The sequence below is a fragment of the Nostoc sp. genome, assembly GCF_036917235.1.
Classification (GTDB): domain Bacteria; phylum Cyanobacteriota; class Cyanobacteriia; order Cyanobacteriales; family Nostocaceae; genus Nostoc.
In genome coordinates, this window is sequence record NZ_JBALDU010000104.1 from 1 (window position 1) to 115,343 (window position 115,343).

Annotated in this window: 73 protein-coding genes, 1 other RNA gene and 1 pseudogene (1 of these 75 running past the window's edge); 39 read left to right on the forward strand and 36 right to left on the reverse strand. The window is 40.3% G+C overall.

Going from position 1 to position 115,343, the window contains the following annotated elements; translation table 11 throughout:
• The first annotated feature begins 245 nt into the window (after positions 1 to 245).
• Positions 246 to 488 carry a regulatory protein SipA gene (gene sipA, locus V7K44_RS29650; protein ID WP_334937119.1) on the forward strand — a complete coding sequence of 81 codons (243 nt, stop codon included), beginning with the start codon at positions 246 to 248 and terminating at the stop codon, positions 486 to 488.
• A gap of 57 nt (positions 489 to 545) precedes the next feature.
• Entirely contained in the window at positions 546 to 1,103 is a 558-nt protein-coding gene (locus V7K44_RS29655) for a peroxiredoxin (protein ID WP_334937340.1), read from the forward strand.
• 257 nt (positions 1,104 to 1,360) lie between these two features.
• Here the strand turns inward: V7K44_RS29655 and modA (V7K44_RS29660) are convergent, their stop codons facing one another.
• On the reverse strand, positions 1,361 to 2,155 hold the full coding sequence (modA, locus tag V7K44_RS29660) for a molybdate ABC transporter substrate-binding protein (protein ID WP_334937121.1): 795 nt from the start codon (positions 2,153 to 2,155) through the stop codon (positions 1,361 to 1,363).
• A gap of 164 nt (positions 2,156 to 2,319) precedes the next feature.
• A complete protein-coding gene (locus tag V7K44_RS29665; RefSeq protein ID WP_334937123.1) occupies positions 2,320 to 3,288 on the reverse strand; it encodes a TauD/TfdA dioxygenase family protein in 969 nt (322 codons plus the stop codon).
• Between the two features lie 757 nt (positions 3,289 to 4,045).
• Here V7K44_RS29665 and V7K44_RS29670 point away from each other — a divergent pair.
• The 3 genes from V7K44_RS29670 to V7K44_RS29680 all read left to right on the forward strand — a co-directional run bounded on the left by V7K44_RS29670 (position 4,046) and on the right by V7K44_RS29680 (position 9,973).
• The gene (locus V7K44_RS29670) at positions 4,046 to 5,647 is read left to right on the forward strand and encodes a glycosyltransferase family 39 protein (protein WP_334937125.1); all 1,602 of its coding nucleotides are present in this window, start codon (positions 4,046 to 4,048) and stop codon (positions 5,645 to 5,647) included.
• 7 nt (positions 5,648 to 5,654) lie between these two features.
• The gene (locus V7K44_RS29675) at positions 5,655 to 5,819 is read left to right on the forward strand and encodes a hypothetical protein (protein ID WP_334937127.1); all 165 of its coding nucleotides are present in this window, start codon (positions 5,655 to 5,657) and stop codon (positions 5,817 to 5,819) included.
• A gap of 194 nt (positions 5,820 to 6,013) precedes the next feature.
• Positions 6,014 to 9,973, forward strand: a complete 3,960-nt coding sequence (locus V7K44_RS29680; RefSeq protein WP_334937129.1) for a DUF2157 domain-containing protein — start codon at positions 6,014 to 6,016, stop codon at positions 9,971 to 9,973.
• Positions 9,974 to 10,118: 145 nt separating this feature from the next.
• Here the strand turns inward: V7K44_RS29680 and V7K44_RS29685 are convergent, their stop codons facing one another.
• Together V7K44_RS29685 and V7K44_RS29690 are read right to left on the reverse strand one after the other, a co-directional pair.
• Positions 10,119 to 10,472, reverse strand: coding sequence for a hypothetical protein (locus tag V7K44_RS29685; RefSeq protein ID WP_334937131.1), 354 nt, complete (start codon positions 10,470 to 10,472; stop codon positions 10,119 to 10,121).
• Between the two features lie 23 nt (positions 10,473 to 10,495).
• The gene (locus tag V7K44_RS29690) at positions 10,496 to 11,518 is read right to left on the reverse strand and encodes a hypothetical protein (protein WP_334937133.1); all 1,023 of its coding nucleotides are present in this window, start codon (positions 11,516 to 11,518) and stop codon (positions 10,496 to 10,498) included.
• Positions 11,519 to 12,389: 871 nt separating this feature from the next.
• Between V7K44_RS29690 and V7K44_RS29695 the strand changes: the two genes are divergently transcribed.
• Positions 12,390 to 12,752 carry a hypothetical protein gene (locus tag V7K44_RS29695; protein WP_334937135.1) on the forward strand — a complete coding sequence of 121 codons (363 nt, stop codon included), beginning with the start codon at positions 12,390 to 12,392 and terminating at the stop codon, positions 12,750 to 12,752.
• Between the two features lie 38 nt (positions 12,753 to 12,790).
• Here V7K44_RS29695 and V7K44_RS29700 read toward each other — a convergent pair whose 3' ends face one another.
• Positions 12,791 to 13,750: an NAD-dependent epimerase/dehydratase family protein gene (locus tag V7K44_RS29700; protein ID WP_334937137.1), complete on the reverse strand. Its 960-nt coding sequence runs from the start codon at positions 13,748 to 13,750 to the stop codon at positions 12,791 to 12,793.
• A gap of 949 nt (positions 13,751 to 14,699) precedes the next feature.
• Here V7K44_RS29700 and purD point away from each other — a divergent pair.
• Positions 14,700 to 15,977 carry a phosphoribosylamine--glycine ligase gene (gene purD / locus V7K44_RS29705; protein ID WP_334937139.1) on the forward strand — a complete coding sequence of 426 codons (1,278 nt, stop codon included), beginning with the start codon at positions 14,700 to 14,702 and terminating at the stop codon, positions 15,975 to 15,977.
• Between the two features lie 118 nt (positions 15,978 to 16,095).
• Positions 16,096 to 18,042, forward strand: coding sequence for a two-component system sensor histidine kinase NblS (gene nblS / locus V7K44_RS29710; protein ID WP_334937140.1), 1,947 nt, complete (start codon positions 16,096 to 16,098; stop codon positions 18,040 to 18,042).
• Positions 18,043 to 18,192: 150 nt separating this feature from the next.
• Here the strand turns inward: nblS and V7K44_RS29715 are convergent, their stop codons facing one another.
• Positions 18,193 to 18,564 carry a zinc ribbon domain-containing protein gene (locus V7K44_RS29715; RefSeq protein WP_334937142.1) on the reverse strand — a complete coding sequence of 124 codons (372 nt, stop codon included), beginning with the start codon at positions 18,562 to 18,564 and terminating at the stop codon, positions 18,193 to 18,195.
• 258 nt (positions 18,565 to 18,822) lie between these two features.
• Here V7K44_RS29715 and V7K44_RS29720 point away from each other — a divergent pair, with 258 nt between their 5' ends.
• Together V7K44_RS29720 and V7K44_RS29725 are read left to right on the forward strand one after the other, a co-directional pair.
• Entirely contained in the window at positions 18,823 to 20,202 is a 1,380-nt protein-coding gene (locus V7K44_RS29720) for an AAA family ATPase (protein WP_334937144.1), read from the forward strand.
• Complete coding sequence (locus tag V7K44_RS29725; RefSeq protein ID WP_334937146.1) at positions 20,199 to 20,915, forward strand: ParB N-terminal domain-containing protein; 717 nt, start codon at positions 20,199 to 20,201, stop codon at positions 20,913 to 20,915. Before V7K44_RS29720 ends, V7K44_RS29725 begins: the two co-directional genes overlap by 4 nt.
• Positions 20,916 to 21,048: 133 nt before the next feature.
• Here V7K44_RS29725 and V7K44_RS29730 read toward each other — a convergent pair whose 3' ends face one another.
• The 3 genes from V7K44_RS29730 to V7K44_RS29740 form a co-directional block, all read right to left on the reverse strand.
• Positions 21,049 to 21,996 carry a glycosyltransferase family 2 protein gene (locus V7K44_RS29730; protein WP_334937148.1) on the reverse strand — a complete coding sequence of 316 codons (948 nt, stop codon included), beginning with the start codon at positions 21,994 to 21,996 and terminating at the stop codon, positions 21,049 to 21,051.
• Between the two features lie 65 nt (positions 21,997 to 22,061).
• Positions 22,062 to 23,090 carry an Npun_R2821/Npun_R2822 family protein gene (locus V7K44_RS29735; RefSeq protein WP_334937150.1) on the reverse strand — a complete coding sequence of 343 codons (1,029 nt, stop codon included), beginning with the start codon at positions 23,088 to 23,090 and terminating at the stop codon, positions 22,062 to 22,064.
• 305 nt (positions 23,091 to 23,395) lie between these two features.
• On the reverse strand, positions 23,396 to 23,845 hold the full coding sequence (locus V7K44_RS29740; RefSeq protein WP_334937152.1) for a hypothetical protein: 450 nt from the start codon (positions 23,843 to 23,845) through the stop codon (positions 23,396 to 23,398).
• A 490-nt stretch (positions 23,846 to 24,335) separates the two neighbouring features.
• Here V7K44_RS29740 and V7K44_RS29745 point away from each other — a divergent pair, with 490 nt between their 5' ends.
• Both V7K44_RS29745 and V7K44_RS29750 read left to right on the forward strand, forming a co-directional pair.
• Entirely contained in the window at positions 24,336 to 25,808 is a 1,473-nt protein-coding gene (locus V7K44_RS29745; RefSeq protein ID WP_334937154.1) for a DHA2 family efflux MFS transporter permease subunit, read from the forward strand.
• 44 nt (positions 25,809 to 25,852) lie between these two features.
• Positions 25,853 to 26,602: an SDR family NAD(P)-dependent oxidoreductase gene (locus V7K44_RS29750; protein WP_334700088.1), complete on the forward strand. Its 750-nt coding sequence runs from the start codon at positions 25,853 to 25,855 to the stop codon at positions 26,600 to 26,602.
• Positions 26,603 to 26,681: 79 nt separating this feature from the next.
• Here the strand turns inward: V7K44_RS29750 and V7K44_RS29755 are convergent, their stop codons facing one another.
• Positions 26,682 to 27,674 (reverse strand): sugar-binding transcriptional regulator, encoded by a 993-nt coding sequence (locus V7K44_RS29755; protein ID WP_334937157.1) that lies wholly within the window; start codon positions 27,672 to 27,674, stop codon positions 26,682 to 26,684.
• 102 nt (positions 27,675 to 27,776) lie between these two features.
• Positions 27,777 to 28,577 carry an SDR family NAD(P)-dependent oxidoreductase gene (locus tag V7K44_RS29760; RefSeq protein WP_334937159.1) on the reverse strand — a complete coding sequence of 267 codons (801 nt, stop codon included), beginning with the start codon at positions 28,575 to 28,577 and terminating at the stop codon, positions 27,777 to 27,779.
• 148 nt (positions 28,578 to 28,725) lie between these two features.
• Here V7K44_RS29760 and V7K44_RS29765 point away from each other — a divergent pair, with 148 nt between their 5' ends.
• From V7K44_RS29765 to V7K44_RS29795, 7 genes are all read left to right on the forward strand, one after another.
• Entirely contained in the window at positions 28,726 to 30,072 is a 1,347-nt protein-coding gene (locus V7K44_RS29765; protein WP_334937161.1) for an ABC transporter substrate-binding protein, read from the forward strand.
• A 151-nt stretch (positions 30,073 to 30,223) separates the two neighbouring features.
• On the forward strand, positions 30,224 to 31,147 hold the full coding sequence (locus V7K44_RS29770) for a carbohydrate ABC transporter permease (RefSeq protein ID WP_334937163.1): 924 nt from the start codon (positions 30,224 to 30,226) through the stop codon (positions 31,145 to 31,147).
• A gap of 1 nt (position 31,148) precedes the next feature.
• Positions 31,149 to 31,970: a carbohydrate ABC transporter permease gene (locus tag V7K44_RS29775; RefSeq protein ID WP_334937165.1), complete on the forward strand. Its 822-nt coding sequence runs from the start codon at positions 31,149 to 31,151 to the stop codon at positions 31,968 to 31,970.
• Between the two features lie 204 nt (positions 31,971 to 32,174).
• Positions 32,175 to 33,332: an ABC transporter ATP-binding protein gene (locus V7K44_RS29780; RefSeq protein WP_334937167.1), complete on the forward strand. Its 1,158-nt coding sequence runs from the start codon at positions 32,175 to 32,177 to the stop codon at positions 33,330 to 33,332.
• Entirely contained in the window at positions 33,289 to 34,794 is a 1,506-nt protein-coding gene (locus V7K44_RS29785; RefSeq protein ID WP_334937170.1) for a mannitol dehydrogenase family protein, read from the forward strand. Before V7K44_RS29780 ends, V7K44_RS29785 begins: the two co-directional genes overlap by 44 nt.
• Before the next feature lie 112 nt (positions 34,795 to 34,906).
• Complete coding sequence (xylB, locus tag V7K44_RS29790; protein WP_334937172.1) at positions 34,907 to 36,373, forward strand: xylulokinase; 1,467 nt, start codon at positions 34,907 to 34,909, stop codon at positions 36,371 to 36,373.
• Positions 36,374 to 36,436: 63 nt separating this feature from the next.
• Positions 36,437 to 37,162 (forward strand): gamma-glutamylcyclotransferase, encoded by a 726-nt coding sequence (locus tag V7K44_RS29795; protein ID WP_334937174.1) that lies wholly within the window; start codon positions 36,437 to 36,439, stop codon positions 37,160 to 37,162.
• 403 nt (positions 37,163 to 37,565) lie between these two features.
• On the opposite strand, the gene V7K44_RS29800 is transcribed toward V7K44_RS29795, so the two are convergent.
• Both V7K44_RS29800 and V7K44_RS29805 read right to left on the reverse strand, forming a co-directional pair.
• Entirely contained in the window at positions 37,566 to 38,192 is a 627-nt protein-coding gene (locus tag V7K44_RS29800) for a TetR/AcrR family transcriptional regulator (protein WP_334937176.1), read from the reverse strand.
• A 119-nt stretch (positions 38,193 to 38,311) separates the two neighbouring features.
• Positions 38,312 to 38,809, reverse strand: a complete 498-nt coding sequence (locus V7K44_RS29805; RefSeq protein WP_334937178.1) for a GNAT family N-acetyltransferase — start codon at positions 38,807 to 38,809, stop codon at positions 38,312 to 38,314.
• A 491-nt stretch (positions 38,810 to 39,300) separates the two neighbouring features.
• Here V7K44_RS29805 and V7K44_RS29810 point away from each other — a divergent pair, with 491 nt between their 5' ends.
• On the forward strand, positions 39,301 to 39,786 hold the full coding sequence (locus V7K44_RS29810) for a beta-lactamase hydrolase domain-containing protein (protein ID WP_194040625.1): 486 nt from the start codon (positions 39,301 to 39,303) through the stop codon (positions 39,784 to 39,786).
• A 273-nt stretch (positions 39,787 to 40,059) separates the two neighbouring features.
• Here V7K44_RS29810 and V7K44_RS29815 read toward each other — a convergent pair whose 3' ends face one another.
• Positions 40,060 to 40,383: a hypothetical protein gene (locus V7K44_RS29815; RefSeq protein ID WP_334937179.1), complete on the reverse strand. Its 324-nt coding sequence runs from the start codon at positions 40,381 to 40,383 to the stop codon at positions 40,060 to 40,062.
• A 467-nt stretch (positions 40,384 to 40,850) separates the two neighbouring features.
• On the opposite strand from V7K44_RS29815, the gene V7K44_RS29820 reads away from it, so the two are divergent.
• From V7K44_RS29820 to V7K44_RS29860, 9 genes are all read left to right on the forward strand, one after another.
• On the forward strand, positions 40,851 to 41,009 hold the full coding sequence (locus tag V7K44_RS29820) for a hypothetical protein (protein ID WP_334937181.1): 159 nt from the start codon (positions 40,851 to 40,853) through the stop codon (positions 41,007 to 41,009).
• A gap of 152 nt (positions 41,010 to 41,161) precedes the next feature.
• Positions 41,162 to 41,686, forward strand: a complete 525-nt coding sequence (locus V7K44_RS29825; RefSeq protein WP_334937183.1) for a pentapeptide repeat-containing protein — start codon at positions 41,162 to 41,164, stop codon at positions 41,684 to 41,686.
• Complete coding sequence (locus V7K44_RS29830) at positions 41,683 to 42,849, forward strand: 5-(carboxyamino)imidazole ribonucleotide synthase (protein ID WP_334937184.1); 1,167 nt, start codon at positions 41,683 to 41,685, stop codon at positions 42,847 to 42,849. Before V7K44_RS29825 ends, V7K44_RS29830 begins: the two co-directional genes overlap by 4 nt.
• 60 nt (positions 42,850 to 42,909) lie before the next feature.
• Positions 42,910 to 43,093: non-coding RNA, 6S RNA (ssrS, locus tag V7K44_RS29835), on the forward strand.
• 136 nt (positions 43,094 to 43,229) lie between these two features.
• Complete coding sequence (locus V7K44_RS29840; protein WP_334937186.1) at positions 43,230 to 49,100, forward strand: AAA family ATPase; 5,871 nt, start codon at positions 43,230 to 43,232, stop codon at positions 49,098 to 49,100.
• Between the two features lie 166 nt (positions 49,101 to 49,266).
• Positions 49,267 to 50,532, forward strand: coding sequence for a M16 family metallopeptidase (locus V7K44_RS29845; RefSeq protein ID WP_334937188.1), 1,266 nt, complete (start codon positions 49,267 to 49,269; stop codon positions 50,530 to 50,532).
• Positions 50,533 to 50,623: 91 nt separating this feature from the next.
• Positions 50,624 to 51,895, forward strand: a complete 1,272-nt coding sequence (locus V7K44_RS29850; protein WP_334937190.1) for a M16 family metallopeptidase — start codon at positions 50,624 to 50,626, stop codon at positions 51,893 to 51,895.
• 110 nt (positions 51,896 to 52,005) lie between these two features.
• Positions 52,006 to 53,001 (forward strand): peptidoglycan-binding domain-containing protein, encoded by a 996-nt coding sequence (locus tag V7K44_RS29855; protein ID WP_334937192.1) that lies wholly within the window; start codon positions 52,006 to 52,008, stop codon positions 52,999 to 53,001.
• Between the two features lie 435 nt (positions 53,002 to 53,436).
• Positions 53,437 to 53,790, forward strand: a complete 354-nt coding sequence (locus tag V7K44_RS29860) for a phage holin family protein (RefSeq protein WP_094347683.1) — start codon at positions 53,437 to 53,439, stop codon at positions 53,788 to 53,790.
• Between the two features lie 4 nt (positions 53,791 to 53,794).
• Here the strand turns inward: V7K44_RS29860 and V7K44_RS29865 are convergent, their stop codons facing one another.
• The 3 genes from V7K44_RS29865 to argS all read right to left on the reverse strand — a co-directional run bounded on the left by V7K44_RS29865 (position 53,795) and on the right by argS (position 56,745).
• On the reverse strand, positions 53,795 to 54,265 hold the full coding sequence (locus tag V7K44_RS29865; RefSeq protein ID WP_334937193.1) for a cobalamin biosynthesis protein: 471 nt from the start codon (positions 54,263 to 54,265) through the stop codon (positions 53,795 to 53,797).
• Between the two features lie 37 nt (positions 54,266 to 54,302).
• Entirely contained in the window at positions 54,303 to 54,866 is a 564-nt protein-coding gene (locus tag V7K44_RS29870; protein WP_334937195.1) for a Uma2 family endonuclease, read from the reverse strand.
• Between the two features lie 115 nt (positions 54,867 to 54,981).
• The gene (gene argS, locus V7K44_RS29875; RefSeq protein ID WP_334937197.1) at positions 54,982 to 56,745 is read right to left on the reverse strand and encodes an arginine--tRNA ligase; all 1,764 of its coding nucleotides are present in this window, start codon (positions 56,743 to 56,745) and stop codon (positions 54,982 to 54,984) included.
• Between the two features lie 732 nt (positions 56,746 to 57,477).
• Between argS and V7K44_RS29880 the strand changes: the two genes are divergently transcribed.
• Complete coding sequence (locus tag V7K44_RS29880; RefSeq protein WP_334937199.1) at positions 57,478 to 58,314, forward strand: DUF4114 domain-containing protein; 837 nt, start codon at positions 57,478 to 57,480, stop codon at positions 58,312 to 58,314.
• Positions 58,315 to 58,414: 100 nt separating this feature from the next.
• Here the strand turns inward: V7K44_RS29880 and V7K44_RS29885 are convergent, their stop codons facing one another.
• Positions 58,415 to 59,683, reverse strand: coding sequence for a tetratricopeptide repeat protein (locus V7K44_RS29885; RefSeq protein ID WP_334937201.1), 1,269 nt, complete (start codon positions 59,681 to 59,683; stop codon positions 58,415 to 58,417).
• Between the two features lie 318 nt (positions 59,684 to 60,001).
• Positions 60,002 to 60,670, reverse strand: coding sequence for a 2OG-Fe dioxygenase family protein (locus V7K44_RS29890; protein WP_334937203.1), 669 nt, complete (start codon positions 60,668 to 60,670; stop codon positions 60,002 to 60,004).
• Between the two features lie 239 nt (positions 60,671 to 60,909).
• Between V7K44_RS29890 and sfsA the strand changes: the two genes are divergently transcribed.
• Positions 60,910 to 61,635: a DNA/RNA nuclease SfsA gene (gene sfsA / locus V7K44_RS29895; RefSeq protein WP_334937205.1), complete on the forward strand. Its 726-nt coding sequence runs from the start codon at positions 60,910 to 60,912 to the stop codon at positions 61,633 to 61,635.
• A 191-nt stretch (positions 61,636 to 61,826) separates the two neighbouring features.
• On the opposite strand, the gene V7K44_RS29900 is transcribed toward sfsA, so the two are convergent.
• Entirely contained in the window at positions 61,827 to 62,228 is a 402-nt protein-coding gene (locus tag V7K44_RS29900) for a fasciclin domain-containing protein (RefSeq protein WP_334937207.1), read from the reverse strand.
• A gap of 104 nt (positions 62,229 to 62,332) precedes the next feature.
• Between V7K44_RS29900 and V7K44_RS29905 the strand changes: the two genes are divergently transcribed.
• The 4 genes from V7K44_RS29905 (at position 62,333) to V7K44_RS29920 (ending at position 65,435) form a co-directional block, all read left to right on the forward strand.
• Positions 62,333 to 62,530, forward strand: a complete 198-nt coding sequence (locus V7K44_RS29905) for a hypothetical protein (RefSeq protein ID WP_334937209.1) — start codon at positions 62,333 to 62,335, stop codon at positions 62,528 to 62,530.
• Positions 62,531 to 62,987: 457 nt separating this feature from the next.
• On the forward strand, positions 62,988 to 63,842 hold the full coding sequence (modA, locus tag V7K44_RS29910) for a molybdate ABC transporter substrate-binding protein (RefSeq protein WP_334937210.1): 855 nt from the start codon (positions 62,988 to 62,990) through the stop codon (positions 63,840 to 63,842).
• Between the two features lie 66 nt (positions 63,843 to 63,908).
• A complete protein-coding gene (locus V7K44_RS29915; RefSeq protein WP_334937212.1) occupies positions 63,909 to 64,490 on the forward strand; it encodes a DUF642 domain-containing protein in 582 nt (193 codons plus the stop codon).
• 285 nt (positions 64,491 to 64,775) lie between these two features.
• Entirely contained in the window at positions 64,776 to 65,435 is a 660-nt protein-coding gene (locus V7K44_RS29920) for a DUF642 domain-containing protein (protein WP_334937214.1), read from the forward strand.
• 161 nt (positions 65,436 to 65,596) lie between these two features.
• Here V7K44_RS29920 and V7K44_RS29925 read toward each other — a convergent pair whose 3' ends face one another.
• The 16 genes and pseudogenes from V7K44_RS29925 to V7K44_RS30000 all read right to left on the reverse strand — a co-directional run bounded on the left by V7K44_RS29925 (position 65,597) and on the right by V7K44_RS30000 (position 108,812).
• The gene (locus V7K44_RS29925) at positions 65,597 to 65,824 is read right to left on the reverse strand and encodes an MbtH family protein (protein ID WP_334937216.1); all 228 of its coding nucleotides are present in this window, start codon (positions 65,822 to 65,824) and stop codon (positions 65,597 to 65,599) included.
• A gap of 39 nt (positions 65,825 to 65,863) precedes the next feature.
• Positions 65,864 to 67,318, reverse strand: coding sequence for an aspartate aminotransferase family protein (locus V7K44_RS29930; protein ID WP_334937218.1), 1,455 nt, complete (start codon positions 67,316 to 67,318; stop codon positions 65,864 to 65,866).
• A 288-nt stretch (positions 67,319 to 67,606) separates the two neighbouring features.
• Positions 67,607 to 67,795 carry a hypothetical protein gene (locus V7K44_RS29935; RefSeq protein WP_334937220.1) on the reverse strand — a complete coding sequence of 63 codons (189 nt, stop codon included), beginning with the start codon at positions 67,793 to 67,795 and terminating at the stop codon, positions 67,607 to 67,609.
• A gap of 109 nt (positions 67,796 to 67,904) precedes the next feature.
• The gene (locus V7K44_RS29940) at positions 67,905 to 68,726 is read right to left on the reverse strand and encodes a class I SAM-dependent DNA methyltransferase (protein WP_334937222.1); all 822 of its coding nucleotides are present in this window, start codon (positions 68,724 to 68,726) and stop codon (positions 67,905 to 67,907) included.
• Between the two features lie 6 nt (positions 68,727 to 68,732).
• Positions 68,733 to 73,070 (reverse strand): non-ribosomal peptide synthetase family protein, encoded by a 4,338-nt coding sequence (locus tag V7K44_RS29945; RefSeq protein WP_334937224.1) that lies wholly within the window; start codon positions 73,068 to 73,070, stop codon positions 68,733 to 68,735.
• 19 nt (positions 73,071 to 73,089) lie between these two features.
• A complete protein-coding gene (locus V7K44_RS29950) occupies positions 73,090 to 74,118 on the reverse strand; it encodes a TauD/TfdA family dioxygenase (protein WP_334937226.1) in 1,029 nt (342 codons plus the stop codon).
• 22 nt (positions 74,119 to 74,140) lie between these two features.
• Entirely contained in the window at positions 74,141 to 75,685 is a 1,545-nt protein-coding gene (locus V7K44_RS29955; RefSeq protein WP_334937228.1) for a condensation domain-containing protein, read from the reverse strand.
• A gap of 15 nt (positions 75,686 to 75,700) precedes the next feature.
• Positions 75,701 to 76,921 carry an aspartyl/asparaginyl beta-hydroxylase domain-containing protein gene (locus V7K44_RS29960; RefSeq protein ID WP_334937230.1) on the reverse strand — a complete coding sequence of 407 codons (1,221 nt, stop codon included), beginning with the start codon at positions 76,919 to 76,921 and terminating at the stop codon, positions 75,701 to 75,703.
• 120 nt (positions 76,922 to 77,041) lie between these two features.
• The gene (locus V7K44_RS29965; protein WP_334937232.1) at positions 77,042 to 82,858 is read right to left on the reverse strand and encodes an SDR family oxidoreductase; all 5,817 of its coding nucleotides are present in this window, start codon (positions 82,856 to 82,858) and stop codon (positions 77,042 to 77,044) included.
• Complete coding sequence (locus V7K44_RS29970; protein ID WP_334937234.1) at positions 82,855 to 88,155, reverse strand: amino acid adenylation domain-containing protein; 5,301 nt, start codon at positions 88,153 to 88,155, stop codon at positions 82,855 to 82,857. Before V7K44_RS29970 ends, V7K44_RS29965 begins: the two co-directional genes overlap by 4 nt.
• Positions 88,156 to 88,473: 318 nt before the next feature.
• Positions 88,474 to 91,149, reverse strand: a pseudogene (locus tag V7K44_RS29975) (type I polyketide synthase); the annotation flags it as partial.
• A gap of 47 nt (positions 91,150 to 91,196) precedes the next feature.
• Positions 91,197 to 94,403: a non-ribosomal peptide synthetase gene (locus tag V7K44_RS29980; RefSeq protein WP_334937236.1), complete on the reverse strand. Its 3,207-nt coding sequence runs from the start codon at positions 94,401 to 94,403 to the stop codon at positions 91,197 to 91,199.
• Between the two features lie 113 nt (positions 94,404 to 94,516).
• Positions 94,517 to 95,290, reverse strand: coding sequence for a class I SAM-dependent methyltransferase (locus tag V7K44_RS29985; protein ID WP_334937238.1), 774 nt, complete (start codon positions 95,288 to 95,290; stop codon positions 94,517 to 94,519).
• Positions 95,291 to 95,478: 188 nt separating this feature from the next.
• Positions 95,479 to 104,229, reverse strand: a complete 8,751-nt coding sequence (locus V7K44_RS29990; protein WP_334937240.1) for an amino acid adenylation domain-containing protein — start codon at positions 104,227 to 104,229, stop codon at positions 95,479 to 95,481.
• Between the two features lie 68 nt (positions 104,230 to 104,297).
• Entirely contained in the window at positions 104,298 to 105,314 is a 1,017-nt protein-coding gene (locus V7K44_RS29995) for a TauD/TfdA family dioxygenase (protein WP_334937242.1), read from the reverse strand.
• A 39-nt stretch (positions 105,315 to 105,353) separates the two neighbouring features.
• Positions 105,354 to 108,812 carry a condensation domain-containing protein gene (locus tag V7K44_RS30000; RefSeq protein WP_334937343.1) on the reverse strand — a complete coding sequence of 1,153 codons (3,459 nt, stop codon included), beginning with the start codon at positions 108,810 to 108,812 and terminating at the stop codon, positions 105,354 to 105,356.
• Between the two features lie 669 nt (positions 108,813 to 109,481).
• Here V7K44_RS30000 and V7K44_RS30005 point away from each other — a divergent pair.
• From V7K44_RS30005 to V7K44_RS30020, 4 genes are all read left to right on the forward strand, one after another.
• Positions 109,482 to 112,463 (forward strand): TonB-dependent siderophore receptor, encoded by a 2,982-nt coding sequence (locus tag V7K44_RS30005; RefSeq protein ID WP_334937244.1) that lies wholly within the window; start codon positions 109,482 to 109,484, stop codon positions 112,461 to 112,463.
• Positions 112,464 to 112,688: 225 nt separating this feature from the next.
• Positions 112,689 to 113,645 (forward strand): sucrase ferredoxin, encoded by a 957-nt coding sequence (locus V7K44_RS30010; RefSeq protein WP_334937246.1) that lies wholly within the window; start codon positions 112,689 to 112,691, stop codon positions 113,643 to 113,645.
• 135 nt (positions 113,646 to 113,780) lie between these two features.
• Entirely contained in the window at positions 113,781 to 114,641 is an 861-nt protein-coding gene (locus V7K44_RS30015) for an iron-siderophore ABC transporter substrate-binding protein (RefSeq protein WP_334937249.1), read from the forward strand.
• A 37-nt stretch (positions 114,642 to 114,678) separates the two neighbouring features.
• A protein-coding gene (locus V7K44_RS30020) for an MFS transporter (protein ID WP_334937251.1) crosses the window boundary here: on the forward strand, positions 114,679 to 115,343 show its 5' portion. 637 nt of this gene lie beyond the right edge of the window; 665 of the gene's 1,302 nt are visible here — the first part of the coding sequence; the start codon lies at positions 114,679 to 114,681; its stop codon lies beyond the right edge, outside the window.

The following is a 115,343-nucleotide window of genomic DNA, read 5'->3' on the forward strand; positions in this document are numbered from 1 at the left end:
AACGAGCAGCGCGATTTTAATCACCTCCGCAGCAACCAAGTGCAAATTTCACAAGGCATCGCTACTGGATTCGACGAGATCGAACGCAAATTAGACCACCTTCTTGAGCAGGTCGGTGAAATCAAGTCCTGGTTAATCCGAAATCAAGGTATTATTCGCAGCGAGTAACTACTGGGGATTCAATTTAGTAGACTTTCAAGATCGTTTTAAGTTATGAGTTAATCAAAACTCCTAGCTTGATTAAGATGTCCAAAGAATTCGCAATTGGTAGTAAAGTCCGTGTTGTGGCGCTACCAGCCTACGTCAAAACTGCTGAACCTATGCCCATGTTGCGCCCTCCCAATGTCATTCACATTGGTGAAGAAGGTATAGTCATTGACCGCAGACCCGGTGGATATTGGGGTATTCGCTTTGCTAGGGGGGCTTTTCTCCTAGATAGTCAATACATCGAAAGCACAGATACCCCTCTCGAATCTCACTTAGAATAAGATTTCTCGCAACCAAGAATTGTAAACTTGTGTAAAGTTGTGATTCTGGTTTACACCATGATTTCCCGCCGCACTTTTTTAAGCATATTATTTGCCAGCTGTATTTCTGTCATCAGCTGGCTGAATTTTACCCCTGCTGCTGATGCTATGGGTGGTAAACTTCCGGCAATTAATCAACCCGCACCTGAGTTTACTTTGCCAACCAATACAGGTGATGGCAAAATTTCCCTCTCTGACTTGCGCGGTAAATGGCTAGTCCTGTACTTTTATCCTAAAGACTTCACGTCTGGTTGTACTATAGAAGCTCGTCGTTTTCAGCAAGACTTGCCCCAATACCTCGAAAAAAATACCCAAATTATTGGTGTTAGTGCCGATGACATTGATTCTCACGCCAAGTTTTGTGATTCAGAAGGACTAAAATTCCCCCTGTTGGCTGATACTGATGGTTCAGTGAGCAAAGCTTACGGTTCGTGGCTCGGCTTTTTATCTATGCGCCACAGTTTTATCATCGATCCTCAAGGCATCTTGCGCGAGACTTTTGTCAAAGTCAAGCCAACTATTCACAGTTCAGAAGTGCTGGCACGACTAGAAAAATTACAGTCCACAGCTTCTTGAACTTGAATTAATCAATAAGGGGCTTAGAGGGTGTTTGAAAAGTCCTCTTGTCGGTAGCAAAACGTTATATATCCCACTAAATCCACGCCACTTGCTCCACTTGGGGAGACCCCATCGCCCTTGGCGTCTCCCCTTGGGAGAAGACCGCAGTGGCTCCCCTTAATAAGGGGGACTTTGATTCTGGTTCCCCCCTTTTTTATGGGAGATATAGAAGTACTTAAAATCACAGCCAAACACAACCTCTTAAGCCCCTTATTTTAACTCACAATAAACCCATATTTTCTGAGTACAGTTTTGACTTCACTGCCAGATAGAAACTGGACAAATTCTTTGGCGGCAGAAGGATTTTTACTGCTTTTAATTATTGCTACCGGATAGACAATTGGGGAATGAAATTTATCATCAGCAGTAACTACGACTTTTACTTTGTTGGAAATTTTGGCATCAGTGGCATAAACTAAACCCGCTTCGGCGTTACCACTTTCTACTGCTGCTAAAACTTGACGCACATTGTTAGCAAAGACAAATTTCGACTTGAGGCGATCGTAAAGTTTCAATTTCTTCAAGACTTGCTCGCCATATTGACCGGCGGGTACGCTTCTGGGTTCACCGATCGCAATTTTTTTAATCTTACTATCTGTTAAATTGTAGAAGCTATTGATGCCAACAACATCCTGAGCCACAATCAAGACTAGACGGTTATTTGCCAAGTTAGTACGGCTACCTGGTAGCAATAGTCCTTTTTGTTCCAAAGCATCCACTTGTTTTTTGCCAGCAGAAATAAAGATATCTGCTGGCGCACCTTGCTCAATCTGTTGCTGCAATGCACCAGAGGCCCCAAAGTTATAACTAATATTGATATTTGATTTACTTTGTTGGTACAAAGGCTTAATTTCTTCCAGTGCCTCTTTTAAGCTGGCGGCTGCGGACACGAGTATGCTGGTGTTCGACTGTGCTATTACAGGAGAAGGAGGAACCAGCGGTAAACCAATTGCTAGCAGCAAGCCAGCGATCGCTATACCCAGGAAGCCAAAAATTTGTCTTCTTTTCATAGAAAAGGCGTTTGAAGGGTTTCTTCCATAAAATCGATGCTAGGTAAAATAGTACCAAAGATACCAACTTATAACCAACTAAAGCGGTAAAAAATATGCCTATAAAAATTTCAGTAGGTAAACTGGGCTACGAACAGCGCAGCCCTTGTCTACCACTCTGTAGCTTATGAAAGCGCTGCTACTGCTTCTAGCTTCTCAGCTTTGTTCTTCAATACAGTTGGTAGTTCGCTATTGAACGCCTCACCTTCAACCACTTGCGATCGGAAACCATCGGGTCCAACTGGAACATCGCCCGTGATGGTGGTGCGATAGAGAACGCGCTCGACTTCCAGATGATCCAAGTCTTGGGGGGCCAAATGGGAGGTGGCGCGGTTGTCCCAGAAGGCAATGTCACCGTTATTCCAGCGGAAACGGGTGGTGTAGGCGGGCTTGGTAATCTGGTTGAAGAATAACTCAAGCAGCAAATCGCTCTCTTGTCGTGATACGTCAAGAATGTGCGAGGTGAAGCCAGGGTTGACGTACAATGCGCGTTCACCAGTCTCAGGATGAACCCTTACTACTGGGTGGATTGAAACCAGGGGATTGGCTGCGATGCGCTGGGCAATCTTGCTGTTGCTGGGGAAATTCAAACGCGCATTGAAACGATGTTCGGCTTTTAATGTGTCTGCCAACGCCCGTAGCGGTGCTGATAGACCCTCATACGCTGCAACTAAATTTGTCCACTGTGTGTCACCACCGAAGCTAGGGACATTAACCGCACGCAAAATTGACGCCGCAGGTGGGTTGACAACTGCTGTGACATCGGTGTGCCAACGGCTCTCGTAGCTGGAACGGCGTAGACCATTGCGCTGCTCGTAACGGCTGCGGTCAATGGGCAGGATTTCTGAGAAACCTTCAATCGGCTCATCTTCGTGGGGATGCGCGTAAGTCACTTCGCCGAAACGAGCCGTGAAGGCAATCTGTGCCGCATGATCGATGTTTTGACCGCGAAAGAACACGACTTTCCACTTCAATAGTGCTTGACGAATTTCTTTGACCGCATCATCATGCAAAGGACGCGACAAATCTACGCCGCTAATTTCGGCACCGATGAAACCGGCTACTTGTTTAACTTCAATGTGTTTGTTGCTCATGTCAATTCTCCATAGTTTGATCGATAGGGCGGTACGGTGTTCGCACTCGTCCGTTTACTTTAGATATGTTGCTTGCGCTTAATGGCTACATACCAAAGGAAGCGATCGCAATTTAAAATATCATACCGTAAATCTATCAATTTACCGTAGTATATGCTAACCGTATTTTAGACTGCTGGAACAACGGTCGATTTAGTCCAGGCAAGGGCAAGTTAAAATTCGCAACACAGATTAAGAAGCTTCTTAACGGAGGTGGCAAGCAAGCTACGGATACCGGATACTGTCGTCGGGCAACCATATTCGTAGGTGAGAGTAGGTGGTACAACTCTTACGCTTTTGTCAAAAAGGGGTCTTTTTGGAACTTACAACGATTCCACAATAGCGTCTCTGTATTCTTTACTACTCACAGACGTATTTATAATAATATTTTCATCTAAACTTTATAAAATCTTTTTATTTGTAACTCCAGTATTTTATTGATTGATTAATTTATACTGTAGGATGACAAAGAAACAATTATATTTACTATAAGTATAATTTTGGTCAAAGCTGCAAAATCAATTAATACTTGTTAAAAATAAAATAATACCTTGTATTTATTTTTTAATTTGTAAATTATATAAATAAATCCTAATTTTAGTCCACTCTCCTATTTCAAGATACTAATTTGATTTTATTATTAGCCTGCTGCTAATAATAAATTATGAGTTGCCTTTTTACTAAGGTTAATTAAGGCTTTGAGGAAATTTAAAACTACATGAAAAAACGATTATCACAGAAATGGACTATTTCTAAATATTGGTTACGTTTTTTAATTATCATCCTATTAGTAATAGGTGTATTTTTTCGTTTCGTCAATATTGACAAAAAAATTTATTGGGGTGATGAAGTTTTGTCATCATTACGCATATCTGGCTATACGCAGTCAGAAATGAAAACGCAATTAAGTGATGGTCGTTTGATTGGCATAGAAGATTTACATAAATACCAGTATCCTAATCCTGAAAAAAATGTAATTGATACAATTAAAGGGCTTATTTTAGAAGACTCACAGATATTGCCACTATATATCTTGATGACCCGGTTTTGGGTAGAGTGCTTTGGCAATTCTATAGCAGCGATCAGAAGTTTTTCGGCATTTATTAGTCTGCTTACTTTTCCTTGTCTTTATTGGCTATGTCAAGAATTATTTGAGTCTTCACTAGTCGGGTGGATAGCCATTGGGTTAGTAGCCATTTCACCTATTCATATTGTGTATGCACAAGAAGCGCGATCGTACAGTTTAGGGATAGTAGCCATCTTAATGTCGAGCATAGCACTGCTACGAGCCATGCGCCTTCAAACAAAAGTTAGTTGGTGCATTTATGTAGCAACATTATCAATAGGGTTTTATACTCATCTATTTTTTACCTTGGTTGCTTTTGCACAGGGAATTTATGTAGTTATAATCGAACGCTTTCGATTGAGTAAAACATCAATTTACTACGTGCTATCATTGCTTGTGGGGTTTATAAGTTTTATACCTTGGATTTGGATTATTATTACCAATCCTCAACCAGAAGCAGTCACTTGGGCGAATACTAAACAAACATTATTTATGTCAGTTGTAAGGTGGGCTGGCATCTTTAGTCGCGCTTTTCTTGATTTAGGTATTAGTCCTAATGAACCTGGAAAACTGAAGTTTGTCTTAATTCCTTTTATTTTAATTATTTTAGCTTTAATTAGCTACTCAATTTATGTTGTGTGTCGAAGAACCTCTAAAGAAGTTTGGTTATTTATTTTAACCTTGATTGGATCTTTAGGGCTTCCTTTACTGATAACAGATTTCGTATTTCAAAAGCGATTCGCGACTAGTCGATATACACTTCCTTCAGTTTTAGGTATACAGTTAGCTGTGGCTTACCTATTTACCACTAAGATCGCGTCTATTTCTACTAAAGCTTGGCAAAAAAAGTTTTGGTCGCTTGTAGCTTTTCTGGTGATTATGGGCGAAGTTGTATCTTGTGTAGTTCACTCTCAAGCGCAGATTTGGTGGAACCAAGTACCTGATAAATACCAAGAATATCCTCAAATTGCTAATATTATTAATCAAGGAAAGAAACCGCTTTTAATTAGTGATGATGATAATATTATTCCGCCACTACAAGTACTTAGTGAATTAATCGACCCAAAAGTGCAATTTCAAATTGTCGGAAAAAATCAGTTACCAGAGATTACTAATGGCTTTAGTGACATATTTTTGTTCTTGTTCGAGCCGTCTGACTTTTTAAAAGCTGGAATTGAAAAAGTTTATAACTCAAAGTTACAGCAGGTAAACCAATATCTCTGGAAAATAACAAAAGTAAGCAGACGCAATTAAATATAAGATGTCATTGCGAGCGGAACGAAGTGAAGAGTGGCAATCTCAGTCTTTGCGATTGCAACTCTTGGAGACGCTCCGCGAACACTTCGTACCCCTGCGGGAAGGCTTACGCCAACGGAATGACGAACTATCTTATATTTATTTAGATCCACCTAATAAATCTAATTAAACCAAGTATACGAGCATATCTAGGGGTATCGCAAAGACGCGATAAATCGCGTCTCTACATCAGGGTTTTGGGTTTATCTAAACTGTATTGGGTTAAAAATTAATATCAATTAGCTTGATAAGTGGCACAGTGAGAGCAAAAATATACTTTAATTAAACAAATAATTTAAGTATATACTTGTACTGCTGCCGCTTATGTCATCGCCCCTTGAGCGCCCGCTAAAAATTGAAATCAGACTACCATCTTCTCATCCTCAGTTATTAGAAGGACTGGATATATGGCTGCGTTTAGGTCTAATATCTGATGCCCAAGTCAGGCAGTTATGCCGAGAGTTTCTAGTATGTGCGGTGGTGTTGCAACCTCAAGCTGAAGCTCAAGCAAAGGTAGTATTTGCAACTTCCGACCCCGTGCAGCAGTTGCCCATAGCAGCTTTACAATCTAGTAGCGGTAAACAACCACAACAAAAACCAGCTAAACCCAACTTCATCGGCACAATGTTGCAGTCTTTGGGAGCAGAACTGAGTGTCCGTTGGCTACTTTTTCTAGGGGTTTTCCTGGTAGTCGTATCTTCTGGGGTACTGGCTGCTAGTCAATGGGCAAGGTTTCCCGCTTCTGGACAGTACGGGGTTTTATTTGCTTATACTTTGAGTTTTTGGGGATTAAGCTTTTGGGCGACTAGGCAAAATAACCTCAGATTGACGGCTCAGACATTGCTGATTGCCACTCTTTTGTTAGTGCCAGTAAATTTTTGGGCTATGGATAGCTTCAAATTGTGGCAAAATCCTGTGGATTGGATTGTAGTTGCGATCGCCTGTCCTACCCTGACTGCTATAACTGTCTTACTCTCCAAAAATCGGACTATTTTTACCAATTTCCATACTGGCAAATTACCTCTGGTAAATATTCTAGGGCTGAGTTATCTGCATTGGGGTTGGCAGTTAAGAGGATTTCCCTTAATTGCTGTTTATCTGGCAACGATCGCCACAACTATCATTACCGTTTATCACAATTTTTTCCAACAGCCTCGTGCTGTCAGCGACGATCGCCGTAGCTTAAGTATTAGCTTACCTGCTGCTGTAATTATTTATTCTTTAATAGTATTGTTGGTGCGGGCAATTTTTGTTACCAAGGTAGATGTCGCACTGTTGGGGTTAGCTATTGGCATTTGCGGCTGGTTGATAACTTGGTTAGCACAGCAGGGAAGGGGAGCAGGGGAGCAGGGGAGCAGGGGGGCAGAGGGGCAGGGAGGCAGAGGGGCAGGAGAAGTAACATTAATATTTCCCTCATCTCCCAAGTCTTTCTCATCTCTCTTACTCTGGGAAAGACTTGGGGGCGTTTTACTCTTTTTGGGTTGGGTGGTATCGGTAGTAAATTATCCTTGGCAAGCAATAGCTGTCAGTGGTTTGGGTTTGTGGTTTGTGGGGAGTCGCTTGCAACGGTACAGTTTAAAGCGAGACTTTGCAGGGGTTTTCGTTATCGGCTTAGAGACGATTTTGCTAGGTTGGCGATTAGTACCCGATCGCTTACAGAAATTAGCGATCGCAACTAGTACTCAACTCACCAATTCTCAAAATGAACCTTGGGCGCTACTGGGTATAGCTTTATTTCCCTACGTAATTTTGATGGTGGCGCTTACAGATAATTTGTATCGCAGCCAAAAGCGAGAATTAGCTAAATTTGGCGAACTGCTTACCCTGTTATTTGGAACTCTTTTAACAACGATCGCTATCGTAAATCTCCCATTGCGATCGCTAAATCTGCTATTTTCTACCGCCACTCTCGCATTCGTTACTCAACGCCGCTCCCCCTCATCTCTTCCCCTGGTATACCTAACTCACATCATGGGGATGCTGACGTTTTGCTTTACCATTAATTGGTTATTCCCCAGCCTGACTCAACAATGCTGGGCAAGTATTTTATTGGCTCTCATGGTTGCACAATGGCGATTTAGCTTGCAGGAAGGACTATGGCAACGTAGCGCATGGGATATCGGTTTAGGATTAGCCGCAGCGAGTTTTTTCCTCTTGTGGATGAATGCAGAATCATCTTGGTATGGCATCACTGATAACCGATCTGATTGGGGAGTTTTATGGCTAGTTACGCCTTTAGCTCTCACAGGTGTTGCCAATGCCACAATTAGAGAGCGGCGGCTTACTAGCCGTTACTTGAGTGTCTTGGCTGTAATAGTTGCCCAGTTACTAACTTTACAACTACCAGAAATCAGATTAATCGGTTTGGCTGTAGGTGCTGGATTGATGTTTGTAAATACGCGCTATTTGCGAAACCAAGTATCTGCGGTAATTACAGAAGGATTTGTTTTAAGCTTCATTGGCGTGCTGCTGTGGACGGGTGTACCTGGTTTACCTCGCCTAGCGGTAGCAGGTTGGTTTATTGTAGGAGCGATCGCAACTCTAAGTCTATGGTTAGCGCGGACTGTTTTTAGCCGACGCGGTAACGAATTAGCAGTTATCTATGCAGCCGCTAGCGATAAATGGGCGATCGCTTTATGTAGTGTTGAATTATTAAGTTTGACGCTGCACTCAGTGCTGATTTACCAAGGGTTTACGACTTCAGGATTTTTGTTCTTAATTGCCACTGCGATCGCCTTGACAGCCATTGTTTATCGCAGTTGGCAAGAACCGACAAATTGGGCATTTTATGGGATTGGTTGGTGTTTGGAATTGTTGATTACCCAAGTGCTAGGGTTGGGGGAACGCTCAATTGTTAAAATAGCGATCGCAAACATCGCCTTGGGTTTAATTACTCAACTTGTCGGCGAGTGGTGGCGACGACGACATCAATTAGAAAGGTTTCCTAGCAGCCTTCATATTTTGCCATTAATTTATGGTGCATTCAGTGTGTTGCTGCGTTTTAACACCTTCACCGAGTGGACAGGTTTGTATTCCTTGGGTGTAGCTTTAATTATTATCGGCGTCGGGCGACGGCACGAGAGCTTCAAACCCTTGTTGTATTTAGGAATTATTGGCGTATCAATTTCTGCTTATGAACTTTTGTTCTATCAGATGTCACAAGCTTCAGGAGGAGCATTAGGTGATGGGTTAATTGCCATGTCTACCCTTGGTGCGAGTATTATGTATGCTTACCGCATTCTGTCGCCAAGGCTAGTCAGCTACTTACGCCTAACTCCTCAAGAATTGAAAAGAATTGCCCATATTCACTGGGTTTGGAGTAGCTGTTTATTAATGGCTGCCATTCCTCTTCCCATTGCAGTTAACCGTTTGGTGGGATTGGGAACTGGGGTATTTTTGATTCGCTATGCCGTCTTTCAGGGACGAAATTCACGCACTTCCCCCAGCATCTTGGGAGGAATTACAATCGCCGAGATGTGGGTTTACCTTGGTTTATTAGAGGTAGCCGGGATGAGGATTTATTGGCGGGAGACAGCAGTAGGGCGATTTTGGGCTGGGCCATTAGTTCCTTGGAATGGTGCGATCGCTTGTGTGGTAGCCTACTTTCTGTACATCCTACCTTGGGAAAGTTGGGGTTGGTCTAAAAGACCTTGGCAACAAGCTGCATACATCATACCTCTGATAATTTTATGGGAAACCAGACTGCAAACTTACCCCATTACCTTAGTATTTGCAGCTGGATTTTACATCTTTTTAGCAAAAGTGGGTGAAAACATCCGTTTCACCTATATTAGTGTGGCGTTGATTGATTGGGCACTTTACCGCTGGTTTGATTCCTTACGCCTAACTGATGCTTTGTGGTATGTAACACCAATTGGGTTATCACTGCTTTATATTGCTCAAGTGGATACCCAACTGAAGTTACCAGAGTACAAAACATCTCGTCATTTTCTGAGAGTGCTAGGTAGTGGTTTAATTTGTGGCTGGGCAATTTTATTTAATCAAAATACAGCTTGGATACCGGGGATTTTCAGTCTCATCGCCATTTTTGCTGGATTAGCTTTGCGAGTACGGGCTTTTCTCTACATTGGTACAGCCACTTTTTTAATTACTACAATCTATCAATCAGTAATTTTCAGCTTGCAGTATTCCTTTTTAAAATGGGTTGTTGGCTTGCTAGTTGGCATTTTATTGATTTATATTGCCGCCAACTTTGAAACCCGTCGCGCTCAAATAACTTCCTTAATTCGTAGCGCCATTGATGAATTTCAATCATGGGAATAGGTAAGCTAAGGATTAAACTAATTAGACAGGCGATCGCAAGTCGAATTATCCCCCTTAATCTCACCAATACATACGGGGAGGGTTAGGGTGGAGTAAAACCCTGGCTAATCAGCTATTTCAGACTTGTGTGTACACCGTAGCCCTGTCAAATTCCCAAACGAACAATATTATCAAATATATCAATCGTCCGACTCAAAATTTCTAAGAAACCTACAGTATCATTTATTTCCTGAATTTCTTGATTTATCGCTTTAATGCCATCTTCAAAACCTTTATCATTTTGCTCCAGTTTGTTGACCAGAACAGTAGCAGTATTTATATTGACTGCGTTGACAAAGCTCGTCCATTTGCTACGATACTCTTTAAATTTTTCTTTTTGCTTTGGATCGGTAAATTTACTTTCAATACCAGCTTGATATAAATTTTTCTCTATAGCGCTAATCTTTTTAAGAAATGCTAACTTTTTATTGCTATCAATATTGAATGCTATCTCTGACATAAACTTAATTTTCCTTTGGTTTATTAGTTATTTTTGATTTCTTCAGCTACATTAACTAGGGAATTGATATCAGATAAAAGTTCATTAGCACGTGCAATGGTAAATTTATCTTCTAGGAGAAGCTTAAAAGCTTCTTTGAAGTCTTTGGCTGATTCACTAGCATTATTCAAAGCTTCTATCGAAAGTGTCATTGTCAAAATATTCCGCCGTTTTTCTATCCATTCGTCAGCTTCGCTAATTGAATCGGTAGCCGTATAAGGCCTTAACAGTAAACGATCTTCCTGATTTTCTTGAATGGTTGTTAAACTACTTTGTAGTTGAATAGTAAGAAGTTCAAGCACTGATTCCTGAATAGCAAGCTCTCGATAAATAGTTTCTTTCCTCTGCTCTAATTCTTTTCTCAACGCACCTTTAATTTTATTACTCAATATCATTTTAGGAATTTCAGATAAAGCAGAGCCAATTCTGTCAGAGACAAGAGGATTACCTTGAATATTAGTGCTGACATTATTTAATTGAGTGAAAATATCCTCAGTAACTTCTTGCGCTTGTGTTGGAGCATCGGAAGTTGCTAGATTTTCTAAAGCAATAAAATAGCGTTGGAGTAGATCGGTATGCTGGCGCATTCGTCCAATTAACATAAGCCATTGCTTATCTTGTTTAGTAATTTTGATATAATTTTGCTCATTCTCCAGTTCGCGATCTTTGACTGTATCTTCTACACGGTTACGCAGCAACTTTTCCGAATTTGCATCAACAGCATAGTTTCCTGATGTAACTAATAAAGTATCTAGTGCAGCTGCATATTCTTGTCCAGCGTTGGCAAATTTTTTATATTCTCTTAGAGAAGCACCACAGGCAACTAATGAAGCTCCAATAAAAGAAATGATTGATGCTCTAATAACAAATTTATATTTGATAGTAATCTCCTCTCTAAACATAAAACGTATAATAAGATGTTTGAAAATTAGGAAGTTAAGTAAAAAATTCTCAGGGACTAAGCTCCCTGGCGCTATTAGTAAAATCGCTGTTGTTTCTTTCTCCACTCCCCAATTAGTCAATTTCGGAATTTTGCGATCGCGTTAGAGGTTTTTTTCTAAACTCAATGCCTTTGATGAAACCAATCTCAAACACGAGAATGCTTTTATGCCCTCTTCTATCTTTCTTTCAAAGGAAGGTATTTAGGTTTCCGATAAATTATTAATAAAAATTTTGGCGTTGCTGAGATGGATAAACTCACAAAGCGATCGCCTCACCATTCGCTATCTTTAAATTATTTTTGTTATTGTGACACTAAAAAATCACTTTAGTGTTGGTTGGGTTGAGGAACGAAACTCAACACTTTCAGAGTTTGTGAGAAATCCGGGATTTAGTATCCATCAAAAAATATTGCTCCAGGGTTGACGTTTCAGTGTTTTGCGCAGTCTGTAGCAACTTCTGCCTTCCCTGCAAGAACTTCCGTCTTGACGTTTCAGTATTTCGCGCAGTCTGTAGCAACTTCCGCCTTCCCTGTAAGAACTTCCGCCTTGACGTTTCGGTGTTTTGCGCAGTCTGTAAGAACTTCCGCCTTGACGTTTCGGTGTTTTGCGCAGTCTGTAAGAACTTCTGTCTTCCCTGTAAGAACTTCCGCTTTTGCTGTAGCAACTTTTGCCTTAACTTAACTGAGTCCTGAGTGAGAAAAAAATAAAAACAGGTTCACTCTACGGATTTCTAACACATCCAAATTTTTTATAAACTCGTCCCTAGCTGCTCCTTGTGTAGCTACTGCGGTTATGAGAGACACAAGAATTGGTAAAATGAGACAAATTTTAGTCTTTTTAACAAAAATCAACAATTTTACGCAGGACAACCTTTTAAAAAATTGTCCACTATAGAATTACTCAAAATTTAGGTTATTTTTCAGATAAAGGAGTATTAATGGCAAGACCAAAACGCGATTCACGTATTCTTAGCAAAGCTGAGATGCGCTTGGCGAGTATTAAATCTATTAATCCTACTCTAGATGTAGGAGACAGTTTAACAGTTAAAGATTATACTGACAAAATTGAAAATCTCCGTCAATCTCTAGAAGCCTACAATACTACTCTCTCTACTATTGATGTTTTACTAACCCAAATTATTGAAAATGAACAAGATTTAGCAGATTATTCTGAAAAAATTTTGCTTGGTGTTGCTCATAAGTTTGGTAAAAATAGCCACCAATATCAGATGGCTGGGGGTACTCGTAAAAGCAATCGCAAGCGTGCTGTGCGCCAAGGTGTTGTTTTGACTACCAGCTAAGGACAAAACGGTTAAACAGATAAAGAAAATGAGGAAAATTAGGAAGATAGGGAATACAAAGATTTCACCCACTCCCATTCCCGCGTCAAACCCTCTTTTAGAGATACTTGCGGCTGATATCCAAGAATTTTGTGGGCTTTAGATACATCAGCAGCAGTGTGACGTGCGTCTCCCATCGCTTTTTCTATATGGTTTCTTTGGATTGGCTTCCCAACAATTTCTTCAATCGTATCTAAGACTTCTGCCAAAACCACCCTACTACCACCACCGATATTAAAGATTTCTCCCACTGCTTGAGGTGCGGTGGCGGCGGCTAAATTAGCGGCGACAATATCACTAACAAACGTAAACTCCCGCGTTTGCTGGCCATCGCCGTAAATAGGAATTGCCTCATCGTGCAAAATGGATTGAAAAAACTTATAAAATGCCATATCTGGGCGCTGTTTGGGTCCATAAACTGTGAAATAGCGCAATGTCACACAGGGCACACCAAAGTTTTTGTAATACAGTTCACACAAAAATTCTGCTGCTAGCTTTGTAATGCCGTAAGGAGAAACTGGTTGAGGACAAATTCTCTCATGGGTAGGTAATGTTTCTGCATCACCATATACACTAGATGAAGAGGCAAACACTAATCTTTTTAGGTGTTTAGCATCTTTAGCTGCTTCCAGCAAAACTTGTGTAGCGTTAATATTCCGTTCTGTATAACCTCGAAAAGTTTTACCCCAGCTTGCTCTAACCCCTGCTTGTGCTGCTTGATGGTAAACTACATCAACATCTTTTAAGAGTTTTTGCCAATCTAAAAACTGCATATCTCCTTCAATTAATGTAAAGCCAGGTGAGCGATGTAAATGTGCAACATTGTTACGCTTTAACATCGGATTGTAATAATCATTGAATTCATCAATCCCGATTACTTCTTCTCCTTGTTCTAGCAATGTTTCTGCAAGCTGAGAACCAATAAAGCCTGCGGCTCCAGTAACGATAATTTTAGCCATGTTGCCGATTTTGTTATATCCTGATTAATCGCTATATTCACAAGTTAATAATTATAATCAAAAATTGGTTATTGATTGAGGATTTTTTTATAGATAGGTTGGATTGTATCAGGAAAAAAGATAATTAAACTAATACGCTGATGCTGAAAATGTGTTATCAACTTGATTTAGTAATTATTCATAATAACAATTAAAATTTTAATAATTAGTGAAATTTTATTTTTAAAATAAATGCAGTTGGAATTCAACAACTAAAATAGGTCAGCAGATCAAATAATTAAAGTGATGCATAAATAAAAGAATTCCACCCGCCTTGGCTACGGTGTATACACAAGTCTAGAATAGGTGATTAACCAAGGTTTTACCCCACCCTAACCCTCCCCTTATAAAGGCTACGGTGTATACACATCTTTGTATAAAACCAAAATCCTTGAAGATCCCCCTAAATCCACGCCACTTGCTTCACTTGGGGAGACCCCAGACGCTCTCTACGAGACACTAAAAGCGAACGCAGACTCGCTAACGCTGCGCTATCGCCCTTGGCGTCTCCCCTTCTCCCAAAGGGAGAGGCTAGCGCCAAGGGAGAAGACCGCAGTGGCTCCCCTTAAAAAGGGGGACTTTGACTCCGGTTCCCCCTTTTTTAAGGGGGGTTAGGGGGGATCTAAACGCTGTAAGGCAACTCTCAAAGACTTGTGTGTACACTGTAGCTTTATAAAGGGAAGGGAAACAAGAAATCTAGTTCCCTCCAAAACATCGGGGGGATTTAAGGGGGGTAATTCCACTTGTGTACACGTAGGCGGCGAGGGGCTGGGAGTGGAATCTTAGCGGACTTTTACAAGAGGTATACTAAATCATCAGAAACTTGCATAAGTGTGAGAATTGATGAAAAAATTGATCCGCGAGAGCAGTTAAGGTATTCTCATCTTGCAAGGGACGCACGAGGAAATCAGTGAAAGTTTTAGTTGTCGGTAATGGGGGGCGCGAACACGCTCTGGCATGGAAACTGTTGCAATCTAAGCAAATTGAGCAAGTTGTCTGTGTACCAGGGAATGGGGGCACGGCAAGTATGGAACGTTGCCAAAACTTGTCTTTAGCAGTAGATGATTTTGAGGGAATGAGCCGATATGCTCTAGAACATGGCATAACTCTGGTGATAGTTGGGCCAGAAGTCCCCTTATCTAAAGGAATCACAGATTACCTCCAAGATAAAGGATTGATGGTATTTGGCCCAGTCAGAGCCGGAGCGCAAATTGAGGCGAGTAAGGCTTGGGCAAAAGCTTTGATGCAAGAAGCAGGGATTTCGACGGCACGATCTGCGGTATTTACGGAAGCTGCGGCAGCAAAATCTTACGTCAAATCTCAGGGAGCGCCAATTGTTGTTAAAGCTGATGGCTTGGCGGCTGGTAAGGGTGTAACGGTAGCTGAAACAATTACACAGGCAGAAAGTGCCATTGATGCAATTTTTCAAGGACAATTTGGCAGTGCTGGTGAATTTGTCGTCGTTGAAGAATGTTTGATTGGGCAAGAGGTGTCAGTTTTAGCATTGACTGATGGGTTAACAATTAGACCCTTGTTGCCAGCCCAAGATCATAAACGAATTGGTGAGGGCGATACAGGCGAAAATACTGGCGGGATGGGAGCATACAGCCCAGCACCCATTGCTACACCAGAGTTGATGGCACGCATTCAAACAGAAGTGTTAGAAAGAGCGATCGCCACCTTACGAGCTAAAGGCATTGATTATCGAGGCGTGCTGTATGCTGGGTTAATGATTGCACCCGATGGCGACTTGAAAGTTTTGGAATTTAACTGTCGCTTTGGCGATCCCGAAACCCAGGTGATTTTGCCACTGTTAGAAACACCCCTAGAAGAGTTGATTCTAGCCTGTGTACAGCAGCGCTTAAGTGAATTGCCGCCCATTGCTTGGAAAGGGGGAGCATCTGCCACTGTGGTTGCCGCTTCCGGTGGTTATCCAGGAGAATATGAGAAGGGCCAGGTGATTACTGGCATTGAGGAAGCAGAGGCAGCAGGAGCAACTGTATTTCATGCAGGTACAAAGTTGAACCAGCAACAAGAAATACTCACAGATGGGGGTCGAGTATTAAATGTGACAGGAATCGGAGAAAATTTTGAGCTTGCGATCGCTCAAGCCTACGCTAGTATCAAACATATTCAGTTTGAGGGGATATATTACCGGAGAGATATCGGTTATAGAGTTAGAAGTTAGGAGTTATTCACCATGCCCAATGCCCCATTCCCTCTTTCCCTAGCATATTTGTCAAATTAACTGTTAATTTTTAAGTTGTTGGGCTTTATAACAAAGACTACTAACAACTTTATTTAAGATGCTAAGTCTGTTAAAAACAATTCGAGATGCGATCGCAAGTTGGTGGTCGGAGTTCACACTCCAGACTAAACTGCTAGCTGTGGCCACAATGGTAGTTTCGTTGGTGATGAGTGGTCTGACATTCTGGGCTGTGAATACAATTCAGCAAGATGCGCGGATGAATGACACCCGCTTTGGTCGTGATTTGGGGCTGCTGCTTGCTGCCAACGTTGCCCCCTTAGTCGCGGACAATAATCTCACCGAGGTTGCCCAATTTTCCCAACGCTTCTATAGCAGCACCTCTAGCGTGCGTTATATGCTTTATGCCGATGAAAACGGGGAAATCTTTTTTGGCATTCCTTTTTGGGAAGCTGAGGTAAAAAACTCCCTTACCATTAAACGCCGGATACAATTGCCAGAAGATTACCCTGGTGATGGCGAAAAGCCGATGGTGCGGCAACACCCAACCCCAGATGGGATAGTCACCGATGTATTTATTCCCCTAATCGTCAATAAAAAATACTTAGGTGTATTAGCGATCGGGATCAACCCCAATCAGACCGCTATTATCTCCACCAATTTTACCCGCGATGTCACCATTGCCGTTTTTATCACAATTTGGGTAATGGTGATTTTGGCCGGAGTGATTAACGCCTTGACCATCACCAAGCCCATAAAAGAACTGCTAGTGGGGGTAAAGCAAATTGCTACCGGGAATTTTAAGCAGCGCATTAATTTACCTTTAGGGGGCGAACTGGGGGAGTTAATTTTAAGCTTTAATGAAATGGCAGAGCGATTAGAGCGCTATGAAGAACAGAATATTGAGGAACTAACCGCAGAAAAAGCCAAACTAGAAACCCTAGTTTCCACGATCGCAGATGGTGCCGTGTTGATTGATAACAACATGCAGGTGATTTTAGTCAACCCCACAGCAAAGCGAATTTTTGGCTGGGAAGCTGCTAATGTGGTAGGTTGCAATGTCTTACACCACTTGCCACAATCAGTACAAAGCGAAATTACTCGTCCCTTGTACGAAATGGCAGCAGGGGAATGTGAAAGCGCCGAATTCCGAATTTTTATTAACCAACCCGCCCCGCGGACGATCCGCATTCTCTTGACTACAGTACTCAACCTGCAAAGGGAAAGCATCAAAGGCATTGCGATTACTATTCAAGATATAACCCGTGAAGTCGAACTAAACGATGCAAAAAGTCAATTTATCAGCAACGTTTCTCACGAACTGCGAACGCCTCTATTCAACATTAAAACTTATATTGAAACCCTGCACGACTACGGCGAAGACTTAGCTTTACAAGAACGGCAAGAGTTTCTGCAAACAGTCAACCATGAAACCGATCGCCTAACCCGCCTAGTTAATGATGTTTTGGATTTGTCAAAACTCGAATCTGGTCGCAGCTACAGCTTTGATGGCGTAGATTTAGCCCAAGCGATCGAGCAAACCCTGCGTACTTACCAACTCAATGCCAAAGATAAAGAAGTTGAACTTGTTCAGGAAGTTGACCCTAATTTGCCCCTAGTATTAGGTAATTACGATCTGTTAGTACAAGTGTTTGGCAACCTGATTGGTAATGCCCTTAAATTCACCAAAGCCGGTGGTAAAGTAGCAATCCGCGCCTATCAACTAGATTTCAAACCGAGTCACACCGAATCTGCTCCAGTGCGGATTGAAATTTCCGATACTGGAATTGGCATCGCCATAGAAGATCAACACTCAATTTTTGAACGCTTCTTTCGCGTAGAGAACCGAGTTCACACCTTAGAAGGTACGGGTTTAGGTTTATCAATTGTCAGAAATATCATCGACAGACATCGTACTAAAGTCCATCTAGTGAGTGAAGTCGGCATTGGCACCACTTTTTGGTTCGACTTAGCCACCTTTGAAGAAAAAGCGCCACTGATACAAGTTGAATCTATAGCAGAAGCATCCAAAATCATCACAGCTTGAAGATAAGGGATTGGTCATTGTTTGTTATTTTTGACCTCCCTCCAAACCTCTCTCCTAAAAGGAGAGAGGCTTTGAATCTTACTCCCCTTCCCTTGTAGGGAAGGGGCTGGGGGTTAGGTCTGTATTCTATGCGATTGAAAACCGCTATAATCAAGACCTTAATATAACGAACAACAAGCAGATAAATAATAAACCTAATAGCAACAGCAAAGCCTGATTGCGTTTTACCCAACTTTTCACACTTACTGCAAAACTGTTAGTGTAACGGTGCTGTTCCAACTCTAATTTTGTCTCTTCAATACTTTGGTAGAGGGTACAGTCTTTGGCGTAGGGACGTTTAGGAAAATTGCAAGTATCATCAGCGTGATAGGTGCAGGTGTCGCACAGATACCCATCCCCAGCGGCGCGGTGCAATGGAATACCGGGATGACCGTAAGCTTTGAGTGTAGTCCGACAATAGGGACAACTAATAGCTTGACTATCAACAAGCTGATGGCAGTGGGGACAAGATACAGTAGCCAAAACCTTTAGCGCAAATAGGTAAACACTTTGATTCTAGCCATTTACAGGGATAATAGGGAAATACATACGTAGCCTGTTGATTTTGAATATGGCTAGCTCACAGAATTGGTTATTTTATCAGCATAAGTACTAATTTGCTAATGATTTTTTATATTTTCTAAGTGATTTCTATCACTCAACATAATTAAGGCTATGCCATAATCTAGCAAATATCAGGTTTTGTCCCAAGTCCAATAATTAATTAGAGGTAGAAAAATATTGCCTTTTAATCCTGAGCTGTGCCGTAACGAAAGCGAAGTTGAAAGCAAACTCATAGTCCAATATTTGCTACCGCAGCTAGGTTATACTCCTGACACCTGGCATCAAGAGGTTGCCATTGGTAGCATTCGCTTAGATTTTTTAGCATTTGCCGCACAAGTGATTCCCTTTGTCTTAGATGCCAACTCACCGCTGAGTGTTGTCATGGAAGCAAAGCATCCCAAACAAAACTTAAATAATCATGTTCTTCGACTCAGGCATTATTTAACCAGCTTGAATGTCAGGTATGGATTGTTGACTAACGGCAAAGAGATTAGAATTTATCAAAAATTGCAATACGATATTCAACTAGTATTTCAATGTTCTGGAAAGGAAGTTGAGATACAGTTAGATAAAATTAAAAGTTTAATTGGTAGAGAGAGTCTAAAAGAAGGACAGTTAGTAGATAAGGCAGAAGTCCAAATCAAAAATAATTTAAATTTTGAAACCAAGAGAGAACATTCAATGAAAACGATTGCAATCTACCACAATAAAGGCGGCGTTGGTAAGACCACTGTTGCAGTCAATATTGCAGCAGCATTACGTAAGAAAGGTAAAAGAGTACTTTTGATTGATATAGATTCTCAGGCAAATACTACTTTTGCGGCAGGATTAATTAAATTTCAATTTGAAGAAGATGATAATTTAAGAGAGCGAAACGTATATCATTTATTAGAATCAGGAGATTTTAACTTTATTCCAGAAGTAGTGCGTACATCTGATTATTTCAATAATCCAGAAATTGATATTATTCCTTCACATATCACATTGATTGAGTCTCAGGATAAACTGAATAAAATATTAGCTAGTAGAAGCAGGCTAGTAACAAAATTAAAAAGGGTAGAAAACAACTATGATATTGTAATTATTGATACTCCACCTTCTAGAGATTTGTATGCTGAAATTGCACTGATTGCTACTGATTACCTGATAATTCCATCGGATTTGAAACCATTTGCTAACCAAGGTTTACCAACCGTAAAAAATTTCGTTAATCAAATTAATGAATCCAGAGAAATGATGGGTAAACCGCCTATTAGTATAATGGGTGTTCTTGCTTCTAAAATTTCAACAAATGCTAAATTTTTACAATACAATTTCCCCAAACAGAGAGAAGTAATTTCAGAGCGCTATCAACTGCCACTTATGGAAGCTGTAATTTATGATAGAACAGCGCTATCAGAATGTATGAATCAGACTATCCTAGTTGGAGATTTAGAATATCCTGACCCTAAATCTATTATTAAATTTGCCGAATTAAAAACTTCTGCTCAAATTTCTGCTGAAGAATTTAATGTATTGGCAGATGAAGTTATCCGAAAAATGGGGGTTGATTCATGATTAATTTTTCTTTGGTGGATGTAAAAAGTATTACTTCTAATGAACCTCGTTCAAATTTTGCAGAATCTGATTTAGAAAACTTGGCAGACATAATTATAGAAACTGGAGGAATTATCAGACCATTGGTTGTGAAAGTGACAGGAGTAGAGAGCTATACAGTTATTGATGGACATTTTGAATATTATGCTGCTGTCAGGGCAAGAGAAAAAAATCCTCGACAAGGTGAGATGGTTAATGCTTTTGTCATTGCTCCAAAATTAGAGGATTTAGTAGTAAAACAAGTTGCATCTCTTAAAGGAATTGATTCTTCTACCAAACCAGTAGTACCAAAACCTGAAACAACAAAGTTAGAACCACGTCTAGCAAATTTAGAATTACGTCTTGAGAAGCAATTTAATGAGTTTAAGTCAGAATTTATACAAGAAAGACAAAGAATAGATAGTCAGTTCAAGCAACTTGAGAACCTTATTCCCCAAAAGGGTGAACAGAGTAATCCGCTTACTTTATTGAACACTTTAGATAAAGACGAGTTATCTATAAAGTTACAACGCTCTAGGATTTCTGGGGCGGAAAAACTTGCGAAAGCTATAGAAGATGCTCGACATAAGAAGCCAAAGCAAGAGTTTGAAGATTATCGTGATGTAGTAAAATCTGTTAAAAACTTGGGTGATAAAACAATTTTGACTATCATTGATGAGTGGTCAAGAAATTAGTAGTTAGCTAGTAGGTTGGGTTGAACGAAGTGAAACCCAACAATTAACGCTTAATGTTGGGTTTCGTTCCTCAACCCAACCTACACAGCTTTTCCAAATAACGTCAAAAGTAAGTTGCATAATATGTCAATCTCTAACCCTGCATCTGTCGCAGTGCATTAAACGCCTTACCTCGCAACCCAACTGGTAACAACGATAATCCTAAGCCAGTCCAAGCTTTAGCAGTCGAAAAAGACTGTCCTGCTAAAACTAGCTCTCTGCCTCTTTGCGTTTCACCCTTTTCAATTAAACGCAAACCTAATAATAATTGCGTTTCAGTTAAACGATTTTTCCTAACTTTCTCTAATTTCTCAGACTCAAACTTATAATTTTCTAAATACTGAATTTTATCAAATAAATAAGGAATAGCTCGATTGATACCTTGCTGCTCTGCATGGTAGCGATATTCCATCAATAATTCTGGTAAATAATAGCCCTTTTTTCCAGCCAAAGCCAGACGCACAAATAAATCATTATCCTCGCAATTTTGCAGATTTGGCTGCATATATCCTAATTCTTGCAAGGTTTTACGGCGAAATAATGTCGCCCCAACTTGAAAGCTTTGCTGAATAAATACAACTTCCAACAAATTATTTACAACACCTGCTGGTAAATTCTTCCTACCCCAGCGATGAGAATTTTCTTGAGTTTTTGCCTCATCCCGCACATTGTTAATATCAATTATCCAATGGTCTGTACCAACAAAATCAATGCTAGAGTCTTGAGCAAGAATCGCTGCTGTACTTGCAAGAAAATCCGGTGTTAGCCGGTCGTCATCATCAAATTTAATGAAATATTCACCACTGGCAGTATCAAAGCCAGAGCGCATATTATTACTTTTACCAATATTTTGCTGATGACGGATATATTTAATCCGATTGTCTCTGTATTGTGACATCAATTCGGGTGTGCGATCGCTAGAACCGTCATCACAAATAATTAGCTCAAAGTCTTGCTCAGACTGATTGAGTACACTGTCAATTGCGAAAGGCAGTAAATTAACTCGATTAAACGTGGGAATGGAAACACTAACTTTAGGCATTTTTGCAAGATGAGAGTGGACATTGCTCACAAGCTAAACGCATAATGAGCAAGGCTGGGCAAAAGCTAAGTGTAAGAAATAGTTTGATTAATTTTATTCCAAAGTTTTTTGATAAATCGATTGCTTCTAGCCGCTATGGTGGGTGGCTTTAATTGCTTCGGTTTTTGCTCTGGTTGCTTCAGAAAGCGATAGTGCAAAAATTCATTTTTGTAACGTATATCAACATCTTCACCTTTACACAAGCGGGTAAATCCAATAGCAGAATAGCCCATATAGTGAAGGCGATGAATTGGTTTTAATCCCTGTTGGTTGTAAAGAACATTATCAATATTCACAAAGGGATTTGCATTAGCACAGTTACCAGTTCTATCTTCACCATTGGGACTGAGTGTAAAGTTAAATAGTGGTCGAGCTATTCTAAAAGTCATGTAACTAAATAAATCTGCGTCACACCACCAAGCGATTTCGTTAATCAATTCGACTTCTTTATCTTCTATCAATTGCTTTTTGAGTATTTTTAATTCTTCAACGCCTAAAATACCCTTTTTTGAACCAAAAAAACTAGAACAGTGAATTTCTCGTCTGATTTCAGATTCAGGCAAAGACATTTTTTGTTCTAACTTCGGCAAGTCGAAAGCTGCAACTGAAGTTTGTTTTGTGTGTTCCCAGTCATCAAACACAAAATCGTATTGGTCTAGTTTTTCTAAAACCTTGTCCAACTTATTCATTGCTAAACTATCAGCATCATAAAATACAAATCTTTCAAACTCCCCATCAAAAGCACACATTTTTCGGATTAAATTATTTTTTTTATTCCATTCGATAGAAGGTTTATTTTTTCGGCCATCTCTTGGATAAGCATTCCAAACTTGAATGGCAAAATCCTCCCATTTTTTGATCGAACTTTTATCGTCAAAGAGGGTGACATTCGGTCGAGAATGTATCTCCTGCTTAACTCGTTTTAAGCGGTCATCATAAGGAATAATACAAATCGGAATATCTGGACTAACATTCACCTCAATGCTGTTTAGCAAAGCTACTAGTTGGTCAAATACCACGTCATTAGCAAGTGTGTAAATCCCAAAATTATCCATTGTAATAAATTATTTTTATCTTTGATTTACTGAGTAAAGCCAATTCTCTGTGAAGCTGCATATCATTTTGAACCCTCCCAACCTCCCCGAACTTGCGGGAAGCGCCGCAGGTAGTGGGGTTATTTCTACACATCTTTATACAGAATTGGTATAACGTGAATAATGCGATCGCTATTTTTTGATCTATTATTCTCAAATAATAATATACACGTTTTTAGCTTTATGCTGAGGGTTCAAAGAGGAAGCTATTTTGGTTAGTTTGAATGATACTAACATTACCCACCTACTTAGAAATTCCTCAAACTCTAGCTGTTAAATAATTGCCTCCTAGAGAATAATCTCAGCAACGCGGCGGTTCCCACACCCCAAGCACCATTAACCAATAAACCTGTCACTATTCCCACAAGTTTCCAGCCGCCAGCAATGGGTTGACCCTTGAGCGGTGCAACCACAAACCAAGCCACTAGCGTTGGAACAATTGCACCAAATACTAAGGCTGCTAACCAATAGTTTTTATCATGTCCAAAACGAGGTGCAATTACTACCCAAATCAGTCCCCAAATCCCTCCCCAGAAAGCATTTGACCAAATTTGCGGGATTCCCAATGGTTGTGTCGGTGCAATTGAATAGGGGGCGTGAGGTGTAAAATTTACTGCATATAGCAGCGCCAATACACCTTGATGAAATAGCAAAACAGACACAAATCCTGCAATAAATCCTAAGGCAAATCGAGATAGGGCAGTTTTTTGAGTCATTGCTTAGACAAAAAGGTAGTTATTTGCAGTTGCAGATGTGACTTTAATAATTGACATTTCCCCTTTCCTATTGCCCATTGTCTCTAGAGCTTGCTTTAGAGAGTTGTTTATGATAAGTTTGCTAACTAGTCTAAAGTACAGTAACTCAATCGAATTACCGTATTTTTTGATCGTTATTGTTAATATAGCCGAAGGAGTGCAAAGTTAAGAGTACTTAAGTACTCTACCAAATATATGACAAGTGGAAAAGCCAGCCTTGCCAATTGAGAAGTAGATACCTGACAGAAACCGGAATTTTTCAATTTATCCAGAGCATTTCTCAAGGAAGTGTCTGCTGCGATGGCTACGCCCGCCGCAGGCATCGCATTCAACAAAATCGTCAATGTTAGGGAATTTAGTTTTCTTAATTTGGTAGCCAGAATAGCACCCTACAATAAATGTACGTATGCAAACTATTCACAACCGTAAAATTAAAGGCGGAGGCTAAACGTTGGCACAATTCCAAGCAGAACCTCTGGCTTTATCAGGTTCTCAAAAAAATTGGGTCTTACTCGGTGTTGGACTTGGGGTATTCATGTCTACCCTGGATGTGGGCATCATCAATGTTGCTTTGCCCACATTGGTGCAAGCCTTTGGCACTAGCTTTCCTACCACCCAATGGGCTGTATTGAGTTACCAGTTAGTCAGTTCCGGTTTAGTTTTGGGCGCAACCCGCTTAGGGGATATGTGGGGTAAGAAGTCCTTATACCAAGGGGGACTTGTTCTATTCACTTTCAGTTCTCTATTATGTGGTTTTGCACCTAGTATCGAGTGGTTGATTGCCTTTCGGGCACTTCAAGGACTAGGCGCTGTGTTCATTTCTGGGCTTGGTTTAGCAATTATCACAGAAGTTTTTCCCTCTTCCGAACGAGGCCGGGCTGTTAGCATCATCGGTAGTGTAGTGTCTCTGGGAATTGCTTTTGGCCCCTCTGCTGGCGGACTGCTTTTAAGCTGGTCAGGCTGGCATAGCATATTCTTTATCAATGTACCCTTGGGGATTATCGCTAGTTTCTTAATAGCTCGTGTAGTGCCACCTTCTGCACGCATTGAGGGCAAACAGAAATTTGACTTTTTTGGAGCCATATTGGCTTTATTGACTCTAGGTAGTTTTGGGCTGGGTATGACGCTAGGGCAAAGCCAAGGCTTTGGCAGTACTAACTCATTGATATTACTAGCGATCGCTGCCGTAAGTTTCACGACTTTTTTAGTAGTTGAAGCGATCCTAAAGCAACCACTACTAGAACTAAAGCTGTTTCGCAATCTTCAGTTGAGTATGGGTTTGCTAAGTGGCTGGTTAGCATTCATTGTTATTGGCGGTTCGCTACTCATCGTCCCTTTCTTTCTAGAGAGCGTCAAGCATTATCCGACAGTAAAAGTAGGGCTGTTACTAGCCGTATCGCCTGTACTTAGTGGGTTAATTGCCCCCCTAGCTGGAATACTTTCAGACCGCTTCGGCGCTCGACTAATCAGTTCGATTGGGCTGGGGTTGATGATTGGCGGCTGTCTGGGAATTAGCACCTTTGACGCTCAAATTACTGAGCTAGGCTATATATCACGCTATTTTATTTACGGCATTGGTCTGGGTTTATTCCAATCGCCCAACAACAGCACTGTTATGGGATCGGTACCGAGAGAGCGGCTAGGAATTGCTTCTGGGCTGTTGTCTTTGTCACGTACATCAGGTAACACCGTAGGAGTTTCTTTAATTGGGGCAGTATTTGGAGCCTTAATCGCTAGTATGTCTGCGGGTGCAGATGTCTCTGTTGCCCCTCCTGATGCGATCGTTGCAGGGTTCCAAGGAACTTTTCGTTTTGCAGCCCTCATACTATGTGGGGCGGCTGTTGCATCTGTTTTGAGGATTGGGAAGAGGCAGGGAGGAGGGGAGGCAGGGGGGCAGGGGAGCAGAGGAGCAGGGGAGGAATAATTAATGCTCAATATTCAATAATCAATTACTAAGGAGTTAGAGAAATGACGGGTAAATTAGAAGGAAAAGTGGCAATTATCACTGGGGCTTCAGCGGGAATTGGAGAAGCAACTGCGATCGCCTTAGCTTCAGTTGGGGCAACAGTAGTACTCGCTGCTAGGCGTGGCGATCGCATTCAGGCATTAGCAGAACGCATCGAGGCTAGTGGTGGCAAGGCATTGCCTATTGTCACCGATGTGACTGATGAAACACAGGTAAATAACTTGGTGGCAAAGGCAAATGCAGAATTGGGAAGGGTTGATATCCTTGTGAATAATGCCGGGATTGCCTTACTGGGAACTATTGAAGCTGGAAATAGCTCAGACTGGCGGCGATCGTTTGACCTCAACGTACTAGGATTGCTATATGCTACTCATGCTGTTTTGCCTCTGTTGAAAGCACAAAAATCCGGGCATATAGTCAATATCTCCTCAGTGGCTGGCCGGACAGCGCGGGCGGGAGTTGGTGTTTATAATGCTACCAAATGGGGTGTTAATGCTCTCTCGGAAGCATTGCGCCAAGAAGTCCACAAAGACAACATCCGCGTCACCATTATTGAACCTGGGTTGGTGGATACGGAAATTGACAGCCAAATTACCGATCCCGTCGCCAAACAACGGATTGAAGAACGACGCAAGTCAATTCAACCTCTGCAAAGCGAGGATATTGCGGCTGCGATCGTTTACGCCCTTACGCAACCGCCACGTGTTAATGTCAACGAAATCCTCATCCGACCAACAGGACAAGAACATTAAAGCTAAATGGGCAGGCTTAACGAGCGTGCCCTTTTTTAGATAGGTAGTGTAAAATCTTTAACCAAATTCCAAGTATTTACTAAATCTTAGAAAGAATCATTTGGGCAGCAGCTTCATCGGTAATCAGTCCTGTAATTAACTTGCCATGCAGAGCAGCCAAAATAGCCTCTGCCTTTTTCACACCCCCCGCCACTCCAATAATGAGTCGATGAGCCGGTTGTTCGAGCGCTACACTGGCAACCCGACTGTTTGTCCCCTGTTGTAGTAATACTCCACGATCGCTGTAAGCCCAACCTGCAATTTCTCCGACTGCTCCCAGTTCAATCAATTCAGCTACCTCATCGTCATTGATGAAGCCATCTTGATGTAATGGGGCATTCCAGGCAATATGACTAATTCCGACAAAGGTTGCTTTGGCTTGCTCTGCAAGAGTTTTGACGGCGAGAAACGATCGCTGAGTCTGCAAAAGTTCTCGTTCTTCAATGCTAGTCGCGACAACCGGAGTCGGCACTGGGTAAGCTTGGGAACCGACGCGATCGGATAAATGCATGACCACTTCGTGACGACCTGCACGCCCAGAGTGGGACATATTGCCAATAATTGAAACAATTTTATGCTGGGGTTGGTTCATTGAGGGGATCTGCTCCACCATTGTTCGCAATGTGCGACCTGATGACAACGCCAGTATGGTTGGGGTTTTAGCCATCAGGTAAGCTTCTAGGTGCGTGGCAGCACATACACCAATTCCGTATAATGTATCACCACTACCTGCATCAGTTGGTACTACTTCACAAAGTGACAGAGCAAAGCGATCGCGTAACGACTCAGCCAGAGCAATGCATTCACTCAAGGGATGATCGAGTCGAAATTTAATCAATTTTTCACTGACCGCCAGTGCCACTAGCCGTTGTGCAGCTTGCCGGGACACATTGAGCTTGGCGGCAATTTCTTCTTGTGTATTGCCGGCGATGTAATAGAGCCAAGCAGCATGAGCAGCCAGGTCTAATTTGCGCGCCCTAAGGGGCAAGCCAGCCTTGCTGGCATCGCGCCGCTCTAAAAAAGGTTGTCCCATATACTACCTGCAAAAGCTATGTATCTATCAAAGGTATGATTGCATTATTTAGAGTATATGCCCAAAGAGATAATCTTTGCTCAATGTATTTTTAAATTTCTATTATCCCCCAGTCACCTCCAAGTTAAACCCAGTAATGTAGCTTGCCTCTTCGCTCATCAAAAATGCAACCCCATTCGCCACCTCTTCCAGGCTTCCTAAACGTCGCATTGGCACTGAATCGATCATCTGTTGCTCAACTACTTTGGGATCGGCATCAAAGTATTGTGACCCCACTGCTGCTTGCAATTCGGTTTGTCGCGTCCACATAAAACCAGGACCAATCAACGCAGGGGAGAGTGCATTCACCCGAATGCCATAAGGAGCCAAGTCTTTCGCTGCCGTTTGAGTAATACCAATGACAGCAAACTTGGAAGCAGCATAAGCCAACATATTTGGCGGCCCAACCACCCCTGCATAACTCGCCATGTTAACGATCGCGCCTCCACCAGCATCGCGTAATTGTTGTGCAGCTGCCTTGAGAATGTGAAAAACGCCGACAACGTTAATGTCGATCACCTTCTGAAAGTCGTCTTCAGGATATTCGTCAGTCTTGGCAAACACTCCTTGATAACCTGCATTATTAAATACATAATCGATCCGCCCAAACTGCTTTACAGCGTCAGTAAAGGCTTTGGCAACATCATCACTAGATGTAACATCACAGCGAAACGTGCTAACTGGAACGTTGTAATCTTTTAGTTCCTCAGCCACATCTGCCATCTTCGGTTCATTCAAATCTAGCAGGGCTATTCCTGCGCCATTAGCAGCAAAACGATGTGCAGTTGCCTTGCCAATATCTCCTGCACCGCCAGTAATTAAGATCGTCTTACCTGCAAACTGATAAGTTGCTTTAGCCGTCATATTTTTAACCTTTTATTGAAGAATTGTTGCGAATACCTGTGATTGCAATGAGATTGGTATGATTTCTATTATTGAGCTTTTACCCAAACTTTGAGCATAAAATCAAAAATTTATTTCGTTCGGTTTTTTACTTTAAAGGAGTTATGCGATGCGTATTCGCCGCTTCGCTAAAGTGCTGGCTGCATTTCTCGCTGGAGTGATGCTGGCGCAACTGCTATATGCTTGTTCACCGCGCTCCCAAGCCACCCAGAAAACTAAAGTAACGATCGCCACTGTAAATAATGGCGACATGGTGGTGATGCAAGAGCTTTCTCGCAAATTTGAGTCAGCTAATCCTGATATTCAACTGCGGTGGGTTGTGCTGGAAGAAAATGTGTTGCGTCAACGCACAACTACAGATGTTGCAAGCCAAGGCGGGCAGTTTGATGTCATGACCATTGGTTCCTATGAAACACCAATCTGGGCTAGACGAGATTGGTTAAGACCCTTGGATTTAGGCGCAAACTATGACGTAAATGACCTGCTCAAACCCATACGAGAAGGACTTTCCAATAACGGCAAACTATATGCCGTGCCATTCTATGGGGAAAGTTCCATGCTGTACTACCGCAAAGATTTGTTTGAAAAAGCTGGGATTGCGGTTCCTCAACAGCCTACTTATCCCCAAATGAGAGAATGGGCAAGTAAAATCCACGACCCAGCGCATGGGGTTTATGGAGTTTGCTTGCGCGGAAAACCCGGTTGGGGTGAAAATGTCGCATTTGTTTCCACATTGGTTAATACCTATGGTGGACAGTGGTTTGATATGAAGTGGCAACCAACGATCAATACTCCAGCTTGGAAAGAGGCGATCGCCTTTTATGTCGATCTGCTTAACAAATATGGGCCACCAGGAGCTAGTTCCAATGGATTTAATGAGAATCTGGCATTATTCTCAACGGGTAAATGCGGTATGTGGGTAGATGCAACCGTTGCTGCGGGGTTGTTATCCAATCCCAAAGAATCTCAAGTGTATAACAAAGTTGGCTTTGCTCGTGCGCCAATTGAAAAATATCCTAACGGTTCAAATTGGCTTTGGGCTTGGGCGTTAGCGGTTCCAAAAACCTCAAAATCACCAGAAGCCGCGCAAAAATTCGTTGCTTGGGCAACATCTAAGGAATACATTCAACTGGTTGCTAAGGAAAATGGCTGGATTGCTGTACCACCAGGGACTCGGACTTCCACTTATGAAAATCCCAACTATCGAAAAGCTGCACCCTTTGCGGAAATAGTACTGGCAGCAATTCAATCTGCTGATGTTACCCATCCATCCGCACAACCAACTCCTTATAAGGGAGTTCAATACGTTGATATTCCAGAATTTCAGGCAATTGGTTCTTCTGTCGGGCAAACCTTGGCGGCGGCGTTGACCAATCGAACTTCGGTAGATCAAGCGTTGCAGCAATCGCAGAAATCGACTGAACGTTTCATGAAACACACGGGTTATATCGAGTGAAATCTTTATTTTTCTCTGTGTCTCTGTGGTGAAAAAATAATTAATTTAACCGCAGAGGCGCAGAGAACACAGAGTCAAGATAAATTCGGAGCCAATCTCACTCACAAAACTTTCACAATCCAAAATCCAAAATCTAAAATTCCATTAGATTATGTCTTCTTCATTAGCGGTAAAACCTCAATCCGAAACGCCACCTCCCACCAAGCAACGGACTACGCGGCAAGTGTCAACCTTACCTCTGGTTGCGCCTTCGGTCGTCGTCTTGCTGCTGTGGATGATTGTGCCTCTGGTGATGACTATATGGTTTTCTTTTCAGCGTTATAACTTGCTGAATCCAGATGCACGCAAATTCATTGGGATTGAAAATTTCACTTTCATCCTCAGTGACTCAGCTTTATGGACATCGATCGCCATCACAATAGTTTTGGTTGTTTCTGTTTTAGCAATCACAATTGGTCTGGGTACATTACTAGCAGTACTATTTGACCAAGATTTTTATGGTCGTGGAGTGGCGCGGGTACTAGCAATCTCCCCATTTTTTGTTATGCCCACAGTTAGCGCCCTGATCTGGAAAAATATGCTGATGCATCCAGTGAATGGGCTGTTTGCTCAAATTACTAGAGGTTTGGGTTTAGGGGCAATCGATTGGTTTGCTAGCGTTCCCTTGCTTGCCATCATTATTATTGTTTCCTGGGAATGGCTGCCCTTTGCCTTGCTGATTTTATTGACTGCAATTCAGTCACTCGATCGCGACCAGTTAGAAGCTGCGCGGATGGATGGCGCAAATGCGATCGCTCTATTTCGGTTCGTCATGCTACCCCATCTAAGCCGCGCCATTGCAGTGGTTGCCATGATTGAGACAATTTTCTTCCTGACCATCTTTGCGGAAATCTTTGTTACCACAGGCGGCGGTCCAGGACTTGCAACCACTAACCTTGCCTATTACATCTTCTTAAAAGCCTTACTGGAATTCGATGTCGGCGGTGCTTCAGCCGGTGGATTAATTGCCGTCATCCTTGCCAACATCGTGGCTATCTTTTTGATGCGTAGTGTTGCTCGTAATTTGGATACCTAACATGGCACGTAAAAACTCGAAAACTTGGCTATGGACATTGCTCGGGTGGCTTGCCGCTTGCATCTTGTTTTTCCCAATTTTCTGGATGTTTCTCACCAGTTTCAAAACTGAAGTAGCGGCAGTTTCAACTCCCCCACAGTTGTTTTTCCGCCCAACATTTGAGAACTATATTGCGATCCAAGATCGGGCAAATTATTTCAATTATGCGTTTAACAGCGTAGCAATTTCCCTCGGAGCGACTATACTCGCGCTGCTACTTGCCGTACCTGCCGCCTACGCAATGGCATTTTTCCCAACCAAACGTACTAAGGGCACTTTACTCTGGATGCTGTCCACTAAAATGCTGCCACCTGTGGGTGTGCTGGTGCCAATTTACATTTTGTGTCGCAACGCCGGGTTGCTGGATACTCACATCGGTTTGATTATCATTTATACCCTGATTAATTTGCCAATCGTCGTTTGGATGATTTACAGCTTCTTCAAAGAAGTTCCCAAAGAAATTCTCGAAGCCGATCGCATGGATGGAGCAACCACTCAGCAAGAACTTGTTCATGTGTTGTTGCCATTGGCAGTACCCGGAATTGCATCCACAGCCTTGCTTTCGATTATTTTGTCATGGAACGAAGCATTTTGGAGCTTGAACTTAACAACAGCAGATGCCGCCCCGCTCACAGCCTTTATTGCTTCCTTTTCCAGCCCTCAAGGATTATTTTGGGCAAAACTTTCGGCAGCATCAACATTGGCGATCGCACCCATCCTCATCTTCGGCTGGCTGAGTCAACGGCAATTAGTCCGGGGTCTGACTTTTGGTGCTGTGAAATGAGTGAAGGCAGACACTCTTACCGCTTTGCGTAAAATCGTGGCGAATTGAGGGTTGAAATTTAAACGCATAGGCGCTTCGCCTTCCCGCAGGGTAGGGGCGCAGAGGTAAGCGCAAAGGTACGCAGAGAATTTGCTACGAATTAATTAAATGTTGCATTCTTTTTTGCGTGAGAGAAAAACTTAAACCCATTAATGGAAACGCTATATGTCAACAGTTGCTTTAAGAAATATCCATAAAACCTACGACAATACAGAGATTATCAAAGGCATTGATCTCGATGTGGGCGATCGCGAATTTGTTGTCTTCGTCGGCCCCTCCGGTTGTGGAAAATCAACCTTACTCCGCATGATTGCTGGACTAGAAGAAATTTCCTCTGGCGATTTACTCATTGATGGACAAAAAGTCAATGATGTGCCACCCGATAAACGTGGTTTAGCAATGGTGTTTCAAACCTACGCCTTATATCCCCACATGACAGTGGCAGAAAATATGGCCTTTAGCCTCCGGCTTGCGGGTATGCAAAAAGCCCAGCGTTATGAAAGGGCGCGTGAAGTCGCTCGTATCCTGCAACTGGAGCCACTCTTGAACCGGAAGCCCAAAGAACTATCAGGAGGACAACGCCAAAGGGTAGCGATCGGTCGTGCTTTGGTGCGTAATCCCAAAGTATTTTTGTTTGATGAGCCACTGTCCAACCTGGATGCTTCTTTGCGGGTGCAGATGCGGATCGAGCTTGCCAGTTTACACGACAGTCTGCAAGCCACGATGATTTACGTCACCCACGATCAAGTTGAGGCAATGACTCTTGCCGACAAAATTGTGGTGTTGCAGGGTGGAATTATAGAACAAATGGGTTCTCCCCTGGAACTTTACCACCATCCCCGCAATCTATTCGTCGCCGGATTTATTGGTTCGCCGAAAATGAACTTTATCTCAGTGACAGTTTCAGCCGTCAATGACTCTGGGGCAACAGTTAGACTCCCTGGTGATGCAAGCGTAATGATTCCGGTGAAACCCAAAACCCTATCAGTTGGGGATAGAGCAACATTAGGAATTCGTCCCGAACATCTGCGACTCGATCAAAATAACCCCAGCGTCAATGGTGAAGTATTAGTCGTAGAACGATTAGGCGGAGAAACCTATCTCTACATCAAGATTGCGGGTGGCGAAACCATAGTTGTGCAAACAGACGGAGATAATCCAGCCAAAATGCATGATTATGTTCCGATTTACATTAATGGTGAGCTTTGCCATTTGTTCGATCGCGACGGTGAAGCCATCCCCAAAGTTCATCGTCACCACCTAACCCAAAATGAATCCCATGAACAGCAATATCAGCACAAATTCAGCAATCAAGCTGAATGAAACATCTCTGTCTCGTTTAGGAAATAACGTTCGCGTACCCAATTACGATCGCCATCAAATCACTAACGGCATTGTCCATATCGGTGTGGGTGGGTTCCATCGCGCACATCAGGCATTATATCTGGATAATTACTTTCATCAAAATCCCGCAAGTGAATGGGGAATCTGCGGGGTTGGGCTACTGGAATTCGACAAACGAATGCGGGATGCACTGAAGTCTCAAGATTGTTTGTATACCTTAGTTGAAAGATCCCCAGAAGGCGATCGCGCTCGTGCGATCGGATCGATTACAAAATATCTGTTTGCCCCAGATAACCGCCAAGCAGTAATTGACACCTTAGCAGATCCTAAATGCCGCATCGTCACCCTCACTATTACCGAAGGAGGTTACTACTATATTGAAGGTAGCGGTGAATTCGATGCCAATCACCCAACTATTCAGTACGATTTGCAGCATCCCGATGAACCAATTGGAGTATGTGGCTTTTTGACAGCAGCCCTCGATCGCCGTCGTCAACAGGGAATAGCACCATTTACCGTGCTGTCCTGCGACAATCTCCAAGGTAACGGCAACATTGCCCGCAAAATGTTAACCGCATTTGCCCAAATGCAGAACCCGGAATTGGGACGTTGGATTGCCGAACAGGTAGCCTTTCCCAACTGCATGGTCGATCGCATTACCCCCGCCACAACCCCAGCAGATATCAAAATGGTGGCAGAACAGTTTAACATCGATGATGCCTTTCCAGTTGTTGCCGAACCCTTCCTTCAGTGGGTAATCGAAGACAATTTCAGCGCAGGTAGACCCGATTGGGAATCAGTTGGCGTTCAGATGACTAAGGATGTTCATCCCTACGAGATGATGAAAATTCGGTTGCTCAACGCCAGTCACTTGTTGATTGGCTATCTTGGCTCCTTGGCAGGTTATACATACGTCCATGAAGTCATGGCAGATCCATTAATTCGGCAAGCCGTCGATAATTTGATGGCAGAAGTTACACCGACACTGCAACCTGTACCGGGGATTGATTTAGATAATTATAAAAAGACCTTAATTGAACGGTTTGCCAATCCCAAAATTCGCGATCAACTCCCGCGTCTTTGCCTGAATAGCTCTGCTAAAATGCCAAAATTTCTTCTTGGCTCAGTCCGTGACGCGCTGCATCAAGGAGGAGCGATTGACTACATGAGTCTAACGGTTGCTGCTTGGTTCCGTTACCTCAATGGACAGGATGACCAAGGTAATCCCATTCCCATTGATGACCCAATAGCAGGTACTCTAACTCAACTAGCTCATTCCAGTGGCAGCGATGCCAAACCATTGCTCAACCTCACTGAGATTTTTGGCGATTTATCGCAGTCACCGCTTTTTGTTGATGCAGTTACGAACCATTTACGCAGGTTGTATGAGTTTGGAGCTAAAGAAACATTAGCTCGATTCTGCAAAAAAATTCCTTTTTAATTTTAATCTCTTACCTCTGTGTTCTCTGTGCCTCTGTGGTTTAATTTATCGAGCCGCAGAGCCACAGAGAACACAGAGAGAAAATATAGGGCTTATAAAATAGGAGAGAAAATTGACTGACATCGTAATTGGCTTAGACTTGGGTACAGGAGGAGTAAGAGCGATCGCAGTTAACCTACAAGGGCAAATTATCGCTCAGTCAACCAGAAGCTATCCTCTATTAACTCCACAACCCGGCTGGACGGAACAAAACTCATCGGATTGGGTGGAAGCCAGTTTGGATGCTCTCTTCGATGTCACTCAACAGCTAAACGGACACCAAGCAATCGCCCTTGGTTTGTCTGGACAAATGCATGGTATGGTTCCTCTCGACGTGGAGGGCAAAGCGATTAGACCGGCAATTTTATGGAATGATCAGCGCACTGGTAAAGCTGTTGCTGAAATTGAAGCCGCTATTCCCCGGCAGGAGTTGATCCAGCGCACTGGAAATCCAGCAATCACAGGGTTTCAACTGGCGAAGCTCTTATGGTTGCGGACTGAAGAACCACAAGCATACACTCGGTTGTGGCAGATTCTTTTGCCAAAAGATTATCTGGGATATGTGCTAACGGGTGAAGCAGTAACGGAACCATCTGATGCCTCTGGTGTCGGCTGTCTGAATCTGGCGAATCGGCAATGGGATAAAGATATTCTCCATACTCTTGATATTAATCCAGCGTTGTTTCCTCCAGTCATCGAATCTACCGCGATCGCTGGACGATTAAAATCAGAAATGGCCGCTCGTGTGGGTTTACCTGTGGGTTTACCTGTAATCGCAGGTGGAGGTGATAATGCCGCCGCCGCCATCGGTTTGGGCATCTCATCAAGCAACCTGAGCCGGGGTAGTTTGAGTATTGGCACATCGGGAGTGATCTTTGCACCGTGCGATCGCCCAATTCCCGATCCCGAAGGTCGGGTACATTTATTCTGTCACGTCGATGGTGGCTATCATCTGCTGGGAGTGACGCTGGCGGCTGGTGGTTCTCTGCGTTGGTATCGAGATACATTTGCACCGCATATATCCTACACCGATTTGATGGATATGGCAGAGCGATCGCAGCCTGGTGCGCGTGGTGTTCTATTTCTACCCCATCTCGCCGGAGAACGCAGTCCCTACCTCGATCCAGATACTCGTGGTGCTTTCGTTAATTTGTCATTAGCTCATACACAAGCAGATATAATTCGTGCTGTGCTGGAAGGCGTTGCATTTAGCTTGCGGGAGGCGTTGGAGGTAATTAGTGCGATCGCTCCCCTCGATCAACTCTTAGCAACGGGTGGAGGCGCACGTTCTCACATCTGGTTACAAATTTTGGCAGATGTTTTGCAAACAAAACTCGTTGCTCCCAAAGCCGAAGAAGGAGCTGCTTACGGAGCAGCTATTTTGGCAATGGTGGGGATTGGTGTTTACCCCAATTTAGCAGCTGCACTCAAGATTTTATCGCAAGATACTAATGTAGTACAGCCGCAACCAAATCCTTTGTATGAAGCAGGGTTTAAGCGCTACAAGCTACTTTACGATACTTTGAAAGCTGTTCGTTGAGAATTCAATTATCTTAAAGTTACCCTGAATTACTGAAGATTTACAGAAAAAATAATCTACATTATGTCAATTAGTCGTAGCGACCTCGAAGCCGGAAACATACAGACAAGACTATTAGAAGCATCACACTCTGGAATCAAGCTAACTACCTTGAGCGAAGATGAATTACAGCGATCGCTCGATGAAACACTACAACAGCAGCCACCAAATTCTGATATCTGCACATTTGCCTACGGTTCGCTGATTTGGAATCCCCTAATTACATATGTCGAACGCCGTGCCGGGATCGTTTATGGTTGGCATCGGCGCTTCTGTACGTGGATGATCCTCGGTCGCGGTACTCCAGATAATCCCGGATTACTCTTAGGACTCGATCGGGGTGGTAGCTGTCGTGGGGTTATTTATCGCATTGCTGCTGCTGATGTCCCATCTGAATTACTGCTGATTTGGCGACGAGAGATGTTAGCTGGTGTCTACATTGCTCGTTGGGTGAAAGTATTTGACGGTACGCAGGAATTCCCAGCGATCGCTTTTGTTGCTAATCGCCAACATCCCAGGTACGCTCATCAGATACCATTAACAACCACTGTTAATAGCATTGCCACCGCATCGGGAAAATTAGGTTCCTGCGCTGATTATCTGATGAAAACTGTTGAGGGATTAATCGCAGAAGGCATTACTGATAAACAATTACTCTGGTTACATAAACAAGTGTTGGCAAAACAACAAGCGCTTTTAGTTAGTGGCGATCGCTCTACTTTAGGGCCTATTTCTGGGCAACAGCCATGATGTGAGCGCTTATCCCCAATATAGAAGGTTCGGTTTCTAACCAACGAATCGCTTCTAAAAGGCGATCGCGGCGACCTACGTCATTCCAGTGTTCCTGAAAGTTTTAACGCTTCATCTCCAAGCAAATTGTTTAATTCAGATAAATCTGACATCGTGAATCTCAACTTCAATCAAATCATTATCTTTAAGGTTACATAGCTCCCGAAGTTTCACATCGCAAGCTATCTCAATAATTGTTTAATGAAAATAGGTAACATAAAAATAGGGTTTAGGAGAAGGCTGAAAATGATCTTTTCCATATATCGTGAAAAGTCAGGCGCAGAAATAACTTACCTTTTTAGCCTAAATAGCCGATCGACTTCAAATTACTGCTGTTGCTATATAATTTAATTTTGCTCATAGCTTACAGCTGCATTGACAATTGAGAGGAAGTGGTACTGATGCCGCGTACAAAAATATCTACACAGGTTTCGATGTAGTCCTCACAGCTATAATTGCCCTGATTGAATTTTGCACTGCGGCATAGCATTCCAGCTAACAACATTCCTGTAAACATATCGACTGCCGGAAATGGATCGAGGTCTGCTCTGACAGTGCCTCGTTTCTGACTTGATTGCAGGTAAGCTACCAGTTTTTCCGCTAAAGGCTTGGCAGCTTCTTGAATCACTTGTTTGGCTGCCTCTGGATGACGTTTGGCTTCTCCAATGAAGGTACGAATTAAGTCTTCCTGCGTCTCTAGCATAGTATTGTAAAGATGGGCATACTGTTTTAAATCAATTTTTAGATCCTGTGTCCACGCTTCGGGGTGTGCAAGGGCTTCTGTCTGGAGTGCTAAGGCATTTTTCATTACTGCTCCCAGAAGTTGTTCTTTGCTAGCAAAGTGGCGAAATAAAGTCACCTCATTCACACCAGCAACACGAGCTATTTCACGGGTAGTTGCTCCTTGAACACCTAAACTGGCAAAGACCTGCAAGGCGGCTTCTATCAAACGTGTACGGGTGAGAGTTGATGAACGGATAGTTTTATGCATTTATGCTGGCAAGTACTTACTTTCATCATAGATTATGTAGAAAAAGTGGTCGTAATTTGGGGAAAATAGTGTTTATGCCAACATTTTTAAAGTTATTGAAAATATTTACCTTCTCAAATTTATTTTGGTGTAGTAGCTAATGTTTTACTCATTTTAGTAACTGGAACAAATATCCCACTTCTTAAATAATGAGGTGCTTTTTGGATGGCAGTAAATCCTAGTCGTAAATAAAACCCTTCAGCATAAAGGCTAGCAGTTGTAATTACCTTATCTATGCCTTGCTCAGTTGCTTGGTCACAAAAATGTTGAACTAAAGCACGGCCAATCCCTTTTCCTTGATATTTAGGATGGACATACAACCCGATGAGTTCATCAACAATAAAACTAGCAAAACCTATAACAACATCTCCCTCCATCGCAACCCAGAAAGATTCTGCTTTCATGCTCTTCAAGATATTTGAACCATCAGGTTTATCGCGGTAATTGCGCCAAGCTAAAAGCTCTTTTTGGGTGTAGAAAGTTGCAGGTAGAGCTTTGATAGCAGCAATATGAATTGCACTCAGTACCCACGCATCTGTTTCTTGGGCAGGTCGAAGAGATATTTCATTAGCGCTCATAGGTTCAGGGCTGGCATTCAGATTACAAGAGGAAGCAGGGGGCAGCACTTCGGCTCCTTTCGACTTCGCTCAAGGCAAGTCGCTCAGTGACCGGAGGCAGGAGGAAAGCAGTATGAATGAAAACTTTAGTTCTGGGTCATTTGCCCAGTTTAAAAAGAAGAATTGTTCTATTTATACACTTGTTCACGAAAATCTCGATCCAATTGCTCCCCTAACTTGCCCAATAGTATAACTCCTGAAATATAATCTACGGTAATTTTATCGACGAAAAGTATAATAAGCTCTAATCACCACTAATACTATCGATAAACCGTATATTATGGATAAAGCAATAAAATAACCAACTTCAAAAGACAAATTTTGAAGCTATCAAGCAATATCTTGTGATATTTGGCTAATTCTGTTGTGTTTATTTTGAATATCTTCTCAAAGCTTGTGCTCTTAGAGTATTTAGCAAGCTGGAAGACATTAGAAAGTTAGAAGGAGTGAATGTGATCAACGCCATACAGATTAACGAAAACTTGACAACAACAGGACAAGTCATACCAAAACAGCTTGAGCAAGCTATTCAAGAGGGTTTTAAGTCTGTTCTCAATTTGCGATCGCCTGATGAACTAGGATTTTCTAAGGATGAGCAAAAAGTAGCGGAAGCATTGGGGCTGTATTATCAAAATGTTCCACTCAAGGTGGATCTCAAAAATTTGAATGAAGAGGTGATTACCAAAATCCTCACGACACTCGAACAAATCCCGAAACCAGCAGTTGTGCATTGTGCCGCCGGGATGCGATCGACTGGAATTGCGCTGTTAAGTATCGCTATCCAGGAAGGATTAACGCCAGAGGAAACCTTAGCAAAAGCAAGAAATCTCGGCTTTGGATTCTTTGAACACGCTGGCGTTAGTCCCCGATTGAAGCAATTATTTGTGGACTACGTTAACAAACACGCGAAGGTAGCTTTACCTGCTAGCTGCTCTTAGATGGATGTTAGTTATTTCTAATTGTTATGTCCTAATAGACTAGAAGGCTGCTATACAAATCATTGAAGAAGAATTTAGAAGTCAGGATTCAGAATTAAGATGCTCTCTACGTTCGCGCTGCGCGTAGCGAGTCGCACAGAATTCAATTCTGTTAGCGGTAGCGAGGCGTTTAGCCCATTCTGACTGCTGAATTCTTTCTTCTTAAAAATTAAAAACTGCTCTTGCTGAAAGTAGACAAGAGCAGTTTTTAGTAGCAAAGCCCAACATAAAAATTTAGGCATCTTCGAGTTCAAATTGAGCCACCGTAACAGCATTAAAAGCGAAAGCTAAAACTAATGGCATTGGCGACTGAAACCAAAAGGTAAAAACAACAGCTAGGATTGTGCCTGTTACTGCGGACATTGACCACAATCGTTCTTCAAAAGTCAGTCCTTTTTCGGCTTTAATCAATCTGAGAACATGAACTGGAATTGGCTCCGGCATTACCCCACCCGGAGGAAAAGCCCAGAAGTTGTTACGTCGCTCAACAAATAAATCTGTCCAGCCATTTTCTTGGCACCATGCCTCAATCCATTGAAGTGAGTAATGATTCATCATCGGGTTTCAGAGTTCGGTTTGTGGAAGTTGTGTGCTTGGTGAATGTAAACTCTTAGAGATTCCTGAAGAACTAACTAATCGCTATAAAATTAACGCTAATTATCGATCTTTAAGCTTTGTTAAGCAATTGAGACGCATATAACTACGCTCAAACCTTGCTTTCATTAATTAAAAGACTAACAGTTGATCGGGGCTGTTGAATTTAAAAGACAACAAACTTTACTTGAAAAAGGCAAAGTCAAGAATTGTAAAGAACTCGGTAAGTATTACTGCTCAAAAAACTTTTTATATCTTGAAAATTTAAATCTATAAATGAAGAATTGTAAATAAGTCAACAAGCATAGGCCATCGTAAACATTGCTTGATTCAGCTAAATTATTCCTTTAGAGTTAGAAATTTCAAGTTTTATCTTTATCAAGAGCGATAGATTATATTCCCCGTCTCTGTTTTGCTAAAGCTTGCTTGATGTGAGAAATAATTTATACTCAGTCATTGGGATCGCTATTGTATTTAAGAAATATTGTTCTGAATATCAAATTTTAGTGCGATCGCCTACGGTGGGGCTTCTCCTGGCGGAGACGCTCCGCGAACGCCCATCGCAGATTGCCGCTCTCTACCTCAAGTAGCAGGGATAATTTTGCTAAAGTAAGAAGCTTATGCTCTTTTTGCGTTACAAAATATTAAGCAACGGAAATACACGTTTTCCAAGTCCAGTAGCAAGGCTGCGAGTCTCAATTAGTACAATCCAGTCTTGCTAATATTCAAATGCGGTAATTAAATGCGGCGACTATACACCAAATTGGCTCTCAATATATTTTGGCGGCAAACACTAGCATTCCTTCTCGGAATTATTATCTGGTGTGTGGCCGATCCAGCAGTGGCAGTAGACTGGACTCATCCACTGTCATTTAGCAATGCAGAGTTGTCAAGACGCGATTTTTCTGGTGAAAGCTTGCAAGCTGCGGAGTTTTCTAACGCCAATATGGAACTGGCTAACTTTTCAAACGCTGACTTACGGGGAGCAGTCATGAGCGCTTCGGTGATGACAAAAGCAAATCTCCACGGAGCGGATTTAACGAATGCAATGGTCGATCAGGTAAACTTGACTAAGGCAGATTTGAGCGATGCAGTTTTCAAAGAAGCTCTTTTGCTCCGCGCCATATTTAATAATGTAAATATAGACGGTGCAGATTTTACAGATGCAATTTTGGATAGAGCGCAAATTAAAGAACTGTGCGAAAAAGCCAGTGGTGTGAATTCCAAAACAGGCGTGCAAACTCGTGATTCTTTAGGATGTCAATGAAGCGTGTTGGTGTAATTGGTGGCGGACAACTAGCCTGGATGATGGCGGATGCAGCACAGAAGCTAGGAGTAGAATTAATAGTACAAACTCCAAGCGTTCACGACCCGGCCGTGTCAATCGCTCAGGAAACTATTTTCGCGCCAGTTGATGATGCAAGTGCTACGGAAATATTAGCTCAAAAATGCGATGTTATCACCTTTGAAAACGAATTTGTTAACCTGAATGCTTTATCTGGTTTAGCACAGCAAGGCGTTTGTTTTCGTCCAAAATTAGAAGCTTTAGCTCCTCTTTTAGATAAATATCATCAGCGTTGCTATTTACGCGACTTGGGTTTACCAGTTCCTCAATTTTTCGCCCTTGACGAGGTGGAAAATCTCAAATCAAAAATAGAATATCTAGGTTTTCCAGTAGTTTTGAAATCCCGCCGTCATGGTTATGATGGTCAAGGTACTTTCATAATTCAGGATTTTGCTACTTTAGAACAAAAGTTAAGTGATGAAAGCACAACAAAAACTTTCAATCAATCACTTTTCTTGTTAGAAGAATTTGTCCCCTTTGAAAGAGAACTAGCAATAATTGCAGCTCGTTCTGTGGAGGGAGAAATTGTCACTTATCCAGTAGTGGAAACCCAACAAGAACAACAAGTGTGTCGGCGGGTGATTGCGCCAGCCGAAATTACACCCAATCAAGTAGCAGAAATCGAAGCGATCGCACATACTCTATTAAATAGCCTAGAAGTAGTAGGAATTTTTGGAATTGAGCTATTTCTCAGTGCTGATGGCAAAGTTTTGGTAAATGAAATTGCACCGCGTACCCACAATTCTGGGCATTTTTCTCTTGACGCTTGCGAAACTTCTCAGTTTGAGCAACACCTCAGAGCAGTTTGTGGTTTACCTTTAGGGAATCCGGCTTTGCAGTGCGCGGGTGCTGTAATGGTTAACCTACTGGGGTATGAAAATTCTCACAGCGACTACCAAAGCCAGCGTCAACAAATAGCAGAAATTCCCCAAGCGCACGTTCACTGGTATGGGAAAACAGAATCACGTCCTGGGCGGAAGTTGGGACATGTCACTGTTTTGCTGGATAATCAGAATAGAGAATCGGCAGGTGCATACGCCAATAACATCGCCCACACCATAGAATCTATCTGGTATCCGAGGTAAATAGATCGGAAAGTTTCGATATTGAACACACAACATCTTTTGAAAAGCTATAATGAGTGAGTTGCACTACGACGTTGGTGACTGCCATCAAGTTTTTTGATCTATGCCTTTAATGACAAGGGAGTCAACTGTTCTTGTGGCAGTATACCGGGCATGTACCCGGAAACTTTAAACGAGGAATTTAGGTTCCCACCTGGATAAACCCAGGTCATAAACTTAGGTAAAACGGCGTCGCGGTGAACTTAAAATTATTAGCTCCCAAAGTCAGTTAGAATTTGGGAGCTTTAATTATTTCAATCAATTTAAAATAAGCGAACTGACAGTAAAGATAGCCATGTTTTTGGGAAACCTAGATACTGAGGTCTCAAGAATTAAGCCCTATGGTCAGCATTCCCGGATATCAGGTTAGCAAAGAACTCTACAACGGTTCTCGAACTTTGGTTTATCGTGCTAATCGAGAAACTGACCAAAAATCTGTGGTGATTAAGCTGATGAAAACTGCTTATCCCAGCTTCAGCGAATTGGTACAGTTTCGCAACCAGTTCACCATTGCCAAAAATTTGAATTTACCTGGAATCATCCAAACCTATAGTCTGGAAACGTATCAAAATGGCTATGTGTTAGTGATGGAAGACTTTGGGGGAATTTCTCTCAACGAGTGGCAAGGGAGAGGAGAGAATGGGGGTATGGGAAGAACATCACAAGCTCTCATTGAGTTTTTACAAGTAGCGATCGCACTGTGCAATACATTAGATATTCTAATTCGTTATCGGATCGTTCACAAAGATATTAAACCTGCCAATATTTTAATTCATCCAGAAACTAAAGAAGTTAAGTTAATTGACTTTAGTATTGCATCTTTGTTGCCACGAGAAACTCAAAGCCTCATGAGTCCTAATGTATTAGAAGGGACACTTGGCTATTTGTCTCCAGAGCAAACTGGACGGATGAATCGGGGAATTGATTACCGAACCGATTTTTATTCTTTAGGTGTAACTTTTTATGAGTTGCTATCAGGGGAATTACCGTTTAAATCACACGATCCGATGGAATTGGTACATTGTCATATTGCCAAACTTCCGCCAATTTTAGGGGAGAGCGGACAGATTCCTCAAGTTTTATGTGACATCGTGATGAAACTGATGGCGAAAAATGCTGAAGACCGCTATCAGAGTGCATTCGGGCTGAAATATGATTTAGAAAATTGTTTACATGAGCTAAAGGAGACGGGTAAGATTGTAAGTTTCCCAATTGCTCAACGGGATGTGTGCGATCGCTTTATTATCCCAGAAAAACTCTATGGTCGTGAGCATGAAGTTGAAACTCTGCTCAAAGCCTTTGACCGAGTTACCAACAATCAGACAGAATTAATGCTCGTGGCTGGTTTTTCTGGTATTGGTAAAACTGCTTTAATTAACGAGGTTCACAAACCCATTATCCGACGAAGGGGCTACTTCATCAAAGGCAAATTTGACCAATTTAATCGGAATATTCCCTTCTCTGCTTTTGTGCAAGCGTTTCGAGACTTAATGGGACAATTACTGAGTGAAAGTAATGTCCAATTGTCAACTTGGAAAAATAAAGTTTTACAAGTGCTGGGGGATGAGGGGAAAGTCATTCTTGAGGTAATTCCCGAACTAGAACAAATTATTGGCCAACAACCACCGGCAACGGAACTTTCACCAAGTTCAGCCCAGAATCGCTTCAATTTACTCTTCCAAAAGTTCATTCAGGTATTCACTACAAAAGAACATCCATTAGTAATTTTCCTCGATGATTTGCAGTGGGCTGATTCTGCATCACTCAAATTGATGCAGTTGTTGATGAGCGAGTCAGGAAGTGGCTCTTTACTTTTAATTGGGGCTTATCGAGACAATGAAGTCTCTACCGCACATCCGTTGATGTTGACTTTAACAGATATTCGCAAGGCTAATGCCACAATTCATAGCATTACTTTAGCTCCATTAAGTAAAGCTAGTTTAGCTCAATTGCTGGTTAATACCTTGAGTTGTTCAAATGAAATTGCCCAACCTCTAACGCAACTCGTTTATCAAAAAACTCAAGGAAATCCATTTTTTACCACGCAATTTCTCAAAGCATTATATGAAGATGGGCTAATTAGTTTTAATTTTCCTCAAGGTTACTGGCAATGTGATATTTCTGCTGTCAAGGCACTTGCTTTGACCGATGATGTGGTAGAGTTTGTAGCGCTACAGTTGCAGAAGTTGCCAGCAACAACGCAAAATGTGTTGAAATTAGCCGCGTGTATTGGCAACCAGTTTGATTTGCTAACCTTAGCAATTGTTTCTGAACAATCGGAAACCGAAACGGCAGCGTTTTTATGGAAAGCTTTGCAAGAAGGGTTAGTTTTACCTATTAATGAAGTTTATAAATTTTTTCAAGATAATGGGCATAATTCCGACTCCAACCCCTTGAATTCTAATTTCCAAATCCCTATCTACAAATTTTTACACGATCGGGTGCAGCAAGCGGCTTATTCTCTAATTCCAGATGAAGAAAAACAATTTACTCATCTTAAAATTGGTCAATTACTCTTGCAAAATACCTCTGAATCTCAGCAAGAGGAGCGAATTTTTGAGATTGTCAGTCAGTTGAATTGTGGAATAGTGCTAATCACCCAGCCAAGTGAACGTCAACAATTAGCTCAGTTAAATCTGAATGCTGGTCGAAAAGCAAAAGAAGCTACCGCTTATGGTGCAGCAATTCATTATCTCAAGTCGGGAATGCAATTGTTGCCGATTAATAGTTGGGAAATAGCCTACGAATTGACTCGAAGTTTATACGAAGAAGCTGCCGAAGCTGCTTTTCTCAACAATGAATTTGAGCAGATGGAATCTCTTATTCAGGTTGTCATCGAAGAAACAACCACCTTACTAGATAGAGTGAAAGTTTATGAAGTGCAACTCCAAGCTTATCAAGTGCGGAATCAATCATTCAAAGCGATCGCAACTGGGCGTGAACTTCTGGCTCAACTTGGGGTGACATTACCTGAATTAGTAACACCTCCAGACATTCAGCAATCTGTAGTCAACACCCTCTCGACTTTGGCAGCTAGAAGTATTGAGGGCTTAGTTGATTTGCCATTGATGGACGATACCAAAGCTTTGGTTGCTTTGCGGATTATGGCTAGCATTGCTCCCGCGATCCACCAAACTGCCCCTTATCTGTTCCCAATTATTGCCTGCGAAGAGGTGAATTTATCTCTTAAATACGGCAATGCACCACTTTCTGCACCAGGATATGCAGATTTTGGAATTGTACTTAATATTTGTAACCAACTCGAATCAGGCTACGAATTTGGCCAGCTAGCTTTAATGCTTGTGGATAGACTTCAAGCAAAATCTGTTCAAAGCATGACTCTATTTAAGGTGGGTGCATTGAATCAATTTAATAAACAACATATTCGCACCTCAATTAGGTTATTACAGGAATCCCATACTTTTGGATTAGAGACAGGCGATTTTTTTCATGTGCTGGCATCGATGATTTTTAAGTTATTCTATGTCTATTTAAGTGGCACAGAAGTTTTGGAAATTCTTTTAGCAGATATCAAAGCCTACGAGTCTAATTATGCCCAAAATCAACGCTTATTAAATTGGTCTAATATCGTCTCTCAAACCATTAAAAATCTCACCGAATATAGCGACTATCCAGACTCCCTGATTTGTGAAGATTGTCAAGAAGAACTCTTATCAGCGCTTCTCCAAGAAAAGGATGAATTAACACTCCATATATTTTTCTTAAGTAAGTTAACACTCAGTTATTTATTTGAGAATTTTTCGGCGGCAGTTGAGAGTGGAAATCAGGGAGAGCAATACCTCAATGGTGGCGCAGGAATGTTATCTGTGACTGTTTTCTACTATTACGATTCTTTATCTCGGCTGGCTGTCTATCCAACGGCTGAACCATCTCAACAGGAACAATTACTTTTGAAGGTTGGCGAAAATCAAGAAAAATTGCAGTTTCAAGCCAAATTTGCACCGATGAATTTTCAGCACAAATTTGATTTGGTGGAAGCAGAACGGCATCGGGTTCTGGGCGAAAAAATAGCAGCAATAGAATTGTACGATCGCGCCATAACTCTAGCGAAAGAAAACCAATATATCCAAGAAGAAGCTTTAAGCAATGAGTTAGCTGCCAAGTTTTACCTCGACTGGGGCAAAGAAAAAATCGCCCAAGCTTATATGCAAGAAGCTTATTACTGTTATGCTCGTTGGGGCGCTAAAGCCAAAACTGAGGATTTAGAAAAACGCTATCCTCAACTCCTGGATCCCATCTTACAAGGTCAGCATCATCGCTTACAACTGAGTTCAACTGTCGATGCATCATCATTTCCACATCAAACCATCCACACAAATCTTTCTAGCAGCAGTATTTCGGAAGCCCTTGATTTTGCTACCATCTTTAAAGCCGCACAAGTTCTCTCCAGTGAAATTCAATTAGAGCAATTACTTACTACCCTTTTGCAAGTAGTAATGGAAAATGCTGGGGCACAAAAAGCTGCATTACTTGTACTTCAAGAAGACAACTTGGTGGTTGAAGCTGTAGCCACTATCAATGAAGGAGTGACTCTGGTATCTGTACCATTATCAACCAGCGAAGGCATTCCCGTCACACTGTTAAACTATGTCAAACGCAGCTTAAAAACTGTTGTACTGGATGATGCAACAGCACAAACTGATTTTATCGCCGATCCATATTTCATGCAGCAACAACCTAAGAGTGTGTTGTGTACGCCGATATTAAGTCAGGGAAAAATCATTGGGCTGCTATATTTAGAAAATCCGCTGACAATTGGTGCATTTACTCGCGATCGCACCGAAGTTATCCAACTCCTATGCGCTCAAGCCGCTATCTCTCTAGAAAATGCCCGTCTTTATCAAGAATCTCAAAATTATGCCCAAGAGTTAGAGCGATCGCTTGCTCAACTTTGTGCCAGCGAAGCCCGCTTCCAGAAACTCGCTGATAATATTCCTGGGGCAATTTACCAACTACGTTTAAATGCTGACGGTTCAGCTTCAATGCCATACGTCAGTTCTGGCTGCTACAACCTTTATGAGGTGACAGCAGAGGAAATAATGACAGGAACACAAAGTCTCCGTTCTCTGGAACATCCAGATGATTTTGCCAGCATTCAGCAGGCGATAATCTACTCTGCTGAAAACATCACACCATTTCGACACGAATGGCGAATTATCACATCTTCAGGAACCGTAAAATGGCTTCAAGGTGCATCCCAACCAGAGCGACAAGCTGATGGCTCGATTATATGGGATGGCGTAATCATAGATATTAGCGAACGCAAACTTGCTGAAGTCGCACTAAAAGAGTCTGAAGCTGATTTACGGCACAAATCTCAGGATTTAGAAGAAGCCCTGCAAAATTTCCAACAAGCCCAATTACAAATGGTGCAAAATGAAAAAATGGCAACCTTGGGTAACTTAGTTGCTGGAGTGGCACATGAAATTAATAATCCCATTGGATTTCTCAAAGGCAGTGTTAACAATGCCGAAGAGTATATTCAAGACTTACTCGCCCATATCCAATGCTACCAAGAACATTATCCCAATCCGGCGATCGCAGTTATTGAGCATGGCGAAGAAATTGACCTAGAATTCTTGACTGAAGACTTACCAAAGCTAGTAGGCTCAATGCAGGTGGCTTCAGAACGGATTGAAGACATTAGTACCAGCCTTCGCACCTTCTCCAGAGCCGATACAACCGAAAAAGTTGCTTGTAACCTCCATGAAGGGATTGAGAGTACGCTGTTAATTTTGAAGTATCGCCTCAAAGCTAACGAAAAGCGTCCAGCAATTGAAGTTATCACCGAATACGGAAAATTACCACTGGTCAAGTGCTTTTTAGGACAGCTAAATCAAGTCTTTATGAACATCCTTGCTAACGCAATTGATGCCTTAGATACTTCCTGCGAAGGGCTTTCTTTTGCCCAAGCGCAAGACAATCATCACCAAATACTGATTCAGACCGAAGTATCCAGTGAGCAAAACATAGTGACAATTCGGATCAAAGATAACGGTCAGGGGATGTCAGAGGAGGTTAGATCGCGGATATTTGACCACCTATTTACAACAAAAGAAGTTGGGAAAGGAACAGGATTAGGATTAGCGATCGCTCGTCAAATTGTCGAGGAAACTCATAATGGGCGGTTGAGTTGCAATTCTGTGCTTGGTGAAGGAACAGAATTTGTCATTGAAATTCCAGTATTGTGAACTAATTTGCGATTTTCCTCTCAACGCATAACGCGTCTAATTTTTCGGTAGTGCAGAGAACAGCGATCGCATAATTCTTCAAATCTGTATAATTTGATTCTAAATTAGGTATCGTTCAGAGTTAAGATGACACAATTGCGTCAAATTGTGGTTAAAGCTACAAAAATTGTTAAAACAACTAACTAATACTGTATTTCCAGCCTCAGTCTTCCGACTAGAGAGTGGTTTAACTTTTATTCATCAAGAAATTCCCACCACTCCTGTAGTTGTGGCAGATGTTTGGGTGCGTGCTGGAGCCAGCCTAGAGCCAAAACCGTGGTTCGGTATGGCGCACTTTTTAGAACACATGATTTTTAAAGGTACGGCGACACTACCCCCTGGGATGTTCGATTCCAAAGTTGAAAACCGGGGTGGCGTGAGTAATGCAGCAACAAGCTATGATTATGCTCATTATTCACTCACCACAGCTGCTCCTTATTTAAAAGATACTCTGCCCTACTTGGGAGAACTCCTACTCAATGCGGCAATTCCAGAAGATGAATTTAGCCGGGAACGGGATGTGGTACTAGAGGAAATTCGCTCTTGTCAGGACGATTCCGACTGGATAGGATTTCAAGCTCTAATTCAAAGCATCTATCCCCATCACCCTTACGGACGTTCGGTGCTGGGTACTGAGCAAGAACTGATGCAGCAGTCACCAGAAGCAATGCGCTGTTTTCATCACGCCCACTATCAGCCGGAAAACATGACGGTGGTAATTGCCGGAGGTATAGCCCAGAAGCCAGCTTGGGAAATGGTAAATCATTCATTTGCTGATTTTGCCGAACGCTCAAATTGTCCGCAGTTTGAGAAAGTGGCAAAGCCAGTAATAACAGGAATTCACCGTCAAGAACTGTGTTTACCACGCATAGAGCAAGCGCGATTATTGATGGCGTGGCTTGTACCAGGAGTAGAAGATATACGTACTGGCTATGGTTTAGATTTGTTGTCGGTATTATTAGCAGAAGGGCGGACTTCGCGTTTAGTGCGTGATTTGCGAGAAGATTTGCAATTGGTACAGGGAATTTGCAGTAGTTTTTCTCTACAACGAGAATCAAGTTTATTTACAATTACTGCCTGGTTGGAACCAGAAAATCTGGAGGAAGTTGAATCTTTAATTTGCGCTCATTTGGATGATTTGCAGACTAAAGGAATTAGCGAACAAGAACTTGCTCGCACACGCAGGTTGCTATGTAACGAGTATGCATTTTCCACCGAAACGCCAAATCAACTTACAGGGCTTTATGGATATTACAATACCATCGCCCAAGCTGAATTAGCTGTGACATATCCCCAGCAAATTCAGTCATTTGATGCCAAAGAACTGCAAAAATTAGCTAAACAGTATCTCTCGCCGGAGAATTACGCGGTTACTGTACTTAAACCGTGTTAATCATTCATTAGTTATGGGGCATGGGGCATGGGGAATTAGTTTTTGATAAATGACAAATGACAAATGACAAATGACAAAGGACAAATAATAAATGACAACCTTGCTGCAAAAATCGCCTATGCATCGTACCGTATTGAACAATGGCATTGTTGTGCTGGTGGCAGAAAATCCGGCTGCGGACATTATTGCAGCGCGAATCTTTGTGCGTGCTGGTAGTTGTAACGAAAACCGGGAACAAGCAGGGTTGGCACATTTGCTCTCAGCAGTGATGACAAAGGGATGCGATGGACTTTCTAGCTTGGAAATTGCAGAAAAAGTCGAGTCTGTAGGGGCGAGTTTGAGTGCCGATGCTGGCACTGATTATTTTTTGCTATCTTTCAAGACGGTAACATCCGATTTTGCGGAAATTTTAACATTGGCAGGGCGGATTTTGCGATCGCCTACTTTTCCCGAAACTCAAGTGGAACTAGAACGGCGTTTAGCACTCCAAGATATTCGTTCGCAAAAAGAGCAACCGTTCAATGTCGCCTTTGAACAAATGCGGCAGGTAATGTACCAAAATCATCCCTACTCTATGTCAGTACTGGGAGATGAATCCACCATGAGTAGCTTAACTCGTGCAGATTTAGTGGAGTATCATCAAACTTATTTCCGCCCAGATAATGTAGTAATTAGCATTGCTGGTAGAGTCACACCCACAGATGCAGCAGCGTTGGTGGAAGAAGTTTTTGCTGATTGGCAACCTACAACTCAAGCACTGCCAATACTAAATTTACCTGAAATTAAGGTGGAACCACAGGTAAGACTAAAGCCAATACAGACACAACAATCAATCGTGATGCTCGGTTATTTGGGAACAGCGGTGAGTTCTGTTGACTACGCCCCACTGAAATTGCTGTGTACCTACTTAGGAAATGGGCTTTCTAGCCGTTTGTTTGTGGAATTACGGGAAAAACGCGGTTTAGCTTACGAAGTATCCGCCTTTTACTCCACAAGGCTATTTCCAGCCTCATTTGTAGTTTACATGGGTACAGCGCCAGAGAATACCAGCATCGCCCTAGAGGGACTACGTACAGAAGTAGATTTATTGTCTACCGATGAAATATCTGAAAGTGCCCTGCAAGCTGCGAAAAATAAGATTCTGGGGCAATATGCCTTGGGTAAACAAACAAACGGGCAAATTGCTCAAATATACGGCTGGTATGAAATTTTGGGCTTAGGAATTGATTTTGACACCAAGTTCCAAGAATTGATTACGGCGGTGAGTGCCCAGGATGCGATCGCTGCCGCAAGTAAGTATTTGAAATCACCTTACTTGTCTTTAGTTGGTCAAGAAGAAGCAATTAATCGAGCGATCGCGTAACTGAGAATGTGCCGCAGCTACGCCCGTCGGAGATATTGTAAAATACAGCAGCTGTTTTTTAGACCAAGCGGCTGTACCATTAGCATGAGAATATTCTGGGAGTAAATTCCATGCAACGCAGCCTGACAGCAAGTATTTTGAGTTACTTAAAATTACTATATCCAACTGTAAATCGCTGTAAAATGGAAAAACGGCAAAAGGGTTGGCGGCCAAAGAGGTCTAAATCTTTATCAGCCATTGAAATACTCTTGTTTTCCGCTACGCCTCTGCTCATTGCCTCAACGACTCTAGTATCAATAGCAGCGCCACAAAAAATTGCCCAAGTTAATCCTCAAGATAGTATTAACCGCCCTAGCCTGAAAGTTGGTAGCCAAGGCGAACGTGTATCTGAACTTCAGGCAGCTTTGAAACTTTTGGGTTTTTATTCTGGTGCAGTAGATGGTATTTATAGTGAGAATACAGCTAGTGCTGTTTCCCGGTTTAAACAAGCAGCTGGCTTGAATCCAGATGGCGTTGTTGATGCCAGCACTTGGCAACGACTTTTTCCTAATCAACCAGTAGCAGCATCAACCGTCCCTTCATCTCAGCCAAGATTTAACTCAGCTACAAATTTTCCTGTTCCAACTCAGGCTAGTAATCTCACTAACGTTGCAAATCCCAACCCCAACCCTCCGAGACAAGCTGTAACACAAGTTCCGACTAGACCAAAACCAAAACCTACTACCCCAAAAAAAGCTGTAACCCAGGTTACGAACAACCCTGAGCCAAGACCTGCTACTCCCAGAAAAACTACAACTTCTAGCACAAAGAAACCGCCTAAGCGTACTACATCAACTACTAGAACTCAGTCAAACACAACTACAAAACGAACTCCTGGTATTCAATACACCTCAGAAGGATTGCCAATTTTGCGTATAGGATTACGTGGTTCTGAAGTTGTTAAGTTGCAACAACAACTGAAAAAGCTTGGTTTCTTGAAAGGTGATGCCGATGGAGACTTTGGGGAGACAACCGAAACAGCGGTGAAAGCTGCACAAAAGCGCTATGGTTTAGAACCTGACGGCGTAGCTGGTGGCTCTACCTGGGAGGTTCTTTTGCGGCGTTAGGCATAGTATGAGCATAGCCAGCGTCTCTTTTGCGTGTAAGCAAAAGTGCAAAGAAAATGCTCCGAAGTTCTCAGAACTTATTTCTTTTTTGGAAATCCCCAAGTTACAGAGGTTTTTCAACTTCAATAAACCTCTGTAGGGGTTTTGCGCTTTAGAGCATTTTTGATGAATTTAGCTAAATCACTGTAAGTTCCCCACTTAAACTGTACTCAGGTCAGTATCGGTAGTTCACTGCGGTACATCCTGCAATACGATAAAGATATACCGATTAGAAGTATCTCTCTTGCCAGTACTGAAAAATTACATTGATTTTAGGCTGATAAAAGATGATGGCAACTTTAGGAGTCAAGCACAACAACACTCGATAGTGTTACAAATCACAACTGGCAATAGTGAAATTAATTAAACTTACTGCTAATTCCTCTAAAAAAACTTATGCAACACTTTTTATTAACTTGGCTCGGTACTGCGGTGGCGTTATTCATTACAGCTAATATCGTTCCGGGATTCTTTATCAAGAATTTTGTGACTGCCTTAATCGCTGCCTTTGTAATTGGTCTAGTTAATGCATTTATTAGACCAATTTTACAGATTTTGACGTTTCCAATTACCTTGCTCACCTTTGGTTTATTTACATTGGTGATTAACGCCTTAGCCCTTTGGCTGGCAAGTGTCCTAACTCCTGGTTCTGGTTTTGAGATTCAGGGCTTTTTACCTGCTTTGTTAGGTTCAATTGTACTAGCAATTGTTTCTAGCATCATTAACTATTTTTTGAGAGTTGTTGACTAGAAAATTAAGGAACTTTTGTAATACTAATAATATTTAAAGCTTGGGCAACAGCAAGAGTTACCGCTCCTGCTTGCCCTTGTATTTGGAAAATTTGTTTAGGAACTAAAAACTTTATTGGCAATTCCTCTATGTTTGTAAAGGGGAAAACAGTCAAAGATGTGAGTTGAGAGGCTGCAAGAATAGCAGCTGCCTCTGCTACGCTAGGTGTACCTACTCGATCGTTGCTAATTGTCGCAGGGTTGGGGACACAGACAGAACTAAGGATTTCCGCAGAAAAGGTTTTTAGGGGCAGATTGCGGAGGCGACAAAGTTTGACTAAGCCAACTTCCGAGGCTTTATTGTCAATGGTAGCAATCCCTGCGATCGCACTTTGAGTAAGTTTATTTTCTCGAAATACTTGCTCAATTGCCCAATCAATCAACTCCCATGATGTTCCCCGTTTACAACCGATTCCTACCCATAAAACCTGTTGCACTTGGTGTATTTCCTTACTCAATTCGTCAGAGTTTGGTTTACTCCAACAGCCAACCAAATAAATCTCCCACCGTTAGCCTCAACTCACTTGCAAAATCTGGCACAGGAAGTAAAGCTTCTAGTTCATCCAACATGACTGGCTGTTGATTGCGGATGTATACAAATACCGTTTGTTCTTCTGGATCGATCAGCCAACCCATTTGTGTTTCATAATTCAGGCAATGGAGAATATTTTTTGTAACTTTCGTTTGTCTTTGGTCAGGCGATAGAATCTCAATAGTCCAATCAGGAGATGCTTGGAAGACGTTGGCAACTTCACCATTTTCATCACGGGGAATTCTTTGCCAAGTAAAAACAGAAACATCTGGCACTATTGACCTTCCACCAAAAGTACACCGCAGTTCTGGAAAAACACGAGCAATTCGCTTGGGCTTCACTATTGAGCTGATAGTGCTAATCATTTCACCTCGAATTGTACTGTGCTTTCCCTGTGGCATAGGTTTTTGAATAATTTCACCATCGATGTATTCACTAGCGGGCTTCGTTTCTGGTAGCTTCAGAAACTCTGCCAAAGTTATGCTTTTTGATGGTGTTCGTACCATTTGCGATCGCCTCCAAATCCAGCAAGTCTAATTAAAAAACCGCAAAGGACACAAAGAAAAAATCACCTTAACTCTTACTCTGCGTACCTTAGCGTACCTTTGCGTTAAAAAAATATTACATCCTCTCCAATACCTGAATTCCCAACAAGGATAATCCCAACTTCAGAGTTCTAGCAGTCAAATCACATAAAACTAAACGGGATGTGCGCTGCGGTTCCTCCGCCTCTAACACCTGAACTCCCTGATTGCGATCGTAAAACTGATTAAACTTTTTACTCAGTTCAAACAAATACTCACATAAACGATTGGGCAGCAAGTCTTGCTCTACACTACTAATAACTTCATCCAGTTGAAGTAAATATTTTGCCAGTGCTAATTCTGTTTCATGCTCTAACAAAACAGCATTATTTCCCAACTCTTTAAAGTTAATATCACCCTTGCGGCTAATCCCTTGAATCCGGGCATAAGCGTACAACATATAGGGCGCAGTATTACCTTTAAAATCCAGCATTTTGTCGTAGCTGAAGATGTAGTTACTGGTGCGATTTTGGCTTAAGTCTGCATACTTAACTGCGCTGATTCCAACTACTCTAGCAACTTCATTAGTGAATTCTTCACTTTCTTGGCGTTCTTCTTCTTGTAATCTAGTTTTTAGGTCAGCATGGGCACGAGAAACAGCTTCATCTAATAAATCCCGTAACCGTACAGTATCACCAGAACGAGTTTTGAATTTCTTACCATCTTCTCCTAACACCAGCCCAAAGGGAACATGGACTAATTCCACATCATCAGGAATCCATCCGGCTTTGCGTGCTACCTGAAAAAATTGGGCAAAGTGGTTTCCTTGTCCAGCATCTGTTACATAAATTATCCGCTTTGCTTTATCTTGCTGAATCCTGTAGCGGAGAGATGCTAAATCTGTTGTGGCGTAGTTATAGCCACCATCTGACTTCTGCACAATTAAGGGTAAAGGTTCACCTTCTCTATTTGTAAACCCTTCCAGAAAAACGCATTTTGCCCCTTGATTTTCTACGAGTAATCCAGATTTATCTAAATCTTCTACAACCCCAGATAGTAAAGGGTTATAGAAAGATTCCCCGCGTTCAATTAATTTTATATCAAGCAACTCATAAATTATTTGAAACTCCCGCCGCGACTGTTCGCACAACAGTTTCCAAGCATGGAGTGTATCTTCTGCACCTGCTTGTAATCTGACGACTTCTTGGCGTGCTGTTTCTTGAAAAGCTTCATCGGCATCAAACCGCAATTTGGCTTTGCGATAAAAAGAGACTAAATCACCAATATCTAAAGCATTAGCGGTGGTAAGCGCGTCTGGGTAAACTTCCCGCAGATAGGCGATTAACATTCCAAACTGCGTACCCCAATCGCCTACATGATTTAATCGCAGTACATCATGTCCTTGAAATTCTAAAATCCGGGCGATGGAATCACCGATAATTGTAGAACGCAAGTGTCCGACGTGCATTTCTTTAGCAATATTCGGACTGGAAAAATCCACAATTTCCCGCTTCGGCGTTTTCACGGCTGGAACTCCCAGTCTGGGATCGGCTTGAATTGCGTTTAGTTGTGCTTCTAAGTATGCTGTTTTCAGTTTCAGATTGATAAATCCTGGCCCAGCGATTTCCGGCGGTTCACAGATTTCGGATACATCTAGTTTCTCAACGATCGCACCTGCGATGGCTCTTGGTTGCTTTCCTAACTTTTTACTCAGGGATAAAGCCACATTCGCCTGGTAATCGCCAAATTTAGGATTGCTAGCAGGAACCAGAATTGGATCTACTCCAGCAAAGTCACCACCAAAAGCAGCGATTAAAGCCTGCTCAACCTGAGCTTTTAGTTTTTCTTGTGTAGCGTTCATATATAGATTTTATCTGTGAAAGGGGGAATGTAGCTCTGGAAAAGCTTGATTATTTTAACCTTAAAAGATATTCATCAAGTCTAAGCAAAGACTGTCATTTTAAGGCACAACCCCCTTAAATTGTCTCCCATCCTCGGCATAACTTCTAGATTCTGACGATACCGAAGTCGTTTTTGACAGACTACTACTAGTTAATCAAGCCAACGAAAGCATAGTACTTAGTAAGCACTTTAGCGCTTAAAACAAAGACTAAACTTATTTACCCAGGTTTCATTGCTTTGATAGATTACTACGTTTCTCAACGTAAGTACGGAGATAAACTCTATTTGTATAGCAGCGTATTAACTTAGCCAAGGCTAAGTTGATACGGATGACGGCACACTATTACTTATCTACCTCATTTAAATGAAAATCCCTATAGATTAAGCTTTTAGCTTTTCACTATATAAATTGCACATCTGATTTTCATGAAAAGTATAAATTCTTTATTAAATTTTAATCAATATATAAGTTTAATTGCTAAGTGCTAATAACAGTATAATACCCGCTCATAAATGCTCTTTTTTAGGTAAAAGCACTTTAGATAAAGAGCTATTTGAATATCCTATCAAAAGTAAATAAACAGATTGACGTTGCAGAAGTATAGCTGTTAGAAATAAGAGACAAATCAAGACAGATAGCTGCTAAAAAAAGCATTATCTAAATTGTTTTCCCTACTTAATGGCTCTTAATATGAAACCTAATTTATTCACTGCCTTGATTGCCGCTACAGCTACCTTGACCGGATTAGTTTCCAAAGTAGAAACTGCATCTGCTGCTGATTTTAATTGGAATAGCTCTTGGACTCAATCAACTGTATATAATAAGTCTCAAACTGGTTTTAACGACAGTCCTTTCCAACAATTTGTCCAAGCAGAAAGTGTTGCCCTTCCAAACAGCGGACAATTTAAATTAGACCCCAATAAATTAAACCTAAAATACGACCACGATGTTTCTGTTTATTTTATAAATGAGGGTGCAGGTTATAGAAATCAGTTAGCTTTTGAAGCTACAGGAACTACTAATAAGTCTGGGCTGCTTTTTAATGATATTTCCTGTCAAGGAAATGGATGTGTTAGTGGTGACTGGGGTGGTAACGCATTAAAACTAGGTGATGGGGTCAAAGTTGGTAATGTTACCGCAGGTACTCAACTAGATTTATGGTTGAGAGCTGATGGTTTGAACCGTGGTACCTCTGCCAATATCTTTGGTACTGACACTGCCTCTAACGCTGACGGACTACAGCACGCAGTTGCTTATGCTTACAACAACTACATCCTCCTGGCATTTGAGGATTTATACGGAGGTTTATACGCTTCAGGGGTAGATTCTGCAACTGGTAAGTGGAACGAAGGTTCCGATCGCGATTTTAATGATGTTGTCGTCGTTCTTGATGTCGGCGAGGCAAATGTTAAAGCGTTAATTGGCGCTACGGTTCCTGAACCATCTGTTACTCTATCAATGTTTGCGGTGGGAGCAGTTAGTATGTTTGGATTGCGCCGCCGCCGTCAAAGCCGCACTTCTCACTAAACTTTATTTAGTTTCATTGGAAAATAACAAGCGATCGCTCGCATTTTCACCCGTATAAATAATGTACGGGTGATTTTACGTTTGTAGTGGCATTTATATTTTATCTATTGCGATCGCGTTCTAAATCATCAATCACTTTTTGCAAATACCACTCGTCTGACATCCCAGGATGATAATCTTTGTTTTGCTGAATCAATCGTTCGGCAATTTCCCAGTATCCCCCAACCATTCGTAAAAGTCGCTGACGTAGCAGGTGATATTTTTGCTTTTTTGACTCTGGACTAAATTTCTGGATTTTTTCTAGGCTACTTAAGACTTGTTGATAATTTTCCCAGTCTTCTTGTTCGCAAAAGATACTCCCCGCCCGTTGATAATCTTCCACGGCGTTTTGTATTTCTTCTAAGCAAGTATAGGCAATGCCGCGATTGTAATAAGCTTGAGCATCATCAGAATTGATTTGCAGCGCTTGGGTGTAATCTTGAATTGCACCGAGATAATTGCCCGTTGCCCGATAGACATTACCTCTGGCAATATAAACTAAGACATCTTCGGGTTGCATCTGGACTGCTTGGTTAAGATCCGCGATCGCACCTTGATGATCTCCCAAAACAGAACGGGCTTTACCTCGGTTGCGATAGACAATGGCATCTTGAAAATTTAGTCGTAATGCTTGATTAAAATCTGCGATCGCTTCTCGATAATTCCCCATTTTACAACGCACAACTCCACGACAGCAGTAAGCTTGGGCATCTTGCGGATCGGCTTTTAATACCCAGTTTAAATCGGCGAGTGCCTCTTGGGTATCTCCCTTTTCAGCCTTTTCTAATAATTGCGTGAAATAATCATTGGTGGATAAAATTGACGCATTGCTGGAACGCGATTCCTGAAGGACAGGTTTCTCTGGTGGTTGTAGCTGTTTAATTCGTTCCAAAGACAAACGACAATTCTCTTTATCCTGTTGCTCTAGATATAACCCAGCAGCTTTTTTAAAGTTAGCGATCGCATCTTGAATATAACCCTGTTTGCGCCGCACCATTCCCCGCAGATTATAAGCAGCAGCATAATTGAGATTGAGACGAATCGCACGTTCAACATCATCTAGCGCTCCCGATAAGTTTTTCAGCGCTACCCTAGCCAATCCCCGACAATAATATGCCTCTACGCTCTCAGGATTCAGCTTCAGAGCTTCGGTATAATCTGAAACAGCTTTCAATATTGCACCTGAGTCATAATGTGCCAAACCCCGTTGTAAATAAGCTTCGCTAAAGTAAGGTGTCAGTTGTAAAGTATGGTTAAATTCTTCAATTGCTCCCGCGTAGTCTTTTCGCCTAGCCTTTTCCAATCCTCTATTGTAGAATTCGTCATTCATAGCATTTGTTTGGTTGATTCAGTTAATTGAATTCCAGCAGACTTTTTTGGTAGCCTAACCTATGCACTCATCTTCATATTTTAAGTATATTTCATCCTTTTTGTGAAATAAAACTAACATATTAATTTCCAATAAAAAATTGGGGAAATGACTAGATTCAATTCCCCATATCTTGTAGATTGAAAAATATTTACAGTTGACTAAAATCCAGAAATTAGGAGTCAGAATAAGTTAAGAATCAGCAGAAAATTTGTGGAATCAATATACTAATAATACTGAATTTTTTATGCTTTCTGGGTGCTGATTTTTTCACTAAAATTATTCTGAAAGCAAGCTGGGAGAAGTCAGAACAAAAACATCCCAATTTCCTTGAGCCTCAGTTTGTGGTTTTATAGGATTGGCATAGTGAAAAAACTCATGGTCATTAACCAATAGGAGTTCTCCCGGATTTAGAATTTTGCTAAATACAGGCTTTTCTTTTTTGGGAGTATACAGATGTGTTTCTCCACCTTGAATATTCTCTCTATCTACTGAGAATATGCCAATAAAATCAGTGCCATCTTGATGGATACCTTCAGGTGCTGGATTACCAAAATTTTCTGGAGAACAACTAATTCTAATTTGATGAACTCCGATTTCAGCTTCAGGATGAAGTTTACAAGAATCACTAAATGCCAAAACAAGATTTTTGAAAATATCAAGTTCTATGAGTGCATCATCTAATTCTGCAAACTCTCTTTTGATGTCACCCGCTAATCGATTATACTCTTTACTTTGAAAGAAGACGCCATGAGGTAATTTGATTAACTTATTTCCAGAGACTGTGAACCGAGATAATCTTCTAGAACGATAATTGTTTTTGATATAAGGGTCAAGAGGCATATTATTAAAAAATGCCTTAAAACCTTCTAGACTGATGGAATTTACCTTTTTAAGAGTAAATAGAAAAGCATATTCTAATTCCGTTGCTGTCCACATTTTTTGCATAGGATTTACCTCCTTGCACGTTGAAATTCCCCCAGATTCTTATGGGAGACTTGTAATACTTAGTATATGCTACTTTTTATTACTATGTTGTCAATTTGACTACAAAAATTGACAATCCATGATATGTAAAGATGCTCGAATTCTGTCACAGGGCAGAGTAGCTGCTGAAAAGATTTGCAGATATGGGTTCGGTGGGTAAGGAATCGACGTATATTTACAAACAGCAACAAGGTTCCATAATGATAGATTGGCTTTACCGTTACCCACCTTTGTATTCCGGTATTTTACTCAAGCGTTACAAGCGGTTTTTTGCTGACGTTCAACTTACTTCTGGCGAAATAGTGACAGCACACTGTCCCAATACAGGGCCAATGATTGGAGTATCGACTCCCCAAAGTGCGGTACAGCTTTCCAAAAGTGATAATCTTAACCGCAAATTGGCTTACACTTTAGAACTAATTCAGGTACATGACAATGAGCCGACTTGGGTAGGCATAAATACTTTTTTACCCAATCGGGTGGTAAAGCTAGCTTTGGCGAAACATCTTTTTCCAGAATTGGGCGACTATAGCCAAATCAAGGGTGAAGTAGTTTATGGGTTAGATAAAAAAAGTCGAGTGGATTTTTTCTTGACGGGGAGTGATGAGGAACGCCCGATTTATTTAGAAGTGAAAAATACAACTTTGTCTGATGGGAGATTAGCCTTATTTCCTGATACGGAGACTACAAGAGGGCAAAAGCACTTGCGAGAACTGATGGCGTTGTTACCTTTGACTCGTGCAGTGATGCTTTACTTTATCAATCGCGGTGATTGTATCGAGTTTTCCCCAGGCGATCGCACAGATCCTATATATGGTAAATTATTGCGGGATGCGATCGCTCTGGGTTTAGAAGTCTTACCTTGCCGTTTTGACATTTCCCCCGAAGGTATCTGTTATTTGGGTTTGGCAAAACTCAAAATTTGATGACATCTAATTAAGAGAAGCTAGCAATTGCAACGTTTCTACACGCATAAAACAATAAATCCATCTAGTCCTGTCTAGATGGATTTATTGGTAGTTGATGTTTACTAAAAAACATTCAACCAGACTGTAATGAAGAAGCGACTATAGGTAGTCGTCACGTCATAAATAGCATTTGCTATTCTGACGTTTGGTTATGCAGGAATCAAAACTGTGTCAATGACGTGGATGACACCGTTATCAGCAGCAACATCTGCTGTTGCAACTGTTGCATCATTGATCTTAACGCCATTAGAAGCGTCAATTTTTACATCTGAACCTTCAACTGTTTTAGCTGTCTTCAGCTTAACTACATCAGCAGCAAGTACCTTGCCTGAAACAACATGATAGGTCAAGATTTTCTTGAGCTTTTCAGGATCTTTCAGTAATGCGTCTACTGTACCTGCTGGAAGCTTGTTAAATGCTTCATCGGTGGGTGCAAAGACGGTGAATGGCCCTGCGCCTTTAAGTGTATCTACCAGACCAGCTGCTTGGATTGCTGCAACTAGTGTCTTGAAAGAACCATTGTTGGTAGCAGTGTCAATTATGTTGGCCATGTGTTTTACCTAGTTCTGTGTAACTTGTTACAAATCTAAACTACTAGTTTCATAAAATCTATCTATCATTAGGCGTATGTTAAATCATTTTTTTTATTGTTAGCATGAAACCTTATATACTTTTTTATACAAATAAAGAATTATATGTACATCGTCCAGGTGGATTAGTTATAAGCATTGCTGGATGCGTAGTTTACCGCCGCAGGCATCGCTCTTTTTTACACAGTGCTAGAGGCGATCGGGCGATCGCATCCAAAGATTATCAGAGCAGCGCTCACGTACCAATAAAGTTAGTTATATAGATGATTAAAATATTTGGTTGGTATAAATCAAGCTTTAGATATTTAGGATCAATATGAAAATTTTATAGCATAATTCTTACTCTGTATACAAAAAAACGCTATTTAGAGAATTTAAATATACTTGCATTAACTTTTTGTCATGATTTATTAACCAAAAAAATTGGTAATAATCGTATTTAACTGATATTATTTCATCACTAAATACATTTCACTTACTGTTTGTGTAATTCCACTTGGAAATAAAAAACGGCCCATCACACCAATGCTTTTAGCAATTGTGATTAGCCGTTTATTTCCAAAATTTATGATGCGTAAGATTTACGCCAAAACCTCCTCTAACTCCCATTTATCTATATCCTCTACCTTCTGTGTGGTTGGTATTTCTGTTGACTGTACGTAAGTCAGGTATGTCAGCAATGAGACTTTTAGGTAATATTTTCCCCAAACTATAACTTTCATGAACAGAAGAAGACTTATTGCTTGGATTGCTACAGCAGTTAGCAGCATGATGCTGGTAATAGGCTTGCAGTTCGTTAATTTATCACCAGCAAGCTCTGTAACCACACTTAACGTGTATGCGGCTGTCAGCTTAACAAACGCGCTGAATGTCATTGAGACTCAGTACCAAAATGCTAACCCAGGCGTCAACGTTGTTTATACGTTTGGTGCTTCTGGTACTTTACTGAGTCAAATACAAGCAGGAGCGCCAGCAGATATTTTCATTTCTGCGGCTACCAACCAAATAGATGTATTGCAGAATTCAGCCCCAAGTAAATTGGTTGCAGGTAGCCGCAAAAACGTTGTCAAAAACCGTTTAGTTTTGATTGCGCCTACGACATCTCCCGTTAGTGCTGGTAGTGCTGCCCTCACTAGCTTCAATGGTTTGACCAATGCCAACATTACTGGTATTGCGATAGGTGATTACACAGGTACTCCTCCAGTTGTGCCAGCAGGAAATTATGCCAAACAAGTTCTCACTAGCCGAGGTATTTTTACTACTCTCAGTCCTAAATTATACCGTGCTGCCAATGTGCGTGCCGTCTTAACTGCTGTTGAAAATAAAACTCTTGTAGTTGGAGGTATAACTAAAACTATCAGTGCAGGTGCTGTTTATAAAACTGATGCGGCCATTTCTAACAAGGTAAGAGTCGTACAAACTGCCCTCACAACAGAGAGCGATTCGATTGTTTATCCACTGGGTATACTCACCAGAACTAAAGTTTTAACGACGGCACAGAGTTTTTCTAACTACTTAAGTGGTAGTACAGCTCAGAATATCTTCAAAAATACTTACGGGTTTATCCTGCCTTAATCACCAGAAAGTAAATCAATCAAGTACTCGTTGTCGTGAATTTTGAACTATTTGGAGTTATGTCTTGTGAAGTTCACTAAAAAACTCTCAATTATTGTTTGTAGTTTGACTACTGCCTTCCTTCATACTGCTGTGATTACTAATACTTATAAATCAGCAGCACAAGCTGAAAGACAAGAACTGATTATCAACGGGGGATTTGAATACGACTCTCTTATAGATCCAACTAATCCCGAAACTACAAATCCTAATGTTACAGGATGGGTTAAATCTGGTAATCCAATAGATATATCAGGTACTAAAATTGACAATTTTCCTAATACTGGTAAGCAGGGATTATCGCTTGGTGGATTTTCAGCCATTAGCTACATATCGCAAACTATCCCAACATTTCCTGGTCAACGCTATAAACTTACTTACTATCTTGCATCGACAGAAGAAGCACCCGATCTGAACAACAAATTTAAGGTTTTTGTAGGTGGTAAAAAAGTTTATGTTCAAAAAGATACTCTTTACCAATCCTACACACAATACACGTTAAATTTTAGAGCAAAAGGAAGATCCACCGAAATAAAGTTTGGCTACCAAGCCAAGTATGCGTTTTTATATTTGGATGATGTGAGTGTCAAAGCTACACCTGAAAATTAAGTAAAAAACTATGGGGATGAATAAACCACAGGTAGAAGCCTAAGCAATGTCTGGCTCAATAGTGTCAAGAATGCCACTAAAATTCATCTGATTTAAAAACTCCATAATGCGTTTATTGAGAAAAATTGCCTTGGTGTATGAATCATTAACCACATCTATAGCTAACTCTTATAAACCAGAAGAAAGTGTTCATTTTTATTGACACTACTGAAACCCAGCCAGCATTGATGTAACTATCAACTTATTTTCATTGTCAAAATTTAGAATTATTTGGAGTGAAGTTTCATGAATTTAACTAAAAAACTCTCAATTATTGTTTTTAGTTTTACTACTACCTTAATTAGCACTGCTGTGATTACTAATATTTATAATGCAGCACAAGCGGCAGAACTTGTTAAAAACGGAAGCTTTGAACTCGATCCCCTCGTAGATCCTAACAATCCCAACGCTACAAATCTGAATATTACAGACTGGACTAAGTCTGGCGATCCGATGGATATATCAGGGATAAGAATAAGCAATTTTCCTCAGCATAATAGTGGTAATCAGGGCTTATCACTTAGTGGATTTATAGACCTCAGCTACATATCACAGACACTTTCTACACAACCCGGTCAGCAATACGAACTTAATTACTATTTAGCATCTATAGATGAAGCCCCTGACCTTGATAATCAATTTCAGACATTTGTAGGTGGAAATAAGCTTTTTGATCAAAAAGACATTTCTTTTCAACCATACACGCAATATAAGTTCAATTTTACGGCAGATGCATCATCCACAGAGTTAAAGTTTGGGGATTGGGATAAATATGGATTCTTATACTTGGATAATGTGAGTGTAAAACCTGTGCCTGAGCCATCAACTATTGGAGGAATAGCAGTTACTGCTGGATTGTTAGGAATATGGCTGAAGAAAAAGAAAGCAATTAGCGAGAAAGAATAGTCCTTTTTTTACCTTTTGGAAAAGAACAGATCGGAAATCCCTCAAACTACTGTGCGGTAGTTCTGAGGGATTTGGTCATCTTATACTAAAAGTTATTTGCTGAATTCCACCAACTATTCACTTTTGTCTTACCTCAAGTCAATTAGCCAAAAATGTTTCAACTACCGATTTTTATTAGTAGCCTCTTCCATTTGTTTTCTCAAACTTAAAGGTCTCATATCAGTCCATACTTCTTTAATGTATTCCAGACACTCTGATTTGAGTCCACTTTTACCTGCATCTGTCCAACCGAGAGGATTTTCTCTCTCAACAAACCAAATCGAATACTGTTCTTCATGATTAACTACAACTTTATAAATTGTTGTATCTTCGGAAGTAGCTTGACTCATTTTTTTTCTCCGATTAATTTATATTACTCAACTAAAATTTTAAACAGAAGTACGAGGAGGCAAAAAACCTCCAGACCTTAGTTGTTCTACACTATCTTTAACAGCTTGAATAATGTGGTTGATATCTTTATCTGTATGTGCTGTGGATAAATAACCGCTAATACCTAAAAGGTGAACTCCTTTATCAAGCAGATGATATTTTAATAAGCTCATAGCAACTGAAGCAGTAGAATTATCTTCAGAAAGTTCTACAGATGCAGAACCAAATAGTGAACCAAAGTTTGCCATTTTTAACGGTAGTTTTTCGGCTGTAAAATAATTATTCAAATCAGTAACGAATTGTGTTGTACGCTCATTCAATTTATGATGCAATGATAAACCTTCACTTTGCAGATATTTGAGTACTGCTTTTGCAGCAGCCATTGCTAATGGATGTTTACAAAAAGTACCTGCAAAAAATGTTTTTTTTGTTTGAGGGTAGGAATCATCGCCATAGTTCCATACACCACCATCAATTGCATCCATATATTTACTTTTTCCAGCAATTATCCCAATGGGTATTCCTCCACCAACAATTTTTCCGTAGGTAGCAATGTCTGCTTGTACGCCAAAATATGCTTGTGCGCCACCAGGATGAATGCGAAAACCTGTAACCATTTCATCAAAAATTAAAGCAATTTCAGTTGCTTGTGTTAATTCCCGTAATTGGTACAAAAATTCCTTTGGCTGTAAAGCTGGTCTACTTGTTTGTACAGGAACTACTAAAACTGCTGCTAATTCTTGTTGATGAGTTTTGATAATTTCTAATGATTCTGGGTTAGCATAATCTAACACCAAAACATCATTAACAAAATTTGGTAAAACTCCTGATGATAATGGAATTGCAGATTGATTATTTTTTGCATTATTACCTTTAACTAAAGTACCATCAAAATGACCATGATAAGAACCAGAAAATATCACGATTTTATTACGTCCTGTAACGGCTCTAGCAATGCGGATAGCAGTCATTACTGCTTCTGTACCCGTATTGCTAAAACAAACCCGTTCCATCCCAGTAAGTTGAGCAATTAACTCAGCCACTTCACTAACAAGTTCTGATTGGGGGCCAATTTGAATTCCTTTATCCATTTGGGTAATTAAAGCCTCTTTAATAAAAGATGGGTTATGACCAAAAAGATTAATTCCCAATCCCATCATTACATCGACATATTCATTACCATCTACATCCCATATTTTGGAACCCAAAGAGCGATTAGCAACAATGGGATAATACATTTCTTTCAAGAGTAAATTAAACTCTCCTAAATTTTTATCATCAGATAAAAATAGGCGAGAATTTTGACAAATTTGCTTTGATGTTTTTGTGCGATCGCTGTAGCTATTGATAAAATATTGTAAGTACTCTTGCTGCTGCTTAGTAAGTCCGGCTACAGCTAGCAGCTTAGTTAGATTGTCTGAATTTTGAGGTAATGTAACTGGTTGTGCATTCATAAAGTTTCTTCTTTTGATTTATAATCGCAATGTATTATTTGGCTACAATTTTACATTTCTTAAATAGGCATACGCTTGTAGCAAATAAAATAATTACTACCAGGTGTTTGAGATATTCCTAAATCATGGTAACTGTTCACGGGGATAACGAGAAAATAAGAGTTACAGGCAAATTAGTGAGATGAGTTAGGCTTGTTTCCTCCTGCTCTAGGGCTTGATAGTCGCTCAAACCCTCTTAACTCCGTATCCTCCCTGAACGCTTACAAATCATGATGTGCATCATAACTGCTAATGTCGGTCGCTAAATCCAGTAGTTTCTAAAGCAGATATAATTTCTTCTTTGGTATAACATTTCTCTAAAATAGTGCTATTGAAACGCTGCCAAGTTTCCTCTATCAACGAGAATATAGTCAAGTTGATATCATTATATACGCGTGCAAAAGGGTTATAGTCAGTATAACGAGTTATCGTATTCATAGAGATGTGTCCTAATTTTATTCAAAAAATTGTCAATTAATTTGTATTTTCATGAGAATTTGTATTGCTTGGAAAGTTTTTTTCAAAGCAATGACCTGTTTGGATTTTTTTATTCCGACTTGCGGCAAACAAAGTATGTAGTACCAGCCTCTCCATTTCTTCCAAAATCTCGTTCGGCATCAAACAAATTAATTTCGATGAATCCCACACTTGACAGTGCAGAAATAACATCTTCCTTGGAGTAGCATTTTTCTATTACAGAATGGTCAAAACGCTGCCATTGATTGTTTGACAATAAACTAAATATCGTAAATTTTACTTGACTAGTTTTGTCTTCTGGATCATAGGTTCGTAGTGCAGCCCAAGCAAATTCATCTTTGATATTGCCAGATAGAGAACCTTCTAAAAAATATTTATACTGCTCTTCTGTATCCAAATCAAAGATGAAGATTCCATTTGGTAATAGTGCCTTATATATATTATGAAATACAACTGTTAATTCCTCAATATTCATCACATAATTGAGGACACAAGTTGCTGAAACAACACCATCAAACGTAGATGGCATTTCAAATGAGCGCGCATCACCAAGTATGAATTCGCCACCAGTGGCATTTTCTTGAGCATAGTGTAACATCGCCTCAGAACCATCGAGTGCGGTTACTTTATATCCCTTTATAAGTAGCTGTTTTGTTAGCTGTCCTGTACCACAACCTAAGTCAAGAATATGCGCTCCATTTGGTAGATATGGTAGAAATAATTTTTCTGTGCATAGCAGTGCTTTCTCAGCAAGTGAAGGTGCCCAATCCTCGTTATATAGTCTGGCAATAGGATCGTAACCGACATAACGGTTGATAGAAGACATAAAATCTTTTTCCTCTCTATATTGTGTATGTATTTTTTTAAAGCAATTAACTTGCAACTTTTGCATTTTTATTTATTTGGCTGTTAAATAACCATTTTCAATTAAATACAAAAAGTAAATCCTCAATAACTGCTCATCAATTTTTGGGCAAACGATAGGCGAACCAGCAAGACCATTAATTGTATTTTTGCAGTCAAACTGTAGAATTACTGAGTTAGATGTTTGCTTCTCTGACTCTCTTGCTGGAAAAAATGGCACTAATGAATATAAAGGATGTTCAAAGGAATCTTGAGTAACATTGAGCAATTTCTCTCGCCATTGGTCATAATAAATCTGCTCAATTGAATAATCCCATGAGCGAATATGGTCTATAAGTGTATTTGAGTGGAGAGTTTGGGGATGAACTAAGTGGAAGGTTTTACCGAGAGATTTTTCCTGTTTCGATAAATGAACTATTGCTTTGCTGACATAATCCACAGGAACTATATTCTCTCTAATGTCTATATCTGGCACACTTCCCAATTGGACACAACCTATTATCAGTTTGTACAAGAAGTCATTACTATTAAAAACACCTGTTTTACTATCGCCAGATATGCGTGATGGTCTATAAATAGAGATAGGAATGCCTCTTTCAGCGGCAGTTTGTAATAATTTTTCAGCTACCCATTTAGTTTGGCAATATCCATTGCTGGGAAATTCATTCTCATTCAGCCTATCCTGTTCTCGTACTAATTTAACTCCCGATTCAACTTTTGAAGATACAACACCAGAACTAGAAATAAAATGTACTGGTTTTGTTTTAATTTGACTAGCTAATCTGAGGATTTCTTGTGTACCCAGAACGTTTGCAGGTTTCATAATAGAGTAGGGATAAATATGATGTACCCAAGCACCATTATGGTAAATGACATCAATTATAGATGCTAACTGTTGAAATTTTTCGGTTTCTAAACCCAAAAGTGGCTTTGATAAATCGCCCACAATGGGAATAATTCTAGAATTCCAAATTTCGTTCCAAATTCCATAAGATTCTAGCGCGTTTTGCAGCTTAATATTGCTCTCAAAAGTTGAATTTCGTACTAAGCAATAAATATCAGCTTTGGTTTGTTGCAGAAGTTCCGCCAGTAAAAAGGCTCCTAAAAAGCCTGTGGCTCCAGTCAGTAAAATAGCGTTGGGTTCAGGGATAAACTTACCAACACTTTGAGGATAAATTGTCTCATCTAAAATAGTTTCAGTTTTGATATCCAAAGTTGGATAATTAACTTCTGTTTGACAAACTCGATCGATATTTTCCGCTAAACCTTCTACTGTAGGTTTCTCTAACAAACTGCGTAAAGATATATCTAAGTTAAAAGTTTCTTTAACTTTGGCAAGTAATTGAGTAGTTAATAAAGAATGTCCACCCAATTCAAAGAAGTTGTCGTAAATCCCAACTTTCTCAACTTTTAAAACTTGCGCCCAGATTTGAGTCAGCGTTTCTTCTACAGGAGTGCGAGGAGGAACAAATTCTCCTATTAAATCTGACCTGACTTGCTCTGGTGCGGGTAGGACTTTTCTATCGACTTTACCATTGGGGCTTCGAGGTAATTCTTTTAGTAATACGATAGCTGATGGAACCATGAATTCTGGTAGTTTATCTTTTACAAAATTGCGGAGTTCATTAACTGTAGTGGCTAATTTTGACTGGGGAACTACATAAGCAACTAAGCGTTTGTTTCCTGGTACATCTTCACGCGCAAGAACTACTGTTTCTTGCACTCCCTGATGTTGATTTAGTACTGCTTCAATCTCGCTTAATTCTATACGGAATCCACGAATCTTTACTTGATTATCAATGCGTCCTAAAAACTCAATATTGCCATCACTGAGATATCGCGCTAAATCACCAGTTTTATACAGACGCATTCCTGGTTGTTGGCTGAAGGGGTGGGGAATAAATTTATCGGATGTGATTTCAGGGTGATTTAAATAACCTCTGGCTAAACCTTCACCACTAATATAAATTTCGCCAGAAACACCAACAGGAACTGGATGTAAGTGAGAGTCTAGTATATATATTTTTGTATTGGCTATGGGACGACCAATGGATATTTGCGTTCCGGTTTCTAGAGAATGGTATACACTACTCCAAACAGTTGCTTCTGTTGGCCCGTACTCGTTAAATAGAGATGTTTCTGACTGTAATTGAGAATGATGTTCTACCAATTCTGGCGGACAATATTCACCTGCAACTATAATAGCACGCAGGGAATTTAACTCTTCTGGTTTTGCTTGTTGCAATATTAGAGCATATAGAGAGGGAAGACTTAATAAATGGGAAACTCTATTTTGAGAAATTAACTCTACGAGTTTAGTGACTTCTCGTTGTACACCTTCTTCTGGTAAATGTAGAGTTCCGCCACAACAAAGTGTCCAGAAAATACCCGCAATAGAACTATCAAAAGCAAAGGATGAAAGTAATAAGAAGCTGCTGACAGGTTCTTGATAGTAGGTAATACGTGCAGTTGTGGAGTGAACTAGGTTACGATGTGCGATCGCAACTCCTTTAGGCTTACCTGTAGAACCAGAAGTATAAATTACATAAGCTAAGTTTTCGGGAGTTACTGTTGGAACGGGTGCTTCCTGACTCTCCTCTGCAATAGCTTCCCAATCTGTATCTAAGCAAATTGTCTGTGCATCGTGGTTGGGTAAGCCTTCCAGGAGATGCTGCTGAGTCAATAATATGGATACTTGAGTATCCTCTAGCATGAAAGCTAAACGCTCTTGGGGATAGTGCGGATCGAGGGGAACATAAGCACCACCAGCTTTGAGAATACCCAAGATACCTACAAGCATTTCTAAGGAACGTTCCACACAAATTCCCACTAATACTTCTGCACCTACCCCTAACTTTTGTAAGGAATGAGCTAGTTGATTTGCACGTGTATTCAGTTCAGCATAAGTGAATTGTTGGTTGTTAAATACAACAGCAATATTATCTGGTGTACGTTCTACTTGCTCTGTAAATAGCTGATGAATACATTTATTTTGTGGATAGTCTGCTTGAGTTTGATTGAACTCAAATAGAAGCTCATGTAGGGTGCGATCGCTTAAAATTTCTAATTCACTGATTGAACCTTCTGGATCATACGTGGCACTTTCTACTAACTTGTGAAATTGCTCTACTAAACCTGCGATACTATGTTCAGAAAAGAGGTTATAGTCATAATGAAATTCTGTATTCAAAAAATCCTTCTGGCGTCTACAAGAGAGTTTAATTTTGAAACGCTCAGTACAGGTATCAAGCTTGAAAATTGAAAATGAGATATTACCTGCACAATGCTTTGTATCTTCTTCTGTAAAATCAAAACCCACACCAAAAAAAGGCAGAATATCTGATTTATTATCTCCTTCGGATATTTGTTCCCAAGTAAAACACTCTTGCCATTTGTCGATACATTCTACAGACTCATGCACTTGCTGTAAGATTTGACTAAACTTAAAATTACCTTCTAAATGACAATTAAGTGGTAAATATTTAGCAAATAGTCCCAATGCTCCTTTAAGTTCCTCATATTTTCTGCCATTAAATTCCTTGGCGATGATTATCTCAGATTGTCCACTCAGTCGCCAAAGCAGAACCAGCCAGCAAGTTAGATAAAAGTTAGATGCAGAAGTCTTATAATTCTGAGCCAATGTTTCAATATTAGCTACCAGTTCTGGAGTAATAACTGAATCTACTAATTTTGGTTGAAATTTTTGTTGGTTCGAGAGACGATTTTCAAAAGGAAGCTGAAAACTGTCAATAGTAGAGAAGTCTTGCTGTTGCCAATATTCTCTGCCTATTTTTGTTTCTTCTGCTTCTAATATTTGATTTTGCCATTCTGAAAAGTCTGCATACTGAAGTGGTTCTTCAGATAATTCTTCATCCAACTTTCCTAAGTAAGAAAGAGCCAGTTCTTGTAATAAACAATTAAGAGTGACACTATCTGCACAAAGAGCAGGCAAACTGATAAATAATATATACCTATCTGGCGAAATAGTTACCAAATATGTATGTAAGATTAAACCTTTTTCAAACTCAAAACTTTGTTGTTTAATTTTTTGAAAAATTAACTCAACCTGTGTCTCTTGTTCTTGAGGTTTGAAATTACTAATATCGGATTTATTCTCTAAAATGACCTTGCTATCTGTAATTACCTGTACCGGAATATTCATTCCAGGTAGACAAATAAAATTGGTGCGGAGAATTTCATAGCGATTGACAACATTTTGCAAAGCCAATTCTAAATTATTGACATCAATATTTCCTTCAATCAAAATTGCACAATCGCTACAATAAGCAAAACTTTGGTCAATTTGTTGTAGCAACCATAAATGCTCTTGCTGAGGTGAAAGTCTAAACCCCTCGATACTTTCTACTTGCATATTTATACCTCAGTGTTAGTTAAATACTTTGTGGTGTATAAGGTTCAGCCATTCCGACTAAAATTTTTCTGGGAGGAACAAATGGCTGACGAGCATGTATTGATAACATATTATCCAACATCAATACATCTCCTTTTTGCCAAGAAAAAGTGACCATTTCTTCTTGATAAGCAGCTCGCAGTTCAGCTAAGACTGATGGCTCAATTGCAGAACCATCACCGTAATATGTGTTAGTTGGTAAATCTTCTTCTGGCAAACTTTTCAATAACGATTCACGTATTGTTGGTTCCAATGTAGAAACGTGAAAAAAAGTTGCGTGATTAAACCAGACCATTTCACCTGTTTGAGGATGCTTGAGAACAGCTGGCCCAACTTGTCTAGTTCTTAAGCGATCGCCTGCTTTCCATTCAACCTCAATTCCATTGGTTTGGCAATACTCTTCTACCTTAGTTTTGTCTGTAGCTTGAAATACAGTTTGCCAAGGAAGACCAAATCCATCGCCAAAGTTACGCATATACATAACTTGCTTTTCAATGAAGCGATCGCGTATTTTGGGATCAATGCGCTCAAAAACTTTTCGACAACTACCAATTGGAGTTTCTCCTCCCTCCGCCGCTGGACTCACACAAAAAAAGAAGATTTTCAACGGAAACGTAGGCGAGTAAGCATGTTCATTGTGAGGAAAAATACTTTGGTCAGCAGGGTAGTCAGTTGAAGTATAAATTCTCCCACCCACTTGAGTTCGTGGAGATGCCCGATAGCGATATTCTAATGCTTCTCCACAAATCGCTGCGATAATTTGCTCAAATTCTTCTATTGAATTAACTTTGAAATCACGAAAAAGAATCGCTGCATATTTTAATAATTCACTTTTCAAATATTCACGATTATTCTTAGCCCAATCTTGTAGATTGACTCCCTTCACACTAGGCTTAATCACCAACGAGAAGTTAGTATCTGACTTTAGAAATTCAGTTTTAATTAACTTTTCTGTGGATATATTAACAGCTTTCCGTCTCACAGAACCTAGAGATTCAATTTTTGTCATGATTTTTATTATCTTTTTTTGATTATCTACTCATTCTACGTTTAACGTTGGTTAACTTTTGTTGGATAGTATTTTGATAAGCTTCTTCTCTAGCAAAGTTATGTTTCTTATCTAGTTCATTGAGAATTATCTTTAATTCACTTAATTTTGTTTCTGGGTGTGTCGCAATCTTATTTAGAAGTATTGCAAAATTATTTGATAATCTAACAATGCTGCCCCGATCAAATAGATCAGTGTTATATTCCCATACACCAAATAATCCCTGCTCCGTTTCGTTTAACTCCAACAACAAGTCAAACTGCACTGTTTTGTTTTCAACCTTCAAAGATTTGATACTTAAGCCTGGAAGTTGTAAAGAAGGAGTTTGAGTATTTTCCAAAACAATTTTGACTTGAAATAACGGTGTGCGGTTCAACTCTCGTTTTGGATTCAGAACATCAACCAGTTTGTCGAAGGGTAAATCCTGGTGAGCATAAGCTTCTAAAGTCATTTCGCGGACTCGTTCTAACAACTCTACAAAAGTAGGATTTCCTGATAAATCTGTACGCAACACTAATTGGTTAACAAAAAACCCGATTAACTCTTTAGTCTCAGCTTGATTGCGGTTGGCAATATCAGTACCAACAACGATATCTTCTTGATCGGTGTACCAGTGCAGCAAAGTCTGAAAAGCCGCCAACAGAATCATAAACAGTGTGATACCTTGGCGCTGATTCAGAGCCTTTAGCTTCTCAGATAAAGTTTTGGGTAGAACCAGAGCCTCCCTAGCTCCTGAGAAAGTCTGGATAGGCGATCGGGGGTGATTACTAGGCAGTTCCAGAACAGGAAGTTTACCGCCTAATTGCTTTTGCCAGTAAGCAAGTTGAGTTTCTAGTCGCTCTCCCTGTAACCACTGTCGTTGCCAAACAGCAAAGTCTGCATACTGAATTGAGAGTTCCGAAAAGGGTGAGGGTTTGCCATGAGAAAAAGCTTCGTACAAAGTTGCAATTTCGTGAATCAGCACACCTATAGCCCAGCCATCAGCGACAATGTGATGCATGGTCAACAATAATGCATATTCTGCTGCGGCTAATTGTAGTAGAGTAACTCGCAACAAAGGCCCTTTGGTTAGGTCGAAAGGCTGTCGCGCTTCTTCACTTGCCAGTCGCAAAATATCAGTTTCCCTTTGCTCTTGAGAAAGCTTTTGTAAATTTACCACTGGTAGTTTGAAGCTCAAACTTGGAGCAATAACTTGCAGAGGTTGCCCGTCAACTACTGTGAATGTAGTTCTTAAAACTTCATGCCGTCTCACAACTTCGTTAAAGCTTTGCTCCAGCGCCGCTACATTTAAGCATCCCACAAGACGCATGGGTTGAGAGATGTTGTAAGCACTGTTCCCAGGCTGTAACTGCTCGATAAACCATAACCTTTGCTGGGCAAAAGATAGGGGAAATAAGTTAGATTCTCGACTTTTACGAACTATTTGTGGTTGTGAAAAGACGTTGTCTTTTTTCTTGTGAAGACGTTGTGCAAGAAGCTGAAGTTTTTCTGGGGAAAGACCAGCGATCCGTTGCGAAAGGTCACTCATTTTAATTCCCTACTTTTACCTTTGATGAGATACAAGATGGTCTTCTGGCGAGCCGATCATTCTGTTAGGAAAATTTCCGAATAAAAACATATCTAAAAAATCCATTTCAATATCAGTCAGTTCAGGCTTGTAGAAAATTAACAGTAGAACTACTCTTGGAGTATCGCTATAATTCCATGCTGTATGTTCATATGAAGAATCAAAAAATAGACACTTTCCTTCTTCCCAAGTACGAGACTCACCAGCAACGCTAATACCACATTTTTCAGGGATGGTAATACCGAGATGGCAGGTAATCTGAAAATTATTTGGATCGCGATGAGGTTTAATTATTTTGCTAGGTTTTAAAACTGATAATGCTGCATTTGTTATTCTTAAATATTTTGAAATATTGTCTAATAATTTTACTATCTCTGGTATATATATAGTAACTTCATCTACTTTTTTACCCGCCTCTATTATCTCGATCGTATCCCATGCCCCTTCATTGACACCCAAGTAATTAAATGGTTTTAGTAGGGTTTTATTTTTTATAATTTCCAGAGTTTCTTGATTAATTATTTGATATCTATTCTCTAGCAGTTTAATACTAGGCAAATCACTCATATCATACCAAGCTTTTGACGTTAATCCTGCTACTTGAAAGCCTTGTTGATCGGGAGTTGGATTAGCAGATAATCTACCATAAGCCATGTCTATTGAAAGCTCTATTCGCTTGATAGAAGTTGTTCCGAACTGTTCCTTCAGTTCGGTCAATTTATTTTGACTCTTAATGTAAAATTTTTCTTCATCTTTGATATGCCATAAAAGTTTTACTAGAAAAATTGATGTTACAGTTACTCCGACAATCCCAGCTAAAAATAAGGGAATAAAAGCAACTATGAAATGGTTATTGCCTTGATAAAGTAGTAGCAGAGTATGAGTTGCATAAGCGCCACTCAGACAGAACACAGTTATTGGCATAATAAACCATCGTTGAAAAATTATTCTGGTTGAAGAGCTATGACTAAATGTTATTTGTGATAAAGCTTTCCAGAATAATCCTATCCACAAAGTTAAGATTAGATAGAGAAATAATAAAGGTATGCTAATAATTACATCAAAAATCTCAACTCTACCATCCAAATCAAATACAAATAACAAAAGAAAGAATAACCCTGTTAAAAAAACACTTAATTGGCATATCAATAATGCAGATAAGTGTTTTTTACCATTGAGATTGTACAAATTTAGCATGACTATTTTTCCTTGATATGTTGGATTTGTATGGCATCTTTAAAAGCTTAATTTTGGTGCAATTAACTTGATTTAAATGATCGTACTACTATTTTAAATCAAGTTAATTACTTATACTTATTAAGAAATTAATGCTTGCACTTCATCCTGTGATAGTTGTTCAATATCTGCTAAAGCTTGAGCCAATTCCTCTAAATTTGTCTGCTCAGATAATTGTTGGACAATAACTTCAGCCAACTCACCTATAGTTGGCCCATTAAAGAAGCCTTTGTAAGAAAGTTCTATTTGGAAAATTTTGCACAGTTCAGAAACTAATTGAGTAGCAAATAAAGAGTCTCCTCCTAACTCAAAGAAGTTATCGTGAATACCCACTTTTTCAATACCCAGAAGTTTTTGCCAAACCTCAGCAAGGGTTCGCTCGATTTCATTACTAGGAGGAATATAAGCATTCCCTAAAGTCGGGCGCGGGTGGGTTGATTTGAATTGATTTAGTTGGACTAGTTTTTCCTCCAAGGATTTAGCTGATTCCTTTGGCTTAATCAGGTTGGGAAAATCTTGTGTTGATACAATTACTTGAGAAACTGTGCTACTACACAGAATACGTCTAAACGCCTCTATGCCTTCAAAAGAGACCATTCCTGCTGTCAATTTTTCTCCTGTGATTTCTTGATGCCTTGCTTCAACAGCAATTGCCATTCCTACACTATTCCATCTATCCCAGTTAATAGACTTAATGAATTTCCATGTCCCATATTTGGAGATACTGTAATTAGCAAAGGAGTCAAGGAAGGCATTTGCAGCTGTATAATCTGCCATTCCAGATGTGCCAATAAATGAACTTAGTGATGAACAGAGTACAAAGAAATCCAGCTTGCTTTCTTGAAATAGAGTTTCAAGTACTCGTGTTCCTTGCACTTTTGGTGCTAAAGCATTAGCTACAGTTTCTTTTGTTGTGAGTTGCATCATCCCTCCGCCGTAAACTGCGGCTGCATGAATTACTCCATGAATCTCACCAAATTGCTGATTACTTTTGTTAAACACCGCTAACATCTGGTCAAGGTTGGTAACATCGGCGCTGGCTATCATTACCTCTGCACCTAATGCCTTCATCGCTTGCAATTTTTGGATCTTCTGGCTGATAGGATCTTCCTTATCATGAGTCAATAACCATTCAGACCACTTGTCTTGGTCAGGAAAAGCTGAACGCCCTAGTAATATTAGTTTTGCTTGCACAGTCTGTGCTAAATATTCTGCCAGCACCAGACCAACACCTCCTAATCCACCAGTGATGAGATATACTCCCTGTTTTCTGAGGCGGAGATTTTCGGTAACGGTTTCATGTAGTTGCACAGATTCAAAATCTTGTACCCAGCGATTCCGCCCACGGTAAGCAATAATTCGGTCAGAGATAGAAGTCATAAGTTCCGCTATTAGCGTTTGGATGAGTTCTTCTTGACCACTTTCTATAGGAACTACAACATCAATACTGCGACAGGTTATATTTGGATACTCTAGCGGCATTACTTTGCAAGTTCCGAGAACCAGTGCCTTTTCTGGACACAGTATTTCTGAACCTGTTACTTCCTGCAAATTGTTGGAGACGATGCTAATTTCTACAGCATCTGTCTGATTATGTTCTGCGTAGACGCGCAGCGCCTTGTCGTCAGACATCGCCTGTGCCAAAAACAATAGGCTCGACCAGCCTAAAGCTTCAATTGTTGAGTTGGTGTAACTGTTTGGTGTCACACTCCACAGATGAACAATCCTTTTTGGAATCTTACCCAGGCTCCGAAGTTCTTTGAGCAAGGTGTTGTAATCATCCACTTTTTCAGGATTAATCGTATATGTGCGTTGAGGATATTCGCTATTTTGCTGAAATTGCTCTCCAACCCTGATGATAATAACATCTTGATTCTCAAGTAATAGCCGTTTTACCAACTTTTCACCCAAGCCGCACTCATCCACAAACACTAACCAGCATCCTAGTTTTACCTCAAGTCCAGGTTGAAAAAGCTGCGGTGGCATAGTACGTTTCCAAGAAGGAATGTAAAACCAGTCAGCAATATCTGATTTTTTACTTAATAAGTCTTGGTGTTGCTTTGTAACGGTAAATGCTGTAGGTGCTAAGTCAGTTAAGGATGCAGCAGCTTGAGCTACCAAAATCTGTTCGCCGAAAGCTTCAGTTTCTGAGACAGCTGCTACCTCAACAAACCCTTGAGAGTGTAATGCTTCTTGCCATTGCTCCTGTGATAAAAATGGATTACCACGGCTGCGTTCTTTATCCTCTAATGGATTCATCAGCAGACCATCGGTGAGATCGAAGTCTAATTGTGGTTGAGTTATTTCCCACAATAGCAGAAATCCTCCAGGAGCTAATAGCGATCGCACATGCTCCAGTGTTTTTGTTATATTCCGGGTTACGTGCAACACATTCACAGCTACCACCACATCGAAACTATGGTTGTTAAACCCTTGTGCAGTTGGCGGTTTTTCAATATCTAGAAAACGATATTCAACAAAGGGATAAGCACTAAACTTCTGTTTGGCTTGATTCAAAAACAAACCACCTACATCTGTAAAAGTGTAGTTAGTGCGTTCAGATGGCAAGATAGGCAGCAATTCTGTTGTAGCAATACCCCCTCCACCACCAATTTCCAGAATTCTCAGGTTTACATCAGGTGGTAATAACTTTACCAACTGTTCCATGCCTGTTCGCACAATCCCTTTTAAATGGGTATTCAGAGGTAATTCTCGATTTGAAATTTTTAGTTTGTTGTCTTTTACCGCAAAGTACAACTCTAACGGTTCTTTTTCACCAATCAATACATCTAGTAGATGCTCGCCACATTCTCGGACTATATTTAGCTCGTGGGGTGTATCTACATATCTGAGTTTAACTTCTTCTATCAGAGTATTAATAGAGTCTATGGAACTGGGAACAAAGTTGGTAAATAAATCCTTTTCTTGTTGTAGATGACTTTGCTCTACAAGAACATCTAAAAAGCGACACAACAATTGCCGATAGCGAGGAATAATTTTAAATTGCTCACACAACTCCTCAAGGGAATACCGTTCATTATTTTTGCTAAAAGCACCTAAACGCTGGAGAGCAAGGTTTATATAGGCAGCACACAAACGATCCAAACACTGTTTATTCAGTAAATAAGTTTGCTCGTCCAATGTGGTGACGCTAGCATGAGCCTTTATCCTACAAGCCTCTACGAGAGATTTACCTAAATCAACTGCCGTTTGTCTTGGCTGTTTTTGTGCTTCAATCCAGTAACGTTGGCGCTCAAATGGATAGGTTGGTAAGGGAATATGATGGCGTTGTTCGTTAGCATAAAAACTAGACCAGTCTACTTTGACACCAAAAAGCCAGAGCCGCGCCAAAGAGTTGAGTAAAAATGCTACATCCGATTGTTGTTCTTGTGGATGGCGAATTGAGGTTAGTATAACCTGTTGATCTTTGTGATGTTGCTTGGTAAAGGTACTTAAAGTTCTTCCCGGCCCAACCTCTAAAAAGATGCGCTCCTGTATTTTAAGTAACTCAGTCATCCCTTCGCTAAAGCGCACTGTCTGCCGTAGATGCTTTACCCAATATTTTGGGTCTGTTGCTTCAGCTACAGTAATCCAAGTGCCACTAACGTTAGATACAAACGGAATTGTGGCCGGATGAAGTTGGAGTTTTTGTAACTGTTCTGTAAATGGCTGGAGAATTGGCTCCATCATTTGAGAATGAAAGGCATGAGAAGTATGCAGCCTACGACAGCCTACACCTTTGGATTCTAGCTGTTGTTGTAATTGTGCGATCGCTTCAGTTGTACCAGAAACCACGCAGTAAGAAGGCCCATTGCTTGCAGCTAAAGACAGTTCCCTATTTAGTAATGGTTGTATCTCTGATTCGGGAAGTTGGATAGAGAGCATTTCCCCACTAGGAAGTTGCTGCATCAGTCGTCCTCGAATTGCGACTAGCATTAGGGCATCTTCCAGCGAGAAGACTCCAGCTAAAGTCGCAGCGACATACTCTCCGATACTGTGGCCAATCATCGCCTCTGGGTGTACACCCCATGCCATCCACAATTGAGCTAGGGCGTACTCGATGACAAATAATGCTGGCTGGGCAATAGATGTCTGCTGGAGTTGCTCTGTTACCTGTGCTGCCTCATTTGGAAACAGTATATGGCGTAAATTAAGACCTAGATGGGGTTTTAGCAGTTCACAGCAGCGATCGACTGTAAGTGTAAAAGTTGGCTCACTTTCGTAGAGTTCTCTACCCATATTCACATACTGCGTTCCTTGCCCAGAAAACATAAACACTACAGGACGATTAACAGGCTGCTGGTATTGGGTGAAAACTCGTTGTGAATCTAAAGAAGAAAGCACCTTCACTGCATCATTCATGTCTTGACATACCACCATCCGGCGATGCTCGAAAGCTCGACGACCTACACCAAGAGTATGAGCCACATCGCCTAAGTTGAGATGGGGATGCTGTTTGAGATGATTAGCAAGATTTTTCGTAGCTGTTTCTAGCGCCGATTCCGTTTTTGCAGAAAGAACCAACAGATGATATTTTCTCCCCTGCCCCTCTGCTTCCCTGCCCCTCTGCTCCTCCACAGGGGCTTCTTCCAAAATTACATGGGCATTAGTCCCACCAATTCCAAACGAACTAACTCCGGCACGGCGAGGAATGCCGTTTGTTGTCCATTCGGCAAGTTTGGTGTTTACATAAAAAGGACTGTTGGCAAAATCAATCTGCGGTGATGGTTCTTGAAAGTGCAAACTAGGTGGTATTTGTTGATGCTTTAGGGCCAGGACGGTTTTGATTAGACCTGTTACCCCAGCAGCAGCGTCTAAATGTCCAATGTTAGTTTTGACTGAGCCAATGGCGCAGAAGCCTTTTTTCTCAGTGCTGGCTCGAAAAGCTTGCGTTAACGCCGCGATTTCAATAGGGTCTCCTAGTGTTGTTCCTGTCCCATGAGCTTCAATATAGCTAATCGTCTCAGGTTCAACGTCGGCAAGAACTTGAGCGGTTCTAATCACCTTGGCTTGACCGTCTATCCGTGGTGCTGTATAGCTAACTTTGAGAGATCCATCGTTATTAATAGCAGAACCTTTGATGAGGGCATGAATAGTATCTCCATCTGCTAGAGCATCCTCTAATCTCTTCAAAACTACGATGCCGACACCTTCGCCACCAACAGTTCCCTGTGCTTGAGCATCAAAAGCGCGGCAGTGTCCGTCAGGCGAACCAATTCCCCCTTCTTTATATAGATAGCCAGCTTTTCTTGATGCAGAGATTGAAACACCACCAGCCAAAGCTATATCGCATTCCCCATTTAGTAAGCTTTGAGTGGCTAAATGTACAGCAACTAATGAAGTAGAGCAGGCGGTTTGAACAGTGAAACTCGGCCCCTCTAGATTCAGTTTGTAAGAAACGCGGGTAGTTAAGTAATCTTTGTCACCTGCGATCGCTAGTTGGTGATTATCTATAGATCCAATAATATCTTCGTTTAAAATAATATTCAGTAAGTATCTACTTAAGCTAGCTCCGGCGTAAACTCCAATAGAACCTTGATAATTTTCTGAGTCATAGCCAGCATCTTCAAGGGCAGTATATGCACATTCTAAAAAGAGACGATGTTGTGGATCGGTAATTTCAGCTTCTCTGGGATTAAAACCAAAAAATGCAGCATCAAAAAGTTCTACATCTTCTAATACAGCTCGTGCTTTGACAAACTTCGGATTATTGAGTATGGCTGCATCTAGCCCATAAGCTAACAGTTCTTCATCAGTAAAAACTGAAATTGACTCTGTACCACTTTGGAGATTTTGCCAAAACTCATCAACATTTTTGGCTCCAGGGAACCGCCCGGCTATGCCAATAATTGCTATTTCTGAACCATTATACTCAACAGATGCTATGGGGATATTCATTCTTCCTTAACTCCTTGATTATTCATTACCGACTTCATTTTTTGTAACCGTTTTCTTTGTTGAGATTTACCACTTGCAATTTTTTCTATTGAAATATTAGTTTCACTTAAAGATGATGTTTGATTTTTAGTTGGACTAAAGAACTCTGCAAGAGAGCTAATAGTGGGATATCTGAACATATCGAGCATTGATAAATCGATTGTGAATATTTCGCGTAATTGGCTATTAACTTTAACTAGAAGTAATGAATGACCACCGAGTTCAAAGAAGTTGTCGTGAATGCCTATTTTCTCGATATTGAGAGATTTTTGCCAAATTGTAGCGATAGTTTGTTCTATCTCAGTTTGTGGCATCACATAAGCAGCTTCTAGCTCTGGGCGGATTTCTGGTGCAGGTAGCGATCGCTTATCTAACTTGCCGTTGGGTGTGAGCGGCAGAGTTTCGAGTAATACGAAGGCAGAAGGTATCATATATTCTGGTAACTTATCTTTCAAAAAGCTACGCAGTTCAGTAACTGTAAGTTCTTGCTTAGGTTGAGGACTTACATAAGCTACTAAGCGCTTGTCAGTAAGTTCGTCGTCCCAAATCACCACCACGGCTTCGCGGACTTTCGCGTGTTGGTTTAATCTTGCCTCAATCTCACCTAATTCGATGCGGAAGCCCCGAATCTTAACTTGGTCGTCGATACGTCCTAGTATTTCGATATCCCCATTTGGTAGATAGCGGGCTAAGTCCCCAGTTTTATATAAACGTGTCCCGGATTCTTTACTGAAAGGGTTAGGAATAAACTTAAGAGCTGTCAATTCAGGTAAGTTAAGGTATCCCCTAGCAACGCCAACACCACCAATATAAAGTTCGCTTGGTACTCCTATGGGGTTAGGTTGCAGGTAAGAATCTAGCACGTAAATCTGAACATTATGAATTCCACGCCCAATCGGCACCTCTCGGAATGCAGCGTCTACTTCCGTCAACTTCGATAGATTGCTCGTCGTGGCCACGATGGTTGCTTCTGTAGGCCCGTAAGAATTAATTAGTTGCACTCTTTGTCCCACATGCTTTTGCCAGATCGCTAACCGCTGCGAAAGAGCCTTTTCTCCGCCAATAATCACTAAACGCAGTTGCTCAGGTAGCTGTAAACTTTCTTCAGCCAATTCAGCAGTGAGTTGATGCCAGAAAGCTGTCGGTAAATCTAATACAGTTAGATTTAGAGCTTGGCATCTTTGGAGAAAAGATGGTATTGAACTTAACATTGAATCAGTACGCAGCACGAGTGTAGCACCTTGTACTAAGCAGGGAAATATCTCTTCGGCAGCAGTATCAAAACTAATGGATGCAAATTGTAAGATGCGATCGCTTGACTTTAATTCATACTCTAAACAAGCAGTTTTAATATAGTTCACCAAAGAGTTATGCTGGATCATTACCCCCTTTGGTTTTCCTGTAGACCCCGATGTATAAATCAGATAAGCTAAATTCTTAAATGTGAACTGGGTTGAAAGATTTTCCTGACTTTGTTGGGCAATAATCTCCCAATCTGCATCTAGGCATACAACTTTAGCTTCGTGTTTCGGGAGTCCTGCGACTAGTCGCTGCTGGGTAAGTAAGACTGATATTTGAGCATCCTCCAGCATAAAAGCCAGACGTTCTTTGGGATATGCTGGATCTAGTGGCACATAAGCGCCACCAGCCTTCAAAATGCCTAAAATTCCCATCAACATTTCAAGCGATCGCTCCACACAAATCCCCACCAATACCTCTGGTTTAACCCCAAGCGATCGCAAATAATGCGCCAATTGATTTGCACGGTGGTTTAGCTCTCGATAGGTGAGGTGTTGGTCTTCAAAGGTTACGGCAATTGCATCAGGCGATCGCTCTACTTGAGCCTCAAATAACTCATGGATACAATACTCTCCAGGATAGTCAGTTTGAGTATTGTTCCATTCCACCAACAACTGATGCTGTTGAGTTTGTGTCAATATAGGCAATTCTTTTAGGAGTTGCTCTGGGTTGGCAACAACACCTTCTAGCAAGGTTACGTAATGTCCGAGCCAACGCTGAATTGTTTGGGTATCAAATAAGTCTGTATTATATTCCAGTTCTATTACTAGTTCACTGTCTGCCTGAAGAATATTTAAATTAATATCCAGCTTAGTAGCACTGGTAGAATTTTTAGCTATTTCAAACTCTTGTTTTAAAGACTTGGACTCCAATGGAGCTTTGTCCAGATTAAACCCTGTGGTAAAAAGAGGGGTGCGGCTAGGATCTCGTGGTAACTTTAAATTTTCAATTAGTTTAATAAAAGGATAAATTTGATACTCGTAAGCATCTAACAATACCTGCTGAACTGAACTTAAATACTCTGCAAATCCTGGGTTGCCAATAACTTGGCTGCGTATAGGCAATAGATTAACACAGTGGCCAACAAGATATTCACCTGCGATCGCAGATTGTCCAGCCGAAGCAATACCAACAACGATATCTTGTTGATTCGTCAATCGTTGCAATAAGGTGATAAATGCTGTTAAAAGAATTGTAAATAAAGTATAACCACGTTGTACACTTAAGCTTTTCAAAGAATTATACAAAGTGGAATCGAGGATGAGATTTTCTCGCGCTCCAGTGTACGAAAATATTGGTGGTCGAGGACGGTCAGTTGGTAATTCCAATACAGGCACTGAACTGGCAAATTGACTCAGCCAATAAGCTTCAGCTTTTGCCATTTCTGGACTCTGCTGTATTTGTACTTGCCACAGAGCATACTCACTCCATTTCATGGGTTGGGGAAGTTGGCTAGCAATACCTTGGCATTCTGCTGAATAAATTGCTGCTAGTTCTCGCAACAAAATACTAATTGACCAGCCATCAGCAACAATGTGATGATTTGTCAGAATTACAAGATGATGATCTTCCTGCAACTTGACGATATGACAGTTCAGCAATGGCCCTTTTTCTAAATGAAAAATTTGTTGAGCTTCTCGTGCTAATAATTCTGATAACTGTGTTTCTCGTTGACTTTTATCTAAAGTTGAAAAGTCGCTCACAGGAATGTCTATAGTCAAAGTGGGATGAATCAGTTGATTATCCCCCTCTGGGCTAAAAGTAGTTCGCAGCGCTTCGTGACGATTGATAATTTCCTGAACAGCCTTACGTACTGCCAATAAATTGCCAGTCCCTCGCAGATGGATAGTTCTAGATTCGTTATAGGCGCGGGAAACTTCATCTCCCATCTGTGCTAAAAACCACAGTTCTTTTTGTGCTGCTGTCAGGGAAATTTTGAGCGTTGTTGAAATCGGGGCAGGTGGTAATAATTCCCCTTCTTGCATTTCTACTACGCTTTCCTTGACTGCCCCAATTACGTGTTCAATATCTGCATCAGTATGCGCCGTAGACAGATAAAATGTGCGTCCTTCCCAGACATAAACACCTTTTTCTAAGAGATGGTAGAAAAACAACTGACCAAACTTAAGGGGAGATGAGGCTATGAAACGAAACAGCGAACCAAAATGGACTACTTGAATTGGAACTTGTCTTTGTTCAAAGTAACTATTAAGAGTTTGGGCTAATTTCGTTGTTTTTTCAGATAACTCCTGCTGTAATTTCGGGCCACTATTTTTAATATGATTGAGTGCAGCCCAAGCCGCCGCCATTACCAAAGGATGTTTGAAGAAAGTACCTGCAAATACTGTGGTTTCCGCTTGAGGATAAGAGCCATCTCCATAGTTCCACATCCCACCGTCAAGGGTATCCATCAAAGCTGCCTTGCCAGCTATAACTCCAATTGGCATCCCAGCAGCAACGGCTTTACCGTATGTAGTCAAATCTGCTTGAATATTCCACAATCCCTGAATCCCACCTGGATGCATCCGAAAACCGGTAATCACTTCGTCAAAAATTAATACAGTTCCTGTTGCTTGAGTTAATTGTCTGAGTTGGAGCAGAAACTCTTTCGGTTGCAAATCTGGGCGACTGCTTTGTATCGGTTCCACCAGAACTGCTGCCAGTTCGTAAGCATGAGTTTTCAGAATTTCGAGGGATTCAGGTTGCCCATAGTCAAGTACGATAACATCATCAGCAATGTATGATGGAATACCTATAGCTCTGGGGATAGAACGCCGCGTTCCTTCGCTGGTTGTTATTCCTCTTACCAAAACCCCATCATAAGTACCGTGATAAGAACCAGCAAATAAAGCAATCTTAGAGCGTCTTGTAGTAGCTCGTGCTAGGCGGATTGCTGCCATCACCGCTTCTGTGCCATCGTTACAAAAAGCTGCTCGTTCCGCGCCTGTCAACTCACAAATTAACTCTGCAACCTGACCGGCGAGACGCGATTGTGGCCCGTGCAATATACCTTGCTTTATTTGTTCTTGAATAGCTTCAATGACAAAAGATGGTGAATGACCAAATAAAAGCGCACCAAACCCCATCGAAATGTCTACATACTCTTGGCCATCAACATCCCAGAGTTTGGCTCCCTCTCCACGCTGTCCGTGAATAGGATATAACATCTCTTTAATGGAGGGCAGGAAGCCTGTTATCGCTCTGCTATTGGCATGGTAGGAACGATAAGCTTGAGTAAGTCGTTTAGATTCGGGAGTAAGTTTGACAAAACGTGTAATTAAAGCATCTAAATGTTTTTGTTGACGGGGAGTTAATAGAGTCTTTGATTCTAACTGAAGAGGCTCAATTGTTTGGGTGATGAGTTGTTGATTAGACTCAGTTTGAATCGATGATGAACTTTCTGAAAAATCAGAGTTATTAATTAAAGATTGAGCAACTTGTCCTACCTCATGTTGAATAGGGGTAGATGGGATTACTTTTTGTACAGGTAATATCTTCTTCGATGAACCTGCTTTTTGTAAAATGTCTAGCTGTTTGGACATCAACTCAAGCTGCTGTTCTATTACTTGTTCTAGTACTGTACCTGTTACAGATTTTTCATCTTCTTGTTCTAAGTGTTGGGTATCAAAAGTCTTTTCAGTATGTGTTTGTAGTATTGGGCTAAATGTATATTCCTGAAAAGAAGGCTCTACAATCAGATTTTGTGGAGGTAGCTCTTGAGCTATATGAGTTCCTAATGCATGAATTGTTGATAAATCTTCAAGCAATAAGCGAAAAGGAATATCAATAGCTAACTCTTGTTGAATAGCACGGTTAATTTGCAACAAAATTAGAGAGTCTACACCCATCGCCAGAAAAGGAGTATGAATATCTATTCCAGATGATTTCACTCCTAATGACTCACTAACGATGTGTTTGAGTGTTGATATTATTTTTTTATATTGAGAATCTTCATTCATAATATTTTATATTATTTGACATTACTACGAACTAAAAAGTTCAGTTACTCTTGTATGAAACTACATATCTTTTTCTAATAATTCTAACTGCTGAAACATAATAGAAATTTGACGATCTATTATTTTTTTGGCAGGATTATCGCGTTTTTGATTTTTGTTACTCAAATGGAGAATATTGTTTTGCTGAGATTCAACAAGTAAATGTTGTGATTTCTCTCCTAAATGATTTTTAGGACTACTAATTTGTTCATTATCTAACTTTTGATTATTCTGAGTGTCTTTTCCATGCAATTGATTTAACTCATTACTTATAGAAGACTCAACCCAGTATTTTTGTCGTTCAAAAGGGTAAGTCGGTAAAGGAAGTCGATGACATTTTTGATTGACATAAAACCCTGACCAATCCACTTGTATTCCACACAGCCACAAATGTCCCAGAGTATTTAGTAAGAATGCAACATCGGATTGTTGGTCATGAGGATGACGTATGGAGCAAAGTGCCAAATGTCCTTGAGCTTGTTGTTTAGTTAAAGTACTTAAAGTGCGACCAGATCCAACTTCTAAAAAAATCCGATTTGGCTGTTTACATAGTTCAGTAATACCATCAGCAAAGCGCACTGATGACCGCAAATGTTTAGCCCAATAATTGTTATCTGTTGCTTCCTCTGGAGTAATCCAAGTGCCAGTTACGTTAGATAAAAAAGGAATTTTTGGGTGATTAAGATTGATTTTTGCAAATAACTTGGTAAATGGCTCAATAATAGAGTCCATCATTTGCGAATGAAAGGCATGGGAAGTATGCAGAAAACGAGAGTCAATCCCTTGCTCGGTTAAGCGGTTTTGTAAATATTCAATCTCTGCGGTTGGGCCAGAAACTACACAGCGCTCTGGTGCGTTGATGGCTGCTAAGGAAAGTTTATCACCTAGCATCTGCGTAACTTTTTTCTCAGGTAGTGCTACAGCCAGCATTGCTCCTGAAGGTAGTTGCTGCATCAGTTGTCCACGAGTAGCAACTAGCATCAATGCATCTGCTAAAGAAAATACCCCAGCTAAACAAGCGGCAACATATTCTCCTATACTGTGACCAATCATTGCACTAGGGCATACTCCCCTAGATAACCACAATTGTGCTAAAGCATATTCAATCGCGAACAACGCCGGCTGGGTAATATGAGTTTGCGTTAGCTGCTGTGTCGCCCATTGGGTCTGTTCTTGGCTGGGATAAAGAATAGTGCGTAAGTCTAACCCTAAAATAGGTTTAAGTTGTTCACAACAATAATCAACCTGTTCACGGAAAATTGGCTCAGTTTGGTATAACTCTCTACCCATGTCTACATACTGAGATCCCTGACCGGGAAGCATAAACACAACTTCTGAATCACCTGGTTCTTGATAGTGCGTGAAAACTCGTTGCGTATCTTTTGTCTCTAAAACTTTGATTGCATCATCAAGGTCTTGACAAACTACCATCCGACGATAGTCAAAAGCTCGACGACCTACCCCCAGAGTGTAAGCAACATCAGCTAAATTTAAATCGGGATGCTGTTTGAGGTGATTAGCCAGATTTGCCGTCGCTGCCTCTAATGCTGATTCCGTTTTCGCAGAAACAACCAACAGATGATATTTCCTCCCCTGCCCCTCTGCCCTTCTGCCCCCCTGCTCCACTACCGGGGCTTCTTCTAGAATCACATGAGCATTAGTGCCGCCAATACCAAAGGAACTGACTCCTGCACGTCTAGGATGTCCGTTTGACTTCCATTCTGAAAGTTTGTCGTTAACGTAAAAGGGACTGTTAGCAAAATCAATCTGAGGTGATGGTTCTTGAAAATGCAGACTTGGTGGTATTTCCTTGTGTTTGAGCGCGAGGACAGTTTTGATTAAACCTGCAACACCAGATGCAGTATCTAAGTGTCCGATATTCGTTTTTACTGAACCAATGGCGCAGAAATTCTTTTTCTGAGTTCTGGCGCGAAAAGATTTAGTTAACGCGGCAATTTCAATCGGATCTCCTAAAACTGTGCCAGTGCCATGAGCCTCTACATAACTGACCATATCGGGTTCGATTCTGCTGATGGCGAGAGCCTCTGCAATCACCTTGGCTTGACCATCGATACTCGGAGCTGTATAGCCAACTTTGGCTGAACCATCATTATTAATTGCTGAACCTTTAATCACAGCATGAATATAATCTCGATCGGCGATCGCATCTGCTAATCGTTTTAAAATGACTATACCTACACCATCACCGCCAACTGTTCCTTGCGCTTTGGCATCAAAGGCGCGGCAGTGTCCATCGGGAGACAAAATTCCCCCCTCTTGATAAGCATAGCCAGTCTTTTGTAAGTTAGTTATAGAAACTCCACCTGCTAAGACCAGATCGGATTCACGATCTATTAAGCTTTGGCAGGCTAAATGAACAGCAACTAATGAGCTAGAACATCCAGTTTGGATAGTGATAGCTGAACCTTTTAAGTCTAATTTATAAGCAACTCGTGTAGTCAGATTATCTGTACGATTATTATGTCTAATTTGGTCAAGACCAACTAATTTTATTAATTCAGGATTGGAAAAAAGATTGAATAAAAAGTAACTACTAATACTGGCACTACCATAAACAGCAATTCGACCTTGATAAGTTTTAGAATCATAGCCAGCACTTTCTAAAGCTTCCCAAGCTGTTTCCAAAAATAGGCGGTGCTGTGGATCTATTATTTCTGCTGTTTTAGGAGAGTAATCAAAGAATGCAGCATCAAATAATTCTATATCTTCCAATATAGCTTTTGCTTTGACATAATTTGGATTATTTAGTGTAGTTTTGTCTAGACCAATTGATTCTAGCTCTTGGTCTGAAAAAAATGAAATTGCTTCCAAACCCTCTTTTAAATTTTGCCAAAATTTAGCCAAATTCCTGGCTTTAGGAAACCGCCCTGACATACCGACAATAGCTATGTCTAAATCGCTTATTTGATTTTCTTTAAGGTCATTATATGTCATGTGTAAATTGTTATTAGTAGGTTTTAGCAATCCTAATTTAGTCAATGTTACCTGGAGTGCGCTCTAGATTGCCTGGAAGCAGTGCGGCTCTGGGCGCGTTGAGTGCTTTCCTCAAACGAAGGTATTTCGGTCTGCTTTTGCGTTAAATATTTTGCTAAAGAATTGATGGTTGGATGTTCAAATAAATTAATTACAGATATATTGGTAGGGAAAATTTCTCGTAGTTTAGCGTGAATTTGAACAAGCAGTAATGAATGACCACCGATATCAAAGAAATTATCATAAATGCCCACTTTCTCAACATTAAGCATCTGTTGCCAGATATTAGCGATCGCTTGCTCTACCTCATTTTGTGGTGGTTCATAAGTTGCTGCCAATTCTAGGCGATCGCCATTTGACTCTGAGAGCGCACTATAGTTAACTTTACCATTGGGTGTCAGTGGCAAAGCCTTTAACATGATGAAAGTTGAGGGCATCATGTATTCCGGTAATTGCTGTCTCAAAAATCTTTGTAGTTCGCTAACATTAAGTATTTGTTGTTGCTTAGAAACAATGTAAGCTACTAAAGATTTGTTGCCATTATCTTCCCGAACAGAAACTACAGCCTGTTGCACTTGCAGATGTTGACACAGTATGGTTTCAATTTCTCCAAGTTCAATGCGGAAGCCCCTAATTTTTACCTGACGATCAACTCGCCCAATGAATTCAATATTGCCGTCAGGTAAGTAACGAGCCATATCACCACTTTTGTATAAACGCGAACCCGTCTCTACGAAAGGATTAGGAATAAACTTTTCTGCCGTTATACCAGACTGATTGAGATAACCTCTGGCTAAACCCGCACCACCAATGTACAGTTCACCTGCTACACCAATGGGTACTGGTTGCAGCAGCTCATCCAGTAAATAAATCTGCGTATTGGCAAGTGGACGACCAAGGGGTACTGTCTGCGTACTAATTTGCTGATTTTCAACTGCAAAGGTAGTAACCCCCACGGTGGCTTCTGTAGGGCCGTAGTGATTTAAGATTAAGCTAGATGGTGCTTGCTGCCGAATCTGTTCAATAAGTTGCCAGCTTGCAGCCTCGCCACCCAGAATTAGCTGCTGGCGCGGCAAGATGGAATCGGATGGTGCAGAGGTGAGAAGAGTCGCAAGGTGGGAGGGAACAATTTTGAGACAGTCGATCGGATAGGTGCGACAGTATTTTGCCAAGGCTGCTGAGTCTGTAGCACACTCGATGGATAATATATGCAGACATCCGCCAGTGCAAAGAGCAGCGAAGATTCCAGTGTTACCCAAGTCGGCAGCTAAGGTGGAAACAGTGGCGAAGTTAGTTGTTGTTGATAAGTCTAATCTCTGTGTAATTCCGTGAAGGTAATTCAGCAATTGCCGATGTTCGATCGCAACTCCCTTCGGTTTACCAGTAGAGCCAGAGGTGAACAAGACATAAACTAAATTCTGGGCTGTCACTGCACTGGCGGGATTATCATCTTTGCGATCGGCAATGAGATCCCAATCTGTATCTAAGCAGACTATCTCAGCTACATCTGTTGGCAGGTTATCGACTAATCGCTGTTGTGTTAATATCAGTGGTATTTCGATATCCTGCAATCGGCTAGCAAAACCTTCTTTGGGTAAGGTTGGATCTATCGGTAGATAGGCTCCACCAGCTTTCAGAATGCCCAAAAGTCCAATAATCATCAAGAGCGATCGCTCTGTGCAAAGTCCTACTAAAACTTCCGGCTTGACTCCTCGCTGCTGCAAATAGTTAGCAAGTTGATTGGCTTTGCGGTTTAACTGTGCATAAGTTAGTTGTTGATCTTCAAAGACAATGGCAATTTTATCAGGTGTTTTTTGTACTTGTGCTTCAAATAGTTGGTGGATACATTTATCTTGTAGATTGTCAAGATGTGTTTGATTAAATTCTACTAGTAATTGTTGGCGATCGCTAAAGCTGAGAATTTCTAATTGGCTGATTTTCTCTTCGGGATTAGCTGTTACACTTGTTAATAAAGTTTGAAATTCTCTGGCTAGACGTTCAATAGTATCGGCTGAAAAATAATTAATATCGTAGTAGAATTCTGTCGTTAAAGAATGCTTGCTTTGAGCACAAGTAAGTTTTACTTTAAATTGTTCAATACAACTGTAATATTGCTCAAGAGAAAATGACACGTCGCCAGCAAAGAGTTTTTCTGGTAGTTGCTCAAACTCGAATCCGATGGGAAAAGCTAGTTGCTCGTGATTTTCTATCGGTTCTGACACAAAATAATCTTGCCATTCTGCACCCGCTTCTATGATTTGATTAGCTAGTTCTAAAATTTCTCTAAAGCGTAAATCTGGTGTCAAATGGCTGTTAATTGGCAACCAAGTAGCAACAAGTCCTAATAAGTTGTATAGTTCTTCATAGTCTCTGCGATCGCTAGCCATACCAATAACGATATCTGGCTGTCTTGTAAGTCGCCAAATCAGAGTTTGCCAGCAAGCTAGTAAGACAACATCTGTGGAAGTATCATACTTTTGAGCTAAGTTAGTAATCTTGGCTGTCACATCAGGAGTAATATCTAATCGACAGCAGTTTACCTCAAATTTTGATGGTTGTAATGGCTGACTTTCAAAAGGTAACTTCAATGAAGCGAGTGTAGAAAGCTGTTGTTCATGCCAGTATTTTTTAGCTGTTTCTGCATCTTCATCTGTGAGTAATTGATTCTGCCATTCTGAGAATTGCAGATATTGGACAACTTCTTCTGATAGTCTCTCACCTTGTAAGCAAGCAGAATATGAATTGCTGATTTCAGTTACCAGATTCTTGAGCGTCCGGGTATCGGCACAAAGTGAAGGTAAACTGATGATTAAACTGTGCTTTTGCACATCAAGTTTCAGTAGAGATATATGTAAAACTGGCCCTTGCTCAAACTCGAAATTAAAACTACGTGCTTCCTGAGAAAAATATGCAATTTTGCTTGAAAGTTCTTTCGGTTCACAGTGACTGAAATCAATCTTACGCCACGATAAAATACTGCTATTTCCTAAAACCATTACAGGAATTTTCATCCCAGGTAAGCAATGAAAAGTTGTACCCAAAATTCCATGTCGAATAGCAACTTGCTCTAAAGCAGCTTTTAATATCTCTGGTTTAAGATTGCCTTCTAGAAGAAAAGCACATTGAGCTAAATAAGCTGAACTAGACTGCTGTAATAACCAAATACGCTTTTGTTGAGTGGAAAGCTGAAACCCTTGAGTTATTTGATTTGACATATATTTATTATTACTCTTGAGCAAGAACACACAATTTCACTAACCCACGCTGATTAATGCCAATTTTCTAAAATACAAAAATCTCGATTAAATCTGAATCTCTTAATTACGAACTACGAACTAGTACAAGTTAGTGGCTTTCGGCAAATAAAACAGGCACTTTCAAACGCTTTATCTACTCCCAAATCCTGTTTTAATTCAAACATCCTAATTTCTGTAAATCCTACTTGTTTTAATACCAATTTAACATCTGCTACTGAATAAGCTTTTAAGAAAAAACTCCTGTCTGAACGTTGCCATAGCCCATTTACTAATTCAAATATGGTAGTGTCCTTTCGACCAATTTTATTTTCTGTGTCATAACTCCAAATATCTACCCAGACATTATCATCTTTAACACCGCCACCAGACTCATTATTTTGCCACTCTAACTCACATAATTCTTCAATATATAATTCAAAGGCAAAAATCCCGTTGTCTAATAAGGCATCATACACATTTTGTAATGCATTTTTTAGTTCATTAATGCTGAGGATATAGTTGAGAACAACATCTGTTGAAATAGCTGCGTGAAAAGTTGGTGTTAATTTAAAAAAGCGGGCATCATCTAGAATAAATTTAGCATCTGGTGCATTTTCACGAGCAACATTCAGCATTCTTTCAGAACTATCAAGTCCAGTTACTTGATAACCTCTTTTTAGAAGCCGTTGGGCAACTTGTCCTGTACCGCAACCAAGATCAAAAATATGCGCTCCTTCGGGAATATTTTGGAGGATTAACTTGTCTATAAACTCCAATACAATATCGTGGCGTTCTAGTTGACTTTTCAAGTCATAGATAGAAGCGATCGCATCATGATTAGTATTGCGTTGTTTTGAAGAGATCAACCGTTTATCCTCCTGTTACATAGTTGAACTTAAGACATTGCTAAATTGTATTCTTGAATTCAAAAATTAAATTTTTACTTTTTGCGCCTCTATCTTTAAAAATGACGATCCTGTTTTGCTAAAAGAGTACCAAAATTCCGAATTCTCGCTACGTCTCTGTGTTAAAATTTTCAGGTTTACCCTATTCATTAACTCAGCGTTTCCTTAATCATTTCTCCCATTGCTACCACAATTTTACGAGAACCTACATAAGGATTTCGCCCGTGGGCAGTCAGCATATTATCTAGCATTAAAATATCACCTTGCTCCCAAGCAAAGCTAGTTTGAGACTGCTGATAAACTTCATTTATTTCAGCAATAACTGAATCTTCTATAGCAGTACCGTCTCCGTAATAGACATTACGCGGTAGGTGTTGTTTTCCGAATGTAGATAATAGAGATTCTCGAACTTCTACATCCAAATAGGCTATGTGGTGTAACTGAATTTGGTTGAAAAATACAGGTTCACTTGTTTTTGGATGTACTCCCAAAGCTGGACGAACTTGGCGAGTAATTAAACTGTTATTATCATACCATTCAATATCAATCTTTTCTTGACGGCAATAATTTTCTACAACCAATTTATCATTGGTATGAAAGAAATTTTGCCAGCTAACATCCAAACTATTGGTATAGTGACGGACATACATTAATTGTTTTTGTTCTAATCTTTCTCGTAGTTTGGGATTGATTAGTCTGTAAGCTTTGCGACAGTCTATAATCGGCGTTTCTCCACCTTGTTGTGCTGGTTGCACGCAGAAAAACCAAATCTTCAGAGGCCACTGATGTAAATGAGAGCTTTCATTATGAAAAAGGATTGCTTTGTCAGGTGGATAAGGAGTGGAACCATAAACTTTACCACCTTCACCAGTGCGGGGTAAGTCGCCATACTCAGCAAATAAATTGGGACAAATTGTTTGAGCGAAGTTTTCAAACTCTGAAACTGATCTTATATTAAAACCTCTAAATAAAATCGCTCCATGTTTTAATAATTCTGTCTCGATATATTCTCGATTATTCTCTACCCAAGATAGTAAGTCAAGTTCTGTAGTATTTGGTTGAATTACAAGAGGAAAATTTTGTCCTGCTTGTAGATAGTCTGTTTTGATTAATTGGTCTGCTATGAGACTAACAGCTTTCGGAGCAATGCTCATAAATTTTTGTCTTTTAGCAGCTTTACGCTCCTGTTGTTGCATAGTTTGTTGTGCCTTCTCTGCTTCTGTAAGCATTTCTAATGTATTGATGTGGCTTTCAGGTTGGCGGATAATACTATTGATTAATGTTTTCCAATGCTTTGTAAATATTGTGATAGTATCTGCGGCAAATAAATCAGCGTTATATTGCCATTTACCTTCTATACCTTGCTCGGTTTCTGTGAGAAATAAGGCTAAATCGAATCTAGAATTCTTGGTTTCTAATTCTAGTAATTTTAAGTTTAGTCCTGGTAATTCTAAGGCTGATGTCGGTGTATTTTGCAGGACAAACAATACCTGGAATAATGGAACTATATTACTTAAATGGCGCTCAGGTTGTAATTCTCTAACTAATTCGTCAAAGGGTAAATCTTGATAAGCATAAGCTGATAGTGTCTGAGTGCGAATACGTTGCAACAACTCTAAGAAAGTGGGATTTCCGCTTAAGTCGGTGCGTAAGACTAATAAGTTAATGAAAAAGCCAATTAATGGTTCAATTTCTGCTTGGTTGCGGTTGGCAACATCAGTGCCAACAACAATATTATCTTGGCTGCTGTAGCGTTGCAGTAAAATTTTAAAGCTTGCCAGCAGTGTCATAAATAAGGTTACGCCTTCTTGCTGGGCAAGCTGTCGCACTTCTTGCACTACTGACACAGGTATCACAAATATGTGACTAGCACCCCGGTTAGTATTCACTTCTGCACGTGGGCGGGTTGTGGGTAATTGCAGAACAGGTACGTTTGCTAATTGCTGCTTCCAGTAGGTGAGTAAGGCTTCTCGTCTTTCACCTTGCAAATGTTGACGTTGCCAAACTGCAAAGTCTGCATACTGTACGGGTAATTTTGGTAAAGGAGAGGCTTCTCCCGTAGAAAAACTGGTATAAAGTGCTGCTAACTCCCGAATTAATACACCCGTTGACCAGCCATCAAAAACGATATGGTGGATAGTGAACAGTAAGATGTGTTCTTGTTCGCCTAGTTGTAAAAGTGTGCATCTGAGCAACGGTGCTTGAGTAAAATCAAAGGGACATTGAAATTCCTCAACACTCAAACGCTGAATTTCCGCTTCTCGTTCAGCTTCCGTCAATTTATGTAAGTCTGCCACAGGTATTTTTAGCTGCACATTGGGGACAATTATTTGTAATGGTTCCCCATCTATCAAAGTAAAGCTAGTGCGTAAAATTTCGTGGCGACGGATAATTTCGTTAATACTTTCCTCTAATGCCTCTACATTCAACTCACCGACGAGATGAACTGCTGCGGGCATATTGTAAATACCGCTATCAGGGTTAATTTGTTCTAATAACCATAATCTAGCTTGGGCAAAGGATAGAGGTAAATTGCGATGGCTACCCCCCCCGCAGGCATCGCGGGGAACAGGTGTAATAGTAGAAACACCCTGATGACTAGCTTCTTGCATATTTTTAGCTAGTTCTGCAATGGTGGGAAATTCAAATAAAGACTGAAGCGGTATATTCACTCCCAGAGTTTTAGCAATGCGAGAAATAATTTGAGTTGCTAATAAAGAATGTCCGCCTAGTTCAAAGAAATTGTCGTGAATTCCTACTTGATTCACACCCAAAACTTGAGTCCAAATTCCGGCTAATACTTCTTCTGCTGGATGACGGGGAGCAACAAAATTACTTGTCTCTAAATGAGTATTGTCTGGCGTAGGTAAAGCACGACGGTTAACTTTTCCATTGGGTGTTAATGGTATTTCTGCCAAGAACATAAAAGCATTCGGTATCATGTATTCAGGCAGTTGTTGCCGTAAATACTGCCGCAGTTCATCAGTAGCAGCGTTTTCAGCAACTAAATAAGCAACTAAACGCTGGTTTCCCGATCCGTCTTCTCGCACCATCACTACACATTGATGTACTGCGCTGTGTTGTTCTAATACCGCTTCAATTTCCCCTAACTCAATACGGAAACCTCGGAGTTTCATTTGATAATCAATACGTCCTAAGTATTCAATTTCTCCATTGGGTAGATAACGGGCTAAATCACCAGTTTTGTAGAGTAATGTTTTCGGATTAAATGGATTAGTAATAAATTTTTCTTTAGTTAATTCTGGCTGATTAAAGTAACCCCGTGCTAATCCTACACCACCAATATATATTTCTCCCGAAATCCCTACGGGTAGAGGTTGCAAATATTTATCTAAAATATATATTTGGGTATTAGCTAGAGGACGACCAATAGAAACTGTTTTTTCACTATCACTTATTTGATAATTTGTAGACCAAATAGTTGTTTCTGTGGGGCCGTATAAATTCCAAATCTGAGAACATCTTTGGCATAATTGGCGAGCTAAACTTTGGGGTAAGGCTTCGCCACCACAGAGAATTTTGAGTTGGGAATTTCCTTCCCAGCCTGCATCTAATAACATTCGCCAAGTTGCAGGGGTAGCTTGCATAACAGTTGCAGCAGAATTATTCAGTTGTTGTAATAACTGCGCGCCGTCGGTTGCAATTTCTCGACTAGCAAGAATTACTTTGGCTCCCACTGTTAGAGGAAGGAAGATTTCTAAAACTGCAATATCAAAAGATAAAGTAGTAACTGCAAGCAAACTATCTTGATGGCTTAAGTGTAATCCCTGCTGCATAGCAGTAAGGAAATTTACTACATTTCTATGAGTAATTTGTACACCTTTGGGTTTGCCAGTGGAGCCGGAGGTATAGATTGTATACATCAAATTATCCGGCTCGATATTGCTGTTAGAAGTGTTTATTTCTTGGATAGCAATGCTTTCCCAGTTGCTATCTAAACAAATAACTTGAGCGTGGTGGGGTGGAAGATTTGGTAATAAATGTTGCTGGGTTAATAAGACTGAGGTTTGGGAGTCTTGGAGCATATACGCCAAACGCTCTTGAGGAAATGTTGGATCTAGAGGTATGTATGCACCACCTGCTTTGAGAATGGCGAGGAGGGCGACGATTGTGGATAAAGAGCGATCGCAACAAATCCCCACTAATACTTCTCTACCTACACCTAAGCTGCTTAAATAGTGTGCTAGCTGATTTGCTTTTTCGTCTAGTTCTTTGTAAGTTAGCTGTTGTGAGCCAGCTATCACAGCGATCGCATCCGGTGTCTTAGCTACCTGGGCGCTAAACAACTCATGCACGCAGACATGAGGATAATCAGCTTCTGTATAATTCCATTCCCTTAAAATTTGCTGCTGTTCTGCTGGCGTAAGTATAGACAACTCTGATATAGACTTATCTGGATGCTCAACGATATCTACTAACAAAGTTGTTAGATACCTCAGCATAGATTTAATGCTATCAGCATCAAATAAATCGCTGTTATACTCTAATTCCCCAACTAAACCCTCAACCTTATCAGTAAAAGACAAACTCAAATCAAACCTAGCCGTATCATTTTCTATAGGCAAATATTCCAAATTCAAACCTGATAGCTTCAACCCATCTCCAGGCATATTTTGCAGCGCGAACATTACCTGAAATACTGGCGTGTGACTGAGACTACGCTGTGGTTGTAATTCTTCCACTAATAATTCAAAGGGTAAATCTTGATGAGTGTATGCTCCTAGAGTGATTTCTCTTACTTGTTTAAGCAAGTTGATGAAACTAGAATTTTCCTCTAGTTTAGTTCGCAAGACTACAGTATTTACAAAGAAGCCAATTAACCCTTCAATTTCGCTACGATTACGGTTAGCAATAGGCGAACCGACTAAAATATCTGCCTGTCCAGAGTAGCGATAAAGCAGAGCTTTAAACGCTGCTAATAAAGTCATAAATAACGTTACACCTTGCTTTTGACTCAAAGCTTTTAGCTCATTTGTCAAAGCTGGAGACAGCACAAATGTCTGCTTTTTACCAGCAAAGCTTTGCTGCTTGGGGCGCGGTTTAGCAATAGGAAGTTCTAATACTGGTAAATCACCACTTAATTGTTGTTTCCAATATTCCATCTGAGATGCTAAAACTTCTTTCTGTAACCATGTTCTTTGCCAAACGGCAAAATCTACATATTGAATAGGTAAACTGGGTAATTCACAAGATTTACCTGTGCAGAAAGACTCATAAAAGGTAGCTAATTCTTTAATAATTATTCCTGCTGACCAACCATCAGCAACTATGTGGTGTATTGTGAACAGTAAAATATATTCCTGTTCTGCTAACTGCAATAGTACAACATTTAATAATGGTGTGCTAGTTAAATTAAAAGAATGTTGCGCTTGAATTATAGCCCTGCGTTTGGTTTCTATTTCTTGGTGTTCTGGTGTTAAATTCTGTAAATTTACCACAGGTAATGTAATACTAACTTCTGGGTTAATTATCTGCTGTGGTTCTCCATTTCCACTTACAAAAATAGTACGTAAAGCTTCATGGCGACAGATAATTTCGTTGAAGCTTTGTTCTAATGCTGTAATGTTAAGTTGTCCTTTTAGTTGTACTGCCCTCGATAGATTGTAAGCAGAACTTCCGGGTTGTAATTGGTCTAAAAACCACAGTCTTTGTTGAGCAAAGGATAATGGTAAATTATCTTCTCGTGTGACTTTCTCTACAGGTAAAACAGCTAGTTGTTGCCCCTCTTTCAGTGTCGCTTCAACACATTGCGCCAGTTCCGCTACTGTTGGCGACTCAAACAAACTACGTAGGGGTAATTCAACCTGAAAAGCTTCTCGTATCTGAGACATAACTTGTGTTGCTAACAGGGAATGTCCGCCTAATTCAAAAAAGTTTTCTTCAATTCCTACTTGTTTAACACTGAGAATTTTTGCCCATATCCCCGCTAAGACTTCTTCTACAGGGGTACGTGGTGCGGTAATAGCACTTTTTATTTGTTGTGATAATTCTTCTGGTGCAGGTAATGCTTGGCGATTCACCTTACCATTAGGAGTAAGAGGTAAAGCCTCTAAAATGGCAAAGTTAGAGGGCAACATATAATTAGGCAAGTTATCCTGCAAAAACTTATTAAGCGCATTCAAATTTATAGCTTCTGAGTTAGCAGGAACTAAATAAGCTATTAATCGCTTATCCCCAGTTTCACTTTCCCGCGTCACTACCACAGCTTCCCGCACTTGGGGATAGTTAGTTAATATTGCTTCTATTTCTGCTAATTCAATCCTGAAACCACGAATTTTAACTTGATAATCACTACGTCCAATAAATTCGATTGTGCCATCTGGTAAGTAACGTCCTAAATCCCCTGTTTTATAAAGTCTTGCTCCTAGTTCATGACTAAGTGGATTAGGAATAAATCTTTCTGCTGTTAAATCAGGACGATGTAAATATCCTTGTCCGATACCCCAACCACCTATATATAATTCACCCGTTACACCAATAGGTACTGGCTGGAAATGTTGATCTAAAAGATAGATTTGAGTGTTAGCAATTGGTTTACCTAAAGGAATTAATTTAGTTGGTGTATCTGCTTCAATAGTGATGGGATAAGTGGCGACAATACCACAGGTTTCTGTTTGACCAAACATATTAATAAGATGTGTCTGATGTTGCAAGCCAAACTTCCAATTAATCGGAATATCAGATAACAGTGGTTCACTAGCAGAAACAATTAAGCGCAGTTTATTATCTAACCAATAGCTTTTTGACTCTGGCGCTAAACTAGCGAGAGTGTAATTACAATTGCGCCAAAAAGAAGGAACAATATCAATGACTGTGATATTATCCTGCTTAATTCCTTGAAATAGCGCTAAGGGATCTTGACGTTGTTCCTGGGTGGCAATTTTGACAGTTGCGCCTCGCGTCAGAGGAACCATTAATTGTCTGACGGAAGAGGAAAAAGCTAGGGATGCAGTGTGTAAATAGACATCATCAGCTGTGATACCTAGCGCCTGTTGCAGCGCGTGGACATAATGGCACAAATTAGCGTGGGTAACGCGCACACCCTTGGGTTTGCCTGTAGAACCAGAGGTATAAATTACATAAGCTAAATTAGAAGCAGATGCACTTTTTGTTAAATTTTCTGTTGACTCTTGGCTAATAATATGGCCAATTTTATCTATACAGATTACCTGTGTTTCATGTGCAGGTAATTCAGCTTTGACGTGTTCTTGAGTTAGCAAAACCTTGGGTTGAGAGTTTTGCAACATAAATGTCAAGCGCTCTTGAGGATAAGTTGGGTCTAGTGGTACATAAGCACCACCAGCTTTGAGAATAGCTAGAATACCCAATACCATTAATGGGGATCTATCAAAACATAACCCCACTAAAATCTCAGCACCAATGCCCAATTTTTGTAGATAACGTGCTATTTGGTTAGCCCGATTATTTAGTTGAGTGTAGGTAAATGTTTCATTTTCAAAAATGAGCGCTATTTTATCTGGTGTATTAATTACTCGTTCAGCAAAGAGTTGATGAATACATTGATTGCGATCGTAATTGACTTGGGTATTATTAAATGTTTGGAGTAGTTTTTGCTTCTCTGCTTTATCAAGAACTTCTAATTTAGAAACTGGTAAATTTGGAAAAGCGATCGCACTTTCTAATAAAGTGCAAAATTGCTGTGTTAATCTTTGAATATAATCGGTTGAAAAGAGGTTAGAATCATAGCAAAACTTGAAATATAGAGAGTTATCTTGATAAGAACTAGATAATTTAATTTTATATCTATCTGTATAAACAGCCTGCTGATGAATTGAAAATTTTACTTCCACAACATCATACTGTGGTGATTGTGGTTCAAATTCAAAAGTAAATGGCAAAAATCCAGCTTCTCTTTCTAAAGAAAAATATTCTTCGTAAGTAGAAACTGTATCTAAATTAATTTTAACTTTCTGCCAAAGCTTTCCAAATGTGTCAGTTTCTTGAATATGAATAGAAATTGGCAAAGATTTAGAGAGCAAACCTAAAACTGATTCTAATTCTTGATACTTACGGCTATCAGTAATAATACCTGCGATTAAATTTTCTTGTCCTGTCAACCGCCACAGTAAGATATTCCAGCAGGTAAATAAAACATCACTTATGGCAATATTCTGAGCTTGAGCATAATTGGTAATTTTATCTTGAAAATCAACATCTAATTTCAAGCAATAACTTTGAGGCTTGAATGGTAAACTTGCTGCTGTTGTATTTTCAAAAGGTAGTTGTAAGGCTGCTAAAGCTGAAAAATTTATATTACTCCAAAAATCTCTACCTGTTTTGGTTTCTTCTGCTATTAAAAGCTCGTTTTGCCACGCTGCCAAATCAGCATACTGTAACACTTCATTATCTAATACCTCCTCTTTATTACAGATAGAATTATAGAAACTACTTACTTGTTTAATAAAATTGTGTAATGTCAATCTATCAGCACAAAGAGCAGGTAAAGCAACCAGTAAAATATATTTATTTGTTGCTAATTTAGCTAAAGATAAATTTAATACGGCACCTTCTCTTAAATTGAATTCTAAATTACAAAAAATGTTAAATATATTTTCTAACTTTTCTTCTTTATCTTGAGAACTCTCACTACTTAAATCATAGTCTTGATGCCAAAATGCACTCCGATCGCTAATGAACTGTAACGGCAAATTCATCTCCGGTATATCTCGATAATTAGTGCGGAGAATTTCGTAAGTTACAACGACTTGATTTATAGCAGTTTTTAAAACTTCTCTCTGCAAATTTCCGGTAATTGATACAGCACAAACAGCACAATAAACAAAACTATCGCCTTGCTGTAAACTCCACAAATACTTCTGTTGTGGAGACAGTTCAAAACTATTAACTGCCGTTAGCATATTTGGCTCCAATTTTTGATCTATTTCTTTTTTTTACGTAGTTATTTAGAGAATTTCGCTTATTTCTATCAACCTCTAAATGGTTCTGCCATTCCTACTACAACCTTTCTTTTACCAACAAAAGATTTTCTTCCATGCGCTGTTAGCATATTATCTAACATCAAAATATCACCAGTCTGCCAAGGAAAAACTATTGTCTCTTGCTGATAAATAGTACGCAATTTATCTAAGACATCTACCTCAATTGGCGAACCATCACCATAGTAGGTATTATGTGGTAAATCTTCTTCAGAAAACTCAGCTAATAAAGCTTTTCTAATACCAGTCTCTAAAGTTGAAATATGAAAGAATACTGCATGATTAAACCAAACTAAATCACTCGTATGCGGATGTTTAGCAATTGCTGGGCGGATTTGCCGGGTTCTTAATTTGTTCGATTCTCTCCACTCAAATTCTATACCCTGATAATGACAAAAAGTCTCTACTTCTTGACGATTATCAGTTTGAAATACCGTTTGCCAAGGTAAGCCAAAACCATCGCCAAAGTTACGCACATACATTACTTGTTTTTGAGCAAAGCGATCGCAAATTTCTTTAGGTATTTTCCGATATAATCTTCGTGTATCAGCTATCGGTGTTTCACCTCCCTGCTGTGCTGGTGTCACACAGTGAAAAAAGATTTTCAGAGGGTAGGTTGCAGCATAAGAGTTCTCACTATGGAGAAAAATATTTTCCTCGGCAGGATGATCTGTAGATGTATAAATTTTACCTTGAATTGCGCTCCGAGGTGAAGAGCGATCGCGGTATTCGATTAACTCTCCCGATACCGTTTTGATTAACTTTTCAAACTCTCCTACATCTGGAATTTGAAAGCTACGAAATAGAATTCCACCATGCTTATACAAAGAATCTTTGATTAATTCTAAATTATTTGCTACCCAATTTACAAGATTTACCCCTTCAATATTAGGTTGAATTAACAGTGGTAAATTTTGATTAGCAATCAACGGTGTAATCTGTACTAATTGACTAATAGCTTTTCGTCTAATCTTTGTTGATAAATGAGCATAGCTTAACTCAGCCATAATCGTCTTCTCCCCCCAAAAAAAATAAAATATGAAAAACTAAATTTCCCCAATAGCTGCACGCTTGACAAACTTTAATTTGTTTCTGCTAATATCTTGTAATTCTTTTTCTTGCTGAGACTGTTGCTGTCGATCAACTTCAACTAGTAAATTTATTAACTCATTAACCTGAATATCTGGCTTTTGCAAAATAGAACGTAGTATGACCTCATAATGCCTAACCATACGTCTAATAGTTGTTGCATCAAACAAATCTATTTTGTATTCCCAAGAACCATTAATTTCCCGATCGCTTTCCCAAATGCTGAGTTTTAAATCAAATTTAGAAGTGCCAACATCTACCTCTTCAGGATGCATATTCAAATCGTGAATTTCGATAGCTGGTATCGGCGCATTTTGCAAAATAAACATTACCTGAAACAAAGGGTTATAACTCAGATTGCGTTCTGGTTGTAACTCCTCTACCAGCTTCTCAAAAGGTAAGTCTTGATGGGCGTAAGCATCTAACGCACAAGCACGTAAACGTTGTATAACTTGTCGAAAACTAGGATTTCCACTAAAATCTGTGCGAAAAACTAAGGTATTGATAAAGAAGCCAATTAAGTTTTCCGTTTCTTGCCAGTTCCGACCTAATACAGGTGAACCAACTAAAATATTATCTTGTTTATTATAACAGTAAAGCAATGTTTGAAACACTGCTAAAAGTGTCATAAATAAAGTTACACCTTCTTGTTTATTTAAGTTTTTTACTGCTTCCTTTATTTCTCCTACAATGGTGAAAAACTCTTTTTTCCCTTTGAATGTTTGAATTGCTGGTCTAGGTCTATCGGTAGGAAGTTGAAGTAAAGGTGCGCTACCATTTAGCTGCTGTTTCCAATAATCTAATTGAGGTTGGAGAACATCTGTTTGTAACCATTGTCTTTGCCAATAAGCATAATCTGCATATTGGATACTTAGTTCGGGTAAAGGTGAAGGTTTACCAACAGAGAACGCAGCATAAATTGTTGCTAGTTCTTGAATAAGCACACCAATTGACCAACCATCAGAGATCATGTGATGGATAGTAATTAGCAACAGATGCTCATCTTCTTTGAGATGTAAAAGTGTTGCTTTTAATAGCGGTAGTTGGGAAAGGTCAAATGGTTTTTGGCTTTCTTGCAAAATTAAACTTTGAATATCAGAGTCGAAATTTTGCAGAATTGATAATTTGAGTTCTAGATTCTCATGAATAATCTGAATAGGTCTTCCGTCTACAGGAGTAAAGGTTGTCCGTAAGCTCTCGTGACGCTTGATGATTTCATTCAGACTTTGTTCAAGGATCGCTGGATTGAGTTTACCAGTTAATCGAATAGCGATCGCAACATTATAAAAAGGATTTCCCGGTTCTAACTGGTCAAGAAACCATAAACGCTCTTGTGCTAAACACAGAGGTAATTCACCATCGCGGGGAACAGGTTGAAGTTTGTGATTCGTGGTGGTTGTCTCTGTAGCCAATACCAGTTTAACTATCTGAGCAATACTCGCTTCAAATAAATCTACAGCTGAAAGAGATACCCCTACGTCTTGCTGAATGCGATTTTTCAAATCAAACGCCTGTAAGGAATCTATACCCAAATTGCTTAAAGGTTGTTGAATATTTACCTGCTCTAAGGGTACTGATAAGACTTGAGCTACCAACTGTTGTAAGTAAGTTTCTAGATTTGTCGGTTGCTCTTTCGGCAAACTCACGTCAGAACTATCCAGAATACTACTTTGGACAATATTGAGAGTCCCTGCTAAAAACTCTGCTTTGGTAGCGCGACGTTGTATTTTGCCACTAGAGGTTTTAGGAATAGTACCAGGTTTAATTAACACCACTGCATAAACTTGCATCTCAAATTCTTGAGAAACCGCCTGACGAATAGCAGCAGTAACTTCTTCTAGATTTGGTTTGGCGCGGAATTCTAACTCCTGCACCACTACCAACTTCTCTTCGTTCTCTACCTCAACTGCAAATGCAGCACTACTACCCAAACGTAAAGCCGGGTGAGAGCGTTCTGTAGTGAGTTCGATATCTTGTGGGTAAAGGTTGCGGCCGCGAATAATAATTAAATCTTTGGCTCTACCTGTAATAAAGACTTCGCCACTATCTAAAAAGCCTAAGTCACCGGTGCGGAGAAAAGGCCCTAATGCTTCGCTAACTCCTGTATCTTGCAAAAAGGCATGAAAAGTCTGTTTTGTCTCTGTTTGACGATTCCAATAGCCTTTCCCAACACTGGGGCCAGATACCCAGATTTCCCCTACTTCTCCATCCTGACAGCCAGTTAAAGTTTCTAGATTGGCAATTACAATCTGTTGTTGTGGCACACTGCGGCCACAGCTGACTAATGCTATTGAATTATCGTCCTCAGCAACCGCATCAATTACATTGTTGCGTTCTAAAGCGCTCTTATTTACGTTTTTGCATCTAACTAACGCAGACTTGACGCTACCAGATACCATCAAAGTAGCCTCTGCCATGCCGTAACAAGGATAAAAAGCTTCTGGACGAAAACCGCACTCAGCAAAGGTAGCTGCAAAACGCTCTAAAGTTTCCTGGCGAATTGGTTCCGCGCCGTTAAAAGCTACACTCCAACTGCTTAAATCTAGGGTTGAGCGTTGTTCAGGAGTAATTTTTTCAATACAAAGTTCATAGGCAAAGTTGGGAGCGCCACTGGTGGTTCCTTTGTAACGGGAAATTGCTTGTAACCAACGGTAAGGACGCTGGAGAAAAGCTGCTGGCGGCATCATGATACAAGGAAAACCCCCATATAAAGGTTGTAGTACGCCGCCAATCAGTCCCATATCATGATAAACAGGCAGCCAAGTGACAAACTTACTACTGGCGGAATGCTCCATATACTGGCGCGTCACCACAGCATTGTGTAATAGGTTGCCATGATTGAGCATCACACCTTTGGGTTTACCAGTGGAACCGGAAGTGTATTGCAAAAAGGCCAGAGTTTCTCTATCAATCAAAGGCTCTTGCCAAGCCTCTTCTATACCAGGTGCGAGGTTATCGGTAGTCAGCCAGCGAATACTATCTAGATCAAATTTATCAGCAAGCAAAGATTTCAATTGAGACAAGATGGCCGTTGTTGTCAGAATTACCGCCGTTTGTGCATCTTTTAAAATCGCCAAGATTCTGGGGGTGTTGCGCTCATTGCGTGGTGGATAAGCTGGGACTGCTACCACACCGGCATATAGACACCCAAAGAAGGCCGGTAAGTAATCTATGCCAGGTGGGTAAAGTAGTAACGCCCGCTCTCCAGTTAATTCTAAAATTTGAAGTTGAGATGCGATCGCTCTACTATATCGATCTAACTCTCCATAAGTTAGAGTCGCTCCTTGTGCTTCTCCATCATACAGAAAGGTAAAAGCCTCAGTGTTTCCTTGCTTTACCAACCTGTAACGCAGTAGCTCCACAACTGTAGAAAACTTACAGACCATTTCTTCTAAATCATTGACACATTGAGTCATTGCACTTTCAAAATCCTGATGCACAAAGAATTCTGGGATATCAAGCCGTTGCAGCCTTTGCCAAAAAAATGACAAATTTTAACCGCGTTCTATTTGCGTACAGCTTATTTTCGAGTGTTGTTGAATCGAGGTATGAATCTGGATGTAGAGCCGTGTCTCTACAAGGATTTTGAAATTACGCAAAATTATTTTTCGTACCGCAATCAGCAACGCCATTTTTTAATCTAGCAATATTATTGCTATTAATTTGCAATTACTCTTAAGACTTTAAAGCAACTTAGCTAAGATAGCAAGCAAATTTTAATTAAAAACTATTATTATCTTTTGCTCAAGAATAATTCTTAAAAATCTATCTTAAGATAGGTGACAAAGCTTAATTCAGGTAATTATAAATTGACTGCTGCTATAGCAATACCTTGAGAAGACTTATTTATAAGGATTTCTCGCACAACGCTAGTCAGATTTAGAAAATTCAGAAGTTTTGATAAATGCTTGCTCAGGCGTAACCTTTATGATAATGTCTCCTAATAGCACTAGAGTTAGCTGCAAATCAGTTGCAGATAGCTTTTGAGGATTTCTAGGGCTAGTGTCAAGCATTATTGATAATATATCGCGTCATTAATATTCAAGACGTGAAATTTTTCATTGGCTGTGAGAATGAGTATCAATATGCAACTAGAGCCTTTATTTAAAAGCCTGTTAATTACAGGTTCAGTTCAAGGAGAAAGAAGAATGAAGGGTGGGTTAATGAGTGAGATACGTTCGGTGGCATTAGCATTAGCGGTAATTAGCAGCTTAGTACAACCAGCCCATGCAGGAACACAGACAGCCGAACTATCTAGTCAGAAATCTCACTCTACCAGAGCGACACAATTGCTTGTGCAAAGCAGCGAGAACGTTAATAAAGTTACAGGCGTTAAAATAAACTCTACTGATAAAGGCATTGAAATTATTTTAGAAAGTGCCAACGCCGCAGCACTCAAACCAGTCAATAACAATCAAGGCAACAGTTATATAGCAGATATACCCAATGCAGTGCTAGCACTAAACAAAGGTGGAAACTTTACCCAAAATAATCCTGCACCAGGCATTGTATCCATCAGCGTCACTCAAACTAACACCAATACTTTGAGAGTAACTGTAATCGGTGAGGGAGCTTTACCTAATACAGAGTTATTTGATAGCGATCAGGGTTTGATTTTTGCAGTTACACCAGTTGCATCTGCCACTAAACCACAGCAGCCAACACAAGCCGTGGCAGAAGTTACAGAAGTCAAACTTAATCCTACGAATAACGGTTTGGAAATCATCTTGACAACTCCAGATGGTGGAAAATTACCAGTATTGCCTAAGACTGAAGGCAACACATATATTATCGAAATTAATTCGGCTCAACTGCGCTTACCGAGTGGTGGCACATTCCGCCAAGAAAAACCCATTGCCGGAGTTAGTGAAATCACTGTGACTAACTCCGATGCCAACACTATCAGAATGGCTGTAATTGGAGTAGATAGTATTCCCAAGGTAGAGTTATTTGATAGCGACCAAGGTTTGATTTTTGGTGTCGCCTCAGCTGCATCCTCTACCCAAGCGCAGACGCAACCCCAAACACCAACAGAACCAACCCAGCCAGAACAGCCATCATCCTCTGACGAGCCAATTGAGTTAACAGTCACAGGTGAGAAAGACGGATATCGCGTACAAGATTCATCAACTGCAACAAAAATAGATGTTCCACTACGTGACATACCTGCATCTGTACAGGTAATACCTAAAGAAATAATTCAAGATCGCCAAGTAGTCAGACTCAACGAGCTAGCAGACAACGTTAGTGGTGTACGTCGTCAAGAGACTTATGGTGGGCTTTCATCTCAAGCCTACTTTATTCGTGGTTTTGCGACAGAATCTCAGACTCTGCGAAATGGCTTTAAAGATTTTGGCTTTATTAGTCCGCGTGATGTTTCTAGTATCGAACGTGTAGAATTTCTCAAAGGGCCAGCATCAATTTTGTATGGTAGCATCAGCAGCCCTGGTGGTGTCGTCAACACAATTACTAAACAGCCCCTATCAGACCCGTTTTATCAAATCGATGGTACTATTGGCAGCTACGACTTTTACCGCACATCAATTGATTTGACCGGGCCACTTTTAGAAAATCGTTCTGCTCTCTACCGCCTGAATGTAGCTTACGAAAACGCTGATAGCTTCCGTGACTTCGTTAATAATGAAAGTACTTATGTTGGGCCAATAATTACCGTTAAAGCGGGAGAGAATACAGATATTACCTTTGGTTATGAATACCAAAAATATGACTACACTTATGACCGAGGTTTTCCGAATAACAGCAGGGTGGTTTTTGACCTTCCCATCAGCCGATTTTTAGGTGAACCCAATCTCAATAGAGGTGAATTTACATCTAATAATTTCACTTATCTTTTAGAAAGCAAATTTGGTTACAATAATAACTGGAAATTCCGGCAAGGTTTCAATGTCCTGAACGTTAGCGGTAGTGCAGGAGGTGTTCAAGCTAATTCGATAAACGAAGATGGTCTAACTGTAGCGCGGGGATATCGAGTTAGTAATGATGAATCAAACAACATTTCATTTCAAAATGAAGTTAGTGGCAAATTTAATACTGGCTCAATTCGTCATAATATTCTTGTAGGGCTAGAGTTATCTAATTACAGTTTTCAGTACGACTTCTATCGGGGAGCTATTGCAGATTTAGATATTTTTAATCCAATTTATGGCGCACAGCCAGAATCGGTGAGTCGCTCATCTTTTGAGAAATATGGTGGAAATAATATTGCACTATATTTACAAAATTTAGTTGAAATCACACCCAATCTTAAATTGCTAGCTGGCGGGCGTTTTGACTGGGCTGATTCTTTTTATAGAAACTTGGAAACTAGCACAACTATCAATGAAACTTCTGATTCCAAATTTTCACCCCGAGTTGGGATAGTTTATCAACCTACTGATTCCACTTCAATCTATGGAAGTTGGACAAATTCTTTCAATCCGCAAGTATTTGGGAGAAGTCGTAATGACGAAGCATTTAAACCAGAAACAGCAGAACAATTTGAAGTTGGCATTAAACAAGAATTTCTTGACAAACGCCTGTCAGCAACTTTCGCTTATTTCGACATCACCAAGAAAAACGTTTTGACTACAGACCCTACCGATCCTGATGCTGAATTCCAAATCCAAACAGGTGAACAAAAAAGTAGTGGTGTTGAACTCGATGTAGTTGGAGAAATTCTTCCTGGCTGGAAAATAATTGGCACATATACTTATACAGATGCGTTTATTAGCCAAGACCCAACATTAGCTAATAATAGATTAGTTGGCGTACCCTACAATAGTGCTAGTTTGTGGACTACATATCAATTACAAAAAGGTAATTTACAAGGTTTAGGACTAGGATTCGGTCTAGTTTATGTAGGTGAGCGAGAATCTGACCTACCCAATAATATCAAAATTCCTTCTTATTTGAGAACAGATGCCAGTATTTTCTATAAACGGGATAAATGGCGAGTTGGTGTCAACATTAAGAACCTATTTGATACGAAATATTACGAATCTCAAGGGTTTTATATTGTTCCGGCTGCACCATTCACTGTCCTGGGAACTGTTTCTTTCGAGTTGTAATTTGGGAGTCTCTGTAAAATGTAGTACTTTGATTTACTAAAAGCTTCATTGAAGGGTGGGGTTTCCCTGCCCAAATTTACTTTATTGTTCATACATAATATTGGTTCATCAATAACTGAATTATTTTGGTTACGCAAATAATATGGTTGAGGTTCACAGATATCTACCCGAAAAAAGTAGGGTGACAGTGAAAGTTTTAATACTAGATTCCCCTGTTACTTCATTATGGATAATTCATTTTGTGCCTTAGAGTCTCGTGATGTTGGAGAAGATCCAATTGCCAATGCTTATAATTTTGATTTTTTTGTGATGATTGAATGTCCAACTCCTTGGATAAATGAGACATTTAATTCTAAACCTGTTCCTGATAATCTGCGAAGTATAGTCAAAGAATTTGCAGAATCTGAGATAAGTGTAGAGTTTTTATTAATTTATAACAATGAATTGAAGCAGCCAGACATAACAAGAGTTTTAATATTTCACAAACCTACTAGTTTTGCTCAAGAATATAGCAAATATGAATTGTTATTATCTGATATTACTGAGGTAGCACCTCTTGTTAAAAAATGCTTATTTGAGAAAAATTTAGATACTTTTATTAACAAATCTAACACAAGAGATATTTTTATATGTACTCATGGTAGCCGTGATAAATGCTGTGCTAAATTTGGTAATCCCTTTTATCGTCAGGCGAAAAACATCGTCAAAGATTTAGAGAAGAATAATGTCAGAATCTGGCAATCTAGTCACTTTGGTGGTCATCGGTTTGCACCTACCGCTATCGATTTTCCAGAAGCTAGATACTATGCTAGATTAAATTCTGAATCATTCACTTCTATTTTGACCCGCACCGGAAATATTGAATTTATTAAGCATATTTATCGTGGGTGGGCAATATTACCAGAAGCTGCACAGGTTTTAGAAAGAGAAATGATTCTTATATATGGTTGGCAATGGTTAAGTTATAAAGTTGATTATCAGATTATAAAACAAGCTGATAATGGAGAATTTAATCGAATCAAACTAAATTTTATTAAGCCAGATGGGAGCTTGGGTACTGTAAAAGCTGATGTGTTAGTTGATAAAGCTAAGACTCTATATTTAAGCGATTGTCAGGGTGATATTGTCGAAACAATTCCCCAGTTTTACGTAGAAAGTTTGTTGGTAGATGTGCAATTATAAAAACTATACGATATGAAAAAAAGATACGTATATTATTGCAACTTATGTATTTTGATAGCTATCTCGTTCTTCTTTTTTGCCACTTGTCAGAGTGGTTTTGATCAAAATATAGGTGAATCTAAATCACAGTTATCAATGCCAGAATGTCGCTTATTTAAACATGATTTAGGTGAAAGTTGTGTGCCTCTAAACCCACAGCGCGTTATTGTTGCAGAGCAAATCACATTAGAACCTTTGATAGCATTAGGATTGAAACCAATAGGTATACCTGATGCTACTTTTGTAGGTAGCAAAACTAATTTTCTCAAGAGCCAAATAGCTGGTATAACTTATATAGGCAAAGAGGGGCAGTTGAATTTAGAAAAAATATTGAAATTGCATCCAGATTTAATTATTAGCTTATATGATATTAGCTTAGAAACCTATCGATTGTTTTCACAAATAGCTCCTACAGTTAAATTTAAATATGTCCATGCTAAATGGCAAGAATCTTTTCGGCGGATTGCTGAAGTATTAAACAAGGCTGAACAAGCTGAAAAATTACTAAATCAATACGAACAGCGATTAACAAAATTGCGGGCTGCTTTAGATAATCACCTAAATAAACTAGAAGTTTCTGTCGGCCGGTTTCATGGAGGAGTACAACTACCTGAGTTTCGTTCTCAATTTTCATTCCCTGTCAGTATTTTGAAAGAAGCCGGAATTGCTATGCCAAATGCTCAACGTGGGTTAGTTAAAAATCCTGACGAGACTTTGGTAATACTGAACTTAGAACGTATAGACTTACTTGATGCTGATGTTTTATTTGTAGCGGTAGATCCTGGGGCTAGAGAATTATTCCAAAAATATCAAAAAACTCGTCTTTGGCAAACTCTCAATGTTGTTCAAAATCAGCGAGTTTATAGTGTTGATTCTAGTTACTGGATTTTTGGAAGTATTTTATCAGCAAATGCAATACTTGATGATTTATTTAAGTATTTGCTCCAGGCAGCGTGACAGTGAATTAATTAGTAAATCATAAGGAACGCTGCTCATGAAAACAGAAATGAAATTTAGTAGTTTTCGTAATTTTATTATTGTCTGGATTGGTCAGTTTGTTTCGGCTATGGGCAGTAGTATGACCAGCTTTGCCCTGAGTATTTGGGTCTGGGAATTTACAGATCAGGTAACAACATTAACGCTTGTAGGTTTCTATACGTTACTTCCCAGTATTGTGATTACTCCAATTAGTGGAGTGATTGTAGATCGGTGGAATCGGAAGTTACTGATGATTGTAGGAGATAGCGTAGCTGTAGGAGTAACAATCGCGATCGCACTGCTATATCTAACCAATCATTTGCAAGTTTGGCACTTATATATTACAGGAGCGATCGCAGGAGTTTTCAATGAATTACAGTCTCTAGCCTATTCTGCATCTGTGGGATTAATGATACCTCCAAAGCATTATTCCCGCGCTAGTAGTATGGAATTTTTATCAGATTATGGTGCAAGAATTATGGCGCCAGCTTTTGCTGGCTACTTATACTATGTAATCGGCTTGGTGGGAATTTCGCTGATTGATATCTTAACTTTTACTTTTGCAATTATTAGTGTGCTTTTAATACACATCCCACAACCACCATCTAGAGAAGTTCACAGTCAACATCCAGAAAATATTTGGCATGAATTGGGATTTGGTTGGCGCTATATCCAAGCACA

What these genes read in the sequence shown, in the direction of transcription:
- V7K44_RS29675 (WP_334937127.1), top strand. Translation starts at nt 5,655, where the DNA reads ATGTCATTGCGAGCGGAACGAAGTGAAGAGTGGCAATCTCAGTCTTTG.
- V7K44_RS29775 (WP_334937165.1), top strand. Translation starts at nt 31,149, where the DNA reads ATGGCACGTAAAAACTCGAAAACTTGGCTATGGACATTGCTCGGGTGG.
- V7K44_RS29920 (WP_334937214.1), top strand. Translation starts at nt 64,776, where the DNA reads ATGAATTTAACTAAAAAACTCTCAATTATTGTTTTTAGTTTTACTACT.
- V7K44_RS29925 (WP_334937216.1), bottom strand. Translation starts at nt 65,824, where the DNA reads ATGAGTCAAGCTACTTCCGAAGATACAACAATTTATAAAGTTGTAGTT.
- V7K44_RS29870 (WP_334937195.1), bottom strand. Translation starts at nt 54,866, where the DNA reads ATGGTACGAACACCATCAAAAAGCATAACTTTGGCAGAGTTTCTGAAG.
- V7K44_RS30015 (WP_334937249.1), top strand. Translation starts at nt 113,781, where the DNA reads ATGCCAGAATGTCGCTTATTTAAACATGATTTAGGTGAAAGTTGTGTG.
- V7K44_RS29665 (WP_334937123.1), bottom strand. Translation starts at nt 3,288, where the DNA reads ATGAGCAACAAACACATTGAAGTTAAACAAGTAGCCGGTTTCATCGGT.
- V7K44_RS29880 (WP_334937199.1), top strand. Translation starts at nt 57,478, where the DNA reads ATGAAACCTAATTTATTCACTGCCTTGATTGCCGCTACAGCTACCTTG.
- V7K44_RS29935 (WP_334937220.1), bottom strand. Translation starts at nt 67,795, where the DNA reads ATGAATACGATAACTCGTTATACTGACTATAACCCTTTTGCACGCGTA.
- V7K44_RS29995 (WP_334937242.1), bottom strand. Translation starts at nt 105,314, where the DNA reads ATGGCTGAGTTAAGCTATGCTCATTTATCAACAAAGATTAGACGAAAA.
- V7K44_RS29965 (WP_334937232.1), bottom strand. Translation starts at nt 82,858, where the DNA reads ATGAATATCCCCATAGCATCTGTTGAGTATAATGGTTCAGAAATAGCA.
- V7K44_RS29990 (WP_334937240.1), bottom strand. Translation starts at nt 104,229, where the DNA reads ATGCTAACGGCAGTTAATAGTTTTGAACTGTCTCCACAACAGAAGTAT.
- V7K44_RS29815 (WP_334937179.1), bottom strand. Translation starts at nt 40,383, where the DNA reads ATGATGAATCATTACTCACTTCAATGGATTGAGGCATGGTGCCAAGAA.
- V7K44_RS29885 (WP_334937201.1), bottom strand. Translation starts at nt 59,683, where the DNA reads ATGAATGACGAATTCTACAATAGAGGATTGGAAAAGGCTAGGCGAAAA.
- V7K44_RS29930 (WP_334937218.1), bottom strand. Translation starts at nt 67,318, where the DNA reads ATGAATGCACAACCAGTTACATTACCTCAAAATTCAGACAATCTAACT.
- V7K44_RS29960 (WP_334937230.1), bottom strand. Translation starts at nt 76,921, where the DNA reads ATGCTAAATTTGTACAATCTCAATGGTAAAAAACACTTATCTGCATTA.
- V7K44_RS30000 (WP_334937343.1), bottom strand. Translation starts at nt 108,812, where the DNA reads ATGACTCAATGTGTCAATGATTTAGAAGAAATGGTCTGTAAGTTTTCT.
- V7K44_RS29945 (WP_334937224.1), bottom strand. Translation starts at nt 73,070, where the DNA reads ATGCAAGTAGAAAGTATCGAGGGGTTTAGACTTTCACCTCAGCAAGAG.
- V7K44_RS29785 (WP_334937170.1), top strand. Translation starts at nt 33,289, where the DNA reads ATGAACAGCAATATCAGCACAAATTCAGCAATCAAGCTGAATGAAACA.
- sipA (WP_334937119.1), top strand. Translation starts at nt 246, where the DNA reads ATGTCCAAAGAATTCGCAATTGGTAGTAAAGTCCGTGTTGTGGCGCTA.
- V7K44_RS29735 (WP_334937150.1), bottom strand. Translation starts at nt 23,090, where the DNA reads ATGGATAATTTTGGGATTTACACACTTGCTAATGACGTGGTATTTGAC.
- V7K44_RS29695 (WP_334937135.1), top strand. Translation starts at nt 12,390, where the DNA reads ATGGCAAGACCAAAACGCGATTCACGTATTCTTAGCAAAGCTGAGATG.
- V7K44_RS29755 (WP_334937157.1), bottom strand. Translation starts at nt 27,674, where the DNA reads ATGGGACAACCTTTTTTAGAGCGGCGCGATGCCAGCAAGGCTGGCTTG.
- V7K44_RS29850 (WP_334937190.1), top strand. Translation starts at nt 50,624, where the DNA reads ATGACAACCTTGCTGCAAAAATCGCCTATGCATCGTACCGTATTGAAC.
- V7K44_RS29765 (WP_334937161.1), top strand. Translation starts at nt 28,726, where the DNA reads ATGCGTATTCGCCGCTTCGCTAAAGTGCTGGCTGCATTTCTCGCTGGA.
- V7K44_RS29740 (WP_334937152.1), bottom strand. Translation starts at nt 23,845, where the DNA reads ATGACTCAAAAAACTGCCCTATCTCGATTTGCCTTAGGATTTATTGCA.
- V7K44_RS29685 (WP_334937131.1), bottom strand. Translation starts at nt 10,472, where the DNA reads ATGTCAGAGATAGCATTCAATATTGATAGCAATAAAAAGTTAGCATTT.
- V7K44_RS29980 (WP_334937236.1), bottom strand. Translation starts at nt 94,403, where the DNA reads ATGTCAAATCAAATAACTCAAGGGTTTCAGCTTTCCACTCAACAAAAG.
- V7K44_RS29730 (WP_334937148.1), bottom strand. Translation starts at nt 21,996, where the DNA reads ATGCCTAAAGTTAGTGTTTCCATTCCCACGTTTAATCGAGTTAATTTA.
- V7K44_RS29830 (WP_334937184.1), top strand. Translation starts at nt 41,683, where the DNA reads ATGAAGCGTGTTGGTGTAATTGGTGGCGGACAACTAGCCTGGATGATG.
- modA (WP_334937121.1), bottom strand. Translation starts at nt 2,155, where the DNA reads ATGAAAAGAAGACAAATTTTTGGCTTCCTGGGTATAGCGATCGCTGGC.
- V7K44_RS29955 (WP_334937228.1), bottom strand. Translation starts at nt 75,685, where the DNA reads ATGAGTGACCTTTCGCAACGGATCGCTGGTCTTTCCCCAGAAAAACTT.
- argS (WP_334937197.1), bottom strand. Translation starts at nt 56,745, where the DNA reads ATGAACGCTACACAAGAAAAACTAAAAGCTCAGGTTGAGCAGGCTTTA.
- modA (WP_334937210.1), top strand. Translation starts at nt 62,988, where the DNA reads ATGAACAGAAGAAGACTTATTGCTTGGATTGCTACAGCAGTTAGCAGC.
- V7K44_RS29780 (WP_334937167.1), top strand. Translation starts at nt 32,175, where the DNA reads ATGTCAACAGTTGCTTTAAGAAATATCCATAAAACCTACGACAATACA.
- V7K44_RS29680 (WP_334937129.1), top strand. Translation starts at nt 6,014, where the DNA reads ATGTCATCGCCCCTTGAGCGCCCGCTAAAAATTGAAATCAGACTACCA.
- V7K44_RS29970 (WP_334937234.1), bottom strand. Translation starts at nt 88,155, where the DNA reads ATGAATGAAGATTCTCAATATAAAAAAATAATATCAACACTCAAACAC.
- V7K44_RS29700 (WP_334937137.1), bottom strand. Translation starts at nt 13,750, where the DNA reads ATGGCTAAAATTATCGTTACTGGAGCCGCAGGCTTTATTGGTTCTCAG.
- V7K44_RS29855 (WP_334937192.1), top strand. Translation starts at nt 52,006, where the DNA reads ATGCAACGCAGCCTGACAGCAAGTATTTTGAGTTACTTAAAATTACTA.
- V7K44_RS29940 (WP_334937222.1), bottom strand. Translation starts at nt 68,726, where the DNA reads ATGCAAAAGTTGCAAGTTAATTGCTTTAAAAAAATACATACACAATAT.
- V7K44_RS29750 (WP_334700088.1), top strand. Translation starts at nt 25,853, where the DNA reads ATGACGGGTAAATTAGAAGGAAAAGTGGCAATTATCACTGGGGCTTCA.
- sfsA (WP_334937205.1), top strand. Translation starts at nt 60,910, where the DNA reads ATGATAGATTGGCTTTACCGTTACCCACCTTTGTATTCCGGTATTTTA.
- V7K44_RS30010 (WP_334937246.1), top strand. Translation starts at nt 112,689, where the DNA reads ATGGATAATTCATTTTGTGCCTTAGAGTCTCGTGATGTTGGAGAAGAT.
- V7K44_RS29800 (WP_334937176.1), bottom strand. Translation starts at nt 38,192, where the DNA reads ATGCATAAAACTATCCGTTCATCAACTCTCACCCGTACACGTTTGATA.
- V7K44_RS29655 (WP_334937340.1), top strand. Translation starts at nt 546, where the DNA reads ATGATTTCCCGCCGCACTTTTTTAAGCATATTATTTGCCAGCTGTATT.
- V7K44_RS29760 (WP_334937159.1), bottom strand. Translation starts at nt 28,577, where the DNA reads ATGACGGCTAAAGCAACTTATCAGTTTGCAGGTAAGACGATCTTAATT.
- V7K44_RS29860 (WP_094347683.1), top strand. Translation starts at nt 53,437, where the DNA reads ATGCAACACTTTTTATTAACTTGGCTCGGTACTGCGGTGGCGTTATTC.
- V7K44_RS29825 (WP_334937183.1), top strand. Translation starts at nt 41,162, where the DNA reads ATGCGGCGACTATACACCAAATTGGCTCTCAATATATTTTGGCGGCAA.
- V7K44_RS29795 (WP_334937174.1), top strand. Translation starts at nt 36,437, where the DNA reads ATGTCAATTAGTCGTAGCGACCTCGAAGCCGGAAACATACAGACAAGA.
- V7K44_RS30005 (WP_334937244.1), top strand. Translation starts at nt 109,482, where the DNA reads ATGCAACTAGAGCCTTTATTTAAAAGCCTGTTAATTACAGGTTCAGTT.
- V7K44_RS29905 (WP_334937209.1), top strand. Translation starts at nt 62,333, where the DNA reads ATGAAACCTTATATACTTTTTTATACAAATAAAGAATTATATGTACAT.
- V7K44_RS29890 (WP_334937203.1), bottom strand. Translation starts at nt 60,670, where the DNA reads ATGCAAAAAATGTGGACAGCAACGGAATTAGAATATGCTTTTCTATTT.
- V7K44_RS29805 (WP_334937178.1), bottom strand. Translation starts at nt 38,809, where the DNA reads ATGAGCGCTAATGAAATATCTCTTCGACCTGCCCAAGAAACAGATGCG.
- V7K44_RS29670 (WP_334937125.1), top strand. Translation starts at nt 4,046, where the DNA reads ATGAAAAAACGATTATCACAGAAATGGACTATTTCTAAATATTGGTTA.
- V7K44_RS29900 (WP_334937207.1), bottom strand. Translation starts at nt 62,228, where the DNA reads ATGGCCAACATAATTGACACTGCTACCAACAATGGTTCTTTCAAGACA.
- V7K44_RS29770 (WP_334937163.1), top strand. Translation starts at nt 30,224, where the DNA reads ATGTCTTCTTCATTAGCGGTAAAACCTCAATCCGAAACGCCACCTCCC.
- nblS (WP_334937140.1), top strand. Translation starts at nt 16,096, where the DNA reads ATGCTAAGTCTGTTAAAAACAATTCGAGATGCGATCGCAAGTTGGTGG.
- V7K44_RS29840 (WP_334937186.1), top strand. Translation starts at nt 43,230, where the DNA reads ATGGTCAGCATTCCCGGATATCAGGTTAGCAAAGAACTCTACAACGGT.
- V7K44_RS29725 (WP_334937146.1), top strand. Translation starts at nt 20,199, where the DNA reads ATGATTAATTTTTCTTTGGTGGATGTAAAAAGTATTACTTCTAATGAA.
- V7K44_RS29950 (WP_334937226.1), bottom strand. Translation starts at nt 74,118, where the DNA reads ATGACAAAAATTGAATCTCTAGGTTCTGTGAGACGGAAAGCTGTTAAT.